Origin of the sequence: Kosakonia sp. SOY2 (assembly GCF_027109175.1) — a bacterium.
Classification (GTDB): Bacteria; Pseudomonadota; Gammaproteobacteria; order Enterobacterales; family Enterobacteriaceae; genus Kosakonia.
In genome coordinates this window covers 1-115,343 of record NZ_JAPVXH010000006.1, presented here as the reverse complement: position 1 = coordinate 115,343, position 115,343 = coordinate 1, and the positions used below count along the sequence as shown (strand labels likewise).

Annotated in this window: 105 protein-coding genes and 14 pseudogenes; 59 read left to right on the top strand and 60 right to left on the bottom strand. The window is 48.0% G+C overall.

Going from position 1 to position 115,343, the window contains the following annotated elements; all coding sequences use genetic code 11:
* Positions 1-132: 132 nt before the first annotated feature.
* Positions 133-696 carry a TetR/AcrR family transcriptional regulator gene (locus O3S68_RS22155; RefSeq protein ID WP_269232532.1) on the bottom strand — a complete coding sequence of 188 codons (564 nt, stop codon included), beginning with the start codon at positions 694-696 and terminating at the stop codon, positions 133-135.
* Positions 697-832: 136 nt separating this feature from the next.
* Here O3S68_RS22155 and O3S68_RS22150 point away from each other — a divergent pair, with 136 nt between their 5' ends.
* The 6 genes and pseudogenes from O3S68_RS22150 to O3S68_RS22125 all read left to right on the top strand — a co-directional run bounded on the left by O3S68_RS22150 (position 833) and on the right by O3S68_RS22125 (position 4,501).
* On the top strand, positions 833-1,552 hold the full coding sequence (locus O3S68_RS22150) for an SDR family oxidoreductase (protein ID WP_269232531.1): 720 nt from the start codon (positions 833-835) through the stop codon (positions 1,550-1,552).
* A 434-nt stretch (positions 1,553-1,986) separates the two neighbouring features.
* A pseudogene (locus O3S68_RS22145) lies at positions 1,987-2,127 on the top strand (SOS response-associated peptidase); the annotation flags it as partial.
* Between the two features lie 31 nt (positions 2,128-2,158).
* A pseudogene (locus O3S68_RS22140) lies at positions 2,159-2,531 on the top strand (IS3 family transposase); the annotation flags it as partial.
* A 35-nt stretch (positions 2,532-2,566) separates the two neighbouring features.
* Positions 2,567-2,818, top strand: coding sequence for a hypothetical protein (locus tag O3S68_RS22135; RefSeq protein ID WP_269232530.1), 252 nt, complete (start codon positions 2,567-2,569; stop codon positions 2,816-2,818).
* 253 nt (positions 2,819-3,071) lie between these two features.
* Positions 3,072-3,248 (top strand): annotated as a pseudogene (locus O3S68_RS22130) (transposase); the annotation flags it as partial.
* A gap of 569 nt (positions 3,249-3,817) precedes the next feature.
* Positions 3,818-4,501 (top strand): helix-turn-helix transcriptional regulator, encoded by a 684-nt coding sequence (locus tag O3S68_RS22125; RefSeq protein ID WP_269232529.1) that lies wholly within the window; start codon positions 3,818-3,820, stop codon positions 4,499-4,501.
* A gap of 8 nt (positions 4,502-4,509) precedes the next feature.
* Here O3S68_RS22125 and O3S68_RS22120 read toward each other — a convergent pair whose 3' ends face one another.
* Entirely contained in the window at positions 4,510-4,893 is a 384-nt protein-coding gene (locus O3S68_RS22120) for a cupin domain-containing protein (RefSeq protein ID WP_249882974.1), read from the bottom strand.
* A 669-nt stretch (positions 4,894-5,562) separates the two neighbouring features.
* Between O3S68_RS22120 and O3S68_RS22115 the strand changes: the two genes are divergently transcribed.
* Entirely contained in the window at positions 5,563-5,769 is a 207-nt protein-coding gene (locus O3S68_RS22115) for a helix-turn-helix domain-containing protein (RefSeq protein WP_283946147.1), read from the top strand.
* Between the two features lie 296 nt (positions 5,770-6,065).
* Here the strand turns inward: O3S68_RS22115 and O3S68_RS22110 are convergent, their stop codons facing one another.
* Together O3S68_RS22110 and vapB are read right to left on the bottom strand one after the other, a co-directional pair.
* Positions 6,066-6,482 (bottom strand): type II toxin-antitoxin system VapC family toxin, encoded by a 417-nt coding sequence (locus O3S68_RS22110; RefSeq protein WP_269232528.1) that lies wholly within the window; start codon positions 6,480-6,482, stop codon positions 6,066-6,068.
* A complete protein-coding gene (vapB, locus tag O3S68_RS22105) occupies positions 6,479-6,709 on the bottom strand; it encodes a type II toxin-antitoxin system VapB family antitoxin (RefSeq protein WP_269232527.1) in 231 nt (76 codons plus the stop codon). The genes O3S68_RS22110 and vapB overlap by 4 nt, the downstream gene beginning before the upstream one ends.
* A 371-nt stretch (positions 6,710-7,080) precedes the next feature.
* Here vapB and O3S68_RS22100 point away from each other — a divergent pair, with 371 nt between their 5' ends.
* A complete protein-coding gene (locus O3S68_RS22100; RefSeq protein ID WP_269232526.1) occupies positions 7,081-7,422 on the top strand; it encodes a hypothetical protein in 342 nt (113 codons plus the stop codon).
* Between the two features lie 3 nt (positions 7,423-7,425).
* Here O3S68_RS22100 and O3S68_RS22095 read toward each other — a convergent pair whose 3' ends face one another.
* Positions 7,426-8,244: a DUF4225 domain-containing protein gene (locus O3S68_RS22095; protein WP_442913188.1), complete on the bottom strand. Its 819-nt coding sequence runs from the start codon at positions 8,242-8,244 to the stop codon at positions 7,426-7,428.
* A 229-nt stretch (positions 8,245-8,473) separates the two neighbouring features.
* On the opposite strand from O3S68_RS22095, the gene O3S68_RS22090 reads away from it, so the two are divergent.
* The gene (locus tag O3S68_RS22090; RefSeq protein ID WP_269232525.1) at positions 8,474-8,659 is read left to right on the top strand and encodes a hypothetical protein; all 186 of its coding nucleotides are present in this window, start codon (positions 8,474-8,476) and stop codon (positions 8,657-8,659) included.
* Between the two features lie 91 nt (positions 8,660-8,750).
* On the opposite strand, the gene O3S68_RS22085 is transcribed toward O3S68_RS22090, so the two are convergent.
* Positions 8,751-9,689, bottom strand: a complete 939-nt coding sequence (locus tag O3S68_RS22085; protein ID WP_269232524.1) for a type II toxin-antitoxin system RelB/DinJ family antitoxin — start codon at positions 9,687-9,689, stop codon at positions 8,751-8,753.
* Positions 9,690-10,228: 539 nt separating this feature from the next.
* Between O3S68_RS22085 and O3S68_RS22080 the strand changes: the two genes are divergently transcribed.
* On the top strand, positions 10,229-10,618 hold the full coding sequence (locus O3S68_RS22080) for a hypothetical protein (RefSeq protein WP_269232523.1): 390 nt from the start codon (positions 10,229-10,231) through the stop codon (positions 10,616-10,618).
* Between the two features lie 420 nt (positions 10,619-11,038).
* On the opposite strand, the gene O3S68_RS22075 is transcribed toward O3S68_RS22080, so the two are convergent.
* The 4 genes and pseudogenes from O3S68_RS22075 to O3S68_RS22060 all read right to left on the bottom strand — a co-directional run bounded on the left by O3S68_RS22075 (position 11,039) and on the right by O3S68_RS22060 (position 13,355).
* Positions 11,039-11,365, bottom strand: coding sequence for a DUF1493 family protein (locus tag O3S68_RS22075; RefSeq protein WP_269232522.1), 327 nt, complete (start codon positions 11,363-11,365; stop codon positions 11,039-11,041).
* A pseudogene (locus O3S68_RS22070) lies at positions 11,359-11,783 on the bottom strand (STM2901 family protein). The gene O3S68_RS22075 and the pseudogene O3S68_RS22070 overlap by 7 nt, the downstream one beginning before the upstream one ends.
* Positions 11,717-13,057, bottom strand: a pseudogene (locus tag O3S68_RS22065) (type II toxin-antitoxin system HipA family toxin). Before O3S68_RS22065 ends, O3S68_RS22070 begins: the two co-directional pseudogenes overlap by 67 nt.
* A 4-nt stretch (positions 13,058-13,061) precedes the next feature.
* Positions 13,062-13,355, bottom strand: coding sequence for a helix-turn-helix domain-containing protein (locus tag O3S68_RS22060; RefSeq protein ID WP_269232521.1), 294 nt, complete (start codon positions 13,353-13,355; stop codon positions 13,062-13,064).
* 192 nt (positions 13,356-13,547) lie between these two features.
* Here O3S68_RS22060 and O3S68_RS22055 point away from each other — a divergent pair, with 192 nt between their 5' ends.
* Positions 13,548-13,706: a hypothetical protein gene (locus O3S68_RS22055; RefSeq protein ID WP_269232559.1), complete on the top strand. Its 159-nt coding sequence runs from the start codon at positions 13,548-13,550 to the stop codon at positions 13,704-13,706.
* A gap of 68 nt (positions 13,707-13,774) precedes the next feature.
* Here the strand turns inward: O3S68_RS22055 and O3S68_RS22050 are convergent, their stop codons facing one another.
* The 5 genes and pseudogenes from O3S68_RS22050 to O3S68_RS24340 all read right to left on the bottom strand — a co-directional run bounded on the left by O3S68_RS22050 (position 13,775) and on the right by O3S68_RS24340 (position 17,092).
* On the bottom strand, positions 13,775-14,206 hold the full coding sequence (locus O3S68_RS22050; protein WP_269232520.1) for a VOC family protein: 432 nt from the start codon (positions 14,204-14,206) through the stop codon (positions 13,775-13,777).
* A 290-nt stretch (positions 14,207-14,496) separates the two neighbouring features.
* Positions 14,497-14,559 (bottom strand): annotated as a pseudogene (locus O3S68_RS24345) (type II toxin-antitoxin system VapB family antitoxin); the annotation flags it as partial.
* A 401-nt stretch (positions 14,560-14,960) separates the two neighbouring features.
* Positions 14,961-15,650 (bottom strand): hypothetical protein, encoded by a 690-nt coding sequence (locus O3S68_RS22040; protein ID WP_269232519.1) that lies wholly within the window; start codon positions 15,648-15,650, stop codon positions 14,961-14,963.
* Between the two features lie 15 nt (positions 15,651-15,665).
* A complete protein-coding gene (locus O3S68_RS22035) occupies positions 15,666-16,058 on the bottom strand; it encodes a hypothetical protein (RefSeq protein WP_269232518.1) in 393 nt (130 codons plus the stop codon).
* A gap of 446 nt (positions 16,059-16,504) precedes the next feature.
* On the bottom strand, positions 16,505-17,092 hold the full coding sequence (locus tag O3S68_RS24340; protein ID WP_442913192.1) for a transposase: 588 nt from the start codon (positions 17,090-17,092) through the stop codon (positions 16,505-16,507).
* Here O3S68_RS24340 and O3S68_RS22030 point away from each other — a divergent pair.
* The 4 genes from O3S68_RS22030 (at position 16,992) to chrA (ending at position 19,980) form a co-directional block, all read left to right on the top strand.
* On the top strand, positions 16,992-17,246 hold the full coding sequence (locus tag O3S68_RS22030) for a hypothetical protein (protein ID WP_269232517.1): 255 nt from the start codon (positions 16,992-16,994) through the stop codon (positions 17,244-17,246). The genes O3S68_RS24340 and O3S68_RS22030 overlap by 101 nt on opposite strands.
* Before the next feature lie 172 nt (positions 17,247-17,418).
* Positions 17,419-17,865 carry a hypothetical protein gene (locus tag O3S68_RS22025; protein ID WP_269232516.1) on the top strand — a complete coding sequence of 149 codons (447 nt, stop codon included), beginning with the start codon at positions 17,419-17,421 and terminating at the stop codon, positions 17,863-17,865.
* A 497-nt stretch (positions 17,866-18,362) separates the two neighbouring features.
* Positions 18,363-18,596, top strand: a complete 234-nt coding sequence (locus O3S68_RS24335; RefSeq protein WP_442913191.1) for a chromate resistance protein ChrB domain-containing protein — start codon at positions 18,363-18,365, stop codon at positions 18,594-18,596.
* 28 nt (positions 18,597-18,624) lie between these two features.
* Complete coding sequence (chrA, locus tag O3S68_RS22020) at positions 18,625-19,980, top strand: chromate efflux transporter (protein WP_269232515.1); 1,356 nt, start codon at positions 18,625-18,627, stop codon at positions 19,978-19,980.
* Between the two features lie 269 nt (positions 19,981-20,249).
* Here chrA and O3S68_RS22015 read toward each other — a convergent pair whose 3' ends face one another.
* The 3 genes from O3S68_RS22015 to O3S68_RS22005 all read right to left on the bottom strand — a co-directional run bounded on the left by O3S68_RS22015 (position 20,250) and on the right by O3S68_RS22005 (position 21,566).
* On the bottom strand, positions 20,250-20,423 hold the full coding sequence (locus tag O3S68_RS22015; RefSeq protein ID WP_442913187.1) for a hypothetical protein: 174 nt from the start codon (positions 20,421-20,423) through the stop codon (positions 20,250-20,252).
* 39 nt (positions 20,424-20,462) lie between these two features.
* On the bottom strand, positions 20,463-20,924 hold the full coding sequence (locus O3S68_RS22010; protein ID WP_269232514.1) for a helix-turn-helix domain-containing protein: 462 nt from the start codon (positions 20,922-20,924) through the stop codon (positions 20,463-20,465).
* A gap of 300 nt (positions 20,925-21,224) precedes the next feature.
* Positions 21,225-21,566 carry a helix-turn-helix domain-containing protein gene (locus O3S68_RS22005; RefSeq protein ID WP_269232513.1) on the bottom strand — a complete coding sequence of 114 codons (342 nt, stop codon included), beginning with the start codon at positions 21,564-21,566 and terminating at the stop codon, positions 21,225-21,227.
* On the opposite strand from O3S68_RS22005, the pseudogene O3S68_RS22000 reads away from it, so the two are divergent.
* Positions 21,476-21,740: pseudogene (locus tag O3S68_RS22000) on the top strand (integrase core domain-containing protein); the annotation flags it as partial. The gene O3S68_RS22005 and the pseudogene O3S68_RS22000 overlap by 91 nt on opposite strands.
* A 319-nt stretch (positions 21,741-22,059) precedes the next feature.
* On the top strand, positions 22,060-22,335 hold the full coding sequence (locus O3S68_RS21995; RefSeq protein ID WP_269232512.1) for a helix-turn-helix domain-containing protein: 276 nt from the start codon (positions 22,060-22,062) through the stop codon (positions 22,333-22,335).
* A 206-nt stretch (positions 22,336-22,541) separates the two neighbouring features.
* On the opposite strand, the gene O3S68_RS21990 is transcribed toward O3S68_RS21995, so the two are convergent.
* Together O3S68_RS21990 and O3S68_RS21985 are read right to left on the bottom strand one after the other, a co-directional pair.
* Positions 22,542-24,773, bottom strand: coding sequence for a KAP family P-loop NTPase fold protein (locus O3S68_RS21990; RefSeq protein WP_269232511.1), 2,232 nt, complete (start codon positions 24,771-24,773; stop codon positions 22,542-22,544).
* A 1,009-nt stretch (positions 24,774-25,782) separates the two neighbouring features.
* Complete coding sequence (locus tag O3S68_RS21985) at positions 25,783-26,763, bottom strand: RepB family plasmid replication initiator protein (protein WP_269232554.1); 981 nt, start codon at positions 26,761-26,763, stop codon at positions 25,783-25,785.
* Positions 26,764-27,651: 888 nt separating this feature from the next.
* Here O3S68_RS21985 and O3S68_RS21980 point away from each other — a divergent pair.
* The 4 genes from O3S68_RS21980 to O3S68_RS21965 all read left to right on the top strand — a co-directional run bounded on the left by O3S68_RS21980 (position 27,652) and on the right by O3S68_RS21965 (position 40,989).
* Positions 27,652-29,295, top strand: coding sequence for a ShlB/FhaC/HecB family hemolysin secretion/activation protein (locus O3S68_RS21980; protein ID WP_269232553.1), 1,644 nt, complete (start codon positions 27,652-27,654; stop codon positions 29,293-29,295).
* Positions 29,296-29,305: 10 nt separating this feature from the next.
* Positions 29,306-37,945 carry a hemagglutinin repeat-containing protein gene (locus O3S68_RS21975; RefSeq protein WP_269232510.1) on the top strand — a complete coding sequence of 2,880 codons (8,640 nt, stop codon included), beginning with the start codon at positions 29,306-29,308 and terminating at the stop codon, positions 37,943-37,945.
* Positions 37,946-38,807: 862 nt separating this feature from the next.
* Positions 38,808-40,004 (top strand): AAA family ATPase, encoded by a 1,197-nt coding sequence (locus O3S68_RS21970; RefSeq protein WP_269232509.1) that lies wholly within the window; start codon positions 38,808-38,810, stop codon positions 40,002-40,004.
* A gap of 7 nt (positions 40,005-40,011) precedes the next feature.
* A complete protein-coding gene (locus tag O3S68_RS21965; RefSeq protein WP_269232508.1) occupies positions 40,012-40,989 on the top strand; it encodes a ParB family protein in 978 nt (325 codons plus the stop codon).
* Positions 40,990-41,056: 67 nt separating this feature from the next.
* Here O3S68_RS21965 and O3S68_RS21960 read toward each other — a convergent pair whose 3' ends face one another.
* From O3S68_RS21960 to O3S68_RS21925, 8 genes are all read right to left on the bottom strand, one after another.
* Complete coding sequence (locus O3S68_RS21960; RefSeq protein ID WP_269232507.1) at positions 41,057-41,275, bottom strand: hypothetical protein; 219 nt, start codon at positions 41,273-41,275, stop codon at positions 41,057-41,059.
* Positions 41,276-42,410: 1,135 nt separating this feature from the next.
* Entirely contained in the window at positions 42,411-43,685 is a 1,275-nt protein-coding gene (gene umuC, locus O3S68_RS21955) for a translesion error-prone DNA polymerase V subunit UmuC (RefSeq protein WP_269232506.1), read from the bottom strand.
* Positions 43,673-44,116 (bottom strand): translesion error-prone DNA polymerase V autoproteolytic subunit, encoded by a 444-nt coding sequence (gene umuD / locus O3S68_RS21950; protein WP_269232505.1) that lies wholly within the window; start codon positions 44,114-44,116, stop codon positions 43,673-43,675. The genes umuC and umuD overlap by 13 nt, the downstream gene beginning before the upstream one ends.
* Positions 44,117-44,716: 600 nt before the next feature.
* Positions 44,717-45,885 (bottom strand): IS3 family transposase gene (locus O3S68_RS21945; protein ID WP_269232504.1). Its coding sequence is split into 2 segments (ribosomal slippage): positions 44,717-45,636 and positions 45,636-45,885, totalling 1,170 coding nucleotides; the frame shifts between segments, so codons are not numbered across the junction.
* A gap of 97 nt (positions 45,886-45,982) precedes the next feature.
* The gene (locus tag O3S68_RS21940) at positions 45,983-47,119 is read right to left on the bottom strand and encodes a hypothetical protein (protein WP_269232503.1); all 1,137 of its coding nucleotides are present in this window, start codon (positions 47,117-47,119) and stop codon (positions 45,983-45,985) included.
* A 76-nt stretch (positions 47,120-47,195) separates the two neighbouring features.
* Positions 47,196-47,882 (bottom strand): hypothetical protein, encoded by a 687-nt coding sequence (locus O3S68_RS21935; protein WP_269232502.1) that lies wholly within the window; start codon positions 47,880-47,882, stop codon positions 47,196-47,198.
* A 127-nt stretch (positions 47,883-48,009) separates the two neighbouring features.
* Complete coding sequence (locus tag O3S68_RS21930; protein ID WP_269232501.1) at positions 48,010-48,573, bottom strand: hypothetical protein; 564 nt, start codon at positions 48,571-48,573, stop codon at positions 48,010-48,012.
* A complete protein-coding gene (locus tag O3S68_RS21925; protein WP_331275958.1) occupies positions 48,570-48,800 on the bottom strand; it encodes a DNA-binding protein in 231 nt (76 codons plus the stop codon). The genes O3S68_RS21930 and O3S68_RS21925 overlap by 4 nt, the downstream gene beginning before the upstream one ends.
* Positions 48,801-49,284: 484 nt before the next feature.
* Here O3S68_RS21925 and O3S68_RS21920 point away from each other — a divergent pair, with 484 nt between their 5' ends.
* From O3S68_RS21920 to O3S68_RS21910, 3 genes are all read left to right on the top strand, one after another.
* Positions 49,285-50,241, top strand: a complete 957-nt coding sequence (locus O3S68_RS21920) for a hypothetical protein (RefSeq protein WP_269232500.1) — start codon at positions 49,285-49,287, stop codon at positions 50,239-50,241.
* A 461-nt stretch (positions 50,242-50,702) separates the two neighbouring features.
* Positions 50,703-50,966, top strand: coding sequence for a hypothetical protein (locus tag O3S68_RS21915; RefSeq protein WP_269232499.1), 264 nt, complete (start codon positions 50,703-50,705; stop codon positions 50,964-50,966).
* 2 nt (positions 50,967-50,968) lie between these two features.
* The gene (locus O3S68_RS21910; protein WP_269232498.1) at positions 50,969-51,595 is read left to right on the top strand and encodes a class I SAM-dependent methyltransferase; all 627 of its coding nucleotides are present in this window, start codon (positions 50,969-50,971) and stop codon (positions 51,593-51,595) included.
* A gap of 122 nt (positions 51,596-51,717) precedes the next feature.
* Here the strand turns inward: O3S68_RS21910 and O3S68_RS21905 are convergent, their stop codons facing one another.
* On the bottom strand, positions 51,718-52,548 hold the full coding sequence (locus O3S68_RS21905; protein ID WP_269232497.1) for an oxidoreductase: 831 nt from the start codon (positions 52,546-52,548) through the stop codon (positions 51,718-51,720).
* A 288-nt stretch (positions 52,549-52,836) separates the two neighbouring features.
* Between O3S68_RS21905 and O3S68_RS21900 the strand changes: the two genes are divergently transcribed.
* Positions 52,837-53,769, top strand: a complete 933-nt coding sequence (locus O3S68_RS21900; protein WP_269232496.1) for an AraC family transcriptional regulator — start codon at positions 52,837-52,839, stop codon at positions 53,767-53,769.
* A gap of 224 nt (positions 53,770-53,993) precedes the next feature.
* Here the strand turns inward: O3S68_RS21900 and O3S68_RS21895 are convergent, their stop codons facing one another.
* The 5 genes and pseudogenes from O3S68_RS21895 to O3S68_RS21875 form a co-directional block, all read right to left on the bottom strand.
* Positions 53,994-54,287 carry a hypothetical protein gene (locus O3S68_RS21895; RefSeq protein WP_269232495.1) on the bottom strand — a complete coding sequence of 98 codons (294 nt, stop codon included), beginning with the start codon at positions 54,285-54,287 and terminating at the stop codon, positions 53,994-53,996.
* Positions 54,288-54,354: 67 nt separating this feature from the next.
* Positions 54,355-54,723 (bottom strand): STY0301 family protein, encoded by a 369-nt coding sequence (locus O3S68_RS21890; RefSeq protein ID WP_269232494.1) that lies wholly within the window; start codon positions 54,721-54,723, stop codon positions 54,355-54,357.
* Positions 54,710-55,111 carry a BPSL0067 family protein gene (locus O3S68_RS21885; protein ID WP_269232493.1) on the bottom strand — a complete coding sequence of 134 codons (402 nt, stop codon included), beginning with the start codon at positions 55,109-55,111 and terminating at the stop codon, positions 54,710-54,712. The genes O3S68_RS21890 and O3S68_RS21885 overlap by 14 nt, the downstream gene beginning before the upstream one ends.
* Before the next feature lie 401 nt (positions 55,112-55,512).
* Positions 55,513-55,811: pseudogene (locus tag O3S68_RS21880) on the bottom strand (transposase); the annotation flags it as partial.
* A 121-nt stretch (positions 55,812-55,932) separates the two neighbouring features.
* Complete coding sequence (locus O3S68_RS21875) at positions 55,933-58,509, bottom strand: bifunctional diguanylate cyclase/phosphodiesterase (RefSeq protein ID WP_269232492.1); 2,577 nt, start codon at positions 58,507-58,509, stop codon at positions 55,933-55,935.
* An 864-nt stretch (positions 58,510-59,373) separates the two neighbouring features.
* Here O3S68_RS21875 and O3S68_RS21870 point away from each other — a divergent pair.
* Entirely contained in the window at positions 59,374-61,278 is a 1,905-nt protein-coding gene (locus O3S68_RS21870; protein ID WP_269232552.1) for a methyl-accepting chemotaxis protein, read from the top strand.
* Between the two features lie 387 nt (positions 61,279-61,665).
* On the opposite strand, the gene O3S68_RS21865 is transcribed toward O3S68_RS21870, so the two are convergent.
* Positions 61,666-61,842: a hypothetical protein gene (locus O3S68_RS21865; RefSeq protein ID WP_269232491.1), complete on the bottom strand. Its 177-nt coding sequence runs from the start codon at positions 61,840-61,842 to the stop codon at positions 61,666-61,668.
* 426 nt (positions 61,843-62,268) lie between these two features.
* Here O3S68_RS21865 and O3S68_RS21860 point away from each other — a divergent pair, with 426 nt between their 5' ends.
* Positions 62,269-62,397, top strand: a complete 129-nt coding sequence (locus tag O3S68_RS21860) for a hypothetical protein (protein WP_269232558.1) — start codon at positions 62,269-62,271, stop codon at positions 62,395-62,397.
* 78 nt (positions 62,398-62,475) lie between these two features.
* Here O3S68_RS21860 and O3S68_RS21855 read toward each other — a convergent pair whose 3' ends face one another.
* From O3S68_RS21855 to O3S68_RS21835, 5 genes are read right to left on the bottom strand one after another with little or no spacing between them, the layout of a single operon-like run.
* Positions 62,476-62,703: a helix-turn-helix domain-containing protein gene (locus O3S68_RS21855; protein ID WP_269232490.1), complete on the bottom strand. Its 228-nt coding sequence runs from the start codon at positions 62,701-62,703 to the stop codon at positions 62,476-62,478.
* A 2-nt stretch (positions 62,704-62,705) separates the two neighbouring features.
* Positions 62,706-63,239: a DUF2975 domain-containing protein gene (locus O3S68_RS21850; RefSeq protein WP_269232489.1), complete on the bottom strand. Its 534-nt coding sequence runs from the start codon at positions 63,237-63,239 to the stop codon at positions 62,706-62,708.
* Between the two features lie 25 nt (positions 63,240-63,264).
* Positions 63,265-63,612 carry a hypothetical protein gene (locus tag O3S68_RS21845; RefSeq protein ID WP_269232488.1) on the bottom strand — a complete coding sequence of 116 codons (348 nt, stop codon included), beginning with the start codon at positions 63,610-63,612 and terminating at the stop codon, positions 63,265-63,267.
* Positions 63,599-64,714: a serine hydrolase domain-containing protein gene (locus O3S68_RS21840; protein ID WP_269232487.1), complete on the bottom strand. Its 1,116-nt coding sequence runs from the start codon at positions 64,712-64,714 to the stop codon at positions 63,599-63,601. Before O3S68_RS21840 ends, O3S68_RS21845 begins: the two co-directional genes overlap by 14 nt.
* 9 nt (positions 64,715-64,723) lie before the next feature.
* Positions 64,724-65,530 (bottom strand): MipA/OmpV family protein, encoded by an 807-nt coding sequence (locus tag O3S68_RS21835; RefSeq protein ID WP_269232486.1) that lies wholly within the window; start codon positions 65,528-65,530, stop codon positions 64,724-64,726.
* Positions 65,531-65,676: 146 nt separating this feature from the next.
* On the opposite strand from O3S68_RS21835, the gene O3S68_RS21830 reads away from it, so the two are divergent.
* The 4 genes and pseudogenes from O3S68_RS21830 to O3S68_RS21815 all read left to right on the top strand — a co-directional run bounded on the left by O3S68_RS21830 (position 65,677) and on the right by O3S68_RS21815 (position 68,293).
* Positions 65,677-66,417 (top strand): SDR family oxidoreductase, encoded by a 741-nt coding sequence (locus O3S68_RS21830; RefSeq protein ID WP_269232485.1) that lies wholly within the window; start codon positions 65,677-65,679, stop codon positions 66,415-66,417.
* A gap of 31 nt (positions 66,418-66,448) precedes the next feature.
* Positions 66,449-66,922, top strand: coding sequence for a GyrI-like domain-containing protein (locus O3S68_RS21825; RefSeq protein ID WP_269232484.1), 474 nt, complete (start codon positions 66,449-66,451; stop codon positions 66,920-66,922).
* Between the two features lie 93 nt (positions 66,923-67,015).
* Positions 67,016-67,194: pseudogene (locus tag O3S68_RS21820) on the top strand (transcriptional regulator); the annotation flags it as partial.
* Between the two features lie 208 nt (positions 67,195-67,402).
* Positions 67,403-68,293 carry a GNAT family N-acetyltransferase gene (locus O3S68_RS21815; RefSeq protein ID WP_269232551.1) on the top strand — a complete coding sequence of 297 codons (891 nt, stop codon included), beginning with the start codon at positions 67,403-67,405 and terminating at the stop codon, positions 68,291-68,293.
* Positions 68,294-68,784: 491 nt separating this feature from the next.
* On the opposite strand, the gene O3S68_RS21810 is transcribed toward O3S68_RS21815, so the two are convergent.
* From O3S68_RS21810 to O3S68_RS21790, 5 genes and pseudogenes are all read right to left on the bottom strand, one after another.
* Positions 68,785-69,885 (bottom strand): hypothetical protein, encoded by a 1,101-nt coding sequence (locus tag O3S68_RS21810; RefSeq protein ID WP_269232483.1) that lies wholly within the window; start codon positions 69,883-69,885, stop codon positions 68,785-68,787.
* A gap of 518 nt (positions 69,886-70,403) precedes the next feature.
* Entirely contained in the window at positions 70,404-70,895 is a 492-nt protein-coding gene (locus tag O3S68_RS21805) for a DUF4411 family protein (RefSeq protein ID WP_269232482.1), read from the bottom strand.
* The gene (locus O3S68_RS21800; RefSeq protein WP_269232481.1) at positions 70,892-72,037 is read right to left on the bottom strand and encodes an ImmA/IrrE family metallo-endopeptidase; all 1,146 of its coding nucleotides are present in this window, start codon (positions 72,035-72,037) and stop codon (positions 70,892-70,894) included. The genes O3S68_RS21805 and O3S68_RS21800 overlap by 4 nt, the downstream gene beginning before the upstream one ends.
* 485 nt (positions 72,038-72,522) lie before the next feature.
* Positions 72,523-73,235 (bottom strand): annotated as a pseudogene (locus tag O3S68_RS21795) (transposase).
* 121 nt (positions 73,236-73,356) lie between these two features.
* Positions 73,357-73,455, bottom strand: a pseudogene (locus O3S68_RS21790) (integrase); the annotation flags it as partial.
* A 257-nt stretch (positions 73,456-73,712) separates the two neighbouring features.
* Here O3S68_RS21790 and O3S68_RS21785 point away from each other — a divergent pair.
* The 6 genes from O3S68_RS21785 (at position 73,713) to O3S68_RS21760 (ending at position 79,435) form a co-directional block, all read left to right on the top strand.
* Positions 73,713-74,150, top strand: coding sequence for a diadenylate cyclase (locus tag O3S68_RS21785; RefSeq protein WP_269232480.1), 438 nt, complete (start codon positions 73,713-73,715; stop codon positions 74,148-74,150).
* On the top strand, positions 74,147-74,740 hold the full coding sequence (locus O3S68_RS21780) for a hypothetical protein (protein WP_269232479.1): 594 nt from the start codon (positions 74,147-74,149) through the stop codon (positions 74,738-74,740). Before O3S68_RS21785 ends, O3S68_RS21780 begins: the two co-directional genes overlap by 4 nt.
* 106 nt (positions 74,741-74,846) lie before the next feature.
* Entirely contained in the window at positions 74,847-75,935 is a 1,089-nt protein-coding gene (locus tag O3S68_RS21775; RefSeq protein WP_269232478.1) for a CBASS cGAMP-activated phospholipase, read from the top strand.
* Positions 75,932-77,242 carry a CBASS cGAMP synthase gene (locus O3S68_RS21770; protein ID WP_269232477.1) on the top strand — a complete coding sequence of 437 codons (1,311 nt, stop codon included), beginning with the start codon at positions 75,932-75,934 and terminating at the stop codon, positions 77,240-77,242. The genes O3S68_RS21775 and O3S68_RS21770 overlap by 4 nt, the downstream gene beginning before the upstream one ends.
* A complete protein-coding gene (locus tag O3S68_RS21765; protein WP_269232476.1) occupies positions 77,161-78,966 on the top strand; it encodes a ThiF family adenylyltransferase in 1,806 nt (601 codons plus the stop codon). Before O3S68_RS21770 ends, O3S68_RS21765 begins: the two co-directional genes overlap by 82 nt.
* On the top strand, positions 78,953-79,435 hold the full coding sequence (locus O3S68_RS21760; RefSeq protein WP_269232475.1) for a Mov34/MPN/PAD-1 family protein: 483 nt from the start codon (positions 78,953-78,955) through the stop codon (positions 79,433-79,435). Before O3S68_RS21765 ends, O3S68_RS21760 begins: the two co-directional genes overlap by 14 nt.
* 291 nt (positions 79,436-79,726) lie before the next feature.
* On the opposite strand, the gene O3S68_RS21755 is transcribed toward O3S68_RS21760, so the two are convergent.
* Positions 79,727-80,209 (bottom strand): glutathione peroxidase, encoded by a 483-nt coding sequence (locus O3S68_RS21755; RefSeq protein ID WP_269232474.1) that lies wholly within the window; start codon positions 80,207-80,209, stop codon positions 79,727-79,729.
* 679 nt (positions 80,210-80,888) lie between these two features.
* Positions 80,889-81,176 carry a helix-turn-helix domain-containing protein gene (locus O3S68_RS21750; RefSeq protein WP_269232473.1) on the bottom strand — a complete coding sequence of 96 codons (288 nt, stop codon included), beginning with the start codon at positions 81,174-81,176 and terminating at the stop codon, positions 80,889-80,891.
* Positions 81,177-81,350: 174 nt separating this feature from the next.
* On the opposite strand from O3S68_RS21750, the gene O3S68_RS21745 reads away from it, so the two are divergent.
* The 3 genes from O3S68_RS21745 (at position 81,351) to O3S68_RS21735 (ending at position 82,565) form a co-directional block, all read left to right on the top strand.
* A complete protein-coding gene (locus O3S68_RS21745) occupies positions 81,351-81,638 on the top strand; it encodes a helix-turn-helix domain-containing protein (RefSeq protein ID WP_269232472.1) in 288 nt (95 codons plus the stop codon).
* 204 nt (positions 81,639-81,842) lie between these two features.
* A complete protein-coding gene (locus tag O3S68_RS21740) occupies positions 81,843-82,130 on the top strand; it encodes a helix-turn-helix domain-containing protein (RefSeq protein WP_269232471.1) in 288 nt (95 codons plus the stop codon).
* Between the two features lie 102 nt (positions 82,131-82,232).
* Positions 82,233-82,565, top strand: a complete 333-nt coding sequence (locus tag O3S68_RS21735) for a YegP family protein (RefSeq protein WP_269232470.1) — start codon at positions 82,233-82,235, stop codon at positions 82,563-82,565.
* Between the two features lie 124 nt (positions 82,566-82,689).
* Here the strand turns inward: O3S68_RS21735 and O3S68_RS21730 are convergent, their stop codons facing one another.
* Positions 82,690-83,934, bottom strand: a complete 1,245-nt coding sequence (locus O3S68_RS21730; RefSeq protein WP_269232469.1) for a hypothetical protein — start codon at positions 83,932-83,934, stop codon at positions 82,690-82,692.
* A 1,076-nt stretch (positions 83,935-85,010) separates the two neighbouring features.
* Here O3S68_RS21730 and O3S68_RS21725 point away from each other — a divergent pair.
* Positions 85,011-85,517, top strand: a complete 507-nt coding sequence (locus O3S68_RS21725; protein WP_269232468.1) for an antirestriction protein ArdA — start codon at positions 85,011-85,013, stop codon at positions 85,515-85,517.
* 127 nt (positions 85,518-85,644) lie between these two features.
* Here the strand turns inward: O3S68_RS21725 and O3S68_RS21720 are convergent, their stop codons facing one another.
* On the bottom strand, positions 85,645-85,890 hold the full coding sequence (locus tag O3S68_RS21720; RefSeq protein ID WP_269232467.1) for a hypothetical protein: 246 nt from the start codon (positions 85,888-85,890) through the stop codon (positions 85,645-85,647).
* 301 nt (positions 85,891-86,191) lie between these two features.
* On the opposite strand from O3S68_RS21720, the gene O3S68_RS21715 reads away from it, so the two are divergent.
* Together O3S68_RS21715 and O3S68_RS21710 are read left to right on the top strand one after the other, a co-directional pair.
* A complete protein-coding gene (locus tag O3S68_RS21715; protein ID WP_269232466.1) occupies positions 86,192-88,435 on the top strand; it encodes a type VI secretion system Vgr family protein in 2,244 nt (747 codons plus the stop codon).
* Positions 88,436-88,445: 10 nt separating this feature from the next.
* Positions 88,446-88,808 (top strand): DUF3592 domain-containing protein, encoded by a 363-nt coding sequence (locus O3S68_RS21710; protein ID WP_269232465.1) that lies wholly within the window; start codon positions 88,446-88,448, stop codon positions 88,806-88,808.
* Positions 88,809-88,912: 104 nt separating this feature from the next.
* Here the strand turns inward: O3S68_RS21710 and O3S68_RS21705 are convergent, their stop codons facing one another.
* Together O3S68_RS21705 and O3S68_RS21700 are read right to left on the bottom strand one after the other, a co-directional pair.
* Positions 88,913-89,197: a type II toxin-antitoxin system RelE family toxin gene (locus tag O3S68_RS21705; protein ID WP_269232464.1), complete on the bottom strand. Its 285-nt coding sequence runs from the start codon at positions 89,195-89,197 to the stop codon at positions 88,913-88,915.
* The gene (locus tag O3S68_RS21700; RefSeq protein WP_249882884.1) at positions 89,187-89,435 is read right to left on the bottom strand and encodes a type II toxin-antitoxin system Phd/YefM family antitoxin; all 249 of its coding nucleotides are present in this window, start codon (positions 89,433-89,435) and stop codon (positions 89,187-89,189) included. The genes O3S68_RS21705 and O3S68_RS21700 overlap by 11 nt, the downstream gene beginning before the upstream one ends.
* A gap of 1,413 nt (positions 89,436-90,848) precedes the next feature.
* On the opposite strand from O3S68_RS21700, the gene O3S68_RS21695 reads away from it, so the two are divergent.
* The 4 genes and pseudogenes from O3S68_RS21695 to O3S68_RS21680 all read left to right on the top strand — a co-directional run.
* On the top strand, positions 90,849-91,313 hold the full coding sequence (locus tag O3S68_RS21695) for a hypothetical protein (protein WP_182260415.1): 465 nt from the start codon (positions 90,849-90,851) through the stop codon (positions 91,311-91,313).
* Positions 91,294-92,502: a hypothetical protein gene (locus O3S68_RS21690; protein WP_269232463.1), complete on the top strand. Its 1,209-nt coding sequence runs from the start codon at positions 91,294-91,296 to the stop codon at positions 92,500-92,502. Before O3S68_RS21695 ends, O3S68_RS21690 begins: the two co-directional genes overlap by 20 nt.
* 708 nt (positions 92,503-93,210) lie before the next feature.
* Positions 93,211-93,906, top strand: a complete 696-nt coding sequence (locus tag O3S68_RS21685) for a toll/interleukin-1 receptor domain-containing protein (protein ID WP_269232462.1) — start codon at positions 93,211-93,213, stop codon at positions 93,904-93,906.
* 170 nt (positions 93,907-94,076) lie between these two features.
* Positions 94,077-94,193: pseudogene (locus O3S68_RS21680) on the top strand (transposase); the annotation flags it as partial.
* A gap of 157 nt (positions 94,194-94,350) precedes the next feature.
* Here the strand turns inward: O3S68_RS21680 and O3S68_RS21675 are convergent.
* From O3S68_RS21675 to O3S68_RS21665, 3 genes are read right to left on the bottom strand one after another with little or no spacing between them, the layout of a single operon-like run.
* Positions 94,351-96,312 carry a DUF3732 domain-containing protein gene (locus tag O3S68_RS21675; protein WP_269232461.1) on the bottom strand — a complete coding sequence of 654 codons (1,962 nt, stop codon included), beginning with the start codon at positions 96,310-96,312 and terminating at the stop codon, positions 94,351-94,353.
* Positions 96,309-96,797, bottom strand: a complete 489-nt coding sequence (locus O3S68_RS21670; RefSeq protein ID WP_269232460.1) for a three component ABC system middle component — start codon at positions 96,795-96,797, stop codon at positions 96,309-96,311. The genes O3S68_RS21675 and O3S68_RS21670 overlap by 4 nt, the downstream gene beginning before the upstream one ends.
* Complete coding sequence (locus O3S68_RS21665) at positions 96,794-98,017, bottom strand: ABC-three component system protein (protein ID WP_269232459.1); 1,224 nt, start codon at positions 98,015-98,017, stop codon at positions 96,794-96,796. The genes O3S68_RS21670 and O3S68_RS21665 overlap by 4 nt, the downstream gene beginning before the upstream one ends.
* A gap of 602 nt (positions 98,018-98,619) precedes the next feature.
* Here O3S68_RS21665 and O3S68_RS21660 point away from each other — a divergent pair.
* The 7 genes from O3S68_RS21660 to traX all read left to right on the top strand — a co-directional run bounded on the left by O3S68_RS21660 (position 98,620) and on the right by traX (position 103,203).
* Positions 98,620-99,084: a hypothetical protein gene (locus O3S68_RS21660; protein ID WP_269232458.1), complete on the top strand. Its 465-nt coding sequence runs from the start codon at positions 98,620-98,622 to the stop codon at positions 99,082-99,084.
* Between the two features lie 486 nt (positions 99,085-99,570).
* Positions 99,571-100,224, top strand: a complete 654-nt coding sequence (locus O3S68_RS21655) for a DNA methyltransferase (RefSeq protein WP_269232457.1) — start codon at positions 99,571-99,573, stop codon at positions 100,222-100,224.
* Between the two features lie 80 nt (positions 100,225-100,304).
* The gene (locus O3S68_RS21650; RefSeq protein WP_269232456.1) at positions 100,305-100,715 is read left to right on the top strand and encodes a DUF1380 family protein; all 411 of its coding nucleotides are present in this window, start codon (positions 100,305-100,307) and stop codon (positions 100,713-100,715) included.
* 17 nt (positions 100,716-100,732) lie between these two features.
* A complete protein-coding gene (locus tag O3S68_RS21645; RefSeq protein ID WP_269232455.1) occupies positions 100,733-100,966 on the top strand; it encodes a hypothetical protein in 234 nt (77 codons plus the stop codon).
* 458 nt (positions 100,967-101,424) lie between these two features.
* A complete protein-coding gene (locus tag O3S68_RS21640; protein WP_269232454.1) occupies positions 101,425-101,853 on the top strand; it encodes an antirestriction protein in 429 nt (142 codons plus the stop codon).
* Positions 101,820-102,326, top strand: a complete 507-nt coding sequence (locus O3S68_RS21635) for a hypothetical protein (RefSeq protein WP_269232453.1) — start codon at positions 101,820-101,822, stop codon at positions 102,324-102,326. The genes O3S68_RS21640 and O3S68_RS21635 overlap by 34 nt, the downstream gene beginning before the upstream one ends.
* Positions 102,327-102,456: 130 nt before the next feature.
* Positions 102,457-103,203, top strand: a complete 747-nt coding sequence (traX, locus tag O3S68_RS21630; RefSeq protein WP_269232452.1) for a type-F conjugative transfer system pilin acetylase TraX — start codon at positions 102,457-102,459, stop codon at positions 103,201-103,203.
* A 250-nt stretch (positions 103,204-103,453) separates the two neighbouring features.
* Here the strand turns inward: traX and O3S68_RS21625 are convergent.
* Positions 103,454-103,660 (bottom strand): annotated as a pseudogene (locus O3S68_RS21625) (LysR family transcriptional regulator); the annotation flags it as partial.
* Positions 103,661-104,026: 366 nt separating this feature from the next.
* On the opposite strand from O3S68_RS21625, the gene O3S68_RS21620 reads away from it, so the two are divergent.
* Genes O3S68_RS21620 through O3S68_RS21610 form a run of 3 tightly spaced genes read left to right on the top strand, consistent with a single transcriptional unit; the run spans position 104,027 to position 105,918 of the window.
* Complete coding sequence (locus O3S68_RS21620) at positions 104,027-104,491, top strand: nickel transporter (protein ID WP_269232451.1); 465 nt, start codon at positions 104,027-104,029, stop codon at positions 104,489-104,491.
* A gap of 1 nt (position 104,492) precedes the next feature.
* A complete protein-coding gene (locus O3S68_RS21615; RefSeq protein ID WP_269232450.1) occupies positions 104,493-105,107 on the top strand; it encodes a hypothetical protein in 615 nt (204 codons plus the stop codon).
* A 1-nt stretch (position 105,108) separates the two neighbouring features.
* Complete coding sequence (locus O3S68_RS21610; protein WP_269232449.1) at positions 105,109-105,918, top strand: hypothetical protein; 810 nt, start codon at positions 105,109-105,111, stop codon at positions 105,916-105,918.
* 417 nt (positions 105,919-106,335) lie between these two features.
* Here the strand turns inward: O3S68_RS21610 and O3S68_RS21605 are convergent, their stop codons facing one another.
* From O3S68_RS21605 to O3S68_RS21585, 5 genes and pseudogenes are all read right to left on the bottom strand, one after another.
* Positions 106,336-106,860 (bottom strand): hypothetical protein, encoded by a 525-nt coding sequence (locus O3S68_RS21605; protein WP_269232448.1) that lies wholly within the window; start codon positions 106,858-106,860, stop codon positions 106,336-106,338.
* A 140-nt stretch (positions 106,861-107,000) separates the two neighbouring features.
* Complete coding sequence (locus O3S68_RS21600; protein ID WP_269232447.1) at positions 107,001-107,681, bottom strand: hypothetical protein; 681 nt, start codon at positions 107,679-107,681, stop codon at positions 107,001-107,003.
* Positions 107,682-108,051: 370 nt separating this feature from the next.
* On the bottom strand, positions 108,052-108,417 hold the full coding sequence (locus O3S68_RS21595; RefSeq protein WP_269232446.1) for a hypothetical protein: 366 nt from the start codon (positions 108,415-108,417) through the stop codon (positions 108,052-108,054).
* 290 nt (positions 108,418-108,707) lie between these two features.
* Positions 108,708-108,971 (bottom strand): hypothetical protein, encoded by a 264-nt coding sequence (locus tag O3S68_RS21590; protein WP_020456370.1) that lies wholly within the window; start codon positions 108,969-108,971, stop codon positions 108,708-108,710.
* A pseudogene (locus tag O3S68_RS21585) lies at positions 108,971-109,186 on the bottom strand (hypothetical protein); the annotation flags it as partial. The pseudogene O3S68_RS21585 and the gene O3S68_RS21590, both read right to left, overlap by 1 nt.
* Positions 109,187-109,936: 750 nt before the next feature.
* On the opposite strand from O3S68_RS21585, the gene O3S68_RS21580 reads away from it, so the two are divergent.
* Positions 109,937-111,601, top strand: coding sequence for a ShlB/FhaC/HecB family hemolysin secretion/activation protein (locus tag O3S68_RS21580; RefSeq protein WP_269232445.1), 1,665 nt, complete (start codon positions 109,937-109,939; stop codon positions 111,599-111,601).
* A 12-nt stretch (positions 111,602-111,613) separates the two neighbouring features.
* Positions 111,614-115,343 (top strand): two-partner secretion domain-containing protein (locus O3S68_RS21575; protein WP_269232444.1); only part of this gene is annotated, 3,730 nt, incomplete at its 3' end.

Sequence of the window (115,343 nt, the reverse complement as noted above, 5' to 3'; positions counted from 1 at the left end):
ATGCTGTGCATGTCACCTTTCGCTTGTATTTCATATGTTACTGATTTTCCGTGTGTCCGGAATGCGATATGAAAGCCGCCCGCAGTGGCGTCCGGCTTACCTGATCCGGTGCCATTTCCGCAGAAGCGTATTTTAACGGGTCCTGAAGGTGTCCAGATAGGCGTTACACATGATGATGAGCTGCCGGAGCACGCTTTCGGTGTGTGGTGGAGCCAGATCCTGCTCAAAAACATTACGCACGGTGCCGAATATGACAGTAATAAGCGTCAGGTTGACGCTCCTGACGTCCTGAAACGTTATGTCACTGGCGGTTTCAAGCATCGCAGTCGTCGCACTGTTTACGCGGCTGGCAAACGTGTCAATCAGCGGCTGATTGTCCAGTTCTGCGACAGAACGGTAGAGCGCTTTTGTCACTTCAATGCGTTCTGTTTTGGCCTGCCAGTAGGTTGTGATTAATGCCTCAGTCATGGCGCTAACCGTCGCGCCACGATGGTTCCGACAGGTGATTTCAATCCTGTCGGCAAGCGCTGCTAAATAACGTTCATTGAGGGCATAAACCAGAGATTCTTTGTGGGGAAAGTACTGATACATCGTTCCTACGGACACGCCTGCCCGCTCGGCGACGCGAGTGGTGGTGAGACGATGTATGCCGTCAGCTACCAGAAGCTGAATGGTGGCTTCAAAAATAGCGTCCATTGTCACTGCTGAACGGGCCTGACGCGGCGTTCTGCGGGGCTTCAGGTAAGTGTGTCTGGATGTTGTCAAAAGCGAATTCCAAAGCTGAATGATGCTTCATATATTATCTCCTTACCGCATACGGAGGAAATAATCGATGAATGAGCAACGCATCGCTCTGGTTACCGGAGCTAATAAAGGCATTGGTTTTGAGATTGCACGTCAGCTGGCGCAGGCTGGAGTGATTGTTATCATGGGGGCGCGGGACTTTGGCCGCGGTAACGCGGCTGCAGAAGTGCTGAAGACTCAGGGCTTGTCCGTGCAACCCTGTGAACTCGATATCACCCGGCATGACAGCATTGCCGCTGCAACTTCATTGATTAAAGCTGAATTTGGCAGGCTGGACATCCTGGTAAACAACGCCGGTGTATTTGATCATGCAGATGGTCCCCCGGGCAAGGCTGCCATCGAGGCAGTCCGTCACGTGATGGAAACGAATTTTATTGCGACCCTTGCAGTCACCCAGGCAATGCTGCCGCTGCTACGGGCCGCACCTGCTGCCCGGATAGTCAACGTGTCGAGCTCTTTAGGTTCGCTTACGCTTAACGGTGACCCGACCTCCACATATTATTCCTCACAATTTATTGGCTACAATGCCTCCAAAGCTGCTCTGAACATGCTTACTGTTCAACTGAGCGAAGAGTTAAGGAACACCGGTATAAAAATAAATTCTGTCAGCCCTGGGTTTGTAAAAACGGACCTTACGGGCTATGGAACAATGACGCCAGCCGAGGGGGCGCGCCTGCCGGTTAAATATGCCCTTGAGGGGGATGAATCCGGTGCGTTTATAGAGCCTGACGGCAGAACCCCCTGGTAAGCTGCGAGCCGGAAATATCGCAGTACTCTGTTTTCCGGCTCATCTGTCCACCTTTCCTGGCGAGAATGGTTTTCTCAATATCAGCAACATCCGCTTCTGGCACAAAGCAGCATTTCTGTAAATATCGGCTATCATGGGGTGTCAGGATGGCAGAGGTTCAGATCCTCTCGTGTCGGCTAAAAAAACCCATCAAAACCAACCTGTTACGGTTGTTTTTTTATGCCTGCGATTCCGACAAGGTAAAGCGAAGATAAAACTATCTGTCTGTTCAGTACGTTTTTTGAGAGGTACTTACCAGAATCGCCGACCGTTCCTTTACTTAAATTTCCGTGTACTGTTAAATCAAATTCCCTTATAAAACGTAGTATTTAAGGGTGCGCCCAGTTTTTCTCCCTGCCCTATACTTTCAGCATTACAGTGCTGGGGGCGTCTATGTGTGGACGTGTGGACGTTTTGCACAAGCTCAAACCCGTGAAGAATATCTGGCTTACCTGGCCGATGAAGCCGAACGTGATATTCCATATGCTCCAGAACCCATTGGACGCTATAACGTGACACCGGGAACATCCCTTTTAGAGTGCCTGAAACTCATCTCCTAAAGTTCCGCTCCTGGCTGTATGGCGGCGTAACCCCCAAAAAGAAGTGCTGGTTCACTCGGATCCGGGCAGTCAGTACACAAGCCATGAATGGCAGTCGTTCCTGAAATCGCACGGACTGGAGGGCAGCATTATCGTTGCGGTAACTGCCACGATAATGCGGTTACAGAAAGCTTTTTCCAGTTGCTGAAGCGTGAACGGATCAAGAAAAAGATCTACGGAACGCGGGAAGAAGCCCGCAGCGATATTTTATTTACATCGAAATGATTTATAACTGTCAGCGCCGGCGTGGTTCTAGCGATCAGATGTCACCGGCTGAATATGAAAAACAGTATTATCAACGGCTCGGAAGCGCCCAGATTATCCGTGGCAATTCAGTTTAGGCAGAATTACTCTGATTACATCAGGTGGTAAGAGGATGGACTTGTTACAGAAAGAATGTATTGCCAGCGTTACGTTATTTGATGTCAGAGCTTCTGAAGGAGAGTTAATGGTGTATGAAGGATGTATCGATCACATCCTGAGCCATTGTTCAGATGAAGAGATTTTTCGTATTACTGGCTGTGGTGATAAAGACGAGTTAGCTTTTTATAAGGATGAACTGGTTAAATTGATTAGGATGGTTGAAAGGCCTGAGTATTTGCCTGATAAATATAAGAAAAATGGTTAACATCCTGTTTAAAAAAATAGACTCAGACAGTTAATTTGAACCGTCTGAGCCTTTTGGCTTACAGCCGCATCGTTAAGGACTTCTGAAGGATAAATGGCCTAAGGATTGACCCTGGCCCGAAATCCTGCTCCATTCAGAAACAAAGTTCCAGGATGATACTGACTCCCGGGAGCGGAGGTGATTGACCTGCTCCCCGTTGATTAATACACCGCGATGTTAGTAATGTCTTCATAAGCCACATGAGGACATCCCCATGAAGAAGCGTTTTTCCGACGAACAGATCATCAGTATCCTCCGCGAGGCTGAAGCCGGGGTTTCTGCCCGGGAGCTCTGCCGTAAGCACGCCATTTCCAACGCCACCTTTTACACCTGGCGTAAGAAGTATGGCGGTATGGAAGTGCCCGAGGTTAAGCGCCTGAAGTCGCTTGAGGCCAGAAAACTCGTCAACAAAGGGAATACCGTCGCCGCCATGCACCTGTATGACGGTCTCACCCGTCTTCAGTTTGTTGACGAGATTAAATACGTCATCAATCGCGGAAGCCTGTTTCAGACAATCTTCTGCACTCATTATTAAACCAGCGAGCCTGTTATGGTCGGTATTCAGACGAATGTCGTCTATTCCCCCGGCTATCGCCATTTCATACCAGGTATCATTTGCGGCACGGGCCCGTTCCAGCCATAGTTCAGGATCCAGTTGCCCATCATAAACCTGTTCAAGGCTTTCAATAATCAGCTTCGCAATAGTAAAAAAAACGTTTAGCAGTCAATAGAAAACATTAAACACCCACTGGTAACATGTTAAAAATATTTATTGTTATCAAAGCAACAAATGCATCACTTGCGTTTTATTTTGGCATGCTCAATAAGTATAAATTACTCTTAGAATTCCTTTAATCATTTCAGCACAATAGAAAAATAATATGTCGAATTCACCATTCTCGGCTATAGTTATTCAGTGAGCAGGAAGTCATTACCATTATCAACAAGGAGAAATTAGTCATGGAGTCATTACCTGACTGTCAGTTACAGAGCCTTATTAATTTCTGGCGAATCAGCAACGAACCCTGGGGCGCGAAGGACAGGGAATCACGCTTCATATTTGCTAACAGGAAATATCATGAATTGCTTTCGCTTCCATCCGGTTATAATGTGGAAGGTCGTTTCGATGGCGAACTTCCGGCATCGACAGCCGAATTTGAGCATGAATTTCAGGCTCATGACAGGAAAGTTGAAACTTTATTAGATCGCGTCACGTCGATTGAAATACACCCTTTCGAGAAAAACAGTTATCTACAACCCTGGTATTTTGATAAATATCCGTTAATGGATGTTAATGGTAACTGTATCGGTACGATTTTTCATGGCCGGCCTGTTGAAGTCATAGCATTACGACGTCTGGATAAAATTAAGACGCCGTCATCACTGGTATTCACCCCACCCTCAGACATTTTCTTAAAAAGAGAATGGGAAATTGTCTTTTACCTTCTTAACGGCTTTACCGCCAGAGATATCGCGGAACACCTTTGCATCTCACAAAGAACCGTTAACAATCATATTCAGAGTATTTATCATAAGGCGGACGTGAACTCCCGCCGCACATTGATAGAGTTCTGCTATGAGCAAAATATTGCTAATTACATACCTGAAAGTTTTTTTAAAAAGCCAGAATCTCTATCAATATGATGCCGTGATTAACAGATGTTATCAAAAACCGTCCGGTCCTTCGTCAGATGGGCCGGAGGACAGAGAAATATCAGTTCAACCTTTGTGTGCGCAACCAGCTGGTGCGCTGTTTTGGGCGAAATACAGAAGATACTGCCTCTTTCAAAAGGAGTTTTAGACGCAGGCGCTAACAGACCACCCTTTACTTCCGCTGTAAAAATATATCCCGTCCCGGAGAGAATAATATACCATTCATCCCCTTCATGATGACAATGGCATCCAACTTTGCTTCCCGCTTCGATAACAGTAGCATATGCATCCTGTTCCTTCCTGCTTATCAGATTCTGTATTGAAATTCCTACTGAATCGTCTTTCTGGGCTTCATCCGTATGAAAATTAGCGAATAAGGACATGCTTAAACTCCTTTTAAAATAAGCAAAAAGTACTCTTCTGCATTTAAATATTGCGCTGCTAAATTAACATCGTAATTCAGCAGCCAGTATGACACATATTTTTAGCGGATGACAGGAAAGGATAAGATGGAATATAAAATATTCAGACCTTCCCCACATAATAGTGATCAGCCTTGCTATATTAAAACTCTTCTGAGTGAACGGGAAGTGAAACTTGCATGTACTTACCTCCATGTTATAAGAGAAAGACTTCCCATCCTGTATATAACCGGCGGATTTCTTGATAGTAATCTAGTCGCAACACTTCTCAGTCAGTTATATGAAATTGAGCTTACATCTTCCCCCCAAACAAACACCAGGGAAATAAATTTAGAAAACTGTCATAAAAGCGGTTTCTCTTCTGATGAAATAAACATGTTTTCTGTTGATGAAGCTTCACTACGTGTCCTGACTGCCCTGTTAAACGAAACAAGAAAGAGGTCTTTAACTTTAAGGAATAACTCCTCCAGTCTTTATCCTCAGTCTGTGATTGAAATTCACAGGCTGGAGTCAGCAATTAGTGGACTGCCTGTCGAATCGTCATGGGCATGGTACACTGTCAGTGGCAAGGATCTGGTTGGACACCGATACCTGTCCGGCGGTGGACTCGAACCAGTCAGCATTGCGGAATTGTCACCATCGCACGACTGGCATAGTGTGGATGTTATGTCGGCGCTGAAGAAAAAAGGGACTTCGCTGGCGGCACTTTCACGTAGCCATGGACTGTCATCCTCTACGCTGGCAAATACACTTGTCCGGAAATGGCCAAAAGGTGAACGCATAATTGCGGAATATCTGGGCCTTGACCCTTCTGTTATATGGCCATCCCGTTACTGATGATCACGGGGCTTCGATTGAACTGCAACCCGACGGCAATCCCGGCCGCTGCCGTCCCATAACTGCAGGCAGGTGGTTCCGTCGAGGTGCACCCCAAAATCGCACCGGCTGGCGGTGTGCGTGACTCCGTTGAACCGAACCCGAACATCGTCACTGGCCGGCCCCAGGCAGCCCGGCCCCTTTTGTGTCATAGCTGGATAGTCACTGAAAGGTTCAATAGGTGTGTTACATCCATCGGTTGAAATCACAGCGAAAAGCGGGCAAGCCCCCCCTTTCTTGTAGCATTCTGCCTGCCGCTAATTAACCCCGTATTCCAGCGTCAGATCCGGCACCCGCTCAAACTCTCTTGTATTATTCGTCACCAGCACAGCGCCAGTGGCAATGGCATGCCCGGCAATCGCCGTGTCATTCGGGCCGATTGGCGTGCCAGCCAGGCGCAGCGCGACCCTGATTTCCGTGGTGGAATCCACTGCCGCCCTGTCCCAGGGCAGGATGGCATAGAGCCGCGCGCAGAATGCGCCGACCAGCTGAACGTGACGCGGCGAAGCCTTCGGGCCGGTGGCGCCGAAGCGCATCTCCTGGTAGGTGATGGCCGAGACCACGATGCGGTGGTTGCGCAGCACTGCCTGTTCGAGGCGCTTTATGACAGCTTCGGGCTGCTCGCGCATGATGAACGAGCAGATATTGGTGTCCAGCATGTACGTTTTATTCACAGATCAAATCGTTCTTCGTCGCTGACAACGTTCTCGCGCTCTGACATAAAGTCCGGGTCTGCTTTTTCCAGCTGCGAGAACGCGCCCCAGGTCGGCCGGACGGGACGCAGGATGATGCTGTCCCCTTCGCGGACGATCTCCAGCTCGCTCACTCCCGCAAAATCCAGATCGCGGGGCAGACGGATGGCGCGGTTGTTGCCATTTTTAAAAATGGATACGGTTCTCATGATTTTCTCCCGAGCAAAATATATGTGGCTCATATACTGAAAAGATGTTCGTTGCACCGGAGGTGCGCATATGCTTAGTAAAGGCAGATGTGATGTATCTGCATAGGGGTAACATATCCATATGTCATGCCTGTGCTTGTTTCTCTCCTTTTTCCGTCCAGATCCGAAAACTCCCAGAAACAGATCCATATCTGATGCCCGGGTAAGACGGTGTGGGTATCCTTCTGAGGGATGAATACGCTGGCAGCAGGACAAGAGCCGGGGTTAAACTGTTTATTGCTAGCGTTATAACGGGGCTGGTCATTTGAGCCAGTCAGGATAAAGTTTAAAAAAGTCCACCCGGAAGGTATGCTTTCAGGAACATAACAACCATGAATGAAGGAGATCATGTGGCCAGTGAACTGACAGAGAAAGACCTGCTGGAGAATGGTTTCACCGTCAGAAACGTATCCCGGCTCAGGGAAGTGCTGAACAGGAATGAAAATGCCGGCGAGACGCTTTCGGGACTGGTTGATGATTTGAGCCGGCGTTTTTATGCCGGGGTCATTTGTCTGTTGCTAGTTCTGTCGCCGCTGCTTTTCCTTCCCGTCTTTTATCCGCCTTCCCTGCTGTTGTATTACTTACCTGTCGCCATTTTTGGTGTTATTGCGGTCTGGTATCTGATCCCCCTCGGCCTTTCATGGAAAGCATACCGGATGATGAAAGGCCGGTAGGTATCACTGCGGTTTTTCGTCATGCTGCAGCTGGTAAAGCGTATGGCCAATTTTTGCCCCTTTCCACGTCGCCGAAACGCCTTTAATGGCCAGTGCCGTCCGGCTCATGGTGGTCACCTGCCGCATGAAATCGGGGGCAAGATACCGGTACAGACGCCAGGCATCAGGTTTCAGGGTGAGCTTGAACATGCCATAGTAGGACGTGCTGAGATCCACCAGTTGATAAGCCAGTAAACCCACTTTACGATCAAAGCCCAGAAATTCGGCCGACCCTTCAAAGCCATCGCGCATAAAGTTGACGGGATGCTCTTTCCCCGCCAGCTTCTGGATACCCTCCGCTGCCGAAGAGACACCATTAAGCACCAGTGTCGCACCGGCGATAATACCAAGCACATTTCCTGTCGGAACGGATGAAGCAATGACACCAATGCCACCGGCTATCTGCAGACCGGAAATGACCACACCGACAAAATCGATGACATAGCCGAAGAACTTCCCGTTCTCTTCGTAGATCCTCACCGATGCGGTGAGAACAGACTCCCCCGTCCTGAGCATTCTGTCCTGAATTTTCAGGTTATTATTTTCCTCACGGATGTTACGGATACACTGCTGGCATTCCTGCTCTGTTGCGCCATTGCGGATGGCGGCCAGCTGAAGCTTACTGAAATTACGCACATTGTCCTGAAAGCGAACGCGCGTCAGGGCATCTTTAATATGAAACCCCGATACGGCAAGCGCTGTATTCATCAGCTGATTCACTTCCAGTGAGGCCATTGTCAGGAAATAGCCCGAAAAGCGATTACCACCTGTATATATGTCCAATTCCTTCCCTCGAATCGTCGTAGAGCAGAAAATATACGGTAGCACACACCTTTAAGCTGTGACAGATTCCCGGCTGTATCTCATTACCAGGTAACTTTCACTACCGGCCTGAACTGAATCGCCACGGTTTCCGGAGTGGATTCAGGGGATTGTTAACGAAATGAGATGGTGCAACACCGGCGTCGTGGCGACAGGATCGGGGGGTAATTAACTCCGTGAGGACAAAGCAATGAAGAGAACACGTCAGGAAGTTGTGGCACGCTGGCTGGCCAGCCGTGCACCAGAGCAGCGTACCGGTGAAGAAGGGCAGAAATTCTCGGATGAATGCCGGCAACCAGGGCTGCGTCTGTCTGCCCGGCCGCGTTCACATTATGATCTGATCATGAATGAAGTTCGGTGGTCTTTCATCGCGTGAAACATGACAAACAAGCCATCCCTCAGGGAAAGGCCTTTTCCTCTCCCACTTTTTCTCCTGTTCGTCATTGCCTGCCAGGGTGGCCTGCAATTCAGGCCACGATAATCTTTTCCAGCTCCCTGTCCATATAAGCACCGAGCGTGGCAGCCACCCCGTCAGCGTTGACGGCATTGTGTTCCGTAACCTCACGATTCGGGTACAGGTGGAAGAACGCATACCCTTCCACAAACCTGAAGCCGATCTCGATGCCGTGCTTGCCGCTCACCGGTGTACTGTAGGGGCTGGCAACATTAAAAACGTGATCGGTGACTGTCGGAAATGCGAAGCCCTGCCAGCTCAGGCTGTCGGGTAACGACTGCCCCCTGCGGGTGGATTTCAGCATCACTCGGACCAGCCAGGCACCATACTGGTAACTCTCCGGCCGGTACACTTCGACAGTACAGTACGTGCCCTCATGTGAACAGGACGCTATCACCGCCCCAGCCTGGTGAAGCCCCATCTCGGTCATGCGTGTCTCAGCCCTTTCCAGCGCGTCGGCAAAGACTTTTTCTTTTTTCAGGAACAGGTTTTTTCCATAACGGTTCGGATCATCTTCAAGAATACTGTGGCAGAGTGTCAGTGCCAGGTAGGCTTCGCCGAGGGAAGACTGTACGAAGTGCAGCAGATGTTCGCCCGCGCGCCCGGACGCGCCGCACAGACGCATGTTGTCTTTGATCATGCCGATATCGATGGCCAGCGCCTGACAGTATTTATGGCAAGCGTCCTCTGTCAGCGTATCCGCGCTCAGCAACCGGGCGATTTCCGCGAGCCGGGGCCGGGCAGACAGCAGACCGTCCAGGACATTCTGTAGTGACTCTTCCGGCCGCCAGACGCGGGTTTCTATCGTGAAGGGCAGCCGGTCATTCTGATCGACAAACTGGTAAAGGGCGGTGATGGCCTGGGTGGCCGTGCAACCCAATTGCTGGAGTTTGGGGTCAACACGCTCTTTCAGCGCCGCATCCAGGCGGGCGTTAATCATGGCTAAAGGCATGGTCATGCTCCTTGTTAAAACATTTATGTAAAGCTCTATTGCTTTACGTATTATGTATAGCATAACTGCTTTACAGATAAAGTAAAGCAATTGTGCTTTACTCTGTTGACACCATGAAACGCATTTTCGCGCCGGATTATTACCTTGCAGGCTTTAATAATAATTTTGTCGTTTTTATTGCCCGAGTGTCATCAGTTGCGGTTTCGGTTTCCGCAGATCCGTTTTCTGTCAAAGCCGGGACTTTACTAAAAAGATGGTAAAGATTGGCTTTGATTGCTACTTGAGTGAGGGTTAATAGAAGGGGTTACAGCTAAGGGACTACCTCTTCGATGAGCGAATTACTGTCTTTGGTAGATATTTCCACTCTATAACCCTGCGCTACTGAAAATTAAGGAATGGCGGACAACCTTGATCATGATATTCTATTGAAGGAAGAACTACCGCAAGCAATGTGCTCTCCCTGTAGTTGCAGGACACACAAAACGTTGCGCTTATTTAGTATGCCCTGTTACGTGTATCGTAACTCTGAAGAGGAATCTATGGTCCAATATTTTTCTGAAAAAAACACCCTTGAGAATAGAGCATTACAAATATGGCAAATTCTTATCGGATTCTCTTATGAGCGTAAGATAACTACATATGGAGAGATTGCTGATATTCTTGGTTATAAAGGCGCAGGTACGATGGATCGTCAACTAGGTCATATTCTTCATTTTTGTGCTCAAAACAAATTACCACCATTAAGTGTATTGGTTGTAAATGCTGAGACAGGATTACCTGGAGATGGGTTTGATACGACAGGTGATTTACATAAACAGAGAGAGAAAGTATTTAATTTTGACTGGTTTGATATCATTCCACCAACGCCAACTGAGTTTGCCTCAGCGTGGGAAATAGCAGAACAAAACGATTTTAGTGTTCACTCATAACAATCCGATGCAATTGATGGTAATACTCCCAATCTAATGATTCGGTAATAGCACTTCCTTTAATGAAGGTGTAAGTATCCCATCCAAGCGAGTCATATACGTCTAGAAATCAGCTCTAACTAACCTAGCGTTTATGACGTCCGCTTTTGGCACCAAGCAGCAGATCATATTGGTCTGTTGTATGTCCGCGGCATGATGATCAAACCGAACTCCAAGCCTGACTCGGAGCGTCCGGGCGTGTTCTTGCCCAACGTCCGCAACAGTAAGCGCGGGCCCAGCCGTTCCCTGGCAGACGCCGGCCTCGGTGCGTTCTTCCTGCAACTATAGAGTGGGATCGTCTATTGCGGCGGGGCCAGTCCAGTTTATTGCGCTACCAGATCTCTTTAACAAGCCAACACGGATAACTTCGCCCAACAAACATCAGTCATACAACCAGCGACCAGCACGTGCTGACTCAGCAAACATGCGAACGGTAAGTGGTCTGGATGTCTGGTTTAGAGGTTTTTTAGTAAACCATTTACGGAAAAACCACGGAATTTCCCATGGATAGTAGTTATCCAGATTAATAGCCGAAACATCGACATTAAACTGCTCATCATATTTATTTATAGTGATGACAAGATCGTCAGCCTCAGCATACTCCTGAAGGACATCATCAAGCCCCAGGGGGATTTCCTTCAATTTCATGTCTGCCCGTGAGGGAAGCTCTTTTCTGAAGAAGGACAGAACATCCTCATCCGTTACCATACTTTATCGTTCCCTCGGGCAATTTTGTTATTCTTGTTCGCTACATTAAAAGTTATAACAGCAACATTCTTTGCCAACAGAGCCCACCCGATAACAGGACAGTTCGGCCAACGAATGCACCAAGTTTTCTGGTCATCATCGGTTTCAGGGTTCTGATGCTTGCATTGGTAAAGGTTGGTAGTGGACGAGTTAATTCAATATTGAACCAGCGACGCCCAGCAGCCGAGGCTATTGACGTGCCAGGTGCAGCGCCTCTTGGCTTACCACTTGTTTTTAAGACTGGCTGCCCAGGCAAGATAAGTGAAACAGTGACAATATCTGCAATACCGTCAAAATATTCATTCACTTCGTCTAAAAAGATCCAGAAAAACAGTTCGCCAGCCGCGCGCACTGCTGCCGCATGCCAGCAAAAATACATTCAGCCAGTTCTGATGGAAACGACTCAGGAAGCAACGCTGACACACCTTCAATGACCTCTGGTGTTCTGGAAATAATTTCTTCCATCATGGACTCAACCTGTCGTCTCCCCAGCCCGGTTAATTCCCCATGATGGATCCAGTGTCTGCGTTGGATCTTACTGAGGTGATAATAATTACTGCTACCGCGAACTGCCATTGCCAGTTTGCATTTCTGCCAGGGGATCTGATGATTGCCATGACCAATTACAGGCCATGCTGATAAAACATCATAAATCGGCGTAAGGTGATAACGACTTTGTGGTTGTATAGTGATACTGAAATTTTTGGCATGCCCGTCAGTGGCCGCTATTAGCCAGAAAATGATTTGCGCCCTGAAGAACTACGTTCTGTCCTGGTCAGCCCGATCAGAATGACTCAGGATGTCCATGATATCAGAGATTCCCGGCCCACCATCTGACTGGTATTTCCGCAGCGGGGAAACTCCCATTGCCTGACACATATCTTCCTGTGGCAAGCGAAGGATCCATTGACGATCGCCTGACCATCTTCTGTCAAAACGCTCAACTACCAGTGCCTTCTGCTCTTCAAACTGCGCTATCTGCGTTTTAGCTACAGGGATCCCGTACTGTTCCAGAATTAAAGAACATAACCATTCATTTTCAACGGATGTACTCATATCCGCGCGCATGTTACCCACTAGCCCAAGCGGCAGCTTGAAGATATGTGTCGTGGGCGTGTTACCTTCTGGTAAGCACCATTTTCCCTGATGCCACAATAAGGCCGTTTTCTCCTGCGCTCCGGCAATGGATAAACGCAAATCCTCAGTATCACCCTGACGGCCAGGTAATAATGCCACTGTGGTATTTCGCAATATCGTGGCGATGCCGGCTTCAGACAGCGGCCGGTAATTGACGGAGAATAAACTGGTGGGTTCCTCGCCAACGTTCAGTAACTGTATTGCACCCACACAGTCTCTTCCCAGCTCAGCAAGCAGATCAAAAGGTTCAAGGCTTTCAGCCTGGTAACGCATTGCTAAACGCCTGCGAATACCTTCACTGTCCGGTAATAAATTATCAAAATAGTTGCGGACAATCTCACCGCGCCAGTGCTGATTACCGGGAATAAAGGGCAAGGAGAGCGATAAAGGTCTCCCCTGTTCATCAGCAACCCACTCCGGAAGGTATTGCAGCGAATCTTCACCTCTGACTTTTTCCCAGAACCCCACCCGGAAGCCGTTCATCCATATCGCTAAACGCTGCTGTTTTCGAGACATATCGTCACCATTTTTCCCGTCTGGCGGGTGAAACGTCCTTATTATCTGACACCGCCGATTCTGTCGCTGTTGAAGGGGACCCGGAGGAAAGCGTCATTTCAACACCCAGAATGGTAAATACCCTGAATAACCGCTCAATACTGGCGCTGCCGGGATTCGCTTCCAGGCGAGCATAAGTTTGCTGCGTGACACCTAACCGTTCAGAAACGTCTTTTTGCGTCAGCCCGTTAGCTTTACGGAAACCAACCAGTAATGGTCGTAGCTGATTCAGGGTTTTCAATGGGTAAACCGTGTTCATTATGCGTTACCATTGTTATCAATGTGGGTACAGACTACAGGCTGTTTTTTCACAATACACCCTGTAAGCTGTAAACACAACAATACAACTTATAAGCTGTTAGTGCAATAAAACGCCCTATAAGCTGTAACTGAGGCTATATCGTCAGTTTGAATCGACACGGGTTCAACAGACACCTCAGGGTCATTTAAGATGGCTGAAAGAGAGGTTCCCGGAGCGGTAAGCGTTATCCCGAAGAGTTTAACCAACAGGCTCCAGCGGCAGTTCAGCCCGGAAGCACCGCAGGAAGCAACGGATGAATGTTGGGTAACGGGCATACCTTACATCCGCACCCACGAAGGCTGGCTGTAATGTTAGTTTGAACGTGCCGCAATTACTGAAAATGTTTCTCGTGAGCATATCCGTAATTAAACGCTGGGCTAACGGGAAATCCGTATTGCTTCAAGCCCGACACGTTGCCCGAATGAAAGCTCTAAGGTATTTCCATCAGGGTCTGCAAAAAAAACATAATAGCCGACCGGATCACCCAGGTGTTCCGGTGCTTTCCTTAATACACCGTCAGCTATTGCCATAGCGGTTTTACGATCAATTTCTTCGCGAGTTGCGCAGGCAACGCCAAGGTGACCAAAATTACCCAGCGGTGTATCAGTGATGGTATCCGCCTGTACCAGCACCAGCGCAAATGGGCGTGTATGATCGCTTAACCACGCAACCTTGCGGGCTTCCGGGACGCCAGGTTCGCGCATATGTATAACCTCCATGCCGGCATAGCGGCGATAGAAAGCAATACTTTTGTCCAAATCCCTGACCATAAATGCAACATGTGTAAACCCCACATCGATATCTTTCATACTCAGAATAACTCCCAGTTATCTCGTGGAAGGCATCATAAAAGCTCAAGTTAACTTTGGGTCAAGAGGCGGATTAAGCTCCACAGATCACTAATATTTGTAGTGTCGCAGTAAGTCAGATTCTGCGCTCTGCATGTCCGGTCTCTGCAACGTAAAATATCGGTATTCACGCATTCGCATGCCCGGAGTCACGACTCTCGTGGCGCATATGAATAACGCTGACGTCGCGGCAGGAAAAACGAGTTAATTTCAGGCCGGTTTTCAGGAAACTCTATGGTGCGTGACAACCTCCCTTCCCGGACACTCTCCAGTTCGCTTCCCCCCTCAAAATCCAGATCGCGGAGCAGGCAGATGGCGCAGTTGTTTCCATTTTAAAAAATGGCAACGGTTCTTATAATTTTCTCCTGGCCAGTCGGCTTTATATGCGCCTACGCGCGTATAAACAGCACTTACTTATTTTGACTGCTAATAATTATAGTGTTATTTCCTTCGCTTGTTGCATCGCCTGAATCTAAAAAAAACAAGCATTTTGAGCCAATCAGCTATAATGGTACCGCATTAGAATTACCACATGAAATTATAACAAGTATGATTACAAACCAGGTCTGTTCAGATATCGATGCCGATAATATCTGAGTTTAAATCTTATATCACCCTGGCTTATTTTGCTGGTGGCATCGCCTAAGTATTATATACCTGGCGATGCTCACCGTAGAAGGCAGGCTGAGCGGAATAAAAGCTCTAGCCCATTATATTAAAGCTCTTCCATTTTCCTTAATTTCATGTAATCAACAACTCTTCCATCTTTTTCATAGATAGTATGCAAAACAAACCCGTAGGGCTTACAGTATAAATAATCGTTTCTGTCTTTACGCTGACTATTCTTATTATCCTCTTCTTCTATTCGCGTATGTAAAAGGCAGTTTTTCCCTTCGCGGACGGTCAACTTAAACATATCAGAAATTTTGATATTTCTGTTAAAAGTCGGTAACGGAGCCACAATAGTACCTACGGACTTATCCTCATAAAGTTTATCCAGTTCGACTGTTCTTGGGATGGAATATCCATACTTATACTGCTCATTCTCGTTATAACCCGCTACTATAATCACATCCTTTTCCACGGTGAATGCTCGCCGAGAACTGGAGCGCTGTACCATTTTTTTTGATTCATTAAACTCTTTCATTCCAGCGGGTGTTAATAATTCATAGAAATCGTCTGTGATTAGGCCATTATTATATTCAATAATACTTACGGTATCTTCAATAAGTTCTTTGTTTAGAACAACATATCCATAGACTGCTCTGACCTGGCCGTTGAATGCCTGAGGAGTAATATATTCGCTTAAATCGACACTTTCCCCTCTACAAAAGGAACTTGTAAAAGAGACTACCAGAAACAATATATATTTCATACTTTTCATATTTGCAAAGTAAAAACTCATGAAAACATCCTTATTTTAGTGTGCTTTTTTTGTTTTGCTGCAAAGGGCCTCGAAAACAGCCTCATTTTGAACTGGATATAAAACCCGCCCCATAGAAACAAGTTCACCCTTTTTATCAACTTCAATACTTTGCACAAAGTAACTGTAAGTGGTCATTTTTCCATCACCATTTTTTGCAGCAAATTCGCCACATACTGCACCGGTTAATCCATCAATATCTGTACGATGACCGCCGAAGCTTACATTTCGTGTTTGTAAACTTTCAGGCATTTTTACATCCTTTTTCAGGTTCTGTTCGCTGTAAAAAATCGCCTTATCCATCATTTCGTCGTTAGTTAACGTTTTTTTATGGAAGAAAGTTATTGACACTATTACAACGATAATTCCTATCCCAATGAGTAATTTCATAGCATTCCATCGTCCCGTTCAAAATAAAGGCAAAGTCGGGTTATCGGCAGTGAGACAGATTTTTTTAGAGAAAATACTGTTGTTCATAATCCAGGCATAAACTGGAATGTCACATACGCATACCTGGCAGGTAATTCGGGCATTACACGAAGGGGAATATCAGCAATCATCACGCCCCCTCACAGAGAGATTTTAACGCTGGAATGATCGCAGACAGTTAGCAACTCTGAGGCAGAACCACACCAGTAGCGGTACTGTAAATCGCAAGTGAACAGCCTTCTACAGGTGAGACTCAACACCGCTTTGTCTCACACCAGCACTGTCTCCATCCCGCATTCATCAAACGCGGGCTCAAAATCGGTGATAAATCTTTACTCCAGAGGCAGCAGTTGAAGCGCAGCGGCTGACTGTTAGCCTTAAAACGTGTGTGACCTGTTTCCTGTTGATCACCACACTGCAATGTTTGACAGGGTGCGGATACAGCTCTGGGGCGGTGGCTGGTGGTGTTGTGCCGATTTGTTACGGTGGGTGCGTTTGAGCCTCAGGGACAGACCCAGCTCATGCCAGAGACAACAGATACGTTTATGGTTATCCCTCCCGCCTGAGCAGGATATGTACCCGTCGGTAACCGTCATGCACGCGGGTTTGCGTGACCTCGCCAATACGCAGGCACTGCGCACTGTCATCGGCCGCCACAGAGCGGTAACGGAACGAACTGCGGCTGACCTGCAGCGCAAAACAGACCTGCCGTTCGCTGGCCCCGTAACGCGCCTGCTGCTCCCTGCCCTATTCAGGCAGCCTTGCCAGAGTCTGTTCCTTTTTGTCTGCACGTCCTGAAGCATTGTCTTGTCAGGGCTCAGATTGGCCACCCGTTTCTTCAGCCGCAGGTTTTCCTCTTCCCGCAGGCGCATATGCTTCAGTTCCAGGGGCGAAATGCCGCCGTATTTCTTGCACCACGTACAGAACGTGGCACCGGAAATGCCTGGCTTACAGCAGACTTCCGGCACCGGCGTGCCCGGCTCAGCCTGCTTCAGGACAAAGGCAATCTGTTTTTCAGAGAATTGTGATTTTGTCACCGGAACCACCTTCGTTCAGGGAAGTATGGAGCATGCCGGCATTCTGTTTCTGGATGGCACAGGAGTTAGGGTCAGGATCAATAAAAAGGTTGCCGATATATTCCTGGTATAAATCTCAGCCACGTTAGCAACCATTTTCCATTCAGGTTCGCTCTGATAAGCCGGAATCACTAAGCGAATAATGGCAACAACAACCCGGTATTTTCTGGTCGTTGTTTTAATGATATCTTTATTACCTGTAAAATTATTAAAATCCTACAATAGTTTATCTGGTTGACTATTTAATGAAAAAATATCAAATCTCTGTAGTTGTGAGCAGTATCTTACTGTTGGGTACAAGCATCTTCGCTCATGCAGGCATTTTCAGTAACCCTATAGATTTATCTAAGCCTTTTTTTTGCAAAGATATTTCGCCATCACCTCTGCGAATTACCGAAAAAGGATTAATCATGGGAGGGGTGCTTTATCCCTTATACAACCCTAACGCAGCCTCCACACCAGCGCTCACCAATACCATCTTCCGAAGCCGGGATAATCTGGAAGAAATAGATATTGTTCAATACACAGGTAATGGTAAAGTGGATGTTAGCTACATGAAATTTCGCAGCAACCCTGACCAGTTCACGGATGATATTTCAATCGAAAATAATAAGATTTTTGAGCGGGGAAGTTTTAAAGCATCAAATCCCGGCTCAACATATTATTCAAATAATCAAGGGTGCGAACAGTAAAAGCCTGTTCAAACAGCTGACGTAAAAAAGGCCGTATGTGCGGCCTTGAATAGCGGGTGGATTAGATAGTAAGGGTTTAGCCAGTATTAACTACTTCATCTGCCGGGGAACCGACTTATTTAACGTACTGGCTTTGCTTATTTCATTTTCCGATACGTTGCTATCCGCCGGTATCCTTGCTCACTTCGCTGAGGCCGTCTGGTATCCCTTATCTACGTTATATGTTGCATCTGGTTTTAGTGACCTGCCGCGAGCTGATCGATGACTTACTCAGTAAGATCGCCTCTTTGTTCTGTTGTTCCGGGCAAGCTACTGCCAACCACTGAATATCCTTCCGCTAGCTGCCTGCAACACCATTAAGGGCAGAAATCTCCCCGCGCTAACCCGTTTCCTCCGGATTCATCCTTCGTTTTACCGGTGCAGTAGCCATATTTTATATGGCTGGATGATATTGCCTCCTGCCCTCCTGCGGCAGCCTGTTTCGACTTTAACGGGTAATCTACTGCCAGGCAGGCATCAGGGGCACTTTCGAAGAATTGTTGAAGAGATTTGAGCTGGAAAATAATGGGCTGGCACTGTCAGGGTTGCTGGTACATTACCTGGATACGACTGAAAGAGCCCGGCCGCCAGAAACTACTGGCTTCAAAAGATTCCTGGCAGGGCTCATGGGGAACATTACGGACGATGAGAAGGTGCCGGCAACAGCATCCGCACTGTTTGAAGGCCTGTGAATGACTTATCAAAGGGGATCTAAACATCATGAGTAAAGGCGCATCGCCTGCTGTTGCCACTCCGGAGAGTGCACTTCCACTGGTCAGTTTCCGGGAAGCGTTTTTATTCTGGCTGAAGCTGGGGTTTATCAGTTTTGGCGGCCCGGCAGGACAAATATCAATAATGCATCAGGAACTGGTGGAAAACCGGCGCTGGATCTCAGAGCAACGCTTTCTGCATGCGCTGAATTATTGCATGGTCTTACCCGGACCTGAAGCGCAGCAACTGGCAACGTATATCGGCTGGCTAATGCACCGTACCCGGGGCGGGATCGTGGCTGGCGCATTATTTGTTCTGCCTTCACTGCTGGTGTTAATCGCCCTTTCCTGGATTTATATTGCCTGGGGCCATCTCCCGATAGTCACGGGATTATTCTACGGTATCAAACCCGCAATCACTGCCATTGTCGCTCAGGCTGCACATCGTATCGGCTCCAGAGCGTTACGCAACAATATGCAATGGGCAATCGCCGCTGCCGCGTTTGTAGCGATCTTCGCATTGAATGTTCCATTCCCGATTATTGTTTTATCAGCCGCATTCATTGGTTTTATCGGAGGACGCTTATCTCCTGAGAGATTCGGAGGCGGTGCCGCCCATGCCGGAAACGACAAATCGTATGGTCCGGCCGTGATTGATGATGATACTCCGGCACCTGATCACGCTGTTTTCAGTTGGTCACGATTATTGTGGATCGTCATTGTCGGCGCGTCGCTATGGGCAATTCCGATGGGTACGCTTTACTTCGTTCTGGGCTGGACTCACCCCATTACACAGATGAGCTGGTTTTTTACCAAAGCGGCGTTGCTCACTTTTGGCGGGGCGTACGCAGTACTACCCTATATTTATCAGGGGGCAGTCGTTAACTATCAGTGGCTAACGCCGCCTCAAATGATTGATGGTCTGGCGCTGGGAGAAACCACACCCGGTCCTCTAATTATGGTTGTTGCTTTCGTTGGCTTTGTCGGCGGTTATGTAAATGCTGCGTTTGGGCCGGATCATCTTTTTCTGGGCGGCGCCCTTGCTGCGATAATGGTGACCTGGTTTACCTTCCTGCCATCATTCCTGTTTATTTTTGCCGGTGGTCCTTTTATTGAAACCACGCACAACGATATCACATTCACCGCCCCGCTCACGGCGATAACCGCCGCGGTGGTCGGTGTCATCCTCAATCTGGCACTGTTTTTCGGTTATCACGTACTCTGGCCGGAAGGATTTGCCCATCGGGTTGACTGGATTGCTTTGATCATTGCGCTGTTTGCGGCAATCGCGCTGTTTCGCTTTAAAGCAAAAGTAACGTATGTCATTGCCGGTTGCGCGATCGCAGGGTTACTTTTTCATCTGTAACTAATTTAATAATACGAGTGCCAGTAAAGTTTTTACATGCGATTGCCGGCATCCCTCCTTCACTGCTGCCTGCGACAAGGGAGGTGGTCGATTTCATCCAACATGAGTTGGGAAAATGAAATGCCGGTCGATGAAGATAAATGCAGATCAAAACATTTATAAATGCGGGTTACCGCATATAGGGGTTGCGCGACGCAGCCTTAAAAAGGCCGGTTCTCACTATCTTTAAAACCGACGATAACGAAGTAAAACTATTTGCTTTTTAATGATTACAGGACAAGTTCTTTCGCATAGTCTAACAGAGCACGTTTATGTTCTTCTGTCGCAGAAACATACAATATGGTTAACTCCGCAAGGCCATCATCTTCTGCATAGAAATATGCCAGTGGCATCCTCAGCGCCTCTGCCAGCTTTTGCACAATTTCTGTTCCCGGTCCGTGCACACCTTTTTCATATCTGTTGATATGCTTACTAATGGTTCATTAGTAAAACCCGAGCTCCTGGCTTCGGTCAGTCAACTCCTGCATGGCTTGCAAACTTTCATTTTCTCGCTGTTCTTTATAGTGCATGAGATCAGCAAAAAGCACGCGGCGATGACAACCTGTTTTATGAAAAGGCAACTGACCCTCTTCCAAAAGTTTCACCATATGAGGACGCGAAACGTTAAGAATATTAGCCGCTTCCTGGGTCGTTAATTCAGCATGCACGGGCACAACCTGCACAGCATTACCTGCTGCCAGTTCGCCCAGGATACTTATCAGAATAGTCAGTGCCGAAGTAGGCAACTCGATCTGATGCGCAGTCTCATTTGCATCCTGAATTGATATTTTCTGTGTTTCCAGTTTGGCAGACAGATATGTAGCAAGCTGCCGATGTCCACGTATTGCTGCCTCTTGTTCCTGTGAAGCCGGTAAGCTCAAACTGTTCAGAGGAGTGCTTTTCATTGCAGTATTCCAGCAGTTTTGTCTGTTTCATTAGTCTAAGGTTCATTACGTAGAAATAATAATCGAAATAAACGAAATGCAGAATTTTGGTACAGAAAAAGGCTAATTAATCTTCCTTGCCTGCCATGATGCCGTGGGGATTGCCCGAAGGGGAAAAGACTGCTTAGACGTTCCTAAAAACGCGAAGTGGTGACGCTGAGCGCCACGGATCGGGATAAAAAATATAGAATTCTCACCACACATCTACCGCCGATACTTTAGGATGCACCGACTTTTAAATTCATTTCACTTTCTTAATTATCACCGGGATATTTTTTTCGCATATTCCAGCAGAGCATACCTATGCTCTTCTGTAGCAGAGGCATACAATAAGGTTAACTCCGCAAGGCCATCATCTTCTGCATAGAAATATGCCAGTGGCATCCTCAGCGCCTCTGCCAACTTTTGCACAATTTCTGTGCTTGGTTCGTGCACACCTTTTTCATATCTGTTGATGCGTGTACTGGCGACAAATTCATCGATGCCCGCAGCAATACAGAGACTCTTCTTGAAGAGTGCTGGAGACGAACGTGGTAAATCGCGATTATCCGCTAGAGTTGCGAATGGATAACTGTCCGAAGCGCGTCTGCCTGGTGCTGGCACAACAAGCTGAGGAGCATGGGGATACTGGAATTTATAAGGCTAGGAATGCCGACACAGAATGCCTTTATAGAATTTTTAAACGGACATATCGTATTGTTATCTGTTTCGAACGCTGAACGAAGTACGGGAATCATAAAGCGCTGGCTGACTGAATACAACAGTGAACAGACCCATTAATCCCTGAATAATCTGACATCAGAAGAATACCATTTGATGGCTGAAAAACCAAATAATTCCAAAAGGGTGTGAAACTAAAACGAGTGTACTTACAATATTCTTGAACCTAAGACAATATTATTCAGTCACCACAAAAACACCAAATATAACAACCATAAAACGATAATGAGAAATTACAACGCCAACCTTTCCATTTTCTATAAATACGGCGTTATCATTATTTAAGCGTACTGAATACTACGTAAAACGTAGTTGAATAAATAAGTTCTTTACTGAAAATAGAAAGGGAAAATTTATGGTTCATTAAGGAAACGATATGACAGAAAAGGACTGGCATCCCGCCGACATTATCGCCGCACTGCATAAACGTGGCACCAGCCTGGCGAAGCTTTCACGCGAAGCGGGTCTCGCCTCCTCGACACTGGCGAATGCTCTGACTCGCCCCTGGCCAAAAGGCGAGTGGCTGATTGCCAGGGCGCTGGACGTTCCTCCAGCCACAATCTGGCCTGCACGCTACCTCACTGCCGGAGATAAACGTAAGCCACGAAAACCTCTGGTTGGTTTCGTAACCATCCCTGCGGCAAAAAAATAGACGCATGACTCACCAGTGATGGGCACTGTGGCAAATGAAGGCCCTGTGCCCGATTTCTGTGGCACCGAACATCATGAATCTTCTCGATGAACAACCGGACAGAACGGTAAGTCGACAGGGTAAAGAGCGATACGTACGGCTACCCAGCCAGAAAGTCATGAGCACTACAGGGGTAAGGGCATAGATTTATCTGGCAACAATTAAACTTACTCTGCTAGATCATTCCGTAATTCCCTGACGGTTTCAGACCATTCAGGCTGCTGTGCCAGTCGATCAAGACGAGAGTGAATGTCTTCCTCCGACATCGCCGCAAGCTCTGCGAAATATTCCAGCCTCAGTTCCAGATAAGTACCTTGATGGGAAGAATGCACAGTAGACCGAAAACGCAAAAGAAGATTGAGAAAACCATCATCATTCTGACAAACCGCCTGTACCCAATGTGCAACACTATTCGATAAATCAATTTCCTCCCAGGCACTTATATAACGCAGCAGATTGTCGAATATAAAAAGGTTATCAGTGACAGCCCTGTCCCGCATGCGCACAGCAAAAGACTCACGAAGCATGAGTAGCTCGTCGTCGGTCAGTAAACGCTCGGCTTCAGGGGCAGGATAGTACCCGTTCAAGCCATTTTTAACGAGAAGGGTGCGCATAAATTGCGCCGCCCAGAACCAGGCACTTCCCCGGGTAAACAACGCATTTAACAGGCAGATCGTCCGCTTACGTTTCAGGGAAAGCATTCTGCGCAGCAGATCGTGTGCGACTTGCTCTATTCCTAATGTCTGCCACGAAAACCATGCATTGCGGTCAGAAAACAACAGGCGAACACCATCGTTGTAATTGAAGAAAAACCGCAGCAACCCGGCACACTCGTCGAAACTTCTGCCAGCTATAACGCGTCCGGTCAGTTGACTCAGAATATGTTCAAACCAGGTACGGGAAGTGATGCCGTTACTGTTTATCCTGCTCAGAAGTTCACTGGCAAGTTTATCAGCGCTGTCAGGTCCCGCTGCTAACGCAAATAACCCATCGAAGTATTCAGGCAATAATATGTTCTGTGGAGCAGAAAACGCAAAATAGTACCGCCAGTAACTGATGCTCGCCAGTCGTCTGGACGCTGTTGCACTGGTTTCACGTTCTTCACTCTCTTCAACAAAAATGCCCGGGTCATCATCCTGTTGCGGACGTATACCCGGGATCCATTCGTTCAGCGTAAAGGCAGTTCCTGCCTTATCAGTGCCGTACATCTGCAGGCAATGCCAGAGTTTTTCTGCTAATTCGAACGTGTCACTCTCAGATACCGTTCCATCACCCGAAACAACAACGGCTCTCTCTGTCAGATACAGCTCTATCCAGTCATAAAGTGGAGCATTAGTGACGCGCAGGAGTTGCAGCAGACATAAATCCGGAAAATAGACATAGTCACACACACCCGGATAGCGAAAACTCAGCGCATCAAGTGCAAGTCTGACTTCGCGGGGAGTATTTAATTGCTTACCGTAGTTATCAGCCGCATTTTCGATTGCGGCAATAATACTGGCATCAGGTTCTTCGCCATTGACCTCGCAAAAAAGAGCACAGGCTCCGGAGGTAAATTCCCGACGAAGGTCGAAGGATTCCGGTTTTGGCAGACCAAACGTTAGCTGCAGGATCTTCTGAAGATACGTCGCTCCATCACTCACCTGCATACCCGTAGTGACGGCAGACGCCAGAACATCCCGGTCGTAACATAAGATATAGCGAAACCGTGGAAAATCAGCCACGGATTTCACCAACCGCACAACCTCCACGGCCTGCTCCGGCTCTAGCCGATCGAGATCATCAATCAGCACAATAAAGCTGAGATCCAGTTTTTCCAGCCTGGTCGCTATATCCGAACGTAGCTCTGCCGCGGTTTTTTTCTTTTCTTTAAGACTGATTTTACTGAGAGCCCGAAATAAAGAACCGGTATTGGGTACGCCAGGGATAAGGGCAGCAGCATCGGAAATGGATGCAAGGTGCCGCGAGGTCGTCTGCAAATACTGCAGGATTATGAAGGCTGATTTTTTCCTCTTGCGCAGCCACAACCATAACCAGCGCCACCAGGGGGCCTGTTTCATCTCTTCTGTATCAACGATACCAGCCACCGGAAGCAATAATGAACTGACAGGGCTAACACTGTCCCCGTTGAGCCAGGGGGATATCTTAAGAATAAAAGTACGGGGTTCTGGCTTGCTGCGCAGTTCCGTTTCCAGCAACGTCAGAAGGCTGCTTTTGCCGCTCCCCCATGGTCCCTCGATACCAATGACGGCACTCCCCTTGCGGCCTAACCTTTCGATAGCCAGTCGCAGGTGGTGAGCGACATGCACAAACCCATAACGATCCTGATCTGGACGCGTAATGGCGCTACCCAACCGGTGATTTGCTTCCGGGGATACGGCATCCCTTGTTGTCATCATTGAAAACTCCATTTAAGCGGAATCTGGCAGCAGTGAGGCCAGAAACGGAATCGACATTTCCCCGGATAACCTCGTTCTGTATATCTTCTATTATCATGAAAAAGATAATCAGCGACAACGAGATAAGGCCACTGGCGTCGTAATGTCCACACAGCATGCCGCCAGTTGAGTGACCCCGTCACAAAATCAGCAAGCTTACGTTTGCCAGCAATGAAAGGGGTTTGCTTCGAAAGATTGTGGAGTCAGATAGTATTGCGCCGGTATCGTACCCCGTTTGGTCGCAGGCGTATGGATACGGTAGCTTCCTCACCCCGGGTTCAGTAAAGAAAGATCCTCATCCGTACGCATCCCCTCCCCTTTCTCCTGAGAAGATCGTCACAGCAAGTCGCGGTTACTTTGCCAAAAGCAGCTCTGTTCTTAATGCTGACCAGTGAGCAATATAGCCTAAAGTTGGACAGTTCATTCCGGCATGCATGCAGACGCCTCGCCTGTATCAGAATGATTACTCACGTATTTCCTGCATTTATCCGTCAATGAGAAGTATAAGCTGTAGTGAGCAAATGCTTACTGCAGCTTATATCATAAGCTATAGCGAGTGAGGATAGCTTCCGGTTGCGAAACATAAGCTATAGCCAGTACATAAACTATGGCGAGTAATTCACTTGCTATAGCTTATATGACTCTCGCTCATTCCGTTTATTTAAAATAAAAGATGCTTTATAAACTGGCATCAATTGTAAGCAAGTGCTTACAAACATAAAGAGATAAGCTATAGCGAGCAGATTCATTTGTGGCATGTTGATACATAAGCTGTAGTGAGGATCATCGCGTAATGATGCGGGAAACATAAACTATAGCGAGTAAATAGTAGTGATAAGGTACTGTCCGGAGAACATGGTTAGCGAAAGTGCTCGCCAGGGAATATGTATAAGCTGTAGTGAGCACTGAACCTGTCAGTACTCACTGGCGGTGATAATTGAACGGGAGGTACTCGCTATAGCTTATTGGGCTACTTATTACGGAAGAGTTTTTCCAGGTCGTCCATGGTGATGCCAAGCTTTTCAAGGAGCTGGAGTTTTTCGCTGAGCTCGGGATCAGGCGTATTTGTCGGGCTGCCAGGCAGCTTAGGATTCTCTTCGCTGGCGTCTTTGGGGGCTTTCAGCTTGGGTCGGCGGTAATGTACGTTAAACAGTACGCTACGGCCGCGTTGCATCTCGGTGTAATCAAGGTAACCAATCTCTTTGAGCTGCTCCATAGCGCGGCGAACGGTCTGGTTTTGCGAGAACACCGGTGATTTCAGGCTCAGTCTTGCTCTTAAGCGTGCCAGCGATATGGGTGCCGGATCCTTTGGCAGACTCTCGATAAAGGTATAGAGCGCCTGAGCCGATTCGCGGCGCTTCAGCGCATTGATCGCTTTAAGCTGAAGAAGGACTTTTTTATCGAATTCATAGAGTTCGAATAAACGCGGATCCGCCTGCAGAACCACAATATCCCGCTCGGTGTCATAGAATGCGGACTGTACCAGATGCGTTATATACTCTTTGGTGTGCTTTTCAGTCGTGCGGGAGAATGATATTACTGTACCTGCAATACGCTTCAGGGAGGGGCTGATACGCTCCCTGAGCTTGCGTGAGGACTGACTGGATGGGATGCCGCAGAGTTTGGCGAATTCAACGAAGGATAGCTGAACCTTATCGCCAATCACTTTATGTTTGGCAAAGGAGTGGATAATGCCGACCCAGGTTTTAAAGTCATTATCCATATCCAGCCTGGGACCTGTGATCTCGACTTTATCAAAACCCTCCGCTTTGGCCAGTGACAAACGTGTCAGCTCTTCGGTCGCATCCGTTTTTGATAATGTATTTTTTTTGCTATTTTTCAGAGACTTGAGCGTTGGAACGAAAACACCAAGTCGCATTAGTGCAACTGGCTGGACCGTATTATTAGCATTTGGAGTGAGAGTAATAAGTTCACCAGTAGACTTATCCACTTCTTCAAACAGCGTTTTGAGATCTTTGTTTTCGTTTTCCAAGACGAGCTCCGGATCTGTGGATCGTTGAGCGACGAAATCATCCTGATGTTTAAAAACACATCGTAGCTCAATGAAAAATCGCGTGGTTTTTACGCACAAGTTATACAGCCATTTACGGCTGCGATCTGACTATAGCTTATATTGTTTACTGGCTACAGCATAGAGTTATCTCCTTGTAGTTTATATGATGCTTGTCACAGCTTATCTTTATCTCTCTATAGCTTATGACAACCCCCTCTCAGGCCAGAGCTGGCACGGCTCTCAGCGATCGGGGATCTATTTGGATCTAAATAGGGATCTACTTAGGATCATTACTTGTTTGGATCTGTCCGGTGGATAAGTGGATAACAGCTTTTAATTTGAGGATTTTGCTTAAACGCTCTCCTGCGATTAATCCGACGTATATTACTTTCCAGATTCTGGAGTCAGGATGAGACATTTTGTCATCATGCTTCGTAATAACCATTGATGTTCCAGGGCTTTCGGTTTCCGTGCAAGCGGTGCTCCAGTCCGTTTGAAACAAACCCAAAGTTATGTAGGTACGTTCTTGATGCGCCTTCATAAGCCGAGAGTTGCACCACAGTGACTTATATTCCAGGGCAGATTCCATGATAAGCACCTTACCAATATTAAGGTGTCTCAATAGAGCGGGCATATCGATTTCGCTTATTCTTACGGATAAGTCAGATTAGTATTTGAAATAACATTTTTATAATATCGGTTCTCTTTGATAGAATTATCTTAATATCTAAAAGTAACTGTGTGACGACCTTAAATCAAATTTTCAGGGATAAAAAATTAAAAGGAATTTTTGTGCGTGTTATCAACTCTACTGTCTGTGGCAGCCTGGTTTTATTTTCAATTTTTCATTACGGATATACTGCCCCTGTTGCTGATGAACAGCTTATCCGGCAACAGGAAAGCCAGCGTGCGCGTGAAGCGCAGCTGGCGCCGCCGGTGCCTGACGTCAGGCTTTCACCACAGACCACGCCTTCAGAAGCTATTGATTTTCCCGAAGAATCTCCCTGTTTTCTTATTCAACAGGTTGAATTACAGCAGCGCGATAAATTACCTTCATGGCTGCCACTGCAAAAACTGGCCAGTCTCGGCGCAGGACATTGTCTGGGTGCAAAAGGCATTAATAAACTGATGAGCCTAATACAAAATCGCCTGATTGACAGCGGTTACGTCACGACGCGCGTTCTTGCCCCCCAGCAAAGCCTTATTTCGGGTAAGTTAATACTTTTTATTTTGCCGGGCACAATCCAGCACGTGAAATTTACCCCTCAAAGCGGGAAATATGTTTCGCTGTTAAATAGTTTCCCTGCAAAACCAGGTGAATTGCTTGATTTACGCAATATCGAGCAAGGGCTGGAAAATTTCCAGCGTGTACCCACCGTTCAGGCCAGTATGGAAATTATTCCCGGAGAACAGCCAGGCGAAAGCGATATATTGCTGGACTGGAAACAGTCACGAATGTGGCGTCTTGGTCTGTCACTGGACGATTCAGGAAGCCGCAGTACCGGCCGCTATCAGGGAGGCGTCACGCTCTACGTTGATAACCCGTTAAGCCTGAGCGATACGCTCTATCTTAACGCCGGACGAGCGCTGCAGCCCCATAATGAGAAAGGTACGCATAACTATACCGGACAGTATGCCGTGCCTTTTGGCTACTGGATGGCGAGCCTGACTGCCAGCAGCAATGATTACTATCAGACTATCGCCGGGCTGAACGGGGATTACCGTTATCGGGGTGAAAGCAGTAACCTCGCCTTCCAGCTCAGCCGTGTACTGCATCGCAGCGGCAGTCAGAAGACCAGCTTTACCTACGAAATCCTTACGCGAGAGTCGAAAAATTTTATTGACGATACCCGGATAGACGCGCAGCGCCGGAAGACTGCCGCCTGGAAGTTGGGGCTTCAACACCGCCATTATATCTACACGGCGACACTCGATGCAGGTATCAGCTACCAGCGTGGTACCCGCTGGTTTGGCGCGATCCCGGCCACCGAGGAATATTTTGGCGAAGCGACGGCTCTGAGTAAAATTCTGCAGATGAATGCCCAGCTTGAACTGCCCTTTGCGCTCGGCGGGCAAAGCTTCCGCTACAACGTGCAGTACATGCGGCAAATGACCAGCACACCTTTAACGCCGCAAGAGCAGTTTTCCATCGGTAGCCGCTGGACGGTAAGGGGCTTTGACGGCGAGCGCACGCTGAGCGCGGATAACGGCTGGACCGTCCGCAATGAGTTTGGCTGGTATACGCCGCTGCCACACCAGCAGCTCTATCTCGGGATGGATTACGGCGAAGTCAGTGGTCGCAGCAGCCCTTATCTTGTCGGTCGCCACCTGGCTGGTGGTGTGGCCGGACTGCGGGGTCTGCTGTTTGGGGTCAGCTATGACGCCTTCGCCGGGATCCCGCTGTCAAAACCCCAGGGCTTTACCCCTGATCCTGTAACGTTCGGTTTCAACCTGAACTGGCAATACTGAGGACTCAAGGATGAACAGGAATCTTTATCGTATCGTCTTTAACAAAGCGCGCGGAATGATGATGGTCGTGCCGGATATTGCCGCGTCAGGTCGTGCAGCCGCCTCCCCGTCCGGGGGAGTGGGACACACTCAGCGCCGCTGCCTGAGTCGGCTGACGCCTGTCAGCTTCAGCCTTTTAGTGGCGATGGGGTGTGTCAGTACGCCGGCCTGGGCGGGGATCGTGGCGGACGGCAGCGCACCCGGTCAGCAGCAGCCGACTATCATAAACAGCGCTAACGGTACGCCGCAAATCAATATCCAGACGCCGAGTGCGGCCGGGGTTTCACAGAATAAGTACACCCAGTTCGATATCGATAAAAAAGGGGCGATTTTAAACAACTCACACCAGATGACCCAGACCCAACTGGGTGGGATGGTTGCGGCAAACCCGTGGCTGGCAAAGGGCGAGGCGAAAGTCATTCTGAACGAAGTGAACTCGCGCGATCCCAGCCAGCTCAACGGCATGCTCGAGGTGGCCGGCCGGCAGGCGCAAATAGTCATCGCCAACCCGGCGGGGATCACCTGTAACGGTTGCGGATTTATCAACGCCAGTCGCACGACATTAACCACGGGGCAGGTGCAACTGTCGAACGGTCAGATAACCGGTTACGACGTCAACCGGGGAACCATTACCGTACAGGGACTCGGGATGGACAGCTCGCGACAGGACACGACCGAACTGATCGCCCGGGCGGTAAAAGTTAATGCCAGTATCCAGGCGAGAGAGCTTGAGGTCACTGCAGGACGTAATAACGTCAGCGCCACCAACCATACGGCCACAGCGAAATCTGATGATGGCAGTCTGCGACCGCAGTTTGCTGTGGATGTGGCGCAGCTTGGCGGCATGTACGCCAATAAGATCCAGCTGAGAGGAACGGAGGCTGGCGTCGGCGTCCATAACGCCGGAACGCTTGGCGCCTCGGCCGGAGATGTAGTGGTCAATGCCGATGGTTCAGTCACCAACAGCGGCCAGATCCAGGCGAGCAATAACATACAGATCACCTCCCGCAATGACATTTCCAGCAGCGGCGTGCTCGCCGCGGGAATGAAAGCGGACGGCAGCGTCAGCCCGGCAGGTGACCTGGCGATGCAGGGTCAGGGGAAGCTGACCGTGAGCGGGCAGAACAGCGTGGCAGGCAAACTGACGGCAAAGGGCTCGGGCATTGATTTCAGTGCGAGCCAGAACCGTGCGGGCTCAGTTGAGCTTGCCGCAACTCAGGGTGATGTCCTGACCACAAAGGCGAATGTCACGGCACAGCAGATTACGGTCAGCACCAGCGGAATGCTGAACAACGATGGTGGCACTCTGAGCGCGGATAAACTCAGCCTGACCGCCCGACAGGTTTCCAACCGGCAGGGTGCGCTGCAGCAAACCGGCGAAACTGAGCTGACGCTTGCGCATGCCGACGGTATTGATAACCGTGACGGTAACATTGTCGCTAACAGTAAAAAACTGACACTGAGCGGAGCGAAGCTCGATAACCAGCAGGGGCGCATTCAGGCGAACGCAGTCGAAATTAATACTGCGAAACAGAGCGTGAATAACCAGCAGGGGGTGATTGCCGCCAGCAAGAGTATGACGCTGCAAAGCGGCGGACTGAACAATGACGGAGGGTTGGTTCAGGCTGGCACTGATATCGTGGCAGACCTGCATGGCGGTGTGCTCAGCAACCGTAACAGCGGGAAAAACGGCATTTTCAGTAACGGTTCGCTGACGATGAGCGGTGGCGTGGTGGATAACCGGCAGGGGGTTATCGCCAGCTCCGGAGCGTTACAGCTCAGCAGCGATCAACTGAATAACGATGCGGGCTCGCTCCAGTCTGGCTCAACGCTGGACGTCAATGTGAACATCGGCAGCCTGACAAACCGCAACGGAGGCAATCTGTCGGGGAAAGGCGCGCTGAATATCAAAGGTGATGCGCTGGATAACAGCGGTGGCGTGATTGCCAGCGCCCGGAGCCTCAGTCTGAAGGGCAGCCGGTTAAACAATGACGGCGGCCTGCTGCAGGCGGGCAGCAGTCTCTCCGTGGATGTCGCGGATGGCACATTCACCAACCGCAATAGCGGAAAAAACGGTGGGGTACTGAGCCTGGGCGCACTGACCGTGAACAGCGGCGCGCTGGATAACAGCAGCGGATTTATAGCGTCCGGCGGAGAGGCCAGCCTCGCCACGCTGGCGCTGGATAACACCTCCGGCACACTGGCAAGCGATGGCATGCTTTCGCTCATCAGTGATGATATCAGCAACCAGCATGGTCTGATCCAGTCAGGCCAGTCGCTTTCGCTGGATTTACGCGGCGGCAAGCTGGTTAACACACAAGGTGAGCTGACGTCAGGCAGAGCTCTTACCCTGTCCAGCGGCGTGTTGCTCAATGATGCCGGCCGAATCATCGCCATGGAAAATGCTCAACTGGATACCCGGGGTAATCCGCTAAACAACCAGGGGGGCATCATTGCCGCCGGGGGGGAAGCGAACCTCACCGCCAGCACGCTTAACAACACTAACGGACAGGTTCAGGCTGCCGGGAACCTGCAGATCACGGCAAAAAATGAACTGGAAAACAGCAGCGGACTTATTCGCAGCGGCAAAACCGCGACGCTTGACGCCACCAGTATAGCCAATGGTGGCACGAATAAAGAACAGCTCGGTATTGAAGGCCAGGCCGTCACGCTCAATACCGTCTCGCTCAACAACACCGATGGCGCGGTCCGAAGTCGTGACGCCTTAACGCTCAACGCGGGCAGCGCCCTTGACAACACCCGCGGGCTGCTTTCCTCAGGCAGCCAGTTAACCGTCAGTGGTGGTCAGGGTCTGGCGCTGACCAACAGGTCAGGGACGCTCATCGCCGGGAAGATGCTTAGCCTGAACGCCGGCTCAGCCACCGGTGACGGCAAACTTCTTTCGCAGGATGCGATGGCACTGAATCTGCAAAAAGCGCTGCTTAACGTCGGCCAGATTATTGCCAACGGCAACGTCACTTTCTCTTTTGCCGAAGGGCTGATTAACGAAGGTCTTGTGAAAGCAGGCGGCATTTTGACGGCGAGCCTCCCTGCCCTGCTCAACCGGGTAAACGGCGAAATCAGCGCCGGGGAGACACACCTGCTCGTGGGCGGAACGCTGACAAACTGGGGACTGCTAGATGGCGGTTTAACCCATGTCAGCGCCGACACGCTGAACAACTATGGCTCCGGGCGAATTTATGGTGACCACGTTGCCCTGCAGGCAGGGACGCTGAATAACGAAGCGAAGAACGGTACGGCGCCGGTCATTGCCGCCCGTCAGCGCCTGGATGTAGGCGCCGGGACGCTCAATAACGTGGCTCATGCCCTGATTTACAGCGCGGGCGATATGGCTATCGGCGGTAACCTCAACGATCAGTGGCTGGCTCAGGGACAGGCGCTGAGGTTAAATAACCACAGCGCGACGCTGGAGTCCTCCGGCAATATGACCCTCAGCACTGGTGAGATTAACAACCTCAACGACGACCTGAAAACGCAGGTGGTGGTGACGGAAAAATCCACGCACCACGAAGCGGCGCTACAGGGTTCTCCGACGCATTACGACTGGAGTGATGTCGACACCAGCAAAAAAAATAAATACGGCGTACATAAAGCCACGATGCCTGACGGCTCAAGCGGCGAAAAATTTTATGAGTACAACTATCAGCGCACTGTAAAAGAAACCAGGGTGGTGAAAACCGACCCGGGCAAAATTATTGCGGGTGGCAATATGACCATCAACAGCAACCAGTTAAACAACCACGACAGTATGGTTGTGGCCGGTGGACTGTTAAATGCAGCGGTAGTCAGCCTGAATAATGTGGCCACGCCGGGCGAGCGCGTGATTACTGACGCAGGTAAACAGACGCGCTGGTATGCCAAGAAGAAGAAAAAGAAACTGGGCGGGACCAAAACCAGCCAGGGTAAGGACACCAGCAATTACAAACCGGCTGCGGTTATACAGAAGATCGACCTGAAGCAGATGGCCTGGCAGAGCAACGCGCTGGTCAGCGGGAGCAGCACGGCGATCGCCAGCCGTGATACCGGCGGCGTCACCACCCACATCATCGATCCCGGCAAGCTGAATACAGCGCTGGCGCAGCGTCCGGTAACGGCGCCTCCGGGGCAAATCGTCGAGATTGCCAGCGGCCCGCACAGCGTGATCCGCATCACTCCGCCAGACCTTCGCCTGCCCGATAACAGCCTTTACCAGCTGCGTCCGGCGAACAATGTTCCCTTCCTGATTGAAACTGACCCGCGCTTCACCAGTCAGAAGCAGTGGCTGAGCAGCGACTATATGCAAAGCCAGTTTGCCCTGGATGGCGGGAATATTCTCAAACGTCTGGGTGACGGTTTCTATGAGCAGAATCTGATCCGCGAGCAGATTACAGACCTGACCGGCAATCGCTTCCTGAAAGGGTTTGATAACGATGAGAACCAGTATCGCTCGCTGATGGATGCGGGCGTGGCGTTCGGCAAACAGTACCACCTGATCCCGGGTGTGGCGCTGACGCCCCAGCAAATGGCACTCCTGACCAGCGACATGGTGTGGCTGGTGAAACAGGACGTGACATTGCCTGACGGTTCGGTGCAAAGCGTACTGGTGCCTCAGGTTTATGCCCGCGTTCGCGCCGGCGATCTTGATGGCAGCGGCGCGCTGATGTCCGGCAGCAATATTGCGCTGAACGTGAAAGACGATCTCACCAACAGCGGACACATCAGTGGACGTGATGTTACGCAGATCACTGCCGAAAACATCACCAACAGCGGCTATCTTGGCGGCAACCGTGTCAGCCTTCAGGCACGTACCGATCTCAGTAACATTGGCGGTACGCTGCAGGCCGGCGACAGGCTGATTGCCGTGGCTGGCCATGACCTCAACAGCATTACCACCATGCGGGGCGACGGCATCAACAACTGGATAGACCGCCCTGCCGGGATCTTTGTACAGAATGAAGGGGGAGAACTGGGGCTGCAGGCGCTGAATAATATCAACCTGACCGGCAGCCAGGTTAGTAACAGCGGTGAAAACAGTAAAACCCAGTTGATTGCCGGAAATGACCTGAACCTGAATACGGTGACCTCCACCCATACGGAGTCCGGCGACTGGGGTGGTGGCAATGACCGGCACGTGATCCAGACAACGGACACTGGCAGCCAGATCAATGGCAACGGAAGCGTAGTGTTGAGCGCCGGGCATGACGTGAATGCCCGCGCAGCAGGCGTGACGGCGGCAGACAAACTCACGATGGTGGCAGGCAATGATATCAGTATCGCCAGCGGCGAATCCTCTTATCAGGTGACCGAGAACAGCAGGCAAAGCTCCGGCGGCTGGCTGTCGAAGAAATCGGTCACCACCCATGATGACGTGAAAGTCACGGACGCGCTGGGCAGTACGCTGGACGGTGACAGCATCACCCTGCAGGCCGGACACAACCTGACGGTGAAAGGCAGCAACGTGGCGGCAACTCATGACGTTAACCTGACCGCCGGAAACGATCTGACCCTGACCACGGCGGAAAACACCCGTCAGGAAAATCACCAGTACCAGGAAAAAACCTCCGGTCTTTCCGGTACTGGCGGAATTGGTGTGAGCTACGGCAAGAGTGAGCAGAAAACCACAGACGACGGCAAATCACGGAGCAGCACCGGCAGCATGGCGGGCAGCACAGACGGTAACGTGAACCTGAGCGCCGGTAACGCCCTGACGGTGAAAGGCTCGGACGTTCTGGCTAAACAGGATCTGCTGCTGACCGGGAAAGAGATCAGCATTCTCGCGGCGGAAAACCAGAGTACGCAAACCCACATCACAGAACAAAAAACAAGCGGCCTTACCCTCGCCCTTTCCGGCACAGTAGGTAGCGCGGTGAACCAGGCGGTGAGCCAGGCGAACTCTGCCAGAAAAGAGAGCAACGGCCGCCTCGCTGCCCTGCAGGGTGTGCAGTCAGCACTGAGTGGTGTGGAAGCCTATCAGGGGAACCAGCTTAATAACGCCGAAGGCGGTTCACCGGGCAGTGTGGTGGGAGTGAACCTCTCCTGGGGCAGCCAGTCGTCGAAATCCACCCAGACCCAGACCTCGAACCAGAGCCAGGGCAGCCGGCTTACAGCCGGGAATAACCTGACGATGAAGGCCACCGAAGGCGATATTGACGTGCAGGGCAGCGAGCTACAGGCAGGCAAAGATATGCTGCTGAATGCGAAACGCGATGTGCTGCTGGAGTCCGCTCTGAACAACCAGAAGCTGGACGGTAAAAACGAAAGCCACGGCAGCTCCTATGGCGTGGGGATCAACTTCGGCAGCGGGGCGAACGGGATTTCAGTCAATGCCAGCGTTAACAAAGGCAAAGGCAGTGAGAAAGGTAACGGCACTTCACATACCGAGACGACGCTGAACGCGGGTAATGCTCTCAGCATCGTCAGCGGGCGGGACACGACCCTGACCGGGGCGCAGGCAAGCGGCAACAGTGTGAAAATGGATGTGGGCCGGAACCTGACGCTGACCAGCGAGCAGGACACGGACGATTACGACTCGAAACAGACCAGCATGAGCGCCGGAGGCAGCGCGAGCATGGGCGGCGGCTCGCTGTCCCTGAGCATGTCCCGCGATAAAATGCACAGCACGTACGCGTCGGTGCAGGAACAGACGGGAATTTTCGCCGGGAAAGGCGGAGCAGATATCTCGGTTGGCGAACATACGCAACTGAACGGGGCGGTAATCGGCTCGACGGCAACGGCTGACCGGAACCGGCTGGATACCGGAACGCTGGGCTTTAAGGACATTGAGAACAGCGCGGAATACAAGGTAGAGCACCAGAGCGTGGGGATAAGCTCGGGCGGTAGCGTAGGGAGCCAGTTCCTGGGTAACGTGGCGAGCGGGCTGCTGATGGGCGCAAACGGCTCCGGTAGCGCCAACTCCACGACGAAATCAGCAATCAGCGAAGGAACCATCATCATTCGCGACAGGGAGAGGCAGCAGCAGGATGTGGCCAGCCTGAGCCGTGACGCAGAGCATGCAAACCAGACGCTGAGTCCTATCTTTGACAAAGAGAAAGAGCAGAACCGACTTCGCGAGGCGCAACTGATCGGGGAGATCGGGGTTCAGGCAGGAAATATAGCGGCGACACAGGGGAAAATTGAAGCCACCCGTGCGGCGAACGAGAAGATGAAAAATGTCTCGCCGGATCAGCTCAGGGCCGCGAAGGAAGCGCTGATCAAAGCCCATCCGGACAAAGAGCCTACTGACAAAGAGATTGCCGGTCAGGTTTACCAGTCATTTTATGACCAGGCATTTGCTGACTCCGGCTTTGGCACGGGGGGTAAGGTCCAGCGGGCGATTCAGGCGGCCACGGCAGCGGTACAGGGTCTGGCGGGTGGAGATCTGGCTAAAGCGGTGGCGGGAGGATCTGCGCCTTATATAGCGAATGTCATCGGACACAGCGGCCTGGACGATGGCGGGAAAATACTTGCTCACGCGGCGGTGAATGCGGCACTGGCGGCGGCGCAGGGAAACAATGCCCTGGTGGGTGCATCGGGTGCCGCAACGGCAGAACTTGTCGGCATGGTAGCGGTGAATGCTTACGGTAAACCCGTCCGTGAACTGAATGAAACCGAGAAACAGACGGTAAGTGCGCTGGCCACGCTCGCCGCAGGGCTTGCAGGCGGCCTGGCCGGAGGCAGCACAGCGGAAGGGTTCGCGGCAGCACAGACCGGCAAAACGACGGTTGAAAATAATTACCTTAGTGCTGAACAAACGACATCGTGGCTTGAAAAATATCGATTAGCCTCGACAGATGAAGAACGGAAAAAACTGGTAGATGCGGCAAGTAAAGCTGATGCGGCCCAGCAACAGAAGGCACAGTCTACACAGATTAGTAAGGATTATCTGGTGAAACAGCAGGACGCGCTGATTAAACTCATGCAGTCCCCTGGCTGTGATGCTGATTGCCAAAAACTGGCGCAGTACAGCATAAACCAACTTACACCAGTAATTGATAACTATGACCAGTTGCAGAGATCGAACAACATTCCCAAAGCAGCAATCGCAACGATTTCACTCGCTATGCCTGCGTTAGGCAAGGCTGTTGCACCCTCTGTAGCTGAATGGGCGGGTAGCTCAACTCTGGTTAATAGAGGCATAGTTGCGGGAACTAATGGTGTCGGGAACCTTTTAGCCCAAGGGGTCAAAATGTATGTTGATCCTAACGAAAAATTTAGCCTGAATAGTTTTTACGCTGCCGTAATTGCAGGAGGCACAACAGCTAATATGGGCTTTTATGGCACTACGACGGTAAATACAGCCGCTGCGGGCATTTCCAGCGCATTAGATGGCCAGTCTCCCTGGGTTCCTATGGCCGCAGGAATGGCTGGTTCAATGGTCGGTTATGGAGTTGGCGGGAGGGTGCAAAAACACTTCGAGTATGTATATAACCCTTGGTCTAATGGCTTTAAAGAAACGTATAGCTTAAAGATGCCATCACTTTCTACTGGAGCGAATACAATATCTGTGCTCCCAGCCACTATTGGCGCGGGTGCAGGTTCCACGGCTTCAGAAGGAACAAGCTGGTTTATTAGCAAACAGGGTGAGAAAATTCTTAAAGGAGAGGGAAAGTGAAAATAATAGTTTATTTCGTAATTCTTTTAGTAGCTCTCTCCTCCGTAATGAGTGCTCTTTTTCTGGCATTGAAGCTAGCCGTTGTGTTGATTTTTTATTTTAAAACGGATGTGTTTTCTTTTGATGTTAGCGATATCAGGGATGTTGTTCTCCTTGGATGTGTTATAGGGGTATGGCTGAGTCTGGTAACAGTTCTTATTCTGTACCTTCAGCACAGGAAAAATAAACGCGATTTTTTTTGATACAGAGAATTATTGGCCATGGAATGTAATTTCGGTTACCACTTAAATTAAATCTTGTGTCACAGAGGATTACGAATCGTGAGCACCTGCAGCTATCAATGAGGCTTGTGATGGTGAGGTGCCATTATCGTGCATAGTTGATGTAACACACATGGAGACAATAATGGTTCCATGGGCTTTCTGCCTTATCCCTGGTCAGTCAGGGGGCTGTTATTGCCGATGTAGTTGGTTATGATTGACCACTTATGCTGATCCTGAAGCGGTTTTGGCAGTGCTTCAGGTTATGGTATAGCAACTTAAATTATCACCCTTAATTGGCAGCATTTTTTTATCCTGAATCCCTTCAATTAGAGACAGGATATGTTTTTGGAACGCTGTCGTAATCGGCATTCCAAAAACTACCCCGTTAGTGAGATAGCCCCGTCCCCCTAGATCCAGCCTTACAAACGCGCCGGCAACACTGCTAGGGCTTGGCCCGTTTTCATTAACGCTTGTCCCCTAAAAGTACGTATCTGCAATGCGCAAGAAGCAGAAACTAACATTTCTTTGAAATGTTTACATTTGTGCTTTTATGTAGCATTATCGAATAAAATCATTAATCCTGCATAAAGGTACTTTTCATGGACCGTACTTCACAGCTTCTTAAAGTTGCCCAGCGTTCAGAAAAAATGCTCATCGGTCTAACAGATCAAATCAGAGCACAAAAGGAAGAGCTTAAGGAGAACGTTTTCTATCAGGTTTATGCAAAAGCAGCATTAGCCAAATTACCTAAACTCACCCGTGCAAACGTGGATTACTCAGTGAGTGAAATGGAAGAAAGCGGCTATGTATTCGATAAGCGCCCGGCGGGAACATCATTCAAGTATGCGATGTCTATACAGAATATTATCGATATTTACCACCATAGAGGTGTGCCAAAGTATCGCGACAGACATGGCGAAGCATTTACTCTTTTCGTCGGAAATCTAAAAGGAGGGGTGTCAAAAACCGTCTCCACTGTCTCATTAGCGCATGCATTGCGTACGCATCCTCACCTTCTTTTTGAAGACTTGCGAATTCTAGTAATCGATTTAGATCCTCAGTCTTCTGCAACAATGTTTCTTAACCACACACAGGCGGTGGGTATTGTGGAAACGACGGCTGCGCAGGCTATGCTGCAGAATGTAACAAGAGAGGAGCTGTTTAACGAATTTATCGTTTCTTCAATCGTACCAGGCGTGGATGTTCTTCCCGCTTCTATTGATGACGCATTCATAGCTTCTGCATGGTCAGAACTATGTTCACAACACTTACCCGGTCAAAATGAGCATGCCATTCTTAAAGATAATTTGATTGCGAAACTTAAGAATGATTACGATTTTATCTTCATAGATAGCGGACCCCATCTGGATGCGTTCCTCAAAAACGCCATTGCAGCTGCAGATCTACTTTTAACCCCGGTTCCTCCGGCTCAGGTTGATTTTCATTCGACACTGAAATACCTAACACGTGTGCCAGAATTAGTTAACATCATCTCTGAGTCAGGCTGTAAATGTAATCTTTTAGGAAATATCGGTTTTATGTCAAAGCTTTCTAATAAACCCGATCACAAACTTTGTCACAGCCTTGCTAAGGAAATCTTTGGAGGAGATATGCTTGACGTCGCCCTGCCCCGCCTGGATGGTTTTGAAAGGTGTGGCGAGTCTTTTGATACTGTCATATCCGCTAACCCATCGACGTATATTGGCAGCAGCGAAGCGCTGAAAAATGCCCGTGTAGCGGCAGAAGACTTTGCAAAAGCTGTATTTGATCGTATTGAATTTATCCGGGCAAACTGAGGGATCTATGAGCACGAAAAGAACAACGATTGGTCGGACTTTTACCCCGTCTGCACTATCTGAGACTTTGTCAGACAGTGCAGTTGAGCAAATCTTTACCCTTTCAACCGGACGGAAAGCCGTCTTCACGTTGCAAACCATCCCGGCAAATGAAGTGGAAGGTAAAACTTACGTATTGCAGGAAACAAATGGCCGCGATCAATCCGGTCTGACTCCTGAATCACTGAAGGACATTACATCCACCCTTCGATTGCAGCAGTTCTTCCCCTGTATTGGTATTCAGCGTGAAGAAGGTATTGAGATCATTGATGGTTCAAGACGTCGTGCGTCCGCTATCCTGTGCCACACGTCGTTAAATATTATGGTAACCAAGTCTCTGATTTCTGCCGATGAAGCACGGAAACTGGCAAAAGATATTCAGACAGCCAAAGAGCACAATATCCGTGAGATTGGGTTACGTCTTTTAGCACTCAAAAACACGGGCATGAGCCAGAAAGAGATTGCCCGGCTTGAAGGACTGTCGGAAGCAAAGGTTACGCGTGCTATCCAGGCTGCATCGGTTTCAGCGCAGCTAGTTTCGGTTTTCCCGGTTCAGTCGGAATTAGGATTCGCGGATTACAAGACGTTAGGTACGCTGGAAACATTGCTCAGCGCGAAAGATTTTTCTGTTGAGGATTTACTCGAAACCACCGCTCCGGAAGTCAATATCATCCTGGCCGATGAATCACTTGCTGAAGACGAGGTCAAAAACAGGATTATCAAAATCCTGACACGTGAAACAGCGGCTATGGCTTCTCTTAAGGGCAAAGACAAAGCGGTTGTGACGAATCTGTGGTCTTTCCCGGACAAAGATCGGTTTGCAAGAAAACGCAGTAAAGGACGCATGTTTGTTTACGAATTCAATCGATTACCGAAAGAACTCCAGGACGAGATCGATGAGGCTGTAGCAAATGTTCTTCAAAAACATCTCTCTCCTGATGCGTGAATGAGGTTTTTCGCCAGTGAAATTTCACACTTAACATGATGATTTACAATGATTTTTAATGTAAATTTCACTCTGAAATCGCCACGCTTTCATGATGTATTTCCCCTGCCGCGCCCGGAATTTCCGGGCTTGCCAAACCCATCAAACCCGGACAGATAAAACCTGTCCAGCTTTGCCGGGTTGCCAGTTTAAACCCTCTAAAATGCCAGCCTGCGATATGATGCTGTTGTGATAAAACAAAAATGTCCTTAAGAGTCCCCTGCATAATCAACTCATTCCCCTTCATAAATTATGCAACCCATTGTTCGTGTTCCATCAGGAAGATTTTCATGCATAGAGTCTTAATAGCGGAGCAAGAGCTGATTGCTAAAGAGATGCCTCTGTAGGGCTGGCACGTACTCACGGAAATCAACCATGACGCGCGGTTAACTAAAAGTTTGACAAGCGTGGTGAAGAAAAACAGAGCGGAAAGAAGCGGATTCATTTAGACAATAAGCATTCAGGAAGGTGGTAACCGGAGATTAAACGCAAGATCCAGGAACAGTAGCCTGAAATTTTATGCGCATAAAGATGTCATCAGAACATCTTTAAAAGGGACAAAGCAGGAATTACCGTGTGTCTGAAAAGGACAACTTCAGCAGCTAAACATCCATACTGCGAGTCACTTGCCATTCAGCGACGGTAAATATTATCCGTCGGACACCGGTAAGATGAGAAGGTAGTCCTGTCACATCACGCTGTATGCGATATGGCTTAATGATGCTGTTCGGGTATAACGCACGTAGAGTCGTATTTAAAATCATAAATATGCTTATCGGATTGTCTGCCGCCTCCCGTTTTTTGAACACGGAAAGCGACTTGTGCCAGCACGTAATTTGGCACTAAGGATGCCGCAAAAGCGATGAATCGAAAATAAACTATTCATTTTTCGTTATGCGTTGTTATGAAGCAAATGCTTCCGCCACTTCAATTGAAAGAATGATTGTTCCAAGGATGTGCTGATATCAGAAATTGGCATGAATATTCCGGCGAGGCGGGAGCTGAGCTGACAGGACAAAATCGCGGTTGTCACATAAAACTACGCGCAAATGATACCGGAAGCGGGATCCTTGCGCTGTTACAAAATTTGATATCCCTGTCGCGATAGCGGAGATTATCTGCCTGGAAAAGCCGGAGCGGAACGGTCATACAGAATGTTATGACCGGACTTGCCTTACGGGGATATAACGTTTTATCTGAAAAGGATGTGGAATGCAGTGCGTGAAACAACATGGTACTGTCAGGCAGAATAAAACAACTAAGCGCCATGAAATTATGAATACACTTGGCCCGGCCGGAAACCGGCTGGTGGGGAAAGTAAGTAATTATACAAAATGCCGTTAATTAAAAACGGCTATGCTTACCCCCTTCCCTTTTTTATCTCATCCGATACGAGCAAGGGGCAGGTCTTTCCAGCGAGTTGTGTAAGCCGGACTCAGCATCTCGCGCTTCATTTTCCAGCCAGGTGCAACACCACGGCCAGCAAACCACAAATGGGCGAGCCCGGACTGATTGATCCCGTCAAGCACTTTCATTAATTCCTGGCTACGTGGTTGTGGTGGTTGTTCATCGAAAAGATTGAGTTGTGCGATACCAGACATGCTGAAATCGTTGAGCATTACTCCAGCTTTGGCATAGCGGTGATCATTACGCCAGATGCGCTCAAGGGCACGTAACGCGGCGGCTATAACATCACGCGTATCCTGGCTGGGGGTCAAAAGCTTCTCGCTTGCCACGTTAGCATAATACGGTTCGGTCCTGGAGAACGGTGACGTTTTAATAAAAACCGAAATGTGGCTGCAGTATTGCCGTTCAATACGGAGCTTTTCAGCCGCCCGTTCAGCGTACTGGCAGATGGCTTGGCGCATATCTTCAAAGGTCGTGATCCGCTCACCAAAACTCCGGGAACACACAATTTGTTGTTTAGCCGATGGCACGTCTTCAAAAGAGATGCAACTTTCTCCATTCAATTCTCTGACTGTGCGCTCCAGAACGACATTAAAATTTTTACGAATAAAAGCTGTATTTACGAGTGCAAGCTGTAACGCTGTGGTTATCCTCATCGCATTGAGCTTACGGGCAGTGCGATTACCCACCCCCCATACTTCCTGGACGGGCTGGAGCGACAGTAACTTCGAGGTGCGGGTTTTATTGTCCGGTGTCAGCGCCAGCACGCCCCGGAAGGCCGGCCACTCTTTAGATGCCCACTGGGCTGATTTGGCCAGAGTTTTTGTTGGCCCCATTCCGACACCGATTGAGAGTCGGGTGCAGGCATAAACATGCTCACACAGCCGGGTGCCGAATGTTTCAAAATCAATGAGGGAATGTACGCCGTGAAGATCAAGAAACATTTCGTCTATCGAATATGGCTCAACGCGAGGTGCCAGTTCTTCAAGGCAAGCCATGACGCGGGTACTCAGACTCGCATACAGTGCATAATTACTTGAGAATACATACAGTTTTTCGGCATAGTGTTGCTCCCGAATTTTAAACCAGGGATCGCCCATCTTTACGCCTAAGCGTTTTGCCTGTTGAGAGCGGGCGATACAACAGCCGTCATTATTGCTAAGTACAATAACAGGCTTATCGCGCAGATCAGGGCGGAACACTTTTTCGCAGGATGCGTAGAAGGAGTTAACATCCGCTAGTCCAAACATTTTAGAAGCTCTCGTGTACGGTGAATGATATGTGTAACAACACCGAAAATGTTTAGTTCATCCGGGTCGGGGTAGAGGGGAGGAAAAGCCGGGTTCATAGGAAGTAATGCGATGCGCTGTCCAAGCTGAAGTCGCTTGACGGTAAATTCTGCACCAACGCTTGCTACGACGATATCACCGGAAACCGGTTTTTCGGCGCTGTCGACAACCAGTAAATCGCCATCAAATAAAAATCCGTCCTGCATACTGTCACCATGGGCACGAAGATAGTACGTCGCGCTGCGACGTTTGATGCAGTATTCATTCAGATCAAGCTCTTTTTCGACATAGTCTTGCGCAGGTGAGGGAAAGCCACAGGAAACTTTTTCAAGGAAAAGTGGCAAATTTATCGGCTTGTTGCCTTCTGTGGGTGTCAGCATTATCAGTTTCATAACACCAGACCTTATTTTTATGCTGTTTATACATACAGTATTATTAATTTGTTTGTTGAATGCTTTCAAGCGAGGCGGGAAGGCTTTCTTTTAATGGCCTGAAAAAATTATAAAAATAAATTTCGCCAAAAAGCATTTAGTGTAGCTGTAGTGCCTGTTTAGTGAGAGCAGAGGACAGAAACGGTAAAAAATGCCCCGGGCGAGCACTGAAATACTGCTACTGCGTAGCAGGCATATGCAGAGATATCGGTATCAATTGTGTTTCAGATGAAAAGAGCAAGAGGAAAGGCTTAAAACTACACATACCCCCGCAAGTTCGCGGTAACGACGGGAAGGGGAGGGCGGATAAGAATCGGCGAATCGGTCAGTTATAACGATATGCGTTGTGTCCTGCAGGAGCAAAGCCCTGTAGAAGTGAGCCCAGCCATAGACGAGAAGCCCTGGCTGGTAAGGCATTACTCACATCGTGATGTATCTCGTTACGGAAGGCTGGTCAACGAAAGCATCCAGCTTTGGCTCGTTGTTCTCTTCATCCTTAAATCTTCATTTTAAAAAGTGATTTTGTTCAATCACCTGCCAGGTCGTTTCGCTGTGTAGTGGTCAACAAAAACTGGCCACCGCTTTAGAGTTTTTCCAGTATCGACTTTCCGATTCGTTTGGGGGTAATCCACCGTTATAGTCATGCGGCCTTAGCGAGCTGTAATACCCGACGATATAGTCTGTGATCGCATGAGCAGCTTCGCTAAAGTTTATATAACCTGTCACTGGCACCCACTCGTTTTTCAGACTACGGAAGAAGCGTTCCATCGGGCTGTTGTCCCAACAGTTTCCACGTCGGCTCATACTCTGCCTGATCCGGCAACGCCACAGTAACTGCCGGAACTGCCTGCTTGTATAGTGGCTACCCTGGTCACTATGGAACATCACTCCGGCTGGTTTACCGCGAGCTTCCCACGCCATTTCCAGCGCTTTGATGGTCAGCTTGCTGTCCGGTGAGAATGACATTGCCCAGCCCACCGGTTTCCTTGCGAACAGATCGAGAACAACAGCAAGGTAAGCCCAACGCTTGCCTGTCCAGATATACGTCACATCGCCGCACCACACCTGATTCGGTTCTGTCACTGCAAACTGTCGCTCAAGGCGATTCGGGATAACGATGTGTTCATGACCACCACGTTTATACCGGTGGGTAGGCTGCTGACAACTCACCAGACCCAGTTCTTTCATGAGCCTTCCGGCAAGCCAGCGTCCCATTTTGAAGCCTCTCAGGGTTGCCATAATCGCGATACTTCTTGCGCCAGCAGAGCCATGGCTGATGTTATGCAGTTCCAGAACCTGACTGCGTAACACAGCTCGCCTGCCGTCTGGCTTTTCGGGGGTTTTCACCCAGTATTTGTAGCTGCTGCGATGAACCCCGAACACGTGGCAAAGTGTGACCACAGGATACTGCGCTCTGAGTTTCCCGATTAACGAGAACTGTTCAGGGAGTCTGACATCAAGAGCGCGGTAGCCTTTTTTAATATGTCGTTTTCCATTTCCATGCGTTGTAGCTTTTTCTTCAGCTCACGTATTTCAATCTGTTCCGGGGTTACAGGGGAGGCTTCAGGTATTTTGCCCTGTCGTTCATCCCGCAACTGCTTTACCCATCGCGTCATTGTAGAAAGACCCACATCCATAGCACTGGCCGCAGCTGCAACGGTGTAGTTCTGATCAAGGACTAGTTGAGCGGATTCGCGTTTAAACTCTGCGCTGAAATTTCTTTTTTTCATTGAGGCACCGGTAATGTCCTGAGGTGAGCATATCACCTCTGTTCAGGTGGCCAAATTCAGTAAACCACTACATACGGCATTTCAGTCCTCTTGGTCGCTATTTTCCGGTACGCTCCTGATGCAGACGTAACACCTCATCTCTCACTTTGTTAAGTTGAGCTCGAAGCGGATCAAGTGAGGTTTTTAACTTGTTGCTTCCGTTAAAAATTGCTTGATTGATGCGTACGTTAACCAGCTTATCTCCATTTTTATCTGGAGTAATTCGTACCCCTACACAAGTGAAAATTTCATCTCGGTAGTGCTGCTGCCGTGATTCCGTACTGAGTTCTACGTATATCCCACCGAGAGTTTCTTTCTCATGTTCACTGTTGTTTGGCAGTATAACTACCTTCAGCCCCTGCTTTTCCAGCGCTTGAGGTAACTCTGTTTCGTACAAATTGCCGTCTGATTTGATGGAGGTCAGAATCACGACATCGGGCCGGTCCTTAAGCTCCTTATCAATCACGTTGGCATGGAGGTCTCTTTCATCAAAAAGCAGGTTAATCAGCGTATTCATTTCATCGTTTAGGATATACAGAGGGTCACGTCGTATGTCCCCGGTGCGATCTTCCCTGATGAGACCCCAGTTGGTGAAGGTAAAGATGGCTCTCTGCGTCATTCCATTTTTCGTACTGGTTAACTCCAGTTCAGCATCCTCTCTGGTGTTATACCCTCTGAGCTCAAGAGTCTTACGAAGATATAATTCACGAGCAAACATAATCTGTTTGAAGGTCAGATTGTAAGTCAAATGAATAAGATGAAAGCGGGTGTCTCGATCAAGTGTCCCGGTGCCCAGTTTTACCAGTAGCCGTACATAAAACCAGATTTTGGATTTTTCATCATCCTGCAGGACCTTGCGCAGGACGGCAAGAAAGTCCTCTGCGGAAATATCAGCTTGGTCCGGTAGGGTCTTGGCAATTCCCGTTACAAAATCTTCGACACGGGCATGACGCTGCTTTTGCTCCATGTCCAGAACGGCTTGGTACCCTTCATCCAGCAGTGTTAGTACCGTCCCAACTCCCGGCATTTTTTTTAATCCCGATTTGACAACCTTGCCCAATATTTCCCTGATGCCTTTATCATTGTAGATATCCGCGACTTCATTCTGTATCCGACGGGGAATTTTGGACTTATTTATTACTAATGTTGACTCGCCGTTTTTGGCTTCGTTTACATTGTTATTTTGTGGTTTCATGTGGTTATATATTGTACTGTTTTATGTTATTAATATTATTGCTCAGGAGGTAAGTGGCTATTTACTTATAATTAATTCACGTGTTATGGTTCATGAAAATATAACCTTTTGTTGTGAGTATTGGCTCTATACCCAGTCTTGTGATCATATTTTCAGGGCCGATATTGTTCTCTAAATCATAGGTATCATCCAGTTCGGTAATGATTTGCTTACCAGACAGGGCATCGATCTCCCTGCAGGTACTGGCCACTATATTTGTTATATTATATACTGCGACATATAAATCATACCCCCCTGAATAGTAATGACCTTCATGCAGGAATTGTGGGTCTTTTGCGAAACCATCAAGGTTATCCATGACATAACACAATCCCGGGCTAAAGCTGACGATGGCTGCGATTTCCTCTTTTTTCCAGGGTTTTGGTTTTCCTTCTAGGAAGGATCGAATGGCCTTGGCAATGACACATATGGGTATAATGAGTAGTTCGCTATGACTCAGTAAAACGTTCTGCTGGCTGAAGAACAGTCTTGTCTCATGAACATCCCCTTCATGCTGAAAGTAATTCCTAAGCAATCTCAGTAGCTTGAATTCAGCATGATGACTGAAATCAACATCGAAACTTTTTTTACATCGGTCATTAACCGACTGGAGATTATTCAGGAAAGACAATAATGTGTTAATGTCCCGAGATCCTGAATATCTGAAGTCCATCAGTTCAAAACTGCTTTCAAAAAACCGATCAATAAAAGTATTTTCTTCCATAAAACTCCTCATCTCAGTAACAATGATTCATCTATAAAATTCTAATTCGATGATATCCTTCCGGTCGGTGTAATGATAACAGTTCATTTATCCCTCCCGGAACGTCCGTTCCGGTCTGCGACGCGTCTTAAAGAAAGGATAATAACTTTCTAGCTGCTAACCTGTTCTCCGCTATGGACTGTTCCCGCTCCACCCATTCAGGATCTGCCTTCAGGATTGCATCAGCGCGTTCCCGTAACCACACGTAAATGCCCTGCATACGATCGAGGTTAATCCGGCGGGTCTCTATTCCCCCTTCATACTGAGGGATTTTTCTCAGCAGCGTGCCAAGCACACCGCCGGTTTCGACGGGTTCAGCCGGGATGTAGTCTGTATATTCATCAAACTGATCCAGCGTCAGGTCGATGTACTCTCCGTTAAGTATCACAATGACATGGGCATGAACGGTGGAATTTTCAGCCTCATGGAATGATGGAGTGCCATACATAAACACAATGCCGGGTTCCCCTTTTTCTTTGCAGTCCTTCAGGTACTGTGCAAGGCAATTGCTGGCCAGAGCGCAGCTGCCACGCGGGAAGTTTTTCAGTTCACACCAGCGTGAACTTATCCTGTGCTCCTCCGGCAGCTCCCGGGCAGCTTCCTCCAGTGCCTGACGAAACGCCTTCACCCGGAACGCGGTTTCCTCCCTCATTTTCTCACCTTCCCGTCACCGCGGGCCAGGGTCAGCAGCTGCGCCTGCTCGGCGCGCTGCTCACGCCGACTGGCGCGGAACGCGCGCATCACCGGGGAGATATGCGACAGGGAGCCACCCCCGAGGTGCTGGCGGACCTGCTCGTTGGTCGGGTTCGGGGTGCCAGTGGTGATGAGGGCGGCGGCGTCCTCGATACGGCGGACGGTTTCGGGGGGCAGTGTGCTCATGACGGGCTCCGGGGTGGATAAAGGGTCAGTGACCGGATTTTACGCGCCGGGGAAGAATACATAAGGTACATAAAATACAAATAATACATATAGTACATTTCGTAAAATCATATCTCTAGTACATACACGCCGTACTCGTTTCCGCCGATGGATCCGAAAAAAGGTAAAGTCGGATGTGGATTGAAAAACCGTATGGAAGGGTGATGGAAATACGGCAAGAGGGAGTCAAAGCAAAAGGCAGGTAGGTACGGAAGGTTCACTTTGAGCGAGAAGCGGATGTATTACTCCAACTTGTTGTTCGTTACGCTTTTTTCATCAACTTTTATTAGCTATCTTAATGATACTTTTCTGATTCTGATGAAGTGAGATTTCGACCGTGCCTTATAAACTAAACAAACTACTTAGCAGAATATTCTTTAAATTGATTTTGCTTTGTTTGGCCCTAGCATTCATTAACATGATTTCATTTAAAAGCATGAAATTTATGACCATAATACAACCAGTATTCATAACTTTAGCTGTTATCTGGATGTCAGTTCCGTTAGCAATATCTGCTGCAATTTTATATCCAAGAGCTTGCAAACATTTCAAGATGAAAAGTTGGCGTTTGGTAGTGGAAATAAGGAGGTACTATAACCTCACACCAATTAATAGATTTGTTTTATATGTTGGCTCTTTAGCATTTATGGTTTCTTTCCTCAGCCAGTTTTTATTCGGTGGCGATTCTTTCTTCCTAACCGGATTTGCTTTTGTGGTAATGAGTGTTTCCTTTGCAATTGACATCTATAATCGCTGCATCTACATCTTTAAAAAAATATGGTCAGGATTATTAGGGAAGACCATAATCGCGTTGTTAGCAGCACTGTCATTTGTCATTACTAATTATTTATCTCGACGCTGGATTTATATCACTACAGATCTCGACCCTAAATTCTTCAGTGATTTTACTAATATAGTTAGCATTTTCTTCACGCCGCTTGCTTATCTAATCCTTGTAGGGATTTTTTCACTGGTAATTGTCATTCCCGAACTTATTGGAATAGCTTTAATGTCTTTGCTCACTCCCATTAAGGAAAATTTACTAAGAAATAAATTCAAAAATCTGGCGAGATTATCAGTAAGAATGAGGACAGGAAAGCGAATTGAAAGGCTCACTTCATCCGAACTGGTCTTATTAAACTCTAGAGTTCTATTTTTTAGAGTTTTTTCATCACCTATTTTCGTATGTCTCATTTTTTATACGTTCTCATGGACAAGCAGCATCACGGGATCCTTTTGGGATACAACCGCAAGGTTAGGTTTAGTTAATTATTATTATCATGCCGAAGGAAAAAGTCCTATATCTAATATGAAGTATTATAACTATGATGGGGAAAAGTTTTCCACAGCCATATTTAATGGAACTCGATGGGAGTTTTTCACTTTCAATAAGAAAAAATAACGCATCAATCGCAATTACTGTTAAAATATAATCTTATTGGATTGAGCGAGCATATTCTATGAAACCAACCATTCATGGAGTTCCAACATGCCTAAGGATAAGATCTTCCAAGTATTATTACTCGCTCCCTATGCTCCCCGTTGATGACCACTCATAGTGTTTGTAATGTCCGCTTCTGGCACGTAGCGGACAGGCTTCGTGACCATCATGTCTGCTCCTGGCACGAAGCGGTCACATGCACAGAGCTGCTTTAAGCGAGAAGCGGATGTCGAAATATCCTCTCATTCAGCGAGCTGCTGATGCCTCCTTCTGATGTCATATCTGCGTGATCTCACCTCCGTGAGCCTTGTTTTATACCTTCTGCGTTAGGCCGTGGAGCATCATTAAAAAAGAGACATTGCCTCTTTTGTAATCAATGTATACATTGTATACGCTGATTGCGAATTGATGCTGAGGAAAACATGAGCAGAAAAAATAATGTCGTCACCGTAAGGTTAACGGATGAACAAATGAAATTTTTCACAGAATGGAAGGAGAAATTAGAGGGCGAATTAGGGATCGATGTTCCTTTGGGAGCCGTTTTGCGCAGGGCGTTAGATGGCGCAATTCACCGGGCTAACCAGGCAAGGGAGCATGACGTCCGGGTGGAAAACAATACCGACGAACGTGCATCACGAACCGAAGCCGCGAACGCCTATATCAGCGACTATAAGGAAGGAAAATAATCATGGCCACCATCGACAGTCAGGCTCATCATGCAGGGTTCAGGGAGCATTATGCTGATAATGCCAGACCCGTGTGGGATATCGGTCATCCGCAAAAACCTTTCATTGAACGCGCCTCTGATATACGCGGGCCAATCCTGGATATTGGCTGTGGTACGGGTACGCTTGCCGTATATTTTGCCGGGCGTGGTGAGCAGGTTACCGGCATTGATTTTGTCGCAGAGGCTGTAGAGCGAGCTGTCGCGAAGACGAAGGCGGCCGGTCTTAACATCGATTTTATGGTTCAGGATTTTTTTACTCTTGGCTGCTGGGATCGTAAGTTTCAGACCATTACTGACAGCGGGCTGTTTCATATCTTTTCAGGTGATGAAGTGAGAAAGGTTGCTTACCTGGAAATTGTCAGTCAATTACTCAACGACGATGGCCGGCTTTATGTTCTGGCCTGCAAAAAAGAACCGGGGATCGATGGCGGTGTTAACGCGGATGAGATTTTTGACACCTTCCGTGAACGCTTTATTGTTGAGTCATTGCATGAATTTGAGGCCGAAACGGTCATTGACGCAGCGGAAAATGCTCCCGGCAGGCAGTGGCTGAGTTACTTTGCGGTGATTAAAAAACGTGAACGTTAACGGGGAAGTGAGAGCAAAACGCATTTAACCAAGGGCGGATATGGCGCTGCAGGCTGTCTTTTGCGGAGAAGGGCACCAGGTCGCCCCGGCTTTTATGCAGGACCGGGGCAGAAGTGCGTCGCTTACTCGATGTCCGATGACTTCGACAATTCCTGCCACGCCTGGGCGCTGTTGCGAAGGTCGTCAGCGCGGGAGAGTAATGTGTCGAAGGCGTTGGTGCCCGCAGCCCATCGTACCGGAGGATTTTCGGAATCGACCAGCCTGACCACGGCCTTGCCGAACTTGACGGGATCGCCGTCCTGGTGATGGTTGGCCTGTGCGAGCGCATCGCGTCTGGCTTCGCTGAACTGCTGGTAATCGTCAATGGCGACATCGCCGAACATGACCGAGGTCGCATCGAGAAAGTCGGTGCGAAACGGTCCCGGATGGATGCAGGTCGCCTTGATACCGAAGGGGGCGAGTTCGAGGCTCAACGATTCGGACCAGCCTGAGAGGGAGAACTTCGTCGCGCAGTACATGGATGCGCCCTCAAAGCCGACGATACCGGCGGTTGAAGAGATCGTCACCACATGACCTGAGCGCTGCGAACGCATGGCAGGTAACACCGCTCGCGTAACGTTAAACACGCCGAACACGTTAGTGTCGAACTGCTTGCGAATCAGCTCCGGCGAGAGTTCTTCGAAAGCGCCAAGCTGCCCGAAACCGGCATTGTTAACCAGCACATCAAGGCGTCCGAACCGGGTTAGCGCCGCCTTCACCGCGCTCTCTACCATAGCGTGAGAAGTCACATCCAACTGTACCGTGGCCAGTCGATCGTCGTATCCGGTTAGAACATCCAGGAGCTGTTCGGGTTTACGGGCCGTGGCAACGACATTGTGGCCCGCTTCCAGTGCCGCTCGCGCGATTTCGAGGCCGAGTCCGCGACTCGCGCCAGTGATAAACCAGGTTTTCATAGCGATTCTCCGGGTGAGCAAAACGTCCAAAAGCATCAAACGAAAGGCTATACACAACCTCCAGCCCAACAAAGATATGATTCTTCCTGTTTGTTGCCTAATTCTCTCGCGGTGTCTTTGGGTAGGGAGTGGGATGTCGTACGGACCAATCTAATCACCTAAATCGCTGGCTCATTCGTAACGGCACCAGGTAGGGCGGTTATTGCCGTAAATTGCCATTTTTCTGCTCTCTCATACACTATGAATGCATTCCACCTCAAAAAGCGACCATGCGGGGAGACACCTGCCGTGACAGATTTACTTGCCCATAATGCACGTCTTCGACTGGCAGCCCGGATCGGTGAGCTGACCGTCGATAGCGAAGTCCTGTCGACGGCGATTCCCGATGTCATTGTCTGCCGATGTGCCACTCCTGCTGCTCCGCAGGCCGTTGTCTATGAGCCGAGTCTTGCGATCATTGCCCAGGGTGGGAAGCGAACCATTGTGGGTAACGAGACATATGTCTATGACGAAGCACATTTCTTGCTGACTGCCATTGATCTGCCCACGATTGCCGAAGTCATCAATGCCTCAGAGGAGGCTCCCTACCTGTCTATCGTGCTGAAGCTCGATTTACAGGTTGTCCGGGAGTTGATTACGGAGATCGACATGCTTGACGTCGATCCGACCTTGCCCTCCACAGGTATGGCTATCGGTCCGGCGACGCCAGCTCTTTTCGAAGATGCCGCCCGGCTACTTGATCTGCTCAATACGCCTAAAGACATCCCCATCATGAGCCGGATTGTCATACGGGGCATGCTATATCGCGTGCTGACAAGCCCCGCCGGCGCACGGCTCCGGCAGATCGTTAACGCCGGCACTCAAAGCAATCGCATCGCCTGGGCCGTGAACTGGCTGCGGGAAAACTATCTGCAACCGCTTCGCGTCGAAGAGTTGGCGGCGATGGCGAACATGGGCGTATCGACGTTACACCATCATTTCCGGTTGCTGACGGCCATGTCGCCACTTCGATACCAAAAACAATTGCGGCTGCATGAAGCCCGGCGTCTGATGTTGAACAACGGCATCAATGCGAAATCCGCAGCCCTTCGCGTCGGCTACGAGAGCACCACGCAATTCAACAGGGAGTATCGTCGCCAGTTCGGCTCCCCGCCGATGACCGACATCCGGGCACTGCGCAATGGCGATACCGGCTGGACATTACCTGTTTTCAGGAACTAGCCACGGTCAGGTTCATCGCAAGCTGCAGCGAAGGATGCGGGATAATGACTTTCTGCAAATTAACCTGGTGTCTGTTTTTGGCACGAAGCTACCGTAGGTAAGGCCCAGGATTAGCTTTGAGCAAACTGCGGAAGTTCGTAATTTATCCCATAGTTGATGACGCGTGTTAATAAATGGGGGGCAGGTCATCAGCGGTGTTACGTGTCCAGAATGTTATTGATGACTTACGTGATGAAATGGCCCGTAAGGTTGCCGAATCTTAAAGTGAATACGGCTGGCACGCGCATCAGGTAGGGGTAAAGCATGGTAGACATGGAATCAGTATTGATTGAGATGGCCCGTCGCAGGACCATGAACTGAATGCCGCTGATAATCTGGAGATACGTTGCCGTGTGATCGGAACGCTCGCCACAAAGAAGCATCACCGCAACCGCTCCGGAATATCGATGGCGCAAGCCTGCGCCCCGGAGATAATCCTTCTTCATGGAGGGGGGCTGGTGACCCTGTAATTTACGCATTTCTCGTTTCTGTGGGAAATAAATTGCCAGAAACACCGGCAGGGCGATATCTGGCAATTAGACGGATTTATTCGCAGGAGGCGTAAAACTCTTCTTTGCTGTTTCCATACCACGCAGAACATTTCTGTGCTGTTGTGGGTACCTTTACAGTGGCAGTTTTATGTGTTCCCTTATACTGGCAAACAAGAAATACGGACGTGTTATGCTCCTTCGCATAATCCTGTGAGTCCTTAAGTGTCCATACCATTTCTTCATCCGTATCCGGCAATAATGAGGCCCTTTCTTCTGGCGGCCCGACGAAAACATCAACTAAATTCATTCGGTGTGTTTTGTTGCCTTCTTTTAAAACAGGCGGGCAGCTTACTTTTTCGGCAAAAACAGAACTGGAAAAAAGCAAGGCCACGCTACCTAAAATTAACGTTTTACTCCACGACATAGTAATTCCCTCCGACGTTTTCGGCGCGTGGTTGTTGAGTGAATCGGATTGTTCGCTGACTGACAGGGTGAGGTGTTTTTATTTTTTCGCCTCGTCTATCGGTACTGTGTCCCATCCACTGATCCAGAACCTGAATCCCATTTTCATCCTGTCCAGGATAAATTGCTGCGTGGGATCTGCCATCGGTATGATTTCCGTATCGACCATCGGCATCAAACGTTGCTATTGCTGTGCCCGGGGTAATCGATGTATTTCCTTTAACCTGTGCGCCGCGTCGCCATGCTGCCGTTCGCGGCATATTGGCTGCCTTTTGAGTAAACGCTACACACTGACCACTGCCAACCGATTGCCCGATATAAGCCCGTGGCGTTGCCGCTATGTAAGCCATTCCCTTTGTTCCTGTGTGGATTCGTGCGTCCATATTCTTTTACATGCTGGATTACAGGCAAGCAGAGAATGAGTGAGAATGTCTGATTGAGATTATTTATGGTAGGCGTCGACACTTATCCACTTGTCTAATCAGAAATGATGACAGCGGTCAGAGGGCTAATGCGCATCGTTAACCACGCTGCTAATTTGCAACTCATTAGGCCTCTGGCGCACACGCTCGTACAGCACGTCAATAGCTAACGTTGTCGCCAGGAGTGGTTCGCATCACTGTGTATTGCAGTTGATTTTTACCAGTTCCAACCATAAGAAAATTTATATTTAAATCAATAAGCTCTTTTCAACCCATTGCATGCTGACCCAGCACCCACCAGCGCAGGCGAACAGGCCAGCAACAGGGGTGTCACGGATAAAGGCGTACCTCAGTCGGACAGCTTTGCGAAGTACGCCGCGGCTTTTTTTAATATGTCCCGTTCGTCGGTAACCCGCTTCAACTCTTTCTGGAGACGGCGGATCTCCGCCTGAGCATCTGACGGTTCTTTATTAGTGGAAGAATCCGGACCGTACTTCTTTATCCAGGCATAAAGGCTTTGGGGGGTGATATCGAGACGTGTTGCAATGCCGGAAACAGAATAACCACGTTCAACAACCTGTTTGACTGCTTCAATTTTAAACTCTTCTGGATAACATTTACCACTCAGGGGCACCTCTCTTTATGCCATCTTAAATGACTCTGAGGTGTCTGATTCAGTCCGGAGGCCTTTGATAAGGCCTCTTCGTAAAGACTCTATACGTCTATGGTTGCGGGGTTCCAGAACCAGTCTAACTTTTTACTAATGACAGATTCAAATCGGTAATGGTAACGGGTTTTCCAAGAAAATAGCCCTGTACTTCATCGCACTTGTTCTTTTTAAGAAAAGATAGCTGATCGGCAGTCTCCACCCCCTCAGCTGTCACCTCCATTGAATAGGCTTTACCCAGATCAATGATTTTTTCCACCACCGACTGATTTTGTTGCGAGTCGCCCAGTGAAAAAATAAAGCTTTTGTCGAGTTTCAATCCGTCAAACTGAAACTTGCGCAGATAGCTCAGCGATGCATAGCCGGTACCGAAGTCATCAATCAAAATGCGCACGCCCATTTGTTTGAGGGTTTGCATGGTCTGACAGGTTTTTTCCGGATCGGAAAGCGTTACGTTTTCGGTCACTTCTATTTCAAGGCGTGTGGCCTCAAGACCGGTATCCTCAAGGATATTTTTTATCCTGTGTGCCAGATCGCTTGCCTGAAACTCAACAGGCGAAACGTTTACCGAAACTGATAACCCGGGCAATTTATCAAGCGTGTCGGAACAGGCTTTACGTATAACCCAATTGCTGAGGTGAATAATTTGCCCGGTTTCTTCAGCCAGCGGAATGAACTGATCCGGCATAATATTCCCGTGCTCCGGATGCCGCCAGCGAACCAGGGCTTCTACCGCTTCCACGTTTGACGTTCTGAGATTGAAGCGAGGTTGGTAAACCAGATAGAGCTGGCCTTCCTGAATCGCGTTCTTCAGTTCGGATCCCATTTTTCTGCGTTCTGTCAGTTTTTCCGACATGTCCTGACGATAATAAACCCATTTGTTTCTGCCGGATTGTTTTGCCTCATAGAGCGCAATGTCGGCAAAGCGTAAAAGATCGTTCGCGCTACTGCTGTCCTGTGGCGCCATGGCGATCCCCATGCTGACGCCTATCGTCACATCATTACCATCAATGGAGAAAGGACGGTTGAGTTCCTGCACGATGCGCCGGCAAACCTCTTCAACCTGGCTTAATTGACTGGTGTCGGCGAGGAGAATTAAAAATTCATCGCCTCCCTGCCGGGCTACAAAGTCACCGCTGCGTATACATTTTTTAAGGCGGGAGGATACTTCGCCAAGCAGGGCATCGCCAGTTGAATGCCCAAAAATATCATTCACAGGTTTAAACTTATCCAGATCAAGACAAATCATTGAAAAGAAGTAATCTTTTTCTTCTTTATTTAACTGGCCCGCCAGAAACTCTTTAATGTGATACCGGTTGGGGAGGCCGGTTAATTCATCATGCCGTGACAGGAACTGGACACGTTTTGTTGCCTCGACTTCAAGCGTAACATCGTTCGCAGCGCCACGGATAACCACTGATCCATCATGCTGAACCACAAATTTTGCAAGCAGGGTGCAATAGCCCGTAGTGTTTTTTGAGTTGATGTACGGGCAGTTCTTAAATGCTAGCTGCCCTGATAATTCCTGGCGGCGTAAAGAGTTCTGTAAAGCAATCCTTATTGAAGGAAATAATTCATCGAGACGGCGGCCTGTCCATTCAATATTATCAAAACCTGTTACTGTGGAAAAACGCTCGGATAGCCATACTATCTTCAAATTTGTATCCGTTTCCCAGAGCCAGTCGCTGGTTGTCTCGCTGACATCCCTGAATCGTTTTTCACTGATAACAAGTTTTAGTCGTGCCTGCTCGAGAAGAAAGCTGTTTTCATCATTAATCCTTGCCTTGAGCATAATACGGCGCATTAATATTACCGTCATACATATAGTCAGGAGTACTGAGAGTACCAGTAATGGCAGGAGAAAAATTATCAAAGCCTTACCCGGGTTTTCACTGTCCCAGGCAATGCGCACTGCGCCATTTTTAAGGGTTAAGGTAAAACCTGCTCGGTTTTCTGTCTGAGAAATACCTTTGACAGGCAAAGTGCGAACGTTCTTGATCCCTGCATCATGCCCAATAGTAAGCAGCTTTTCGGGCGTGAGTTTTTCGATAAATACCATGGTTGACGGGGGGCCAGGTAAGGTGACCACACTCATATCGCTGCCCGTTGTTATCCATACGGCAGAAACAATGGCCGGAACGGAATCTATCTGAATTAACTCCGACACGGGAGTTCCATGATTTTGGCTCAGTTTATTAAGCAAATCGTTTTTTGTAGATATGCCTGCCCAGCTATCCAGATCTTCCAGCCTTAGTTTTCCGTCAAGCACGCTGTAGCGGGTGCTCCCTTCGGGGGAGAGGATGAAAACGCCTTCGTAGCCAAAATTGTCATAAAGCGACTTACCCAGGTTCTGTTTATCCCAGGCCCAGGCCTGGTCGATTGTTATATGAAGGTGCTTATAAGCTGCCCCCCACTCAGCATAGTCTTTCAGTTGGTTACGTATATTTTCCTGACGCGTGAGTAGCGCTTTTTTTAGAAAAAATTCATCACGCCTGTCATTAGTTGTATTGACGTTATCCATAATTGCAAGCAATGAAATAATCGCGATGATAAAAATACCCATCAATAGCGAGACCATATAGGTAAATGTCTTATTTATGAGTCTTCTGGTTTGCTCGGTGTCTGAACCACCGACATTTAGTATGGATATACTCATCATTCGCCTTGTTATCTGAGATGACACCAACTCCTTTCGATTTCTCAGTTATCGGCGCGTAAGATTAAATATTTATAGTTATGAATGAGATATAATTTCCTTTGATCTTATTAGATAATAATCAACCTGCTTATCTTAACCCACTGATTCCAATGTCTTAGTTCGGGCCTGGAACTTGATATGAAGGATTTTTACTTCTTCAATAAGCGTAAAAATTATATTGAAACCGGAATCTGTTTCTCTGCTTGTGGGTTGATGAAATGAGTGCCGTTCGGTGCTGTCAATTAAAAAATATCTAAATGTGTGAGTTTAGCCCCTCTTTTAAGCGGTGGCTTTGTATAATCAGCTAATGATTATCCATATAGTGATAATTCTGCGAAGTTAAAAAGTATGTTTTCTAATTACTCGATGCTGGCCATTTTATTCATCATACATATATAACGGCGTTTAAATATGAAACGCCATTCTAAATCTTATCCTTTTAAAAAGATGTGTTTTTTCATCGTGTTACTGGGGTTTTGAATTTGATTCATTTTATAATTAGCAAAAATTTTATTTATGTGCGGAAAGTTTTGGTCGTAATTTTAAATTTATAAGCTTATAGCTTATTAGTATATGTGATTTATATATCATCGCTCATTAAAATATATTGGTTTTTTAACTTCTTTTCAGGCAAGCTTGCTTTTGAAGAACATAAATGATGGATTAGTCTTTATCTCATGGGTTAATAACGCAGGAAGCATATCTCTTTCTTTTACTGCGAGGCTAAAAAACTCATTACTAGTCGGCTCGAAAAATAAAAACCACAACATTATAAATAATAAGCGTTTATCGCTTTATGCACACGCTTCAAATCAGGGCAATATTATGAAACTCAATATTTTATCGTTAAAAAACCTTCCCGTCGCAGCAAAGCTGTATGGTGGTTTTTCTATCCTTATCGTGATTATTATCATCTCTTCGCTGACGAGTATTTACCAGGCCGAAAAGATACAGGATCGTGCGCATAAAGAGAAACTGATAACGGAAATGCATGATGAACTTAATGCGGCGAGACGAAACCGTCTTACCTATCAGATAAATCATGACGAGCGTACAATTCAGGAAAACAAAGCTGCATTAGAACGGATGCGCCAGATGGCAGTTACCGGAGATTCGTTTATCTGGGCCAAAGAAACGCGTATTCTTTTTGCTGAGTTAACACATAACTTACCAGTCTATAATGACGAAAGAGATTCCTTTGTCAAACTCGAACAAATAACCCAGGAATCATCAAAGAGGCTGACAACTCCTGCATTAAGGTCCGATCTGGATAAACTCCTTGAAACAATATCAGAGAGTGGACTTTCGGTGAAAGAAAGCTTTCAGGTACAAACTGCACTGAATCATCTTTGGGATGATGTTTATCAAATCCAGTCAAGCGATGGTGCTCAGGGCTGGTCAGAATTTACGCTTGCCCAAAAAGCCGCTTCCGATATGGCTCGAAATTTCGCCGGTGTGCTTCCTGCGGAAACTAATACCTCATTAACTCTCTTTATTAACAAGTTACAGTCAAATGTGAAAGCCTATGCCGAAGCCCGGCAAAACTCACTCAATGCCTCGGATCAGTTAACCGTCACTGCGAATAAGCTCGATACCGCTATGCAAAAACTGATCGATTTTCAGAACATCAATAACCTTTCAAACATTCAGCGCGTCATCATTATTATGATTGTGGTTGCTGTTTGCGCGGTCGTAACCGGGATCCTTGTCGCCTGGCTCCTTACGCGTCAAATGACCCGGCAGATACATCATAATCTGACCCTGGCGGAGAAGATTGCCAAAGGTGATTTAACCGGTGTGATTGAGCCCCAGTCAACAGATGAGCTGGGCCGACTGACGATGGCGATGGCCACCATGAACGATCGGCTTCGTGAAATGATTGCGCAGATTAAGGAGTCGGTGACGCAAGTTGCAAATGCGTCCTCCGAAATCTCTGCGGGCAATATTGATCTCGCTTCCCGAACTGAAGAGCAGGCTGCCGCAGTAGTGGAAACCGCAGCCAGTATGGAAGAACTGACTTCAACTGTTAAACGTAATGCAGAAAATGCTCGTGAAGCGAGTAAACTGGCTGGTGTGGCAGCGGATCATGCCCGTACAGGAGGGGGGATTGTCTGGGATGTGGTCAACACTATGGGCGCCATTACCGAGAGTTCGAATAAAATCACTGAAATTATCAGTGTCATAAATGGTATATCTTTCCAGACCAATATTCTGGCGCTGAACGCAGCGGTTGAAGCCGCAAGGGCAGGTGAGCAGGGGCGCGGCTTTGCTGTTGTTGCAGGTGAAGTGCGTGCTCTTGCCCAGCGTAGTGCGAATGCGGCTAAAGAAATAGCCGATCTCATTAAAGAGTCTGTTGACCGTGTACATACCGGCTCTGAGATGGCAAATAAAGCTGGAAGTACCATGGAGCAAATCGTTGCTTCAGTAACGAATGTCAGTGGGATTATGAGTGAAATTTCTGATGCCTCAGACGAACAAAGTCGGGGTATTGATCAGATTGGTAAGGCTGTGACTGAACTGGATTCCACAACGCAGCAGAATGCCGCACTTGTCCAGGAATCTTCTGCTGCTGCATCATCACTTGAAGAACAGGCGAGCCAGCTCTCTCGACTCGTATCAGCATTCCGATTGATGAAAGAGGACCGTGAAAGATATTCCGGTTCAGCTGTGGCTAAGGTTCTTCGTCCAGTAACGGTTACAGCAAACAACGGTAGCTGGGAGTCTTTCTGATATAGCCACCTTTAATGGTTACAGTCCGGTCGCCGCTTTATTCATTCGGTTGGCCGGACTGATTATTAATTTTCACATCGTAAAAAAGGGCTATCTTTTCAGTAGAATAGTCCATTTCAGCAATGTTCATGTGCACGCTACTGCTCTCTGTCCTGAATTTACAGAGGGTAAACATTTGCGGGAAATAAATACATTAAGAACCAGGTCTCAATGCAGACGATGATCTTATCAGGATGACATCCATTCATCGGTTGACAGGGCATTGGTTTTGCCCTGTCAGCAGGTTCATGTGTTATGCATTACGCAATGATGCTGTACCTTCTTCATGACCATACCCGATTTGCTACACTTGATTACTTATAAATTGGCCCGTAATCACCAGGTATCCTATTCACTCTTTGATTCTAACAAACGTTTTATCGCTTCGAGCTTTGCTGTCTGACGTCGCATTTCCAGCAGCCGGAGCGCGTCGAAAACCTGACCTTCATTAAATTGAGCACGACTCAGTGTGCTCATATCCTGATTCAGCAATTCCAGTTCATCATCAGTTATCGGTGGTCTCATTCTGTTCTCCTGTTCATTAGCTGTTTAGAAACAGATTAGGATAAATGGTGTGTGGTAGAAAGCCGGTTAAGGAAAGAGATATTCATCAGCGAGTTAATATGATGATGTACTCATCTTTTGATTTCGCCAAAACAAAAGTGAGAGACGGATACAATTATCGGCGTCTGCCTCCGCATGCAGCCGATCGGCATAGAACTGCTAATATGTCTATATAAATCAGCACTGTTCCTTGGCAGAATCTGCCACGGAGTATGGAAGATAAGTTAATGCTGGTACGCCTGCTTATGGTACAAAGCAATGTGATGTGCTTCAGGATACTAAGGTCCGCTTTGAGTGGGGAGCGGAAGCACATTATTGTCATCTTAACAGGGCAACCATTATTAAATTTCGTGTGTTAATCTTCCGGGAGCAGGTCACTATGATTTTATGCGAACCAAACAGGAAGCTGTGTCCTGCCTGAAGCTGACATTGCTGAACCCGACCGTTTGTCTGGAGGACGTCAAAGTTCTGCTGGCAAGTGTGGTTGCCTGTGGTCAGCAGTTACAGAACGCCTGATTCGCCTCGTAAATAAAAAAAGCGGACAGCAGCGATGTTGTCGGCTTTTTTATTGTCTGCAAAACGAGTCCCGGTGCGTCACTTTTTGTCTGGCGCAGCGGGGTCGGGTTCCCAGGAGATAATGTCACCGGGCTGACACTCCATGGCTTCGCAAATTTTCGCCAGCGTATCGAATCGAATCCCCTTTACTTTACCGGACTTGAGCAACGACAGGTTTTGCTCGGTGATGCCGATAAAGGCTGCCAGCGCTCTGGACGTCATTTTTTTCTCTACCAGCAGTTTGTCCAGATGAACCACCACAGCCATTATCAGATAAACTCCCTGGTTTCTTCTTCTGCTTTGATCCCCGCAAGCATGGCGTGAAACGTCACAAATAACAAGCCGCCGGTGAGTAACAGGATCACATCGCCAATCAGCACGGTGACCTGATAATATTTTTCCGGCCACCAGACGACCAGCGGTATTAAAAAGCGGCATACCGGCAATACAATGCCAAGGCTCAGCATCATCAATGCAATAGTACGCACACAACGCGCCATCGCCAGGTTGAGGATTTGCCGTTTACCGACCAGGCGCATCACGAGCATTCCCTGCCAGATAGCAAAAGCAAATAACCCGACGGGAAAATAGAGAATGATCAACAGCAGTAACTGGTGAAGTGGCGATACGGCAGCCACTGGCTGGCTTTCTGCCTGCATTTCGGCGAATTTAAGCATGCTGGAAATAAAAAATGACTCACCGGAAAAATATAACCACAGCGGTGTAATTAAGGCGAGGATGAAAAAGAGCGGCAATATCCCTGCGATAAGCATCAGGCTGAGTTTATTTCGTACACCTTTCACTTTGTACCTTCCTGAATTAAGGATTCTATTTTAAAACCAGCATGCTCAAGCATGACATAAGCATCAGCGAAATGACAATCTTGCCAGCCGCCAGTACGCGCGGGCTGCGTGTTAACCAGGGCGCTGACCACGCGTGATAAACGCTGATGGCAATAAACGACGCCTGAATGGTCCATGTCAGCATTCTGAACAGATAACCGATCTTGGTCAGATGCGTGATTGTCTGCATCATTTCGGCACAATAAATGACAATCAAAGCCAGCAGGATGTAGTTCAACAACCGTATTTTGTAATGTGCGACCCAGGAGCCGCAAATAAACAGAATGACCGAAATAAAGGTTAATAGGGCCCACAACATATCAATCCAGTTCATGATGAGCTTCCGTTTTAGCTGGTGTCTGCGTTAACAACAGGCGCATGGCCGGGCCAATAACGGGCCATGCCGTATCTGAGAGGATCACCACGGCAGATTGTTGCTGTGGATCGACCGCAATCGCGGAGGCAAAACCGGAGGATTCACCGTCGTGCCAGGTGATGTCCCGCCCACGAATACGGGTGGTAAACCAGGCGTAACCCACGCGTGAATCCGCATCGTCAGTGGCAAAGCGTGGCGACATTGCCGCGCGACCGGCAAGTTTGCCCGCCAGTAAGGCCTGCGCATAATGCGCCATATCGACGATGGTCGACCGCACACCGGCAGCCGGCGTGAATGCGTGCTGTATCCATGGTGCTTCGGCAAATCCGGACACCGCCCAACCGTGGTGAAACGTGGGCGTGTCAGGGGTTAATGCTTCGGCAACAACGGTGTTTTTCATTTTCGCCTGCGCAAAAACCCGCGTTTGCAACAGCGAATTAAAAGGCTGATGTGCAGCTCTCGACAGCGCCAGTCCCAGCAAGGCGTAGCCGGTATTGGAATAATCAAATCTGGCGGGCGTGGCTAAGCGGGTGTTATTCACCATTTCGATGACGGATTGTTCGTCATACTCCCAGAAGTTTTCACGCAGGATTATCTGGCTGATCACCTGGATCTTCTTGCGCAGCGATGAGGCCAGCGGCGGCAGGCCAGAGCGATGCGATGCCAGTTGCTCAAGGGTAATTTCTCGCGCCGGGCCGCTGATTTCCGGAATAAGATCGCCGACGCGGGTTTGCGCTGTCGCTTCACCCCGGCGAAATGCCTCCATCAGTAAACTGCTGGTCATGGTTTTGGTCAGGCTGGCGATTTCATATTGTCGGTTGTAATCACTATTCCAGAGGGCGTATTGCACCCCGCGCGGCGTGATCAGCGCGGCGGCGACGCTGCCTCGCGATCCTTTCAATAACGGCGTTAAAAATGACACCATACTGGCATCTCCCGTCTGGCGTGGCGACGGGGTGCTGAAACCAGGTTGCAGATAAATACCGGCGGCAATCAGAGTGATAAATACCGCGCCCGCAGCGAGCAGCCGCGGGCGGCTGCGAAAGTGACATTTGCTCATGGCGTCGCCTCAGAATGTGTACTGGATCAGTGACGACAGGGTGTACTGCATCCGACTGTTGACCAGAGGGCTGCTCCCCGCGTCATCGAACAGGTACTGCGCGCGGCTGGTCAATCCTGCCGCCAGGTTTTTATCGAAATGCCATACCAGCTCTGTATACACACCACCTTGCTGGAAGCCTGATGAGGGGGAGTAAACGGCAAAATCGGTGCGTTGCGCCTGCTGCGCCGTTACACCGTAGTGGCGCTGCTGGTAGCCGCTGTTCGCCCAGCTGACGTCGCCGCCGACCGAAAGGGAGACATTCTGTCCGCGCCAGAGCTCGGCTTCCGCGCCGCTTGTGACGAGCAGGCTTCTGTCTGGCGCTTCGCCGCCGTATCGCTGCTTTTCCGTGGCGGTTAACAGGCGAAGCCACAACGTCCAGTTTTCTTGTTGGTAACGCAGATCTGTACCCGCCATCACCGCTGCAGACAGGTTACCCATTCCTTGTAGATCGCGGTTTTTTCTGCTGGAAAACGGGTAGTTAAATACCTCTTTTCGCGCCTCATCTTGCGTTAACAGCAGGCTCACGCTGAAGGGCGAGTCCGGTGTCATTCCCCAAATCAGCCCGTCGGTAGACAGACCGAACAACCCCCAGTTTTCGCTATGAAGATTTACGCCCGCTTTCAGCAGTGGTTCCACGGCCGTGTGGTTCGACCCCGAGTAAATGGGGTGCGCGCTGACGCCCAGCCCGGCAAAAACGGACAACTCTGCGCTGTGTGTCGGCGCACAGATGAGTAATCCAGAGAACAAAACACCCTGTTGCAGACTTCTTTTCATTCGATGCCTCTCCTGGCAAAGGTGGTTGAAATGGATGCAGGCTAGCCTGGTGTTTATCGTTTTACAATAAGTTTTTATTGTTTTATTTTAATCATCGTTGAGGATAAAAACGCGCATTGGCACATAAACGGCTTCAGGGAGGCGGGATGGCCAGGTTCACAGGTAAGAAAATTGTCATTACGGGAGCCAGCAGTGGTATTGGTCTGTCAGGGGCGAAACGCATTGTTGCGGAAGAGGGGGAAGTCATGATCACCGGGCGTGATGCGCACAAACTGGCGCGCCTTCGCAAGGTGCTGCCACCTGATGCCCGGTTGCTGCAAAACGACGGAGCCGATCCGGCAGCGGCGCAAGCGCTGGCTGACGCGGTAGCCGCCTTCGGCATGCTGGATGGCTTATGGCTGAATGCCGGGCAGCTGGCTTTTGCACCTGCCGAAAAGGGTAGTGCCGCGCTGTTCGATAGCATGATGAAGAACAATGTTCGCGCCGCGGTACTGCAAATATCCTGTCTTGCCCGCTTTTTGAAAGCGGGCGCGTCGGTGGTGCTGACCGCATCGACCGCCGCCTATGAAGGAACCCCGCTTGCGGCGATTTACGCTGCCAGTAAAGGGGCGCAGCTGGCGCTGGTTCGCTGTTGGGCAACGGCCTTTGCAGCACAAGGGATCCGGGTGAATGCGCTGGTACCAGGCGCGATAGAAACTGGTTTGCTTGAGGCGATCCCGGCGCCATTTCGTGATCAATATGACGCGCAGATCCGCGCCATTGTGCCGATGAAGCGGCCTGGAACACCGGAGGAAGCGGCTGCTGTCGCGTTATTCTTGTTATCTGATGATGCCAGTTATGTCACGGGCAGCCAGTACGTGGTTGATGGCGGGCTGCTGCGTTTATAAACGTTATTCTTAATAATGGTGCGGAGGATTTATGAGTTTACGGTTTGAAAATGCGCTTCCCAGGAGCATCGTTTGTGTGCGCGTTGGTGGTCCATGGAACGAGACGGTACCGGTTGGTTTTCAACAAATTATTGGCTGGGCGCAGGAGCAGGGCGTGACTTACCGGGAAGCGCTGGTGTTTTACTGGGATGATCCTGCGCACACGAATGTTGCCGACTTGCGTGCCGATGTCGCGCTTACGGTTGATGCGCAAACACAGGTGAACCTTACCGGTACGGCATTCAGAGAAGAAATTGTACCGGGAGGGCTATACGCCGTGTGGCATACGCTTGTGCGGAACGGCGCTTACGCCAAAGCGTGGAGCGATTTGTACGCTGCGATAGAAAACAGCGATTACGAACTTGCTCGCGGCGTTTGTTTCGAAAACTACCTTTGCGATGGTCGTGATGGCAACTGGGATATTGAAATCTGGCAGTCGGTAGAACCAAAGACCTCAAACCGCTAATCGCATCTGCAGGCGGCGATTACCGCGTGAGATTAGTCTGGAGAGCCGACTTTTCGCGAAGATACCTCAGTCAATGCGCTCGCCGAACGCTTCCTGGATGACGGCCTCAAAACGGCCGCTGTCGGCGACAGATATTTTCAGCTGGTTGCTGATCCGGAGGCCACGGTCCGGAAGCTCTACCGGCATATTATTCTGGCCAGACCTTCGGTTCCGCCCCGATCTCCCGGGATGAGCTGCGCTTCATGCTGGCTTATGCCCGGGAGGCCTTTATGGGGTCCGCCTGGAAAACGGAAAATATCCTACGTTAAGCCTGTTTTTTGAGCTGGCACCTCGCTCACAACGAACCTTTGGATCAGTTAGCTTGTCCGCTCTGTGCCAGAAGTGGACGCTGTCGTGCCGAAAGCGGCTTGCTGTTTGCACAAAAGACAGGGCAATCTGTGTAGCCTGACCTGATACCTGGAGCGATGGCAGATGGATAGGATGATAAAATTTATGCTCTCTCAGTATGCTGAACTGCCCGTACCACAGGAAACTCTTCGTAGCTGGCTTGAAAAATGGATTTCTGAGCAGGAAAAATGGTGTGTGGACAGTACCTTTTCAGCACGATTCCCGTGGAAAGAAACCGGCTTACCACAGGAGTACTTTTTACAGCGAAAACTCACTATTGATGGCCAGCAGTTTCTTACTGGTCCGCGTTACCGGGGGGGCGATATCAATAACCCTTTCATTGATATCGTCGCTTCAGACTCCGGCACAGATTGGTCGGTACTCAAATCTGTCAGCCAGGAATGGGCGCAACTACAGCCGCAGTACATTCGTATTCTCTCGCCCGGCCATCATAAAGTTCAGGGTATTACAGACCAGCTGATATATGCTTCCTGCCTGTCTGGTGCTCCTGAATATTCGGATGAGGCATTAACCCTGCGGCCGGCTGAATACACCGATTTTGAATGGTGTCGACAGGCTTTGACAGAGGCTTATCAGTATTCATTGTTAGCTGTCCCTGCCTTAAAAGACCGCCTGTACTCTGTCGATGACGAGGAACTCAGTGATCATCTTTCAGCAGGCAATGCGTATATTATTTACGAAGATGAGATTCGTGTCGGACTGATAATTTACGAGAAGGGGGAGGTCGCTTTTTTAGAGGGCTACCGGATTTCTGAAGAAGTTATCCTGCCTGCCTTTCGCGGACGCTCTCTGGCTTCCCGGGCTCAGCGTCTGCTTGGTAACCATCTTGCCCACCCTGGCCGGGAAATGACCTTCATTACAGGAACTATCATTCCGGAAAATTTGCCGTCTATAAAGACAGCTGAAAAAGCGGGGCGGAGATGTGTTCTCAGATACGAGTTTTTACCTGTAATGTTAAGTTAACTGGCTGAACCTGAACGTTAAACCTGTGGCTGTATGTTGACAGGATATTTGCCTTTATGAGCATCCTCTTTCTGAAAAAGGCGCAGGATAAGCAGCGTTTAGGTCTGTCATGAGCGAAGAGCTGACATTTCTAACAGCATTCTGTCTGAATAGGTCAGGTCTGCTATGAGCGAAATGCGGACATTATTGAGTCAGCCTGATTACAAAGGAGCTCAAAAGATACCGGCAAGCTTTTATGGGATACTTACACTATGAGCTGTGCTTATCGTTGCGAATAAATTACGTTAGAAGGCAGCTTTTTATGCTGGTGAAGGCCGACCTGGTGTACTTACTGCTGGTTAGCTATCCGTTTGCCGTGCAGGCAGAAGCGGCGCCTCGGGCTGATGGGCAGAGTTATATGGCGGAAAACTCATATCCTCTATGAAAACCTGCCATATAACCCCCTCTTAGATATAAAACCAGATTTGCAAAAATACTGAACAAACATTCACCTAGTCAGAAAAAGCCCCACTCAAAAGAAGCTCTTTTATGAATTCTCTGCTTGCTTCAATGGCAATCCGGTGGCGTTCTTCGCTTTCCCGCATGCGCTTATGTTCTTCAATAAATGCTTCCATTTTGGCATTATTATCATTTTCATTTTCAGGTCCACAGATCATCCCCCCGGAAGTGATATGATGAGAATTCGAATTTCTCAATGCTCTCGCCAGTTTCCCATCTATAGTTAAGGCAGCCGAAGCGGGGGCATAGCGAGAGTGGCTTTGATTAGAAAATTGACTTTGAATATTACAGTTTGTATAAATATCTAAATCTGCAAGCCCCATCAAATTTCCTTTTGAAGTTAACTTTAAAATTTGAGTAAATAAAAAATCTTTCTCATTATTGTATTTATTGATGACATCTCTGTCGTTACTTTTGCATTCAATAATATATTTGTGTATGTACTGCGTAAAGAATCGACTTGATTTGGTTTCGTCAAAATATTCAAGACCTAAAGGGTAAAAAAGCGCATCAGCTGCAAAAGCAGGTGGGACCAGTATGTATCCTGTACCAGTTATAGGGAATCCAGCTACACCAGAACCAGCACGCTGAATGAAGTTTATGTGCCAGTTTTCATTTTGATATGCAATCAAAGTTTTTTTTATTTTTTTAGCATCGTTTTGAATTAATTGTAAAAAATGTTCTGCCCCCGGATATGTTTCAATACCATCAAAGAATAACTTTGCGCCCAACTCTTCCTCTATCAGATTTTTTAACTCTTTGAATTTAATCCAGTGCTCATGTGTGTTTTTTAAATTTTTTTGCCGAAGATATTCATAAAAAACAGTCGGCCTTACCACCAGATCAAAATGAAAAGGTAGCTTCTTTATGAGTTTAAATGCCAGAAGGATCGACAGGAGTCCTTCTGAGACGTTACCTTGCCGGTATGACTCAAGACGCAAGATTATATTGGAATCTAATACTAACCTGTACGGACCTTCAAGAATTAATGCACTTTCAATCTGATTGAATAAAGATAACAGGTTCTGAAAGAATGTGTTTTTGCTTTTTTGCTTCAGAGCCTTAAACCGAATTGAAATTTCTTCTATTTCCATGTTATAAAGTTCCACAATAAATAATTGTTAATTATAAGCATGATTAACCTTACTCTATTACGTTTGAAGTTGCCATTTTGAATGAGAGAAAGACAGAGGGAAGCAGTGATCTGCTCCCATAAACCATCATATCGTAAGGTAAGCGACGGGGGATACGCATTGACTTCACTCGTCCGGGAACGCCAACGGACAATACGACAGTGGAGTCCTTCACTACGCCTCTGATTATTGTGTATGCGGCAGGGTGCGATTATACACCGTGCATCATCCACCAACATGAACTCGTTCTCGTTCAGACATTCTGCCGTACCCGCGTCCCCATTCTGCGCAGGGCTGGATGACGCCATCCGAATTTGCCGGTTGCCAGAATATGCAGCCAGACTGAGGCCGGTTACTCCTGAATAACGGCTGGAGCATATCCAGTGTCAGGATCACTCATTAGATGGCCTTAGGGGAACAATATTTGGTAGTTCAGTATCACAATTAATGCCTAAATATGGGCTAATTATACTTAAGCTTTATGAGCCTAATACAAACCGCGCATTCAATTCACGGAGAAACTGAAACGTATTTACACAAGGGACGCCGAATTGATGGCAGATATTCGGCACTTTAACTTTTTTAGTACCTTCAATAACGTGTGACTCATGTGTCACAACCACTGCACCGATAGACTTTGCTTTAGCAATAATCCACGGGTCGGCTTTTGCAAGAAAGTTATCACGATTGCCGGGATTGTAATCACCAGCCATAACAGTCTGAACAACTTGTGTAAAAATGGCTTGCGTATCTGCATCGTCGTTATTGATAAAATGACCCGGACGTGCTTTAGCCCAGTTCGCCAGTTCGTCATTACCGTCCTTCAGTTCCCGGCCGATCATATCCACACTGCCTATAAGTCCCTGTGCAAACTGAAGATCTAACCAGTTCCAGTAAGCGGGGCAGATATCCATGCCGTAATACTGATTTTTCGCTTGAATATACGTGTTTGCATCTAGTAGGTATTTCATACCCCTAGCTCCTTTGCAAAAACAGGAATTTTAGCTGGTCTCATACCGTCAAGAAGCACGCTTGCCTCACGAAGTAAAAGCTGGCCACTCAGCGCCTGTGCGACGACAGCGCGGGAAAATGGCAGGCTGATCTGCGCTTTTTTCGTCTTGTAATAGCCGGGACCGCCGTTACCGTTTTTTTCTCTCTCCTGCCATTCATCTTTCAATCTCGCAATATAGCCTGCGTAGTCATCATATCCGATTAACTTGAGTGTTAATGCCCGGCGGGTCAGTACCCACCGGCTAACCCGAAAATGAAGTTCCAGAGGAGCGAGATTATCCTGCCAGAAATCCAAATTTGGTTGCCAGAGTTGTGTAAATTCCTCTGCCGGAACCAGAAACTCGGCAGCCACTGCATTGCATAAAACTTCTTCTTTACGAGAAGTTCGTGCATCTCCGTCGGAAATACCGGACTGTCCGATCCAGATATGGCACAGTTCATGGATTAGCGTAAATAACCTGGCCCCGGGGGCGTCGGCATGGTTGACGAAAATAATGGGGGCATATTCATCGGTAATGGCGAACCCGCGAAACTCCTCCACCTGTAAAGGTCGAGTGAAATGTCCCAGATTAGCCTGCCGCATGACTAAAATCCCGATGGATTCGATGCGATTAACCAGATCCCGATAGTAAGCATCGCTGTTCCCACGTTCAGGATATCGCCCAATTCGCAACGCCTGCTGGATATCTTCGACGATAGTATCGACGCTGTTGCGCATAGATAAACGTCCGACAAATGGGTTGGGCTCAGCCAACTGCTGCCTAAGATATTCCCTGTACCATTCCTGACGCTGGAGCATCAGTTTTACCAGATCCAGTAATTCTGCGCTGGGCTGATGAACCGGGCGATTGTCCTGTGTTCTCAAATCGGGGATGGGAAGTGTTTCAACTGGTGGGGCTATCAGAAACAAGTAACCGAAAGGGACATGCGCCTTTTCAGCAAAAAGCATTGCCTGATTAAACGTCATGGACTGCTCGCCTGATTCCCACTGCATCAGACGCTCTTCGCTAACAGCGCACTTAGCGGCAAATACAGGCAAAGAATAGCCGGAACGCTGACGCGCCCAAGTTAACATTGCTGTATTTATATTTGCCGTTGCCATATTCGTTTTCCTGACGTTTTCCCACTGATTATAGATAAAAAAAAGCGTAAAACCTATTCATCTGTTGCTGAAATAAACAATCAATTTCGCGCAAAATCAGTAATATTGTGATGTCATCCCTGCCTGCTATATCTGATATTAATACTTTGCGCTTTGAGGGTTGTAAACCTCGTCTGGCGTGGGCAAATCATCACCAACAACGTCAGCTTTTTGTTCCTTCCGTTCTTAAGAAAGGAGGGAGTAAGTTGCCCGATCAACGTCGGGCGGGCGATGAACATAATACCCTTAGGGAGAATAAATCCGCGGTTCGCTAGACCGTTTTGAACTACCGGCACCATCTTTTATTTAGGAGGACTAACTCTGTTAGTGAGGCGTTATAGACTCGTTCCGAAACTGGAGGTTTGTAGAGCAATCAACCAAAATAAGCCCATTATACAGTACATAACGTATTTCCTGAGAACAACTTAAAGTCCGCTCTGTAGTGGTCAACTAAAACTGTCCACCACTTTAGCGTTCTTCCAGTGTCGTTTTTCCGATTCGTTTGGTGTTAACCCACAGTTATACACGTGTGGCTTGAGCGCGCTGTAATACCCGAAGATATAGTCCGTTATTGCGTAAGCTGCATCGCTAAAGCTTATGTAACCAGTCACCGGTACCCACTCTTTCTTAAGGCTCCGGAAGAAGCGTTCCATAGGACTATTATCCCAGCAGTTTCCACGCTGGCTCATACTCTGCTTGATCTGGTATCGCCACAGTAATTGCTGGAGCTGCCGGTTCGTATAATGACTAGCCTGATCGCTATGGAACATTACTCTGGCTGGCTTACCGTGCGTTTCCCATGCCATTTCCAGCGCTTTCATGGTGAGTCTGCTGTCTGGTGAGAACGACATTGCCCAGCCTACTCCGATTATCGAGAACTGTTGAGGGGGTCTGACATCAAGAACACGGTAGCCTTTTTTTATATTTCATTTTCCATTTCAATACGTTGGGGCTTTTTTCTGAACTCACGGATTTCAATTTTTTCCGGTGTCATGGGGTAAGCTTTTGGCGTTTTTCCCAGTCGCTCATCACGCAACTGCTTCACCCATCGCGTCATTGTGGAAAGGCCGACATCCATGGCGCTGGCTGCATCTGCAACGGTGTAGTTCTGGTCAAGGACCAGTTGAGCGGATTCGCGTTTAAACTCTGTGTAGGGCACCTGTCATGTTCTGAGATGAGCATATCACTTCTATTCAGGTGGCAAAATTCAGTGTGCCCCTACAGCCCGGAAGTTTACTGTCCAGAGCCATGTTAAACAGAGCCAAATCGCGGATTTTTCATTCCAGCTCAGGACGGATAAGAATTCCCCAGATATGAGAGATCTGAAGAAGCCGATTTTGGCCAATAATGCTGCTTTTGTTCCAGGGTGAAATTTTAATGTTCAATCTCCATTGGGTTAGGAGATGTGATTATGGTTGTCCCATATGAGCGAACATCGTGCATTTTCCTTTGTTGTCGTTAGCTAAAACTGCATCTTGTCCTGATGCATGACATCAAACCCTATACCTTTGTTGCTAAGAATCTTAGGCATTGCTTATCAAATCTTCCATTATTTAGAAAAATATTGGATAATGTTTTTACTCATACAATCGTGTAACTTTAGGCAGTTAGCTGTTAAAAAAGAATGAAATGAGCAATGACAAAAGAGAGTTTATATAAATTACTATATGGTATTTGGAAAAATTCCAATCGTAGTGATTTTTCTGGGGTCGGGATTATTATATGTAATAATCCTGATAGTATTCCTATAACGAGCCTTCGTAATACAAATCCCATAAAGAATGATTCCACATTGGAGTTATTAACAAGAATTTCCAACAAAAATAGTGAATATCACGATGGCTTTCATATATTAGATGAGACAGGAGCTGTTATTTATACCGCCCAATATTTCTCACCTCAAATCATAGATAACATAAGTTTTGATAGATCAAGAATTGTTGGTGGTCGTTTCGTTGCCGCGCTATATGGTTCTTGCATTGATGAAATTAAATTTACAGGAATTGTAAGCGAAGGAGATCGTCTTTCTATATTTAAGGATGGTAAGGAAGTTTATTATGAGGAGTTGCAATGATAAACCTTCTCCCGATAGGGAAAATAATCTCAACAATCGCCGTCATCTATGCTGCTTTCTGCTGCCTGATTTTATGGGCCATATATGATGAAAATACAACTTTCGCGACAGCCCTATCAGTGGCATCTGGAGGTTCGTTCCTTCTGAATACTATTTTGATATCAATTTTTTTCTTTGGCTGGCGAAAACTATGGAAATTATTCCCTAAGCTAAATGACCTATTCTTCCCTGATTTGAATGGAACTTGGGATATGGTTATTCATTGGGAATGGCAAGATAAAAAAGGCATCTCTCGCGCTCACGCAACGATAAGGCAGAATTTTCTTAGAATTGGAATGGATGTTGATGCTGACGACTCCGATTCTCAAACGCTGGTGGCTAAGCCTAAAAAGGATACCGAAACGGGGAGACCAGCACTATACTACGTTTTTTTAACAACTCCCAAGCATAAAAAAGGTTTTGGTGCACAAGATCCTTACAAAGGCACAGCTATTCTCAAGCTAAACCTTAATGGTAAACAAGTGCTAAATGGGAACTACTTCACAAGCCGTAAAACAATAGGTCATTATGAGCTGACACGTATTGACTAATCGCCAACCAGCGGGTGAGGGTTCTTTACTAGGAGCCTATATCCATATTAACTTGAATGTTGCTCAGATTACCCCATATGATACATGTTAAAACTATGGAGGTTCCATGGGCGACTCGCAAAAACAATTCAAAATACTGTCCCTGAATGGAGGCGGTGTTCGTGGTTTATTCTCGATAACTATTCTCGCTGAACTTGAAAGAGTTATTGCTGAGCGTACCAACAACCCTGATCTGGCCATAGGAAGCTACTTTGACCTGATCACAGGTGCCTCTATTGGTGGGATCATTGCAATTGCTTTAGCTGACGGGCAGAAAGCCAGAGATTTGCAGATTAAATTTCACACTGCCGCCCCAGCAATCTTCCCTCGCTATAGTTGGATTCCCAGCTGGCTACGAGGTATCCATCAGTTTGTTAAACGCTTATGGTGCCCTCTTTACAATGCTGCTCATCTCAAAAAAGAAGTAACGGGGATTATAGGAGATAGCAAAACGGTCAGAATGCTGAAACGACGCCTACTTATCCCTACGATCAACCTTAGTACAGGTCGTCCTTTATACATCAAAACCTGCCATAATTCTCGATTCACAAGGGATGACCAATTTAATCTAATAGATGTTGCAATGGCTACATCTGCTGCACCTACTTATTTCCTGCCTCATTATATTGAAAACCAGAGCGCCTATTTTGCTGATGGAGGGTTATTGGCAAACAACCCTTCCTTTGTCGCTTACCACGAAGCACTCAACTACCTTGACAATCAAGAGTTTTTGGGCTTGACACCGGAAGATATCAAAATTCTTAACGTCGGTACCCTGTCGAATGATTTCTGTATCAATCCCAACAATATCACTAAATTCTCACCAGGTTACGTTGGACTATGGGGCGGAGGCAAAGCACTCATAGAAACTGTCATGTCTTCCTCTCAGAAAATGCATGGCTTCATGGCAAACAAAACACTCAATCATGAAGGAGCCCCCCAGCGATATTTTTCACTTGATGAAACAGTACCTGATCAGCAGGCGCAGCTCATTTCACTGGATAATGCGAGCAAAGAATCATTAAAAGCTCTTGTAGCTTGGGGGAAATCAGTCGCAACAACGGCAACCGGCGACGATACCCTAATTAAGACATTCTTTAGCATGGAGGCTCCAGCTTTCATCCATCCACTTGATCGTAAGGAAAAATCAGAATGAAGTGGTCAGCACATTTATATTTAAGCAGTCCCAATGACGGCCTTATGAAAAGGCTGGAACCAACCAGAGAGGATGTTACTTTCCTAGAAAAACTTAAAACGACCATAAGAGCTCGCACAAAAGACGTTTTCGAAGAAGCAAAAGATGTCATCAAAATGCTGATCAAAACGCCTAATAACTCAATTAATATGCTTTTTGTGGAAAATGCGATTCGGAATACCTTTTTGCGCTACCTTGACCACGAAGATATTCAACAGGTCGCAAAACTTCTTTTTAATATGAGTGATGATGCTCGTGAAGCATTCTTAAGCACAGAACCCAGATTTTGGGTTCAAGGAAGTTATAATTATAAAACGCTAAATAAACCATACCACCTACCGCCACAGCAGATGGACATCGATGATGGTACATACATGCCAATGGAAATGTTCAAAGAACAACCATTGGTGGGACACCGCCTACTGCTGCTGCTGGTCGATGCCTCCTTAGCATCGTTAGCCAAAGAAAATGTCGGCTGGGTAGCATCCAAATTACCTAATTGCGGACGAATAACTGTTAAAGAAAAAGATGTGCATGTAGACGTCCCAATGTATGCAATTCCCAAAGAACAATTTGTGGCCCGAGAAGTTGCGGCAACAAGAATGACCATGGATTCGATGGACTCCATAACGGCAAATGAAAGTTATCTATCGAAGTCAGCAAAAGTACGACTTGAAGAAGACTGCGTTTACCTAGCCGTCAGAGGAAATGATAAATGGATAAAATCAGACCCAGAAACTGTTGCCAGCTGGTTCAGGAGAGCTGTTGTTCGTCACAAAGAACCAATGCGGCAAATCTGCCGTTATCTGAAAGCCTGGCGAGATGTACAATGGGAACATCCAGATTTATCCTCTATCACGCTGATGAAGTGTGTTGTTGATACTTTTAATAACATCGAAATGCCAAACTCACTGGATCATAGTGAGCTTTTGCTAGTGGTAACGGAAAGGTTGTCAGCACAGTTAATAGAAGGCGTTAAAAGCCCAGACACGTCTGATGATGGAAGATTATTATTTCCTAAAGAAAATATGGACAAAGCTGCTATCAATAAGATTATTTCCAAGGCCGAAGAGCTGCATTCAACACTTAATACAGCACTTAAAGACTCACCGACAAAAAAACAGACACTGCAACTTTTAAATGAACTGTTCGGGGATGGGGTCTTGAATGAGGAGATAATCAAGCCTTGGGCTTCAATGCCAGCCTACCAACAACCGCGACAACCTCAGCCGCAAAACCAAATGAAAGATTCTATGACGAGCGGTTAATAGTGACTATCCATAATCTTTTTCTGCAAAGCGGCTTTCATTATTTTGAAAGCCGCTATATTACCGATCTGCCAGTTGCCTTGCACAGGGAGTGGGATGTTTACACCAAAATCTACCAGACCAAGGAGGGTAACTTTACTGTTGCAGTCATAGATCCAGACGAAGATTTTAGTCGCCTGCCGGAAGTTTATATTATCAGTCGACCAGATAAATTCATTGGTACAACTCTGCCGCATATAAGTAGCTTTCAGCGATTATGTCTTGTAAACCAAGACAACGCAGACTGGAATCCACAGTACCCACCAGCAGTCATTGAGATGTTAGATGATCTTATCCAGCAAGCGCTAAATAATGCTGTCTCGGATGGAGAACTGCGACAGATTGAATTTCAGGGGGAATTTGTAAATTACTGGGATGGACTGACCGATGCCTATATCTATGGTAATGCAGGAGAACTTTCAGAAGAGGATTTCTCTTACAGATCACTGAAAGCTGTAATCTCAAGTGGAGGAGAAGCTAGCAAAGAAATAATTATCTTCACTGACCCCCAACAAAGGGACGATTGGTACAGGTTACGAGATCAAGAAATAACTCAGGAAAAAGACAGCAATGTGACAGTTGTCAGAGTTGCTCACAACAATTTAGCCTCTGTAAGATGGCCTCCTAAGTCGCTTAGCGAAGTTTTTGATTGGCTAAAGTCTGCTGACCTTGCTGCCCATGATTCCCTCGCGAGAGGAATACTCAAAAATTTAAGTAAAGACAGGCAGATCGCTTTACTAGATATCGCTAATGAGGGAATAATTGGTTTTGAGATCAACTTCCAGTCTAGTGCACGTACTGTCTTGCAGCACCACACCCAAAGAAAAACCAAGCATGGTGGAAAAAAGAATGGGCAAAAGCTACGTTCAGTCCTCCCGATGCTAAGAGCAAAACACGCAACAAGTGCAATATTGCGCCTGAGTGTTCGTTCAATAAGTAGACAAGAAATACAACAAAGAAACCGCGTTGCCCCTCTAGATCTTGAGAATAAGAAAATCCTAATAATCGGCTGTGGAACAATCGGGGGCTTTGCTGCCCAACTACTGGCTAAAGTTGGTGCCGGACGAGGAAGCACAGGCAAACTAACCCTCTGCGATGGAGATTTCTTATCGCCAGGTAATCTTAGCAGGCATGCTCTGCCAGCAACTTATATAGGCTGGAATAAATCTGAAGCTTTGAGTGAATTTCTTAAACGAGACGCCTTAGGTCGTCTGAATATCCATGCACTGCCATATCGTATGGAAATGAAAGAAGAAAAGATTCGTGGCTACGATATTATAATTGATGCTACAGGTCATGCTCCTACAGGTAAAATGCTTAGCCACTTAATGCGCAGCTCACCTCGACGTCCACCCTTTCTCATTCACGGGTATAACGACGCCTATGGTATGGCATCTGTTGTGATGATCGATGATGGGAAGGCCTGTTACGGTTGTACTCAACAGCTTACGGTTCTCAGCGAATCCAACAAGCCCCCCTCACCCTATCGTAACTCTTGTGGCAGCGTTTTTACGCCTTATGACGCAAATGTGAGTACAATCACAGCAGCACTGATTCAGGAAGCTGTTTTGAATACTCTCAATGAAAAACTACCATGGACCTACGCTCAGCATTCAACAGGTAAAGTTGTACATCATAAACGACGAAAGCTAGCCAAATATGGAGGTTGTAGTGTTTGCTCCTGATCTCAATTCCGAGCTGGTTCTAAGAAATCAGAGCGGAGGATTGGTTATTGTTGAAACCGCTGCTCTGAGAGCTTTAAATAAATATCGCCAGTTGCATAAGAATCAGTGCGAACAAGGTGGGGTTCTAATCGGAGAAGTTCGCCCACCTCATATAATCGTAACTCAAATCACAGAACCAGGCCCTGCTGATGTTGCAACTCGCTTTGGCTTTACTCGTAAAAAACAGCACCATCAGCAGCAAGTCGATGAACACTGGTTAACGTCTGGCGGATTTCTTACCTATATAGGAGAATGGCACACTCATCCTGAACCCAACCCAACTCCTTCTGGCATTGATCATTCAAGTTGGAGAAAAGGCCTGCCCCATTACAGACCATCTATAGTAGTCATTATTGGTCAGAAATTGGACTGGTGGGGTTATTTTGAGAAAGGTAAATGCACAAGACTAGAAAATGAATATACGGAATGATTTGCTCTGACCAAAAACAAAGTGCTGAGATGGAAAATAATAGCAGCTATATTAAATACTAATTTGACTAGAGTATTTAAAATACTAGTGCCTTTAGAACGATTCCGAGTGACCTGCTCCCCATAAGCTAACATATCTCAATGTTATCAACGTCCGCTTCTGGCCTGGCACGTAGCGGATCAACTGAAGAGCCGTGAGGGCTACTACGAGCGAACAGTCGCAATTATCCACCCACGGATAATGAATTTTCGTAAGCGCTCTAAAAGTGCATGGTCCGTATTGCCGAAACATTTAAATTTCAAGCGCGGCAAGGATTGCGGCTTCCATTCTCTCCGGGGGGGTGAACGGTGCAAAACGCTTGAGAGGTTTACCGTCGCGTCCGATCAGGAACTTAGTGAAGTTCCATTTTATTCGCCCACCCAGCACACCTGGCAATTCTTTTTTCAGATAGCGAAACACCGGGTGGGCTGCGGTTCCGTTGACATCGACTTTTTCGAACATCGGGAAGCTCACACCGTAGTTAATGTGACATGTCTGCGCTATTTCGTCGGCGTCGCCGGGTTCCTGGTTACCGAACTGGTTGCAGGGGAAACCAAGCACCACTAAGCCCCTGGTCGCGTATTTCTTGTAGAGCGATTCAAGGCCGCCGTATTGTGGCGTAAAACCACAATGGCTGGCTGTATTAACGACCAGGATCACCTTTCCCCTATAGTCAGCCATGGAGATAGGCTTACCGGCAAGACTGGTGGCTGTAAGTTGATGAAAGGGGGTCATAGCGGGATCCTCAAATCAGAACGGGTTTGGCTTCGAAAAGGCCACGTTGTGCTTTACAGCAGGGACACATGGCGTGGAGGATAAATCCAGTCATGCTTTCCTGGCAAATCTGAAACCCAGTGCGATACATTTTTACAAAGCTGGCGAAAAGAGCCGCAAACAGGCGACCTTTGATCTGCTCTGGGTTGATTAAACACCGTGAGCATAGGTGGCGTATCGGCTAATCATTGAGCAATGTCGTTATGATTGAGTGTCTTCCTGTTTATGAAAAAAAACAGCAGCAAAAAACCGAACGTACCTAAGCGGCATACTGAAGAGATAAAAATGCTTCATGCCGATGAAGAGTGAGTGAGATTAGTAAGTGAGATTAGTTGCCTACTGACGGACTTATTGTAGTTCAGCAGGCTTAATCCGATTAATGGATTGATTTGATGACATGATATTTTCGTGCTGGTGGGCGGCGTGAGAAGGTAGTGAGCTAATAAATTGCCGGGCTACCTTGTTGAAAATTATTAAAATTTAATTTTCTGTTCAAGGAGATATGTGTCTCTCTATGCGTTGTAACGCTAAGCATTAACACGCTGCGCAAGCTAGTTTCTCACCCGTCATAGTGAAAAAGTTAACCGGCGCAGCGGAATGAATAGTTCTGTTATTGCTGCCTTTTGTGATCGGGATAAATTCAGCGGTGAGTCTGCTCAGATTGCAGTTTTTTGCGCCGTTGTTTGCGCGGGATTGACTGCCCTTCAGAATCGAAATAGCGGCCAGGCCAAATCTCACTGGCCGCGACGCCAATCGCTTCAGCAATGAGCTGTTCTCCTTTGAGCCATGGTCGGGTCAGTGCGTTAGCGAGGGTTGAAGAACTTAGGCCTGCGGCGCGTGATACGGCGGCCAGCGAGGTGTTGCGTTTATGCAGCGCGGCAATGATATCAGCAGGGTGCCAACCCATTCTTTCCTGGTCGGTATTCATACAACCTCCTTTGTAAAAATTCAAACATCCTTCTTTTAATGAAGTTTATCTTCATTTTTGTACAAAATGCAATCACAAATAAATTTAAAATTTATTAGATAAAGAAATAATTCAAGTCAGTTTTGGTGCGAACAGGGATAATCGCTGTATGTGATCACAGGCGTGGGTAACACTATGATTGGTAAGCGATTAAGACTAGCCCGAGTGAATAAGGGGTTAAAACAGATTGAGCTCGGCTGTCTTGCGGGTCTGGATGAGGAAACGGCAAGCTCCCGCGTCAGCCAGTATGAGAGGGAAGTCAGTTCCCCTGATTTTGCTCTGGTATGCCGATTTGCTGAAGTACTGGACGTGCCGGAGGCCTATTTCTACGCTGTGGATGAAGACCTCGCAACATTGATTCTGCAATACCATCGCTTCAAAAAAAACAACCCTAACTCCACGTTGATAATTACTCCTCAATAACGCCCAACTGTGGCGTACCTGATGTTCAGGCATTCGTGTTTCTTCTGCCGATCAAACGATTAATTCATTTGATGAATTACTCTTCTGCCATAGTATCGAAAATTAAATTAAATTATTTATTTATTAATCAAAGTAATGCTTCATGATTCAGGGGGATCGGAAAGTGATAATTGACCGATGCTCATCAGGGATGAAGGTCATGTAATGATTGGTAAACGACTAAGGTTAGCCAGAGTGAACGCGGGATTAAAACAGGCAGAGCTCGGGTGCCTGGCAGGGCTTGATGAAGAGACGGCAAGTTCAAGGGTAAGCCAGTACGAAAGAGAAGTCAGTGCGCCAGATTTTGGCCTCGTCTGCCGATTTGCGGTTGTGCTGGATGTGCCGGAGGCCTATTTCTATGCTCTGGATGATGATCTCGCCACATTAATCTTGCAGTACCATCGTTATAAGAAAAATCATCCGAATACAACCCTGCTGATTACTCCTCAATAAACAGGATATGAGGATTTTATTTATCACTATTTTTATGCATATTTTTTATGCCTAAATTTAATCAAACTGTTTGCGTTATCGATATTATATCAAGGAGTTAACATGAGTGGTTGGTTTGAGTTAAGCAGGAGCAGTGATAATCAATACCGGTTTGTTCTTAAGGCAGGCAATGGTGAGATCATTTTGACAAGCGAACTTTACAGGACGAAAACTTCCGCAGAAAACGGCATAACTTCCGTTCAGATCAACAGTCCTCTGGATGATCGTTATGAAAAGAAAACAGCGTCGAATGGGAAATACTATTTCAACCTCAAAGCCGCTAACCATCAGGTGATTGGTACAAGTCAGATGTATGCCACTTCACAATCCCGTGAGACAGGTATTGCTTCAGTAAAAAGCAATGGTAGCAGCAAGACAATAAAAGATAATACATAACGTATTAACTTCTAAGGCAGAGCGACTCTATGCGGTCTGCCTAAACTTATTTTACTAAAAATTTCGATTCTTTTTTATTATCCCATTGCTGTCGTAGTAGCTGTTCCTCATTGATTTATGCAAGTCAATAGCCGAAATGGCTCTCAGTAGATAGAGTTTTGCAGCCAAGCAATAGTAAAGCTCTTCGGACATAAATCAAAGCCGCTGCATTATCGAAAATATATCTAAATGCTTCGCTTTTATTCATGCGCGCATCTCTTAGATGCGTTTCAAGCTCTTTTTGATAATCTTCAGCATAATATTGATCGCTTTGTCGGCCCATTATGATTAATGTTGTTAAGTCTGCTAAATGTTCTTCCGAAAAAAGAGGTAAATAAGTGGTTGTTAATTTTTTCTTAAACTCAAGATAGGCTACCATCTCTTCAACATTAACTTCTGATAGACTCGTGCCTAAATCAGATAATGGATCGCTAAAAACATTATTATGCTGCAGGGAATATCTAAAATATAACTTATACCAAACTCTCTTGAATAGAATTAAGGTGTTCCTGTCAAGAAATTTAAGTGGAATCTCAATCCCAATAAGTGATGAAAGATACCGGTTATTCTGGATTTTTTCAATAGCTTTGCTAAGTTGCTTATTACTGCCGAGGTTAAATTTCAACTTAAGGATTTTCTTCTTATCAGATGTAAGCGTTGATGCCCAGTCCTCTCTTTTCCCTAGGCATTTAGCTAACTTTATTAAATCTCGACGAGATAGCTTATCTGTAAATGTACCAGTTTTATACTCATTTTTCAGTTCTAATGTAATGTTAATAATTTCTTGTAGGCCTTTTTTTAATTTTTTAAAAAAATAAATAAAGCGAACGAGATTAATTATAGGCGTCTGTTCTAAATGAGTAGTCCCAACATTTGATTCAGGATATCTAAAAGTCTGAGCAGTATCATCTATTGCAATAAAATCAAGTATGTAAGGGGTTATTTGGGATGTGATATAATGCAAACGAATGTCTGTTTTTTGAGCTATTTCATTGGTGGTTTCCCATAGTTTTTTGATACTATGGATTTTAGTTACATCGAATAGAGATATGTCTATATTTCGAAGTTTAGACATATCTATCAATATCGTCTTCAGCGAAAGCTCAATGCCGTGTCTGGCCGAATAAACAATTGGGTATACAAGAAAATCAACTTCACCTCTTTTATTATTATTAATTATATAGTTTGTGAGAATTTCAGGCGTTCTTAAATAGCCTTCAGCATAAGTTAGCGAATCAGGAAAACCGTTTGTGCCGACGCAAGCGTTGAGCCAGTCAAAATGAGCATTTCCTAAACCAAACGTTTGGTTGAAGATGGTATCTTTTTCCACTGCCTACTCCATGTTTTATTAACTGGCTTATGAAAGATATTCATTATCGTGTAAGTAAAAAATACTCGTTAATTACTTTTTTTCAAAGCATATTGTTATGAATGGTAGGCCGGTGGGAGCAGTCACTTCTTGTCTGATCAAGCTAAACGCCGTGGCCTCTGGGATGCAGAAGAACATCAAACGGCGTGGCCTGCCTTCAGTATTAAACACAACTGTCAGCTAGTAATTTCTGTTTGTGACTTTGACCCGGAGTATGATCCAGCCTTAGGAGTGTATAGCGAAGGTGAGTGAGGTTGTTTTTTAAGCATGTGCGTTTTGCCCAATGCCCCCGGGGCTGGCCGGGGTTTATCCACAGGTTTAGGTCTGTACTGTGCAGTAAGAATGTGGAAAAGATAGCCTCTTTTTCTACAATCAGATTTATAGACTGGAATAACAACAGACTTTGCCTGAAGGGGATTACAAGCAATATGCTGTCCTTTGATTCATCTCCTGATTAATTCAACGTCTGTGAAACTCAATTTATTTTAATGACATACGCTTGAATTGCAGGAATAACGAACGGAACAGCGCCCGTTGGTTTATTTATTTTCATACCACCTTTCGCCCGAACCCATTAAATAACATCGAAACTTTGCTTTCTTTATCCGGATGGTTGCTCGCCGTATTAGGCCGGAAAACCCCCGGCTTTTTGAACAATGCTCGTGCTGGCAAGATCCGTTGTTTCTGTCCACGAGAAAGCGTTCCACCGATTCTCGCTACCTGAAGCGGAAAGGGCATAAAACCGGTACCGTGCGGCCTGCGGCTAACGCCGTGCCTCAACTCTAGCCCGACCGCTTCGAATGCAAGGGTGCGCTTCGCCGCCATCCTCGCCCGGTCGCAGTCTCTTTTATGATGCTGGTCGCCGTTCTTCCCGTCGTTCTCTCGCTCAATTTTCGCTCGAAAACCGTCCAGACCGGCTTCACTTTTTCCTGCGCTGCGGCCTCCGGTGTCGCCCGTTGCATTCTCCGCTTTTCGTCGGGCTGTCGTGTCGGCACGGCGTAAGCCGGAACACAGATGACATTGACCATGGAGGATCTATGATGGGCACGACAACCACACCTGCTGTATATGTTGGCACTTACCATAAGTACAACTGCGGCAGTATTTTCGGAAAATGGTTTGATCTGACCGATTTCGATAGCAAAGATGCTTTTTATGCAGCGTGTCATGCGCTGCACGCGGATGAAGCCGATCCGGAGTTTATGTTTCAGGACTGGGAGGGTATTCCATCGGCTTACGCCGGTGAAAGTTATATCGACTGGGATTTTATCGATGCGTATAAACGCGCCCTTGCTGACGGGATGGAGCAGGCATTTACTGTCTGGTCAGATTATTTTGACGACTGCGATTATGACCTCTTTCAGGACGCCTGGTGTGGTGAGGCCGGGAGTGAAGAGGATTACGCTCGCGAGCTGGCAGAGGAGTGCGGTCTGCTTCAGGATGTGCCTGAATCATTACGGGGTTACTTTGATTTCGAGGCGTTTGCCCGCGATATGTTCATGAATGACTTTGTGTTCCTTGAGGGCTACGTGTTCAGGCATTAACAACAAGGCAGGGGAAACCCTGCCTGTTTTTAGCTTTTCAGCCATACGATCTACCACACGGGCTAGCTGCTGAAGGTGAATAATGAACATATCAGCGACTGTGCATTGCCGCAGAGCGTATTCCGGATCATGGTGTTGAAGTTATTTTCTTTATAAACCCCTTTCCAAAATACAATCTGTGTGTGCTTTTAATTGTTTCTATTTCGCTTTCATCTACCTCAACGTTTGTTGCATATTGCTCCCATCGGGAAACGGTATCACACACTTCTTTGATGATCTTTTTGATTTCTTTGGGTGTCAGGCTCTGAATTTTTTTACCGACAGCGATCAGGTTTTCTGGCTCAAAAACATCGCGCTTTTCATTTATTGACATCTGGTGGGAGCTGACCCAATCGCTGTCTGCTCACTGGTCGCGTTTCTTTAAACCCTGATGTGTTAATTCCCGTGCGGGATTAGGAATTGTCTGTAAATAAGCTGTGACGGTTCAGGAAAACGCAGAAAGCTGTTTTCCAGTCAATTCACAATTGTAAGATAGCCATCTTGCTTTTGCGTTTCACAATATTAGCCAGAACGCGAATACCACGGCGGTGTCTGGTTCGGCATATTGACACTCACTCTGACGATGGACAGTTCAGCCATATGGCAGACGGTAAATCGTTCCACGGAGAAGATAAATGTTTAACCGCATTACGGTAACCCCTCCCGCTGGCGCTGAATCGCTATTGTTCTGGAAACTGAATGGTACGGAAGTGATGTCCCGTTCATTTACACTGAATGTGACCATGCTGAGCCTGGATGACCGTATTGATCGCAAAGCATTACTGGGAAAACCCCTGACTGTCACTGTACCGACACAAAGTATGCAACCGCGTTATTTCAACGGCAAAATAACAGAAGTAAACCTTCAGAATACTGAGCTGAACGGCGTTCGTTACGCAGTCTATCTTCTCAAAATTGAATCCGACTTATGGCCACTGCTGCGCGACCGGAATCAGCGAATTTTTCAGAGCCAGCGTGTACCCGATATTATCAAGACCATTCTGGCTGAATATGGCGTCAGAACGGAAGATAAACTTACCGGTGAATACCGTATCTGGGAATACTGTGTTCAGTATCAGGAAAGCAGCTACAACTTTATTTCCCGCCTGATGGAGCTGGAAGGGATATATTTCTTTTTCCGGCATGAGGCGGACTCTCATACGCTTGTGCTGATGGATGCGGCCGAGAATCATCATCCGGTAAGTGGCTATGAGGTCATCCCATATCACTCCAGCCTTTCGGGAGGAACAACCAGCGAAGAAGGTATAGGTCAGTGGGCTATCAGTGAGCGGGTAACCCCGGGTCTCTACAGCATTGATGACTACGATTTCCGTAAGCCCAATGCCTGGATGTTCCAGGCCCGTCAGAACCCCTCGTCCCCATTACCGGGACAGATCGATTATTACGAATGGCCGGGCCGCTTTGTTGATCACCAGCACGGTGAATTTTATGCCCGTATCCGGCAGGAAGAGTGGCAGGCCGAGCAGCAACGCATCGATGCATCCGGCACTGCGCTGGGGATAACACCGGGGTATACATTTACTCTTGATAACCCGTCAGATACAGACAATAGCGGTGAGTATCTTGTCGTCAGTGCAGGCTACACCCTTGAAGAGAACAGTTACGCCAGTGGCAGCATGACCGACAGTGTTCATCAAATTAATTGTGTGGTCATTCCAGCAAAGACCACCTTTCGCTCCGCACAACGGACAGAATGGCCACGTACGCACGGGCCGCAAACAGCGCGTGTAGTCGGTCCACAGGGCGAATCTATATGGACTGATCGATATGGCAGGGTAAAAGTAAAATTCCACTGGGACCGACAGGCTAAAGGTGATGACACCAGTTCATGCTGGGTGAGGGTTTCAAGCGCATGGGCTGGCCAGGGTTTTGGCGGCATGCAGATCCCCCGAGTGGGTGATGAAGTGGTTATCGATTTTATCAACGGGGATCCTGACCGACCAATTATTACTGGCCGTGTCTACAATGAAGCGAGTATGCCACCGTGGGAGCTGCCTGCCGCCGCCACGGTGATGGGCTTTATGACCCGGAGTAAAGACGGTCACAAGGATAATGCCAGCTACCTTTTTTTTGAGGACAGTCCCGGACGTGAGCTTATCGATCTGCACTCAGAAAAAGATATGGCTGTATCCGTTGAAAACGATCAGAGCGTCAGTATTGATGGCAGTCGCATAACTACCATTAAAAAAGAACAGACTGATGACGTAACCGGTGATGCGAGCTTCCATTACCATCAGAAACGAACAACAAACGTTGATAATGGCGAGCACACCACCATACAGAATGGGCGAATGTTAAAGATCCTGGATGGCGGGGATTCGGTTGAGGTGACCAGTTATCGCGATACAACGATCAATGGCAGAGAGTCCCATCACGTAACGGGGAAACTGACGGAAACCTATGATCAGGGGCAGGAAACAACCATCGGTGCTGGTGGCCGAACCGAAACGATACACGACGGGGTGGTGATTAACGTTAACAGCGGCAACTGGACGCATAATGTCAAGGACGGCACGATTACGATATTCAGTCCGCAGGATATTACTCTGCGCAGCACCTCGAAAATCAACCTCGACGCGCCCAACATTAAAAGTAAGGCAAAGGCACATAATGAAAGCTTTACCGGCAACTCTTTCAGCATGACTGGTCTGTCAGAAAGTTTCACCGGTGCTTCTTTTGGCTTTACAACAACAGCCATAAGCACCTCAGTGATGAGTATCTCAGCAGGGGCGTTTTCGATCAAAAACAAACCATTCGAGCTTAAACGTCACGACAATAAAATTCAGTTTGTAAGCGGGGCGGAGACAACTTTATCCGGGCTCCGGACTTTTTTTGGCACGTTAACCACATTTATTTAAGAAGATGAAAATGGCAAATATCGCGATGTGGGGCCTGATTGTTGCCATCGCTGTTATTACGGTGGTGGTCATTATCGGTATTCGCAATTCTATCGTCTCAGCGCGCATCAATGAGGCGATAAAGAAGGAGGGAACTGAAGCCTCCGCACTGATCGTTGACGCGGCTCAGCACCAAAATCAGAACGCCGAAGGCCGGCTATCCCTGAATCTTACAGTCGAGTTCACCGCCGGAACGGAAAAGGTTGTGACCAGGAAAGATGTGGTGGTCAAAATATTCGATGCCGATGAGTTTAAACCCGGGCAGCGAGTAACAATCCGCTATAAAAATGGTGACCCGTCACAAATTGTGGTGCTGGGGAATGCTGGTAATTAAGAGGGTCAAGCAGGTAAAGCCCCAAAAACTCCTCAGAGAAAAAGGGACAACGGATAAGGCGAATGGATAGCTGTCATACTGCCCTTATCGGATACCCGGGGCGATTAATTTCTGTGTTGGGTTGCATTGTAGATATCATCATTTTCTCGTTTACCCACTCCAATTACGATGACCGTCACCATTTCATCGTTGACGCTGTAAACCAGTCGGTAACCCGCGCCACGGAGCTTTATTTTGTACTGATCTTTCCGTCCATGAAGTTGTGATGCGGGCACCCGTGGGTTCTGGAGGCGCTCAGTAAGCTTCTTTTTGAATTGTTCCCGAATGGTATGGCCCAATTTTTTCCATTCTTTCAACGCTGATTCATTAAAGGCCAGCTTATAGGTCATCAATATTGACCTCGATTACTGACTCACCGATTCGCTCGTCAGCAATACGACCCAGCTCCTGATCTTCCAGAATTTCCATCAGTTGTGCATACAGGGCTGGTGGTACACAGTAAAAAGCGGGTTCGTTGCGATTCAGGATGGCTACCGGGGCACCGTCTCCTGCATTGAACGTACCCATAGGATCACGTTTAAGCTCTGTAATGCTGGCAGCAGTGGTGGTTAAGATCTGAAATGCCATAATATATCCTCCTGTTCGGAGTATCTATTATAGATCACTTAAAAGTGCTTTTAAAGGTGCTTTTAATTAAGCAGTGGTTTTCTTTATCAGAAATCACCCTGCGGAAGCTTATCGAAACAGAGCCGATATGGGTCAAACGGATTGGAACCTGACTGTATTTGGTTGAATGCATACCCGGTCATAGCGTAGATTCTTATGCGCGTTTCTGGCGGGCATTTTCGCGTGGTTTGTCAAAGTTGTTTCACCGGGACACGTCAGAAACGCGCTCCTGGTGTTTTCGATGGGGGTTAATCCCTAATAAGATATTGCCTGTGACTAACTTGCATTAGGTTTAATGGCGGTGGCGCTTGAGGCGTTTTGCCTCATGATGTTCAGGTGATTTGTCGCCTTGTTGTGAGGCAGAAAGAAGAATACCCCGAAGGTCATTTTTCATTATGCACTGCACCCATTTAGTTGGACTCTCTTACTGGAGAGCCCCATGTTAAAAAAGTAAATATCCTTTCGAAATGATCCTGGCAGTGGTTATGCACTCTTTCACTACTGGGTTGAATATCGCTTACAAATCTTTCCTCAACGAATTTAAACCAATGGCTTTATCAAGGATGTTTTCAGGTAAACGTCTAAATAAGAGCCAGTTGCATGCTCTGGATTCTTATGTTTCTTGCTGATGAGTATAAAGTGTCATCCATGTGCCGATGCCGAAGCGCCATAGGACACGAGGGTTCTTATGTCTACTATGAGCGAGGAATTGAAGTTCCACACGCACTTCTAAGTTAAGCTAGTAGCTGGCAGGGGAATATAACGCCACATCTGGCTGTTACTTGAGAATGGCTATGAGGAGACTGCTGAGTACGGACCCCATTACGAAAGTGTGCTCCGTCGTGACTTCCTCTTTCCGCATGTCCGCCAGCCTGACGAGCGCACTTTCAACATTGGCAGCGCGAAGCTCCTCAAACTGCTTTTCCCAGCCCTGTTCATTGGACGGGTAAATTCCGGGCGATTCCAGCCCGGATGAAACGGTTTATGCTTTGCGGGCAGAACGCATTGCGTTCAGTCTGTGTAACGCACCCAGTAGGGCAACAACATCAGCAGGGCTACCCTTTTTACCCATCAATGATGGCCTTCCATGATGATTGCTTTGAGGATATGGTTTATTATGGCGCCATGTATGGCTGCCCTGACGTAGTTTCTGAGTGACGGTATAGGGAGATTGCTCTCATACAGGCGAAAAAGACTGAATCGGCGCGGAACGTTCCTCTCACTATAATTAGTAGCTGTGAAGGTAAAACATGTGCGCAGGTTATCAGTGAGGAGTACACTGATGAAAATAGTGATAGATTTTATATTATAAAATAGACAAAATGGTCATAACTGGCTTTAATTGCATATGTTTTATATGACTAATGTTACTAGATGGATTTATTTTATGGTGGAAGAATGAACCATAACGGTGCTGAACAGGATGGGAGCCTTAACGAGATGAAGTATGATTCTAATGACGGAAAGCATCGAAATAGAAAACCGAAGCCTGATAGAACTATCTGGTTAGTTGCTGAAGAAAAAGAAGAGTCCTTTTTTTGGAGTGCAGTAGATAAATCTTACCTATGTAACAAGAATTGTTATTGGTGGGTTGATGTAACCCCTGACACCAACGAAAAGAATATAATGGGCAGAACCGATATAAACTACGCATATATTGCTAAATTCACATCAAACCACAACAACGAGTGGCATGGCTATCCTGTCACTGCCGAAAGAGCCCCTCACGACGTACCTCACTCTGATATTTTAGATGCGTGGAGGAAACTTAATTTCTTTTCAAAAAAAGAAGCAACAGATATAAAGAAAGGGAGGGGCTATGCCAAATCTTGCACTTGATCTCAACATTGAAGGCGATTACATAGATTCTTTTATCTATTCCGGTGTTTTATATCTTCTTGATTCTGATTTTAAATTTACATCCTATTCTTGGAACTCGCTCTGTAATTTTCTTTTAGAAAGAAATGGCTTTAAGTTTGATGACGCTAGATTAATATTGGCTTATTCAAAAGATAACAGATTAATTAATGCATCTACAAATAAAATAGATACATCAATTAGTGAAGGGGAGCTTTTTTCGCTTAGAAAAGATGTGGTGGAAATTAAAACGTGGCCGTCCGATATAAATATATTTTCAAATAAGTTATATTTTTCAGGAGATGATGGTGTCTTCTTTATAAACACTAATCACTTAACTGCTGAGTTTGACAAAGGACATATACAGAAAGTTTTTGGTATGAAAGGATTTTCCATATCTCCTAATACTAACAATAGAATTGCTTTGGCTGTTGGTAGGGAGGGGGTTTTTACATCAACATTAAAGTATGGATTAAAAACCCCATCTGAAGTTAAGGTTTCAGATAATAGTTCCATCGATATAGATTGGCTAGATGAAAGTCTCTTTGTTAACTCAGATAATCTCGTTGTTGAAAAATTTCATAAAATAACACAAAAGAAAGATGCAGAGTCTAATGATTTATTTGTGAAGATAAAGCGTGAGATCGAAAAAGAATATGATGGCGCTATAGTTGATAGTGTTAAAATTTTAAATAGCTCATATAGAAAATATCTGGATATTGCATTGAGTTATCCGCCAAAAACATTAAGGTTGAATGATAATTACAGGTATGGGTGGTCTAGCGGTGATTGTAATTTTGTTCTCAATAAAAACAATGAAATTATTGTACAAAACAAAATGTCAGGAGCCGTTGAGAGATTCGCTATTCCTGATGATTTTTCAGAGCCAGAAAAAATTAGAACATCAGGTTGCGGTACAATGATTGAATCTAATGAAGGCCTCTTGTTTTCTATCTCAGGGAATGATTTGGAAATGATATCAAATGACTTCGCCTCTTGGCGTGTTTTCCCTAGAGCAAAGAATCATGCAAATCATTTGCACCTAATTAACGAAGATAATATAAATATAAAAGTTTATAATAAAAAAGAATCAAACTTCAATTCATTCCTTTCAAGAGAGAAAGACGAACAATATAAATATGGGATGAGTGGTTTTATTTCGGAAGAGTAGTTCTTCCATTCATTTATTATCAAGCCGACGGGGCGCTGAATAAACTTTCAATTGCATCCCGGCGGTGAAGTAAACTTTACTCCACCTCATGCCTTCAATCACCGTCTCGGGCAGGGTTATGACTGACCTCACGCTGGTTTTAATCCGTCCGGGGCTCCTTCAGCCATCTCTCGTTTCCGTAGAATGCATCCTGCGATGCCTTCATCTGGTCTATGTCGCCGAATGCCAGGAACAGGTAGTACGAGTCCTCATCATGCGGAGAGCAGCCAAAAGCAACAACATCGATGCACCTTACGATGGAGAGGGCACGCTTTCTTCGATCATGATCCTGTGAAATTTGCGCCTAGTGATTCTGGCACGCTTGAACAGCTATGCACTTAGATTTGCTCTCCACAAATTAGTTAATACAGATTTTGAAACGTCTGCTACTGGCACTAAGCGGACATACAGTCGTGGCAAGGTCCGCTATGAGCGATGAGCAGACATTCCAGATTAAACTAAGCAGCACGTTTTAATGCTCATATGTAAGAGCCAAGAGTTACCTTAGAAGGTTGGAGCAAACATGCTGAGAAATTTTTAATCCGCAACGTGATGAAGTGCAAAATTCTGATCGCGCACCCGTTGGGTTTATAATTAGGAGCCCTCATTACTTCTCATGTACCACTACAACAGCATGAACTTTTGAGAATAATAAGGGGAATCCGCAATATGGCCAGATGCACCGCCCCCATTCGGGGACATAGTTCAGCAGCTGCAGCAGCAGCTTGCCCTGCCTGCCGCAATCGCAGTGGTTATCGCAGTAGCTATCGCTATGACAACTACACTCCGTCTTATTCCTCATCAAGTGGAGGTAGCGGTGGAAATGGAGGTGGCGTCAGTAGCAGCACAAAACCACGTTGGTCGAAATCCGGTTCATCCGTTTCCTATACGACCACCCAAGTACAATCACTCACACCAATTAGAGAAACGGTCGAGAAACGAGCAGCAGAGCAACCAGATCTTCGTGACGTCTTTCTTTGCCACGCCTGGGATGACCGTCAGGGCGTAGCCAAAGAATTACACGATTTACTTGAAGCGGCAGGTGTAAAAGTATGGTTTAGTGAAAAGGATCTTTCGCTCGGAGTTCCTATGATGCGTGCCATCGATAAAGGATTAGCGAATTCTCGGGTTGGATTGGTACTGGTAACCCCCGCATTTTTGAATCGCCTCCCTAAGGAAGGTGTTGCTGATAAAGAGCTTTCAGCTCTATTAGCACGCAATCAGCTTATTCCTATCGTGCACAATACAACCTATGAGGCGCTCCGTAACGTTAGCCCTTTACTTGCCTCCCGAACCGGTCTGGACACGGGAGAAGATACACTGGCAGTTGTGGCAACAAAAATTTCTGAGCTGATTACTATTTAGTTGAGTACAGCCTGTTGTGTCTCAATTGATGCTCGTTAATCGAGCAACCAATTCTGAACTTCAAGATTAAGGTCACAAGCCCGCTAAAGCGGGCCTGTGTGACCTGCTCACCATTGATTAATACACCACGATGTTAGTAATGTCTTCATAAGTCACATGAGGACATCCCATTGAAGGAACGATTTCCCGCCGAACAGATCATCAGTATTCTCCGTGGGGCTGAAGCCGATGTTTCGACCCGGGAACACTGCCGCAAGCACGCTATTTCAGACGCTACCTTCTATACCTGACGCAAGATGTGAATCGCAACGGGTTCATAGCCCCCTCCTGAATCACCCACCTGGCGATGGTTTATGCCGCTATAGCTCAAATATTGATCGGCTGGTGTTTTCCTGATTGCTCTAGCGGTCTCTGTTCTTATTTGTCTTTCAAAACGACTTTTTATTAATTTGGTAATTCTGACGGTAAAGGCCAGTCTTCTGGTACCAAGGCAGGGGGCTTGGTCCAGGGAAGCTCGGTTAAAGCATCTTGGAACCACGGGTCGCGAAGATTTGCGTGCTCTGTCACGATAAGCTGGAAGCCTGGGACTTCTTCTTGTGTAAACTTCAGCAGTAACGCAAACAGCCTACGTACTGCTGATAAGTCAGCATCTGCTTCCGTTTTCTGAACAGTACCATCAGCTTCCTGGTAAATTTTTTCAGAAGGGAAATAAACTTGGGTAGGCTGATCAATTAAAAGAAACTGAGGGATGGGGCAATTGTTCTTTGAGGCAAAGAGGTGAAGGGCTAACAATGCAGACAGATGATAAGCGAGATGATTTTCGCCACCGCCAGTTCGACTCATAGGTACTGGACGATCTGTACGATCAAAGATAATAGTCATTTGGCTTAGATCAAACCGTGCAGGGAGCCCCTGAAATTCTGCATCGAAAGCCAGGATGTAGCGTGTAATCTGTGACGAAATGTTATTCAGAATAGATATGAGTCTTTCATGGCTGCTATCAGCTCCAATTTTCCGTTGTAGTTCTTCGACTTTGAGCTGTAGACGACGATTTTCTGCTTCATATGTTGCCAGCTCTGAGTTAGGTACAAGGTCTTCCAGAAACAAACTAATGCGACCGATTACTCTTGCCGCAGCATTATTGCGTGAGCCTAATTGCTCAATAACTTCGTTTGCCGCGATTGCCGCAGCAAGCTCCACTTCTTTGGCTCTTATCGTACTTACAATGGTCTGAACCTCATCTTCTAGTTCAGTAAGATAAGCATCCATTTTAGGGCGTTGGCCAACCACAATGCTCATTTCAGCGTCGAGAGTTGTTAGTTCGCTCAGGAGTGCTTTTGCAATTGGAGATTCCAGTGCTAAATTTGCTTCACAGAATGGCCATTGCCATTCGCCGGTTTCCGGATTTTTCGGTAGTGCCTTGATAGAAGATAATCGGTCTTGCTGTTCTAAAACTTCGTTTTCAAAATTACCTGATTGCTTCGCATATAACCGAGCAGAATCAATTCTGGACTGGATCTGACGTCTGTCTTGTCGTAAACCCGCAATTTCATTTTCAAGAATGGATATTCTATGTCCATCGTCTTCAGGTATGGATGACGGAATCCATTGCATTGCAGAACGCAAAACATTAATTACTTCGTCAGCTCCGGTTCGGTCTTTGTCTTGTGTGATAATACCTACGGCTCTGGCTTCAGATAAAAGTCCAGAACCTTTTAGCAGTGATGTATCGATTGTATCTCGAGCTTGTTCAAGACGTTTGGCATTGATTTTCAGATCTCGCTGTGCTGTACGAAGTTTGGTTTCAAGTTCATAGCGATCATTTGATGAAATGCCTAGAATAATCGGTAATGTGTCGCGAATAGTTTGTGGCTGAAATGCCTCATTTTGTCGATAAAAAAGTTGATCTTTATTTGCTACAAGGCCCTGCTTTTGGAAAAGGTAATAAAAAGTATGCTTGATGTTTGCATCAAAGCTTTCTCTGCTGTGCCCAATTGCCACATCTGTACGGTTCTCGCGGATGCCAAGTAATCGTGATAACAATGCGACTACCGAATCATCATCGGTGTTAACCGAGAGGTCTTTGAAATTCGGTGCGGTCAGTTCATTTCCTCGTCGCAGCATAACGGTGCCACAGCTTGTGGCTCCTGCATTTGGTGTTGGTTTCGCGATCAGTACCTGTTCCTGTGAAAATTGATAAATGACTGCGAACCATGACACTTTATCGCGAATAATACCTTCTGGTACGTTAAAGGTAGAGCGACCCATGCAGTATTCAATGATCTCAGAAAGAGCTGATTTACCGGTTGAAGAACGGCCAGTAATGACATTTAAACCATTAACCTTAAATTGCAGGTCCCGACGTTGGCCATCATGGCTGTAGACATGAATCGACTTAATTTTCATGGGCGTATTCCAAAAGTCGTGTACACCGTAACGCGATCTGCAATACGGGCAAATTCTTTTCCCATATAGCGCGCGACACGCTGGCATGAGATAGATTCTTCAGTCCCTGTGACCGATTTGCGAACTTTATTAGGTACTGTTTTCAATCGGCCGTCTTGCGTTACAACAAAACATCCTCGTTCCATGAGCACTCCAAAAGCTTCAAGCGTAAATGGAAGCATATTATTGACGCGGTTAGCAAAATTAACGAGTAATTTGGGGTTGTTTTCTATAGTTTTCAAAAGATAGCGGCGAGGATTTTCAGCAAACACTTGGCGAGAATCTTTTTGCAGACATAATGGTAAAACTAGAAGAGCCAGAGAAAATGGCATGCCCTGTGAGTTTTCCTCTTCGTAGCTCTGCATTGCTCTGAATAGTACAACACCACAAAAAGCAGGATTGAAAAGATTCCTTATCTCGAATGGACGCTGATCCCATTGCTTCATGCTTGGGCTCCTAACAATTGACCAACTCTATTTAGGAAGTGGGGATGCCAGAAAATTTTGGGTAGTGGTCTACTGTTCGCAAGGATGTGAAATCCTCCTCTAACTACATAAGGCTCAGTCACTCGTTCTCGGATACGCAATGAGTGAATATTACCACTTTCAAGATCGGCCCATTGATACAATGCTTTTCCTGCAGTAATAAGTACTTCGTCAGCTGAATTTTCATCTAATTCTTCAAAAACGACGTCTTTAAAGCGACTCCATTCATCAACAAGGCGGTCTTCATAATCTTCCATCTCTCCTGTAACCAAAAGGTTTTCACGAGCCCATGAAGAACGCTGCTCAAATGCTCGGTAGTAGTCGAGAATAGCGTTTCGGATACGATTAGAGGAAACCCCTATTTCACGGAGCTGCACAACAAAGAGCCTGGGATCATTCATCGCGTCGATTTCTCCAACGGGCATTTTTCCTCTAAACGTAATCGGCAGATTGTCCGATTTGTACTCTTCAGAAAATGCTGCAAGTTTGTCGGAAATCTCATAACCAAAAATCGCCTCTTTACGTTTCCCTGTTAGCAGATCGACTATGGTGTTATTCCACCACCCTTCAAGTCGTTCAAAAATAGCGTCTCGGTTATCGCGTCTAATGATACGCATGTGCTGATTTTTAATGATTGTTGGGAGGTCTTCAATGCGAGGCCCGCCATCAAATATGACTATCCGTGATAAGAAGTCATCTTTTTGCTCATCAGTCAGTTTATTGAACTCATCGGCTATTGCCGTGATCAGTTTTGACTTGCTTCTAGCCAGAGCAGTGTTGGCGTGGTGAGTTATTGATACTGAATTATCGTCTTTTGTTGGCGGTTCGACTAAGAAGTGTTGCAGGAACGAGGCGTTTGAGATAGTTCCAGTCGTAAACAGAAAGAAACGAAGATTTGCTTCGGTTTTACCATCACGATTATAGCGGTCAAGCCAGATGCGGACTGACTTCCAGAAATCGGTAGACAGGTCGGTTAGAGTATCCCCATCCCCCTTGTGTTTGAGCGATGCCAGTGTTTTGACACCATCAGAATTGACGAAGTCTAGGTCATCATCTTTTTCGATCAAAACAGATGTATCTTCTGGCCACTGTAGAAGCTTAAGTAGCGCAAAACGAGGCTGATAGATATACCCTAAGCCCTGTTCACCAGCAGCGTATTGATCGCTAGTTGCTCCGGTCATGTTTTAGTCCCTGCGTCGATTGCGCTTCAGTTGTACGGCAAAATGACTCACGAAAGCAACGAGCTACCATCCAACGTTTGGCGATACGTATCACATTATCTGTATTGACTAAAAACAATACCACTGTGTTTACTGCGTGAATAGAAAAAGTAAGTACTTGGGGATGCTAAATGTGAAGTGAATGGCTTCCACTTTATCAGTAACTTAATCTCGCTCATCAAAACGTGTATGTTGAACCTAGATGATAGTCACAAATGCTAAATCAATAAGTTACCTATATATGCTTGTTAAATGATGCTCATAACGTACAAAAAACCGTTGACCAAGCTGTCCCCTAATATAACTCCCCAGTGACAAGCTTAAATGGGCATAAAGGTCTGCTCCTGGCACATGGCAGACCCCGAAAACGCGCCGTGCCTTCACGTTAGCCCGGCCGCTGCGGCCAGAAGGGTTCACCCTGTCGTCATGCTCACCCGTTCCCCGTCGAAGCGGTGCATTCAGCCCGCTGTCGACGGCGCGTGCGGCCCTTCCGTCCTTCGCTTTTCCCCGGGCTGTTGTGCCGGCACGGCGCAAACGGTGCCGCATCAACCGGAGACACAGATATGCAGAAACTGACCCGCATCACACTTAGTAGCGGTGAAATGGCCATTTACCTGGATGGCTGGTACCTGACCAGCACGGAGCCGGGCGACAGGGCAGACGGCCTCGATGACATTGTCACCGGCCTGCTCAGTATACCGGGTATGACGCTGCAGGACATTGACGCGCCGTGCCCGGCGCATGAGGACTGGTGCTGGAATGATGTGGCGGACGGAGTGTTTGCCGCGTGCCAGCCTGACGCGGGGGAGTATACGGTGGCCGCACTGACTGACCGCCTGTCACGTTATCCGGCAGATGCACTCTGCTGCGGCACGTTCTGGCTGCGGGAGCATTTCCTCACGCTCGATGCCAGCCTGACAGATGAGCAGATACGACTGGCCATGAAATTGGCGCAGAGAAACCATGATGCAGCAGTCGGGTTTAACTGGGATACGCTTCAGGCAGCTATTGAATGCGTTAAGGGCTGAGGAACGGCAGGCTGCGCGCTGAAAAAGGGAGGGAAGAGAAAAAAGGTGCAGGAGACATCATCTCCTGCCGGCTACATAAACTCAGTGGCACCTGAACCTTGTGCTCTTTATGCCACCTATTCTGGCAGACGAACCTTAACTGGACATTAATTAACCATAAAAATAGCGAGGTAACCGGGTTTTTCCTGCACATCTCCTGCTGACAGGATAAGGCTGTCGCTGTGCTCCGCTTCTCTGCCGCTGTCCGTCCTCCTGTCCGGCCATCGGCGAGCGGGAAGTGCCGTGCCCTCACGGTAGCCGGGCTGCCTCGCCGGCAAGGGAAGCTGACGCCGTCATGCTCACCCGTTCCCCGCCGTGCGCGGAACATTCAGTTCGCTCCGGCGGCGCGTGCGGCTTGCGCTGACGCCCCTGCCTGCTCGCCAGATCGCCCGGCTGTGTGGAGGTCACGGCACCACTGGGGTGCCCCTTCATACACAGGAGCAGAACATGTCCCGTTTCATGCAGGGTGACAGCGTGCAGCTGATGGCCACCTTTCCGGATAACAGCATCGATTTCATTCTCACAGATCCGCCGTATCTCGTCGGCTTTAAGGACCGGTCAGGGCGTTCGATCGCCAATGACGTTAACGATGAGTGGGTGATGCCCGCCAGTCAGCAGATGTACCGCGTCCTGAGAAATAACAGTCTGGCCGTGAGCTTCTATGGCTGGAACCGCGTGGACACCTTCATGCGGGCATGGAAAGCGGCGGGCTTCCGCATTGTTGGCCACCTCGTTTTCACCAAACCCTATGCCTCCAAATCCGCCTTTGTCGGCTATCAGCACGAAAGCGCGTATATCCTGGCAAAAGGCCGTCCGGCGCTGCCGCAGAACCCGCTGCCGGATGTGATGCCCTGGGAATACACCGGCAACCGGCATCACCCGACGGAAAAGCCGGTCAGCATTCTTCGTCCCCTGATTGAGTGTTTCACCCGCCCCGGCGACCTGGTGCTCGATCCGTTTGCCGGCAGCGGCTCGACGTGTGTGGCTGCTGACCAGTGCGGCCGGCGCTGGATTGGTATCGAGCTTCTGGAGCAGTACCACACCGCCGCTCTGCAACGGATTGGTGAACAGCGCGCGCTGATGCATTCGGCCGCGGTGTGATGCCCCGACGGCATACGCACATAACGACACGTCGGGGGGCATTCGCCACCCGCGAATACAGGTTTAGAAGAGAGAAAATTATGCTGTACGGAACCCGCAAAGAACTGAACAAAAAACTGAAACGCGCTTTTGGCGATACGGAAAAATTTGCCCTGCTGGTCTGGAGCCGCGAAACCATCATAGGCGTGGCGGAGGACATGACGGAACTGGAGGCGGATCGCATTCTGGAGGAGATTGGCGGGGCCGGCAGCGGCGACCATGCGGAAGAGGGGATTTCCTTCGGCACGGTGCTGGAACTACTGGCCGGTCTGCGGGCGGCACCGGCGATGGTCAGCGTGCCGGCTGCACTGCTGGAACTGGTGAGCGGCTGGGCTGAGCGCTGTCTCAATGAACAGGATGCGCTGGCCTGGAAGGCCGGCGGGGACACGCCGGAGACGGTGACTCGGGGACATGCTGCCCTGACTGCCCTTAAACAATTCACGAAAGCCTGATCGGAGGGAGATACATCATGAACGGACAGACACCTGAGACAGGAGCCGGCAGTGAACTGTTAGCGGATGTGGCCATTCTGGAAGCGTCACTATATGAGTTTCATCTGCGTCTGCGGGACATGACAAAACGTCATCTGTACCGGGACGCCGCACCTGTCAGTAAAATGGCCGGCCTGCTGATTGAGCAGATTGATATGCAGCTGGTTGAATTGTACCGCCGGGCGGCAGAGATACGGAATAATCTGGGATAACCGTCAACGGAAGTGGTTATTTTATAACCACTTCCGTTCTTTTTGCTGCCATCAAGGCCGCGCGGTGTTTATCCACAGGGTTATGCCCGCCCTGTGCAGTTGCGCTGTGGAAAAAAGGACGTTGCTGCGCGCCGCTGTCATTACGCCTGCGGCGGAGAAGGGCAGAAAACCCGGTCCGTGCGGTCTGCGGCCGGTGCCGTGACTTCACTATAGCCCGGCTGCTGCGTGTTCAAGAGATCGCAAGCTCGCCTCCTCCCCCGTTCGCACTCGCCTCACCGCGCTTACTCCCGTCGCGCCTCCGCTCATGCTTCGCGTCACCGCCGTGCGTAATCCCGCCTCGCGCTCGCTTGCGCTGCGGCCTCGTCGTCGCTCCTGAACACTCCGCTTTCCGCCGGGCTGCCATTCAGTCACGGCACAGGCCGTATCGGTATTCACCCTTAATAGCGGAGATTATGTATATGCACACGTCAGTCACTGATTTTCAGCCCGCCCGTATTCTGGACGGTTACGTCAAACTGCGTTTCCTGCCAGCCCTATTTGGTCACGATTTTATTATCGCTGAAAACAATATCTATCTCTATGCCACCCGATATCTGGACGGATATGACGGCGGCGCGTGGGATTACGCGGAGCTGCCGGAGGGGGGCGGTTTTATGAAGCCGGAGGGAGAAGCGCGCTGGCGTTTTGTGAATCCACTCAGCGACGCCGATCTCAGTCTGGGCAATGAAGCTGCGGGGATTGTCATCACCGGTCTGGTGCTGAACCACCGGAGCTGGATGTATGACCGCCACGACGAGGAAGAACTGTGCCGCCTGTACTGCCGCCGTCACCAGCAGTTAATGGCGTATGCCGAATGCCACCCGGGAACCCGCAGAGCGGGGTGGTGATAAGGTTGCATGGTGAGGATCGACTGCTCAATGCCATACGGCTCACCGGCGGGCGTATCACGGAGCCGGAAGAGGTCGAGCTGATAGCCCGCAGCCTGGCAGAAGCGGAAAGAGAAGCTACGGCAAGAGAGGACTATTCTTCAGCAATACCTCCGGATGGGCTACAGAAGCAGGAAGACGCTCAGGGAACAACCCCCCAGGAACTGACTGCGGTAGCCCTTAGTGCCATGCCGTTGGATGAACCTTTCCGTGCGGGGGGTAAAAGTGATCCGCTCCGGCAATCAGAGCTGGATAGCCGTTTGCGAGACGGTGAAGAGCAGGGTACCCGGGATGAGGCTATCCGCGAAGTATTGGCTGATATGCGCGGTACACGCCAACAGATCAGTGAACTGATGGGGCGTGCCGGGCATGGGTCGGTGGCGAATGTACCGGAAAAAGACATTGAACTGGAAAAAACGCTCGGCGGTGACTGATGCAGGTAGAAAAACAGATGCTCATTCCAGTCAATATTTACGGTATTGTCTTGTCCAGGTTCGTGTCTGTCGGTTATCACCGTGTATCACCCTGCCTTAGATTTAAGGGGGACAGGTGATACTAACCCGAATGCCTGTTTTCCCTGTCTCCCTCAATTCAGTACTTAACCTCTCGGCTCTGCAACGCGATGTTATCCGGATAGTTGCATTTGTCGCCATGTCAGGGGATCACATCGGCACCGCATTTCAGTTAGATATGCCCTGGCTCAATATGGCTGGTCGGTGTGCATTCCCGCTCTTCGCACTGGTGAGTGGTTGTAACGTGGCGAAGAAAAGCATACGACAGCAAGGTATTAACCGTCTTTGGCTGATGGCGTTGCTGGCTCAGCCGGGATACTGGCTGGCATTCAGTGACGCGGGAGGACAGTGGTGGCAACTGAATATTCTGTTCGCTTTTGCTGTTGCCATGCAGGTATTTCGGTTCCTGCAGAATGCGAGCATCCTCAATAGCTTTGCTGCCTTCGTGGCCCTGGTCGTCTATCTCCCGTTCAGTTCTGGCAGTTACGGGGTGGCCGGTCTGCTGGTGCTTGCCGGTGCGCGATGTTTATGGCTGTTCAGCGATAAACTCCGGCCAAGCGTGTTTTCCGTCTGGCTGCTGTTTGTTGCTTTGCTCAATGTACATCACGGGGACGTGATGATGCTTTCAGGTGTAATGCTGACACTGACGGTGCTGTTCTGCGTACACGGACTGGTTCCGGCTTCAGGCCAGCGTCTGCAGGTTGGACGCTGGTTTGCGCCAGCCTACATCCTTCATCTGCTGGGTATTGGTTTATGGGCAACGTTACCTGCTTTTCCTCTGCTGTCTGTTTTCCGGTAAACGAAAGCAATCACATGAAACGAAGCAATAGTGTGAAATTAATAGTTACAACATACTAAGGAATCTTTTTATATAGCTTGCAGGCAGCTCCGGCGCTGGTCTTCATGATGTCTGTCAGAAAAACGGACGAAGTTCGTTCCTGAAGCAGGCATGGTAGGCAGCTTTGAGCGATATGCGGGCATTCTCAAAACATTATGAATTTCGTGGTGTGTTAATCATTGGGTTGGAGGTTAATCGGATCATTGTTCGGTCACGGCTGCGCCTTACTGATATAAGTCCGTAAGCCCTTCGCAAGAATATCGAACACCGTTTTACAGGCCTCACTGTGGCGTAAGTCCTCATGCATCACCAGCCAGGTGTCGAGATGAAATGCAAAACAATCAGGCATCAATCTCTCTAACGGAACAGGGAAACCGGACAGTTGAACCTGACACATCCCTATGCCCGCGCCTGCGCGGAAACTTGACCCTTTCGCCTGTTTCTGTATGCGGGGGCACTGGGATGCCGATGGTACGGTAATGGCGGAAGCCATACAGCATGTCGCACAAGTTGCGGGTGTTCACCTCAGTTGACCGAACTGACTTGCCAGGCCTGCGCGTTGAGAAGGCGTGACTGGTCGCTTTGAGCGAGAAGCTTACATTCATGACTCTCGTTCGACGCGAGCAAAGATTCGGACTCATTAGAAAGCTAAAAAGGTTTAAGCCAGCCCCTGGATGATTCTCGATTCTTTAATAAGAAAAATCACTTTTCCTTTGATTTTTATTCATGCAAACCTGTATAAATAGTAAGATAAAGTAACAATAAACCAAACGGATAACAAGATATGACAGATCTCGCTCAGGTAATATCCTCTGCAGTCAAAGCGTCAGGTGCCGATGACTCCATTAACAAACAATTAACTGAAGTATTGAGAAAAGATTTAAACGACTATATCAGCCTTGAGCGACTTAAAAACAAGCTAGAAGTTTTGTACAATTTTGAGAAAAACTATCTTGAGCTTGTTAAGGCATATAAAGAAGAAATTAAGTTTGCTAGCACTCTGCAAGAGGACTTGCGAAAAGAGCGTTCAAAATTCTTTTCTGAGACCCTTAAAGAGGTTTCAGGAACACTCAGTGAATCACAAGTAGATCAGTCGGTTGCTTCAAAATGGTTAAAAGAACTTGTCGATAGTTATACCAAAAGTTTAGACCTAAGCAGTAGCTTAATTGAAGAACATACCCTTGATACTATCGGGAAAATTCGTTCAGAAGCAAAATTAAGCAAACCTAATTTGTCTTCAGATAATTAGAATGAAAAAAAGTGCTCACGTAAGGAAATTAATAGCCATTTTGCATTTGGTTGAAAAACATAAAGCCTTAGAAAATGCATCATACCACAGGGCTATCGGATCCTTAGTGAGTACTTTTTATTTAATCTTGCGATTAAAATTAACAGAAGCCAAAATAGCTCAAGAATCGATGAAAAAAACACTCACCGAGTTGTTAACAGCTTTAAGACAAGCAAGAGAGGATCTCGTCTCACGTAGTATAAATGAACACCCTCAATTATTTTCTTGCTTATTTCAATATGAGAAAAATGAAAATCTTTTATCACTCTCTTTTGAAAGAGAATACTCAATTTTTATTAATAACAATTTAGAAAGGATTGCTAATCAAATTACTGACATTGAAGATGCTAATACACAAAATTGCCTGAAGTACATTACCAAAGAACTTGTTGGCTTCAAACAATCCAGAACAACTTCAAACACTTATGCTTTTTTCCTTGATGATAAGGTCAATCAAATTGGAAACATATTTTCAGTCTTTGACAAAGACAAGGATAGGATTGAAGAAATCAACTACTTGAGAAAAAAAGAACAGGTTCTTTTTGATAGATTATTCAACGAATTATTAGGAGAGTGATATGGGCTGGTTAGGTAACATAGGGAATGCCCTACTTGGTTGTATCAGTAAGCCAATTGAAGTTTTATGTGATTGGGCTTCTGAGCCGCTTAAAACAAGAGCTCATGAGAGAAGTGAATCCTCGCAAGACTCCGCTCACCAACGCAGTATAGACACATTAACAGCTCAATCCAGATCCGAACACGATTTCAAAATTAAAGAAATGGATCTCAGGCATCAATTAAGATCTCAAGAGAAAGAGCTTGAAGTTGACCTCGAGGTTCGAAGAGTTCGTGAAATTGAGAAAGCAGTAGCTGAAATCCAGGAATGGAAAAAAGAAAAAGAGTTTGAACGGATGGAGCGAACCACAGCCGCTATTGCTCTTTACCTTGAACAACTTACTAAGTTAAATGTAGAAACTATAACCGCCATCGGTCATATGCAACTTGAGCTTAAGGAACGAGCTCAACAATTAGTCTATGATAAAACTATTCAGTATAAAGAACTTCAGGATACAGCTATTGAAGAAGCGATGAATGATTTTCTTAGAATAGAAGAAAAATTTGGTAGCAATGAAAGAGCAAAGGATATTCTTATCAAAGCCGTCGATACTAAACTGGGTAATATAATAGCAACATCCACCCGCTTTCTGGAAGAACTGAACAGAGACATTGTAAACCTTAATGAAAGTATTGACAGACTAACAAATCAAGGTCAAAGATTTATTGAGAATCACCTGGAACGCTTCCATGTTTCTGATGTAAGTTCACCTTTGTCACTCACAAAAACAAATAATGAAAAGTTAATACCAATCCAAAAGGATAATGATTAATTCACGGAAAGTCCCGTTTGACATGGGACTTTTTTATTAAATTTTACAACCAAAACGTTATATTAGCGCAGATAAACCGATTCTCACGTATTATGCGAATTAATCTTAACAAGATAAATAATACTATCGTTTTTGGATTTATACTGATGATAATAACAATCAATAGCGAAGGAGAGCGTATGAATATTTTGCGCGTAGAAGCCTCGTTAAAATGGATGGTTAAGAAGAATAAAGGTGCCGGGTGTGGCCGGGTTCAGTTGCTCGCGGCTACAGCACTGATACCCGGATGACAGGTTTTCACATATCCAGCCAGACCGGCACCCAGGCGAAATTTAACCCCCATCTGTCTGCCAACCCAGCTGTCAACAGCATTCCTGTGCACGAGAGGCTCATCTGCATACTTCTTTGTTTTGGGGATTATGCTTGTTTCATTTTGCTAAAGATTTTTATCCTTATCGTGACATCGAGCACTTGTAATTGATCTACCTCTACATCCCAGATTAGCCCGGAATTACTGTAGGAGACACCACCGACGCTCAAAGATAAGGAATCGGGTAAATTACCAGAGCTGATTGCCACTAGAAGTGAATTAAATTTGTCACTGCTAATATAAATATCCGCCTGGGCAGAATATGAATCAAGAAAATATAACGTACCTGTGTTTTTCTGATTATCTCCCCCCATCAACAGCCTTATTATCCATGGTGTTAACGCAGGATAGGTTTCGCCCTCTTTCAAAAAGCATACTTTCCCTTCACTGGAAGGCGTTGCTTCAAATACCAGGACCGAATCAGATTCGGCTTGAGTTACAAAGTTGACACTAGCCACATTGGACTTGAAATTTATAATGCCTGTTTTTATTGACATGATCTCTTTACCCAGATTGTTGATAAAAATAACTGCTTTATCTTCTGCCGGAAAAGCTTTTATGACATGCCCCAATTCAGGACGCCTTGTGACTTAACCAGTTAACAGTCGCAGCGTTTCTCTCACGGCATACCAGCTTAGCGTGCATCATTGCTTTTCTTAGAAATTACTGATGCTTACATCATTCTTATTGACGCAGAATGCGGAGGTATGATCTATTTCGATTCAATAAATATGACACTGCCGCCATTCTGATGAACGACAGAAAGAACCGCATCTCCAACTTTAACCTCATCATTTTTATATTTACCTGACATTAGCTTGGTGATGATATCCATTGAAACCTTAAAATTCCCCGGCGATTTTTGCGTTGCATCAAATGCAGCCGAAGCTAAACTTACGGAGCGGGTTGCGGCATCAACATCTTTCCCTGAGCAAACAGTAACAACAATACTGCGAACATTATGATTAAATTTATTTGCTGCAATTCCTATTCTGTTGCATTCGTCAAATTTATAAAATCCATCAAAAGATATATCTGTTTCCGTAGTCTGAAAATCAGCTTTGTAGCCTGTTTGCAGCCTTTCTAACAATGAATTCAGTCTTGAAACATATGTCTCAACACTCACGTTGAATGTAACTATGTGGGATTCGTCGTAATCTTTTGCGGCAGGTACTGTCTTCGTTGTCTCTTCTTCCGGTTTCGGGCTCTCAGAATCATGAACAAATATTATTGTTGCGACCAGACAGACAAAACCAATAAAAGCTCCTCCCAGGATCCCCGAAACTCTGGACACCAGTTTGCTATGTTTTTTATCTTGCATACTACCGGATATGGTACATCCTGCAATTGCCCATGCCAGTACACCCGCCCCCAGAGGAGCCAGTACGCTCATCGTATTCACGTGATACCCTTGTTAGCACCAAAAGTGCGGAAAAAGAACATACGAAAAGTCACATTGTAGATCTCTGTTTTTTATGAAACTACAGAAATGAAAAAATAATAATCACAGTATTGGTTGGGCTGGCTTCGTCACAGCAGCTGCTTGTGGCCATACAAAGCACAGTACTGACGTGCCCGATCCGTCACAGGCTTGTCCAGCCAGTGGATGCAGCAAAAAACCAGTCTTTACCGGGTTCCTGTATATCGAGATGATGTAGCAAACGATTGTGTGCAGCAGACCGGCATCGTACCGGTCTGTGTCAGTATTGACGTCATTGCACAGAATCAGAGGAAGATGAGATCAATTCAGCCACCGGGAATGTTCACATACAGATCGTCCTGGGACCCTCGTCATAACAAATCTGTTTTTTGCCGCTTGCGTCTGTGATGTAAGTATAATTGCCAATGGTTTGCTTTCTACTGCCATCGCTACCGAAAACTATGCCACTGCTTTCGTAATATGATGTGGTATGCCCGTCTTTATCCTGCGAAAAAGTTCGATCACCGCTCTGGTAGGTGATGCTGCCATCACTACCGAATACGGTGCCGCCTAAATTCTGATAAGTGGTTCTGCCCTCATCGCTATCCACATAGGTTGTATCGCCATCATGGTAGATTGTGGTGCCTGCATGAGCAGAGACCGAGGAAAAGGCAGCAGCGATCAGCAAAGATTTGAGTAAAATTTTCATGGCCAGGTACTCAGGTGTATGCCGGTGTTTGGCTTTTTACATCATACGCTTACTGCGGCAGTAAATGACCATCTCAATCGTACTGGACACTGATAATCCAGACACATCCGATCTGCTGGCACTCATAATAAAGAACGGGAACAAGGCGGCTCCGCAGCGGGATACAGACATGCCGTTGGTGGAGCTAAAATTGCTGTCATGCTAACTGCCGAAGTTTACTGCACGTGTGATGGCTGGATAGTGAAAATGTAACTTGTGGCAAGCCCCTGTTCAGGGGCTTGTCAGGTGGATCATTCAATGCCGTATCTTTTTTGTGTCACAAAATCAGGTTCTTTCCAGTTGGGGCCTTTTTCCGGAAGAGGATTTTCGTTTTCTACCAATTTACCTTCACGGATCAATCGTTGAAACGTTTGTAACAACTTACCTTCTGAAATTACTTCAAATTTGTAACGAACAAACATGCGATCAATGACTGGATAAGGAGTGCGCAGCGCGAAATGCAAGAGAATATCTTCCACACTCTCATTTTTATAAATATTTTCAAGATCTAACATTATTTTCCCTCCTCCGCTTTGCGATACGCTTCCTCAGCCTCTGGTGTATATAAAGGATGTGTTTTTTCGTTTATTTTATAATCTTCCAACGTTGCAGTATGGGTGTTATTCCAGACTTCAGCTCTGTTCTTCGGTCGTTCATCATCTTTTATACCCAGACTCCGGTATCTTTCTAGCTCCCTGATTTCATGAGTATAAAACCGTTTATCCGTATCCGATATTTGTACCTTTGGAGGTTGTGGGCTGGAATATAGCAGCCGTTCATGTTTTCGCCGGCTTGAACCAAGTTGAGGTAGACACCCGGTGATCGGCCCCAGGCCAGATGACCTGCTCGCAGAAGGCAACTTATCACGATGTGCTCAATATCCACTTTGCCCCGAAGCGGGCAAGTATTCAGAGCTGAATATTCGTCAGGATCGAAAAAAGGCGATCACCGGGATTAGAGTGACTTCAAACGCAACGTAGTGTCCCTTAACACTCTTTGTCCAACGATATGTGAAAGCAAGGATAAATGCCGATTGTCACGTTGCAAGAATCAATGTCTCACCGTTTTTTTGTTAAATACTCGCCCTCCAATCGCTAGTACGACTTCCGCAACAGATGTGACCTGGAGAAGAATGTAGCTCACTGTAGGCGCAGTCAGCACTTCTCTCTATCTCATCCTGCCTGAAGATTTTCCCGAATGAGATTATATTTATGCTTCCCGTTTATTTGTGGGTAATCACTGTCTTATTTATTTCTTGAAAGTGTAGCATTTCTGTCATATTTATTATTAATCTCTTTAAGCATCGTTACCCCACCGAATATATCCGCAACTAAAATAAAATTATTTATTCATTCTGTCCGTTTTATTGCGCGGTGATTGTCTTTGCAGCTTTTTAATAGGAATATACAGGAAATACCTGTTCTAATAATACCTAACCAAAACTGAATTTTTGGGGTGACGTATATTCTCTTTCTCATGGATGGTCAGCGTGCGTTATCTGGCATGGTCTTTATTATTTGCAGCGGTAGCACTACAGGCTGCGCCATTATCACCGGCGGATCGTGATGCTGTCCGTCAGCAGCAGGAACAACTGCTGCGCCAGAACCAGCAGCAGCGCGACGAGCTGGAACGTGCCACACCGCTGCCGCGCGCAGGCCGCACCCCGTCTGACACGCAGGCCGGCGGCCCCTGTTTTGATATTCACACCATCACCCTTTCCGGCGTCACCCTTATTAACGCCAGGGCGCAGCAGAAGCTGCTCTCTCCCTGGCAGAACCAGTGCCTGAACATGGCGAAAATAACCGGACTCACCGCCGCCATTTCCGACTGGTATATCAGCCGGGGCTATATTACCAGCCGCGCGTTTCTTACCGAGCAGGATTTATCCCACGGCGAATTACGCATTGTGGTGCTGGAGGGGAAATTACGCCATATCCGCCTGGAAGGTGAATCGCCGCGCATGCTGAAAATGGTATTTCCGGGGCTGGAGGGGAAAGTTCTCAACCTGAGGGATATAGAGCAGGGCATGGAGCAGATTAACCGTCTGCGCAGTCAGCCGGTGCAGATTGAAATCGTGCCGGACAGCGAACCCGGTTATTCCACCGTGAATTTAACCGCCACGCCGGAATTTCCGTTAAGTGCCTCTGTGTCTCTGGATAACAGCGGGCAGAAAAGCACCGGTGAAAATCAGCTGAACGGTTCACTGACCGGCAATAATTTACTGGGGCTGGCGGATAAGTGGTTTGTCAGCGGCGGACGCAGCAGCGATTTCGCCACCGGGTATGACGCGCAGAATTTTCAGGCCGGGGTCAGTATTCCGTACGGCTACAGCCTGCTGGATTACAGCTACGCCTGGAGCAATTACCGCACCACCATCATCAGTCAGGGGTTTCCGTGGGTTTCCACCGGCGACACGAAAACCCACCGCCTGAACCTCTCGCGCGTTATTTTCCGCAACGGCGACATCAAAACCGCGCTCAGCGCCGGCATCACGCAGCGCGCATCGCGCAACTGGCTTAACGACGCCCCGCTGGTGAGCAGCACGCGCAATCTTTCCAGCCTGCAGCTTGGCATCAGCCACACACAGAAACTGCTGGGCGGCGTGGCGACCTTTAACCCGACCTACAGCCACGGCATGCCATGGTTTAACGCCGAAACCGATGAAGGTAAAACCGGCGATGTGCCGCGCGCGCAGTTCCGCAAGGGGAGCCTCAGCGCCAGTTTTCAGCGCCCGCTCACCAGCGACCTGCTGTGGCTGACCAGCCTGTACGGGCAGTGGTCGCCGGACCGGCTCTACGGCAGCGAGCGCCTGACGCTTGGCGGTGAAAGCTCGGTGCGCGGTTTCAAAGAGCAGTACATCTCCGGCGACAACGGCGGTTACTGGCGCAACGAAGTGAATTACACCCTGTTCACGCTGCCGGTGCTCGGGCAGATAAGCGCCACCGCGGCGCTGGATGGCGGCTGGCTGGAGAAAGACCGGCTTGACCGGTATGCCGCCGGCACGCTCTGGGGCGCCGCGGCAGGACTGGGCAGCGCCGGGCGCTGGTTCGCAAGCCAGGTCTCTGTCGGCACACCTCTGCGTTACCCGGACTGGCTCGGCCCGGACCACCTGACATTTAACTGGCGTGTGGCTGTCACTTTTTAAAGGAAGACAAGGATGAATACCGATAAACCGGTTCGTTTCTCCCAGCGCGCACTCAGCTGGCTGATTATCGGCCTGCTGGTCTGGCAGCCCGTGGCACCTTCCTTCGCGGCGGCCATCACGCCGACCGGCCCGGCCAGCATGGACAAAGCCGGCAACGGCGTGCCGGTGGTGAACATCGCTCCACCCAACGGCGCGGGCATCTCGCACAACCAGTTTAACGAATACAACGTCGGCCAGCAGGGGCTCATCCTCAACAACGCCACCGGACAGCTGAACCAGACCCGGCTTGGCGGGCTTATCCAGAACAACCCGAACCTGAAGGCCGGGCAGGAAGCGAAGGGCATTATCAACGAAGTGACCGGCGGCAGCCGCTCACAGCTGCAGGGCTACACCGAAGTGGCGGGAAAAGCCGCCAATGTGATGGTCGCCAACCCGTACGGCATCACCTGTAACGGCTGCGGCTTTATTAACACGCCGAATGCGACACTGACCACCGGCAAACCACAGTTTGACGCGGCGGGCAACCTCTCGGCTCTCGAGGTGACAAAAGGCACCATCACCGTCGAAGGCCAGGGGCTGAATGCCAGCGGCAGCGATGCGCTGTCACTGATTTCCCGTGCCACCGAAGTCAACGCTGCTATACATGCGAAGAATTTAACGGTCACCACCGGGGCGAACCGGGTGGATGCCAGCGGTAAGGCGACCGCTATCAACGGCGAGGGCGCGGCACCGGTGGTGGCGGTGGATACCGGCGCACTCGGCGGCATGTATGCCAACCGTATTCACCTGGTCTCCACAGAAAAAGGCGTGGGGGTGAACCTCGGCAATCTGGCGGCGCGCCAGGGCGATATCACGCTTGATGCGAACGGGAAAATGACCGTCCGGGAGAGTGTTGCCAGCGGGTCGCTGACGGCGAAGGGCGATGGCGTGACGCTCACCGGCAGCCATAAAGCGGGTGGTGATATCGCGGTTAACAGCACGCAGGATATGGCGCTGAACACCGCCACGCTGGCGGCGGACGGCAAACTGACGCTCAGCGGCAACGGCAATACCACGCTGACGAACAGTTCGCTCACCAGTGGCGGGGACATGGCGCTTGCCGGGAAAAACATAACCACGGACACCGCCAGCCAGGCGAATGCCGCAGGGAACATCGCCCTGACGGCGCAGAACCTTACCCAGAAGGGGAAAATGGTTTCCGGCAGTGATACCCGCATTACCGCCGGACAACTGGATAACCAGGGCACCATCGCCGCGAAAAATCAGCTCACCGCCTCGGCGTCCACGCTGAACAACAGCGGAACACTGCAGGGCCAGTCGCTGGGTGTGACCGGCGATGCGCTGCACAACAGCGGCTCGCTGCTATCCGAAGGTGATACCCGGCTTACGGTCGCCCGGCTGGATAACCAGGGGATGGTAGCGGCAAAAGGCCAGCTTACGGCCACCGCCTCCACGCTGAATAACGGCGGCACACTGCAGGGGCAGACGCTTGCGGTCTCCGGCGATGGGGTACAGAACAACGGCACCCTGGCCGCTGACGATTCCCTGAACGTGAAGGCCGGCGCGCTGACCACCGGCACCGGCTCCACTGTTACCGCGAAAGGCGATGTGACACTGACCGCGCAGACCACTGCTGATATCGGCGGGCAGGTGAATGCCGGTAAAGCCCTGAGCGTGAAAGCAACTGACCTGCAGACCCGCCAGCAGGCACAGCTGCAGAGCGGCAGTGACCTGACCCTGACGGTCGCTGACAGCGCCACGCTGAACGGTACTCAGGCAGCGAAAGGCACGCTCAGCGTGACGGCGAAATCCGTCAGTCACGGCGGGAAATCGAATGCGTCAGCCATCACCCTGACCGCCCCCGGTGCGCTGAACAACAGCGGTACGCTGGTCGCGGATACGCTCAGCCTCGGCAGCACACATATCACCAGCAGCGGGCTGTTGCAGGGCACACAGGCTCTGAACCTGCAGACGGACTGGCTGGAAAACCTCACCGGCGGCACGCTCTATTCTGCAAAAGACCTGACGCTTGCCATCCCGCAGCTGAACAACAGCGGGTTAATCACCACCGACGGTGACCTGCGTCTTGTCGGCAGTACGCTGGTGAACACAGGAGAAATCAACGGCGTTAATCTGTTCAGCGATTATCACAGTCTGATCAGCAACGGCCGCCTGCTTGCAGACGGGCAGTTAAGCCTGGCCGCAGACAGCATCAGTAACAATGGTCTGGTAGCAGCAAACGTCACCAGTGTGCGAGCAGATACCCTCGATAACACGGGAACAATACAGGGCAGTGATGCCCTGACGTTACAGACGCAGAAAACCACCAACAGAGGGACGCTGGCGGGCGGAAGCTCGCTCGATCTGAGCGGACTGGCATTAATCAACAGCGGCCTGATTGCCGCGAAAAACCTGACGCTGAACAGCGCTGATATTACCAGCAGCGGCACGCTGCAGGGCACGGCGCTGCTGACCGCTTCCGGTACCACACTGACTAACCAGCAGGACGGCCTGCTGCTCAGTAACGGCGCGGTGACGCTGAAAAATGACCGGCTGAACAACGCCGGGCAGATACAGGGTGACACGCTGAACCTCGCGACCGGTCAGTGGATGAACACCGGCACGGTTCTCGGGCAGAGCGGCCTGACTGCCACGGTCAGCGGCACGCTGGATAACCAGGGCCAGGTGGTCAGCCGGCAGGGGATGACGCTGACGGCAGAGAACAGTACAAACAGCGGCGCGCTGATGGCGAAAGTGCTCGCCCTGCACGGCGATTTGCACAGCAGCGGTCTGATTCAGGGGACGGACGGGCTGACGTGGGATGGCAACACGCTGACCACTACCGCGGACGGGCAGCTTGTCAGCGGTGGCAGTCTGGCACTGCAGGGTAAAACCCTGGACAACGCGGGCCGGATGCAGGGGAAAACCCTGACCGCAACGGCGGACAGCCTGCATAACAGTGGTACGGTGCAGGCGCAGGACGCGCTGAACGTACAGGTTACCGGCACACTCGCTAACCAGGGGCAGATGCTGAGCCAGGGCCAGGCGGATATCCGCGCGGCACAGCTGAACAACGACGGCACGCTGGCGGCAAACGACCTCGCCATGACGGCACCGGTGATAACCAGCAACGGCATCCTGCAGGGCAATCACAGCCTGACCTTCGCCACGCAGAGCCTGTTCAATGGGCGCAACGGTCAGCTGGCAAGCGGCGGGCTGCTTGATGTAAACCTCGATGCGCTGGAAAACCAGGGGCTGCTGTATGTGCAGGATGCGCTGACGCTTCATGCCGGCAAACTGGTGAACAGCGGCAGCCTGGAAGCGGACGCGCTGGATATCACCGCTGACAGCACACTGGACAACAGCGGCACGCTGCTGGCGCACCATGCGGCTTTGCTTCGCGCGGATGCACTCGGCAACAGCGGACAGATTGCCGGCAACACCGTTTCCCTGACCGGCAACACGCTGACCAACAGCGGCCTGATTCAGGGGGCGCAGCAGGCGCAGGCGCACGCAGGCAGTATCATCAACACCGCCTCCGGTAACTGGCTTTCCGGTGGTGCGCTGACGTTTGACGGTGGCAGCCTGAGTAATGCCGGAACGCTGCAGGGCGAGTCGGTTTCCCTCACCGGCACCACGCTCGACAACAGCAACACCATCAACGGGCTGCATGGCCTGAGCGGCATCTACAGCGGCACACTTACCAGCGTCGGGCAGATGGTCAGCGGCGGGGCGACGGATA

Excerpts from the sequence above, each read along its gene's own strand:
- O3S68_RS22055 (WP_269232559.1), top strand. The coding sequence starts at position 13,548 with ATGGCTGAAAGAGAGGTTCCCGGAGCGGTAAGCGTTATCCCGAAGAGT.
- O3S68_RS21700 (WP_249882884.1), bottom strand. The coding sequence starts at position 89,435 with ATGGCATTTCAGATCTTAACCACCACTGCTGCCAGCATTACAGAGCTT.
- O3S68_RS21895 (WP_269232495.1), bottom strand. The coding sequence starts at position 54,287 with ATGCGTAAATTACAGGGTCACCAGCCCCCCTCCATGAAGAAGGATTAT.
- O3S68_RS21930 (WP_269232501.1), bottom strand. The coding sequence starts at position 48,573 with ATGAGGGAGGAAACCGCGTTCCGGGTGAAGGCGTTTCGTCAGGCACTG.
- O3S68_RS21865 (WP_269232491.1), bottom strand. The coding sequence starts at position 61,842 with ATGAGACCACCGATAACTGATGATGAACTGGAATTGCTGAATCAGGAT.
- O3S68_RS21800 (WP_269232481.1), bottom strand. The coding sequence starts at position 72,037 with ATGGCAACGGCAAATATAAATACAGCAATGTTAACTTGGGCGCGTCAG.
- O3S68_RS22075 (WP_269232522.1), bottom strand. The coding sequence starts at position 11,365 with ATGGTAACGGATGAGGATGTTCTGTCCTTCTTCAGAAAAGAGCTTCCC.
- O3S68_RS21600 (WP_269232447.1), bottom strand. The coding sequence starts at position 107,681 with ATGAGCGTACTGGCTCCTCTGGGGGCGGGTGTACTGGCATGGGCAATT.
- O3S68_RS21685 (WP_269232462.1), top strand. The coding sequence starts at position 93,211 with ATGGCCAGATGCACCGCCCCCATTCGGGGACATAGTTCAGCAGCTGCA.
- umuC (WP_269232506.1), bottom strand. The coding sequence starts at position 43,685 with ATGTTTGGACTAGCGGATGTTAACTCCTTCTACGCATCCTGCGAAAAA.
- O3S68_RS21725 (WP_269232468.1), top strand. The coding sequence starts at position 85,011 with ATGATGGGCACGACAACCACACCTGCTGTATATGTTGGCACTTACCAT.
- O3S68_RS21650 (WP_269232456.1), top strand. The coding sequence starts at position 100,305 with ATGCTGTACGGAACCCGCAAAGAACTGAACAAAAAACTGAAACGCGCT.
- O3S68_RS21705 (WP_269232464.1), bottom strand. The coding sequence starts at position 89,197 with ATGACCTATAAGCTGGCCTTTAATGAATCAGCGTTGAAAGAATGGAAA.
- O3S68_RS21920 (WP_269232500.1), top strand. The coding sequence starts at position 49,285 with ATGACCATAATACAACCAGTATTCATAACTTTAGCTGTTATCTGGATG.
- O3S68_RS22135 (WP_269232530.1), top strand. The coding sequence starts at position 2,567 with ATGGACTTGTTACAGAAAGAATGTATTGCCAGCGTTACGTTATTTGAT.
- O3S68_RS22040 (WP_269232519.1), bottom strand. The coding sequence starts at position 15,650 with ATGAGTTTTTACTTTGCAAATATGAAAAGTATGAAATATATATTGTTT.
- O3S68_RS21890 (WP_269232494.1), bottom strand. The coding sequence starts at position 54,723 with ATGTCGTGGAGTAAAACGTTAATTTTAGGTAGCGTGGCCTTGCTTTTT.
- O3S68_RS22010 (WP_269232514.1), bottom strand. The coding sequence starts at position 20,924 with ATGAAAAGCACTCCTCTGAACAGTTTGAGCTTACCGGCTTCACAGGAA.
- O3S68_RS21740 (WP_269232471.1), top strand. The coding sequence starts at position 81,843 with ATGATTGGTAAACGACTAAGGTTAGCCAGAGTGAACGCGGGATTAAAA.
- O3S68_RS22090 (WP_269232525.1), top strand. The coding sequence starts at position 8,474 with ATGAAGAGAACACGTCAGGAAGTTGTGGCACGCTGGCTGGCCAGCCGT.
- O3S68_RS21620 (WP_269232451.1), top strand. The coding sequence starts at position 104,027 with ATGACAGATCTCGCTCAGGTAATATCCTCTGCAGTCAAAGCGTCAGGT.
- O3S68_RS21645 (WP_269232455.1), top strand. The coding sequence starts at position 100,733 with ATGAACGGACAGACACCTGAGACAGGAGCCGGCAGTGAACTGTTAGCG.
- O3S68_RS22100 (WP_269232526.1), top strand. The coding sequence starts at position 7,081 with ATGAATGAAGGAGATCATGTGGCCAGTGAACTGACAGAGAAAGACCTG.
- O3S68_RS21910 (WP_269232498.1), top strand. The coding sequence starts at position 50,969 with ATGGCCACCATCGACAGTCAGGCTCATCATGCAGGGTTCAGGGAGCAT.
- O3S68_RS21660 (WP_269232458.1), top strand. The coding sequence starts at position 98,620 with ATGCAGAAACTGACCCGCATCACACTTAGTAGCGGTGAAATGGCCATT.
- O3S68_RS21670 (WP_269232460.1), bottom strand. The coding sequence starts at position 96,797 with ATGAAGCAATGGGATCAGCGTCCATTCGAGATAAGGAATCTTTTCAAT.
- O3S68_RS21905 (WP_269232497.1), bottom strand. The coding sequence starts at position 52,548 with ATGAAAACCTGGTTTATCACTGGCGCGAGTCGCGGACTCGGCCTCGAA.
- O3S68_RS21715 (WP_269232466.1), top strand. The coding sequence starts at position 86,192 with ATGTTTAACCGCATTACGGTAACCCCTCCCGCTGGCGCTGAATCGCTA.
- O3S68_RS22060 (WP_269232521.1), bottom strand. The coding sequence starts at position 13,355 with ATGAACACGGTTTACCCATTGAAAACCCTGAATCAGCTACGACCATTA.
- O3S68_RS21830 (WP_269232485.1), top strand. The coding sequence starts at position 65,677 with ATGGCCAGGTTCACAGGTAAGAAAATTGTCATTACGGGAGCCAGCAGT.
- O3S68_RS21775 (WP_269232478.1), top strand. The coding sequence starts at position 74,847 with ATGGGCGACTCGCAAAAACAATTCAAAATACTGTCCCTGAATGGAGGC.
- O3S68_RS21770 (WP_269232477.1), top strand. The coding sequence starts at position 75,932 with ATGAAGTGGTCAGCACATTTATATTTAAGCAGTCCCAATGACGGCCTT.
- O3S68_RS22030 (WP_269232517.1), top strand. The coding sequence starts at position 16,992 with ATGCCGCCGTATTTCTTGCACCACGTACAGAACGTGGCACCGGAAATG.
- O3S68_RS21590 (WP_020456370.1), bottom strand. The coding sequence starts at position 108,971 with ATGTTAGATCTTGAAAATATTTATAAAAATGAGAGTGTGGAAGATATT.
- O3S68_RS21750 (WP_269232473.1), bottom strand. The coding sequence starts at position 81,176 with ATGAATACCGACCAGGAAAGAATGGGTTGGCACCCTGCTGATATCATT.
- O3S68_RS22120 (WP_249882974.1), bottom strand. The coding sequence starts at position 4,893 with ATGTCCTTATTCGCTAATTTTCATACGGATGAAGCCCAGAAAGACGAT.
- O3S68_RS21825 (WP_269232484.1), top strand. The coding sequence starts at position 66,449 with ATGAGTTTACGGTTTGAAAATGCGCTTCCCAGGAGCATCGTTTGTGTG.
- O3S68_RS21995 (WP_269232512.1), top strand. The coding sequence starts at position 22,060 with ATGACAGAAAAGGACTGGCATCCCGCCGACATTATCGCCGCACTGCAT.
- vapB (WP_269232527.1), bottom strand. The coding sequence starts at position 6,709 with ATGAGAACCGTATCCATTTTTAAAAATGGCAACAACCGCGCCATCCGT.
- O3S68_RS21580 (WP_269232445.1), top strand. The coding sequence starts at position 109,937 with ATGGTCAGCGTGCGTTATCTGGCATGGTCTTTATTATTTGCAGCGGTA.
- O3S68_RS21655 (WP_269232457.1), top strand. The coding sequence starts at position 99,571 with ATGTCCCGTTTCATGCAGGGTGACAGCGTGCAGCTGATGGCCACCTTT.
- O3S68_RS22150 (WP_269232531.1), top strand. The coding sequence starts at position 833 with ATGAATGAGCAACGCATCGCTCTGGTTACCGGAGCTAATAAAGGCATT.
- O3S68_RS21785 (WP_269232480.1), top strand. The coding sequence starts at position 73,713 with ATGACAAAAGAGAGTTTATATAAATTACTATATGGTATTTGGAAAAAT.
- O3S68_RS22125 (WP_269232529.1), top strand. The coding sequence starts at position 3,818 with ATGGAGTCATTACCTGACTGTCAGTTACAGAGCCTTATTAATTTCTGG.
- O3S68_RS21695 (WP_182260415.1), top strand. The coding sequence starts at position 90,849 with ATGGATTTATTTTATGGTGGAAGAATGAACCATAACGGTGCTGAACAG.
- O3S68_RS21675 (WP_269232461.1), bottom strand. The coding sequence starts at position 96,312 with ATGAAAATTAAGTCGATTCATGTCTACAGCCATGATGGCCAACGTCGG.
- O3S68_RS22085 (WP_269232524.1), bottom strand. The coding sequence starts at position 9,689 with ATGCCTTTAGCCATGATTAACGCCCGCCTGGATGCGGCGCTGAAAGAG.
- O3S68_RS21690 (WP_269232463.1), top strand. The coding sequence starts at position 91,294 with ATGCCAAATCTTGCACTTGATCTCAACATTGAAGGCGATTACATAGAT.
- O3S68_RS21780 (WP_269232479.1), top strand. The coding sequence starts at position 74,147 with ATGATAAACCTTCTCCCGATAGGGAAAATAATCTCAACAATCGCCGTC.
- O3S68_RS21875 (WP_269232492.1), bottom strand. The coding sequence starts at position 58,509 with ATGATGAGTATATCCATACTAAATGTCGGTGGTTCAGACACCGAGCAA.
- O3S68_RS21840 (WP_269232487.1), bottom strand. The coding sequence starts at position 64,714 with ATGAGCAAATGTCACTTTCGCAGCCGCCCGCGGCTGCTCGCTGCGGGC.
- O3S68_RS22035 (WP_269232518.1), bottom strand. The coding sequence starts at position 16,058 with ATGAAATTACTCATTGGGATAGGAATTATCGTTGTAATAGTGTCAATA.
- O3S68_RS22025 (WP_269232516.1), top strand. The coding sequence starts at position 17,419 with ATGAAAAAATATCAAATCTCTGTAGTTGTGAGCAGTATCTTACTGTTG.
- O3S68_RS21635 (WP_269232453.1), top strand. The coding sequence starts at position 101,820 with ATGCCACCCGGGAACCCGCAGAGCGGGGTGGTGATAAGGTTGCATGGT.
- O3S68_RS21755 (WP_269232474.1), bottom strand. The coding sequence starts at position 80,209 with ATGACCCCCTTTCATCAACTTACAGCCACCAGTCTTGCCGGTAAGCCT.
- O3S68_RS21720 (WP_269232467.1), bottom strand. The coding sequence starts at position 85,890 with ATGTCAATAAATGAAAAGCGCGATGTTTTTGAGCCAGAAAACCTGATC.
- O3S68_RS21710 (WP_269232465.1), top strand. The coding sequence starts at position 88,446 with ATGGCAAATATCGCGATGTGGGGCCTGATTGTTGCCATCGCTGTTATT.
- O3S68_RS21745 (WP_269232472.1), top strand. The coding sequence starts at position 81,351 with ATGATTGGTAAGCGATTAAGACTAGCCCGAGTGAATAAGGGGTTAAAA.
- O3S68_RS21885 (WP_269232493.1), bottom strand. The coding sequence starts at position 55,111 with ATGGCTTACATAGCGGCAACGCCACGGGCTTATATCGGGCAATCGGTT.
- O3S68_RS21835 (WP_269232486.1), bottom strand. The coding sequence starts at position 65,530 with ATGAAAAGAAGTCTGCAACAGGGTGTTTTGTTCTCTGGATTACTCATC.
- traX (WP_269232452.1), top strand. The coding sequence starts at position 102,457 with ATGCCTGTTTTCCCTGTCTCCCTCAATTCAGTACTTAACCTCTCGGCT.
- O3S68_RS21640 (WP_269232454.1), top strand. The coding sequence starts at position 101,425 with ATGCACACGTCAGTCACTGATTTTCAGCCCGCCCGTATTCTGGACGGT.
- O3S68_RS21940 (WP_269232503.1), bottom strand. The coding sequence starts at position 47,119 with ATGAAACCACAAAATAACAATGTAAACGAAGCCAAAAACGGCGAGTCA.
- O3S68_RS21935 (WP_269232502.1), bottom strand. The coding sequence starts at position 47,882 with ATGGAAGAAAATACTTTTATTGATCGGTTTTTTGAAAGCAGTTTTGAA.
- O3S68_RS21975 (WP_269232510.1), top strand. The coding sequence starts at position 29,306 with ATGAACAGGAATCTTTATCGTATCGTCTTTAACAAAGCGCGCGGAATG.
- chrA (WP_269232515.1), top strand. The coding sequence starts at position 18,625 with ATGAGTAAAGGCGCATCGCCTGCTGTTGCCACTCCGGAGAGTGCACTT.
- O3S68_RS21665 (WP_269232459.1), bottom strand. The coding sequence starts at position 98,017 with ATGACCGGAGCAACTAGCGATCAATACGCTGCTGGTGAACAGGGCTTA.
- O3S68_RS21960 (WP_269232507.1), bottom strand. The coding sequence starts at position 41,275 with ATGAAGGGGAATGAGTTGATTATGCAGGGGACTCTTAAGGACATTTTT.
- umuD (WP_269232505.1), bottom strand. The coding sequence starts at position 44,116 with ATGAAACTGATAATGCTGACACCCACAGAAGGCAACAAGCCGATAAAT.
- O3S68_RS22155 (WP_269232532.1), bottom strand. The coding sequence starts at position 696 with ATGGACGCTATTTTTGAAGCCACCATTCAGCTTCTGGTAGCTGACGGC.
- O3S68_RS21845 (WP_269232488.1), bottom strand. The coding sequence starts at position 63,612 with ATGAACTGGATTGATATGTTGTGGGCCCTATTAACCTTTATTTCGGTC.
- O3S68_RS21925 (WP_331275958.1), bottom strand. The coding sequence starts at position 48,800 with ATGAGCACACTGCCCCCCGAAACCGTCCGCCGTATCGAGGACGCCGCC.
- O3S68_RS22050 (WP_269232520.1), bottom strand. The coding sequence starts at position 14,206 with ATGAAAGATATCGATGTGGGGTTTACACATGTTGCATTTATGGTCAGG.
- O3S68_RS21870 (WP_269232552.1), top strand. The coding sequence starts at position 59,374 with ATGAAACTCAATATTTTATCGTTAAAAAACCTTCCCGTCGCAGCAAAG.
- O3S68_RS21990 (WP_269232511.1), bottom strand. The coding sequence starts at position 24,773 with ATGATGACAACAAGGGATGCCGTATCCCCGGAAGCAAATCACCGGTTG.
- O3S68_RS21970 (WP_269232509.1), top strand. The coding sequence starts at position 38,808 with ATGGACCGTACTTCACAGCTTCTTAAAGTTGCCCAGCGTTCAGAAAAA.
- O3S68_RS21965 (WP_269232508.1), top strand. The coding sequence starts at position 40,012 with ATGAGCACGAAAAGAACAACGATTGGTCGGACTTTTACCCCGTCTGCA.
- O3S68_RS21855 (WP_269232490.1), bottom strand. The coding sequence starts at position 62,703 with ATGGCTGTGGTGGTTCATCTGGACAAACTGCTGGTAGAGAAAAAAATG.
- O3S68_RS21860 (WP_269232558.1), top strand. The coding sequence starts at position 62,269 with ATGCGAACCAAACAGGAAGCTGTGTCCTGCCTGAAGCTGACATTGCTG.
- O3S68_RS21815 (WP_269232551.1), top strand. The coding sequence starts at position 67,403 with ATGATAAAATTTATGCTCTCTCAGTATGCTGAACTGCCCGTACCACAG.
- O3S68_RS21615 (WP_269232450.1), top strand. The coding sequence starts at position 104,493 with ATGAAAAAAAGTGCTCACGTAAGGAAATTAATAGCCATTTTGCATTTG.
- O3S68_RS21735 (WP_269232470.1), top strand. The coding sequence starts at position 82,233 with ATGAGTGGTTGGTTTGAGTTAAGCAGGAGCAGTGATAATCAATACCGG.
- O3S68_RS21915 (WP_269232499.1), top strand. The coding sequence starts at position 50,703 with ATGAGCAGAAAAAATAATGTCGTCACCGTAAGGTTAACGGATGAACAA.
- O3S68_RS21805 (WP_269232482.1), bottom strand. The coding sequence starts at position 70,895 with ATGAAATACCTACTAGATGCAAACACGTATATTCAAGCGAAAAATCAG.
- O3S68_RS22080 (WP_269232523.1), top strand. The coding sequence starts at position 10,229 with ATGGTCCAATATTTTTCTGAAAAAAACACCCTTGAGAATAGAGCATTA.
- O3S68_RS21610 (WP_269232449.1), top strand. The coding sequence starts at position 105,109 with ATGGGCTGGTTAGGTAACATAGGGAATGCCCTACTTGGTTGTATCAGT.
- O3S68_RS21810 (WP_269232483.1), bottom strand. The coding sequence starts at position 69,885 with ATGGAAATAGAAGAAATTTCAATTCGGTTTAAGGCTCTGAAGCAAAAA.
- O3S68_RS21595 (WP_269232446.1), bottom strand. The coding sequence starts at position 108,417 with ATGAAAATTTTACTCAAATCTTTGCTGATCGCTGCTGCCTTTTCCTCG.